The sequence below is a fragment of the Xanthomonas sp. 4461 genome, assembly GCF_024806475.1.
In the GTDB taxonomy this organism is placed as follows: Bacteria; Pseudomonadota; Gammaproteobacteria; order Xanthomonadales; family Xanthomonadaceae; genus Xanthomonas; species Xanthomonas arboricola_F.
Genome location: NZ_JANTYV010000001.1, coordinates 575,587 through 689,393 on the forward strand (window position 1 = coordinate 575,587; position 113,807 = coordinate 689,393).

The 113,807-nt window shown below is 65.7% G+C and carries 103 protein-coding genes, 2 other RNA genes and 1 pseudogene (2 of these 106 only partly in view); 59 read left to right on the forward strand and 47 right to left on the reverse strand.

Features of this window, described 5'->3' with window-relative positions:
- The 3 genes in view from FHY19_RS02330 to creD are tightly spaced (at most 47 nt apart) and all read right to left on the reverse strand, a layout consistent with a single transcriptional unit that may run on beyond the window.
- A protein-coding gene (locus FHY19_RS02330; protein ID WP_259151559.1) for a GNAT family N-acetyltransferase crosses the window boundary here: on the reverse strand, positions 1–525 show its 5' portion. Its footprint begins 78 nt before the window's first position; 525 of the gene's 603 nt are visible here — the first part of the coding sequence; its start codon is at positions 523–525; its stop codon lies off the left edge, out of view.
- Positions 526–572: 47 nt separating this feature from the next.
- Complete coding sequence (locus FHY19_RS02335; RefSeq protein ID WP_259161217.1) at positions 573–992, reverse strand: hypothetical protein; 420 nt, start codon at positions 990–992, stop codon at positions 573–575.
- Positions 993–999: 7 nt separating this feature from the next.
- Complete coding sequence (gene creD, locus FHY19_RS02340; protein WP_259161222.1) at positions 1,000–2,319, reverse strand: cell envelope integrity protein CreD; 1,320 nt, start codon at positions 2,317–2,319, stop codon at positions 1,000–1,002.
- A gap of 432 nt (positions 2,320–2,751) precedes the next feature.
- Here creD and FHY19_RS02345 point away from each other — a divergent pair, with 432 nt between their 5' ends.
- Complete coding sequence (locus FHY19_RS02345; protein ID WP_259161223.1) at positions 2,752–3,564, forward strand: C1 family peptidase; 813 nt, start codon at positions 2,752–2,754, stop codon at positions 3,562–3,564.
- A gap of 252 nt (positions 3,565–3,816) precedes the next feature.
- On the opposite strand, the gene creC is transcribed toward FHY19_RS02345, so the two are convergent.
- On the reverse strand, positions 3,817–5,265 hold the full coding sequence (gene creC / locus FHY19_RS02350) for a two-component system sensor histidine kinase CreC (RefSeq protein ID WP_259161231.1): 1,449 nt from the start codon (positions 5,263–5,265) through the stop codon (positions 3,817–3,819).
- 49 nt (positions 5,266–5,314) lie between these two features.
- The gene (gene creB, locus FHY19_RS02355; RefSeq protein WP_259151567.1) at positions 5,315–6,019 is read right to left on the reverse strand and encodes a two-component system response regulator CreB; all 705 of its coding nucleotides are present in this window, start codon (positions 6,017–6,019) and stop codon (positions 5,315–5,317) included.
- A 190-nt stretch (positions 6,020–6,209) separates the two neighbouring features.
- Here creB and rlmJ point away from each other — a divergent pair, with 190 nt between their 5' ends.
- The 11 genes from rlmJ to FHY19_RS02410 all read left to right on the forward strand — a co-directional run bounded on the left by rlmJ (position 6,210) and on the right by FHY19_RS02410 (position 21,629).
- Complete coding sequence (gene rlmJ, locus FHY19_RS02360) at positions 6,210–7,118, forward strand: 23S rRNA (adenine(2030)-N(6))-methyltransferase RlmJ (RefSeq protein ID WP_259151568.1); 909 nt, start codon at positions 6,210–6,212, stop codon at positions 7,116–7,118.
- A 386-nt stretch (positions 7,119–7,504) separates the two neighbouring features.
- Positions 7,505–8,047, forward strand: coding sequence for a GNAT family N-acetyltransferase (locus FHY19_RS02365; RefSeq protein ID WP_055849802.1), 543 nt, complete (start codon positions 7,505–7,507; stop codon positions 8,045–8,047).
- Between the two features lie 711 nt (positions 8,048–8,758).
- Positions 8,759–12,229: a transcription-repair coupling factor gene (mfd, locus tag FHY19_RS02370; protein ID WP_259161236.1), complete on the forward strand. Its 3,471-nt coding sequence runs from the start codon at positions 8,759–8,761 to the stop codon at positions 12,227–12,229.
- Positions 12,230–12,678: 449 nt separating this feature from the next.
- Entirely contained in the window at positions 12,679–13,008 is a 330-nt protein-coding gene (locus FHY19_RS02375; RefSeq protein WP_055849799.1) for an STAS domain-containing protein, read from the forward strand.
- 18 nt (positions 13,009–13,026) lie between these two features.
- Positions 13,027–15,045 carry a chemotaxis protein CheA gene (locus FHY19_RS02380; protein ID WP_259161237.1) on the forward strand — a complete coding sequence of 673 codons (2,019 nt, stop codon included), beginning with the start codon at positions 13,027–13,029 and terminating at the stop codon, positions 15,043–15,045.
- Between the two features lie 65 nt (positions 15,046–15,110).
- Positions 15,111–17,258: a methyl-accepting chemotaxis protein gene (locus FHY19_RS02385; RefSeq protein ID WP_259151575.1), complete on the forward strand. Its 2,148-nt coding sequence runs from the start codon at positions 15,111–15,113 to the stop codon at positions 17,256–17,258.
- A 10-nt stretch (positions 17,259–17,268) separates the two neighbouring features.
- Positions 17,269–17,778, forward strand: a complete 510-nt coding sequence (locus FHY19_RS02390) for a chemotaxis protein CheW (protein WP_259151578.1) — start codon at positions 17,269–17,271, stop codon at positions 17,776–17,778.
- Positions 17,779–17,803: 25 nt separating this feature from the next.
- Positions 17,804–19,087 carry an EAL domain-containing response regulator gene (locus FHY19_RS02395; RefSeq protein WP_259151580.1) on the forward strand — a complete coding sequence of 428 codons (1,284 nt, stop codon included), beginning with the start codon at positions 17,804–17,806 and terminating at the stop codon, positions 19,085–19,087.
- A 4-nt stretch (positions 19,088–19,091) separates the two neighbouring features.
- Positions 19,092–19,898 (forward strand): CheR family methyltransferase, encoded by an 807-nt coding sequence (locus FHY19_RS02400; protein WP_259161239.1) that lies wholly within the window; start codon positions 19,092–19,094, stop codon positions 19,896–19,898.
- Positions 19,895–21,034 (forward strand): chemotaxis response regulator protein-glutamate methylesterase, encoded by a 1,140-nt coding sequence (locus FHY19_RS02405; RefSeq protein ID WP_259152491.1) that lies wholly within the window; start codon positions 19,895–19,897, stop codon positions 21,032–21,034. Before FHY19_RS02400 ends, FHY19_RS02405 begins: the two co-directional genes overlap by 4 nt.
- 274 nt (positions 21,035–21,308) lie before the next feature.
- Complete coding sequence (locus tag FHY19_RS02410; protein WP_259161241.1) at positions 21,309–21,629, forward strand: hypothetical protein; 321 nt, start codon at positions 21,309–21,311, stop codon at positions 21,627–21,629.
- Between the two features lie 192 nt (positions 21,630–21,821).
- Here the strand turns inward: FHY19_RS02410 and FHY19_RS02415 are convergent, their stop codons facing one another.
- The 4 genes from FHY19_RS02415 to gpmA form a co-directional block, all read right to left on the reverse strand.
- Positions 21,822–23,384: a phospholipase D family protein gene (locus tag FHY19_RS02415; protein ID WP_259161242.1), complete on the reverse strand. Its 1,563-nt coding sequence runs from the start codon at positions 23,382–23,384 to the stop codon at positions 21,822–21,824.
- Between the two features lie 301 nt (positions 23,385–23,685).
- Positions 23,686–25,788, reverse strand: a complete 2,103-nt coding sequence (locus FHY19_RS02420; protein WP_259161243.1) for a M13-type metalloendopeptidase — start codon at positions 25,786–25,788, stop codon at positions 23,686–23,688.
- A gap of 246 nt (positions 25,789–26,034) precedes the next feature.
- Positions 26,035–26,352 (reverse strand): hypothetical protein, encoded by a 318-nt coding sequence (locus FHY19_RS02425; protein WP_259161244.1) that lies wholly within the window; start codon positions 26,350–26,352, stop codon positions 26,035–26,037.
- Positions 26,353–26,489: 137 nt separating this feature from the next.
- Positions 26,490–27,239, reverse strand: coding sequence for a 2,3-diphosphoglycerate-dependent phosphoglycerate mutase (gene gpmA / locus FHY19_RS02430; protein WP_259161245.1), 750 nt, complete (start codon positions 27,237–27,239; stop codon positions 26,490–26,492).
- Positions 27,240–27,342: 103 nt separating this feature from the next.
- On the opposite strand from gpmA, the gene nfi reads away from it, so the two are divergent.
- From nfi to FHY19_RS02445, 3 genes are all read left to right on the forward strand, one after another.
- Entirely contained in the window at positions 27,343–28,050 is a 708-nt protein-coding gene (gene nfi, locus FHY19_RS02435; protein ID WP_259161246.1) for a deoxyribonuclease V, read from the forward strand.
- A gap of 152 nt (positions 28,051–28,202) precedes the next feature.
- On the forward strand, positions 28,203–29,093 hold the full coding sequence (locus FHY19_RS02440; RefSeq protein ID WP_259161247.1) for a pirin family protein: 891 nt from the start codon (positions 28,203–28,205) through the stop codon (positions 29,091–29,093).
- Positions 29,094–29,342: 249 nt separating this feature from the next.
- Positions 29,343–29,804, forward strand: coding sequence for a hypothetical protein (locus FHY19_RS02445; protein ID WP_259151596.1), 462 nt, complete (start codon positions 29,343–29,345; stop codon positions 29,802–29,804).
- A 148-nt stretch (positions 29,805–29,952) separates the two neighbouring features.
- On the opposite strand, the gene FHY19_RS02450 is transcribed toward FHY19_RS02445, so the two are convergent.
- Both FHY19_RS02450 and FHY19_RS02455 read right to left on the reverse strand, forming a co-directional pair.
- On the reverse strand, positions 29,953–30,375 hold the full coding sequence (locus FHY19_RS02450; protein ID WP_259161248.1) for an OsmC family protein: 423 nt from the start codon (positions 30,373–30,375) through the stop codon (positions 29,953–29,955).
- Between the two features lie 33 nt (positions 30,376–30,408).
- A complete protein-coding gene (locus FHY19_RS02455) occupies positions 30,409–31,266 on the reverse strand; it encodes a pirin family protein (protein ID WP_259161249.1) in 858 nt (285 codons plus the stop codon).
- A 233-nt stretch (positions 31,267–31,499) separates the two neighbouring features.
- Here FHY19_RS02455 and FHY19_RS02460 point away from each other — a divergent pair, with 233 nt between their 5' ends.
- The gene (locus FHY19_RS02460) at positions 31,500–33,572 is read left to right on the forward strand and encodes a carbon starvation CstA family protein (RefSeq protein ID WP_259161250.1); all 2,073 of its coding nucleotides are present in this window, start codon (positions 31,500–31,502) and stop codon (positions 33,570–33,572) included.
- Entirely contained in the window at positions 33,572–33,796 is a 225-nt protein-coding gene (locus FHY19_RS02465; RefSeq protein ID WP_005926176.1) for a CstA-like transporter-associated (seleno)protein, read from the forward strand. Before FHY19_RS02460 ends, FHY19_RS02465 begins: the two co-directional genes overlap by 1 nt.
- A 713-nt stretch (positions 33,797–34,509) precedes the next feature.
- Here the strand turns inward: FHY19_RS02465 and FHY19_RS02470 are convergent.
- Positions 34,510–35,214, reverse strand: a complete 705-nt coding sequence (locus FHY19_RS02470; RefSeq protein ID WP_259161251.1) for an HAD family hydrolase — start codon at positions 35,212–35,214, stop codon at positions 34,510–34,512.
- A gap of 190 nt (positions 35,215–35,404) precedes the next feature.
- On the opposite strand from FHY19_RS02470, the gene FHY19_RS02475 reads away from it, so the two are divergent.
- Together FHY19_RS02475 and FHY19_RS02480 are read left to right on the forward strand one after the other, a co-directional pair.
- Complete coding sequence (locus FHY19_RS02475; protein ID WP_259161252.1) at positions 35,405–36,214, forward strand: ankyrin repeat domain-containing protein; 810 nt, start codon at positions 35,405–35,407, stop codon at positions 36,212–36,214.
- A gap of 36 nt (positions 36,215–36,250) precedes the next feature.
- A complete protein-coding gene (locus FHY19_RS02480) occupies positions 36,251–37,435 on the forward strand; it encodes an XVIPCD domain-containing protein (RefSeq protein ID WP_259161253.1) in 1,185 nt (394 codons plus the stop codon).
- Positions 37,436–37,603: 168 nt separating this feature from the next.
- On the opposite strand, the gene FHY19_RS02485 is transcribed toward FHY19_RS02480, so the two are convergent.
- The 8 genes from FHY19_RS02485 to FHY19_RS02520 all read right to left on the reverse strand — a co-directional run bounded on the left by FHY19_RS02485 (position 37,604) and on the right by FHY19_RS02520 (position 47,199).
- Positions 37,604–38,854, reverse strand: a complete 1,251-nt coding sequence (locus tag FHY19_RS02485; RefSeq protein ID WP_259161254.1) for a DUF819 family protein — start codon at positions 38,852–38,854, stop codon at positions 37,604–37,606.
- Between the two features lie 344 nt (positions 38,855–39,198).
- Positions 39,199–39,414, reverse strand: coding sequence for a hypothetical protein (locus FHY19_RS02490; protein WP_046965284.1), 216 nt, complete (start codon positions 39,412–39,414; stop codon positions 39,199–39,201).
- Positions 39,415–39,933: 519 nt separating this feature from the next.
- Positions 39,934–40,542: a nucleotidyltransferase family protein gene (locus FHY19_RS02495; RefSeq protein WP_259161255.1), complete on the reverse strand. Its 609-nt coding sequence runs from the start codon at positions 40,540–40,542 to the stop codon at positions 39,934–39,936.
- 439 nt (positions 40,543–40,981) lie between these two features.
- The gene (locus tag FHY19_RS02500; RefSeq protein ID WP_259161256.1) at positions 40,982–41,995 is read right to left on the reverse strand and encodes an XdhC family protein; all 1,014 of its coding nucleotides are present in this window, start codon (positions 41,993–41,995) and stop codon (positions 40,982–40,984) included.
- Complete coding sequence (gene paoC / locus FHY19_RS02505) at positions 41,992–44,199, reverse strand: aldehyde oxidoreductase molybdenum-binding subunit PaoC (RefSeq protein WP_259161259.1); 2,208 nt, start codon at positions 44,197–44,199, stop codon at positions 41,992–41,994. Before paoC ends, FHY19_RS02500 begins: the two co-directional genes overlap by 4 nt.
- Before the next feature lies 1 nt (position 44,200).
- Complete coding sequence (locus tag FHY19_RS02510; protein ID WP_259161261.1) at positions 44,201–45,151, reverse strand: xanthine dehydrogenase family protein subunit M; 951 nt, start codon at positions 45,149–45,151, stop codon at positions 44,201–44,203.
- Positions 45,148–45,798 carry an aldehyde dehydrogenase iron-sulfur subunit PaoA gene (gene paoA, locus FHY19_RS02515; RefSeq protein WP_259161266.1) on the reverse strand — a complete coding sequence of 217 codons (651 nt, stop codon included), beginning with the start codon at positions 45,796–45,798 and terminating at the stop codon, positions 45,148–45,150. Before paoA ends, FHY19_RS02510 begins: the two co-directional genes overlap by 4 nt.
- A gap of 393 nt (positions 45,799–46,191) precedes the next feature.
- A complete protein-coding gene (locus FHY19_RS02520) occupies positions 46,192–47,199 on the reverse strand; it encodes an NAD(P)-dependent alcohol dehydrogenase (RefSeq protein WP_259161267.1) in 1,008 nt (335 codons plus the stop codon).
- 438 nt (positions 47,200–47,637) lie between these two features.
- On the opposite strand from FHY19_RS02520, the gene FHY19_RS02525 reads away from it, so the two are divergent.
- Together FHY19_RS02525 and FHY19_RS02530 are read left to right on the forward strand one after the other, a co-directional pair.
- On the forward strand, positions 47,638–50,091 hold the full coding sequence (locus FHY19_RS02525; RefSeq protein WP_259161268.1) for a mechanosensitive ion channel domain-containing protein: 2,454 nt from the start codon (positions 47,638–47,640) through the stop codon (positions 50,089–50,091).
- A 102-nt stretch (positions 50,092–50,193) separates the two neighbouring features.
- Positions 50,194–50,459: pseudogene (locus tag FHY19_RS02530) on the forward strand (diguanylate cyclase); the annotation flags it as partial.
- A gap of 166 nt (positions 50,460–50,625) precedes the next feature.
- On the opposite strand, the gene FHY19_RS02535 reads toward FHY19_RS02530, so the two are convergent.
- The gene (locus FHY19_RS02535; RefSeq protein ID WP_259163864.1) at positions 50,626–51,207 is read right to left on the reverse strand and encodes a TetR/AcrR family transcriptional regulator; all 582 of its coding nucleotides are present in this window, start codon (positions 51,205–51,207) and stop codon (positions 50,626–50,628) included.
- 152 nt (positions 51,208–51,359) lie between these two features.
- On the opposite strand from FHY19_RS02535, the gene FHY19_RS02540 reads away from it, so the two are divergent.
- Both FHY19_RS02540 and FHY19_RS02545 read left to right on the forward strand, forming a co-directional pair.
- The gene (locus tag FHY19_RS02540; protein ID WP_259151696.1) at positions 51,360–52,169 is read left to right on the forward strand and encodes an oxidoreductase; all 810 of its coding nucleotides are present in this window, start codon (positions 51,360–51,362) and stop codon (positions 52,167–52,169) included.
- A 45-nt stretch (positions 52,170–52,214) separates the two neighbouring features.
- Positions 52,215–53,204 carry an NADPH:quinone oxidoreductase family protein gene (locus FHY19_RS02545; protein ID WP_259151699.1) on the forward strand — a complete coding sequence of 330 codons (990 nt, stop codon included), beginning with the start codon at positions 52,215–52,217 and terminating at the stop codon, positions 53,202–53,204.
- 554 nt (positions 53,205–53,758) lie between these two features.
- Here the strand turns inward: FHY19_RS02545 and FHY19_RS02550 are convergent.
- Positions 53,759–54,769 carry a LacI family DNA-binding transcriptional regulator gene (locus FHY19_RS02550; protein WP_259161269.1) on the reverse strand — a complete coding sequence of 337 codons (1,011 nt, stop codon included), beginning with the start codon at positions 54,767–54,769 and terminating at the stop codon, positions 53,759–53,761.
- A gap of 95 nt (positions 54,770–54,864) precedes the next feature.
- Between FHY19_RS02550 and FHY19_RS02555 the strand changes: the two genes are divergently transcribed.
- From FHY19_RS02555 to FHY19_RS02575, 5 genes are read left to right on the forward strand one after another with little or no spacing between them, the layout of a single operon-like run.
- Complete coding sequence (locus FHY19_RS02555; protein WP_259161271.1) at positions 54,865–55,917, forward strand: sugar phosphate isomerase/epimerase family protein; 1,053 nt, start codon at positions 54,865–54,867, stop codon at positions 55,915–55,917.
- A 26-nt stretch (positions 55,918–55,943) separates the two neighbouring features.
- The gene (locus tag FHY19_RS02560) at positions 55,944–57,161 is read left to right on the forward strand and encodes an MFS transporter (RefSeq protein ID WP_259161282.1); all 1,218 of its coding nucleotides are present in this window, start codon (positions 55,944–55,946) and stop codon (positions 57,159–57,161) included.
- A gap of 12 nt (positions 57,162–57,173) precedes the next feature.
- Positions 57,174–58,298, forward strand: a complete 1,125-nt coding sequence (locus FHY19_RS02565) for a Gfo/Idh/MocA family oxidoreductase (protein WP_259161284.1) — start codon at positions 57,174–57,176, stop codon at positions 58,296–58,298.
- 19 nt (positions 58,299–58,317) lie between these two features.
- Positions 58,318–59,172: a sugar phosphate isomerase/epimerase gene (locus FHY19_RS02570; RefSeq protein ID WP_259161285.1), complete on the forward strand. Its 855-nt coding sequence runs from the start codon at positions 58,318–58,320 to the stop codon at positions 59,170–59,172.
- An 18-nt stretch (positions 59,173–59,190) separates the two neighbouring features.
- The gene (locus FHY19_RS02575) at positions 59,191–59,487 is read left to right on the forward strand and encodes a cytochrome c (RefSeq protein WP_259161286.1); all 297 of its coding nucleotides are present in this window, start codon (positions 59,191–59,193) and stop codon (positions 59,485–59,487) included.
- Positions 59,488–59,743: 256 nt separating this feature from the next.
- On the opposite strand, the gene FHY19_RS02580 is transcribed toward FHY19_RS02575, so the two are convergent.
- The 5 genes from FHY19_RS02580 to FHY19_RS02600 form a co-directional block, all read right to left on the reverse strand.
- The gene (locus FHY19_RS02580; RefSeq protein ID WP_259161294.1) at positions 59,744–60,487 is read right to left on the reverse strand and encodes a DUF1080 domain-containing protein; all 744 of its coding nucleotides are present in this window, start codon (positions 60,485–60,487) and stop codon (positions 59,744–59,746) included.
- Between the two features lie 44 nt (positions 60,488–60,531).
- Positions 60,532–61,107, reverse strand: a complete 576-nt coding sequence (locus FHY19_RS02585; protein ID WP_259161297.1) for a gluconate 2-dehydrogenase subunit 3 family protein — start codon at positions 61,105–61,107, stop codon at positions 60,532–60,534.
- Complete coding sequence (locus FHY19_RS02590) at positions 61,107–62,792, reverse strand: GMC family oxidoreductase (RefSeq protein ID WP_259161299.1); 1,686 nt, start codon at positions 62,790–62,792, stop codon at positions 61,107–61,109. The genes FHY19_RS02585 and FHY19_RS02590 overlap by 1 nt, the downstream gene beginning before the upstream one ends.
- A gap of 30 nt (positions 62,793–62,822) precedes the next feature.
- Complete coding sequence (locus tag FHY19_RS02595) at positions 62,823–63,725, reverse strand: TIM barrel protein (RefSeq protein WP_259163873.1); 903 nt, start codon at positions 63,723–63,725, stop codon at positions 62,823–62,825.
- Between the two features lie 999 nt (positions 63,726–64,724).
- Positions 64,725–65,264: a single-stranded DNA-binding protein gene (locus tag FHY19_RS02600; protein WP_259151715.1), complete on the reverse strand. Its 540-nt coding sequence runs from the start codon at positions 65,262–65,264 to the stop codon at positions 64,725–64,727.
- A 261-nt stretch (positions 65,265–65,525) separates the two neighbouring features.
- On the opposite strand from FHY19_RS02600, the gene FHY19_RS02605 reads away from it, so the two are divergent.
- The gene (locus FHY19_RS02605) at positions 65,526–66,524 is read left to right on the forward strand and encodes a polyprenyl synthetase family protein (RefSeq protein ID WP_046962709.1); all 999 of its coding nucleotides are present in this window, start codon (positions 65,526–65,528) and stop codon (positions 66,522–66,524) included.
- Between the two features lie 197 nt (positions 66,525–66,721).
- On the opposite strand, the gene FHY19_RS02610 is transcribed toward FHY19_RS02605, so the two are convergent.
- The 6 genes from FHY19_RS02610 to FHY19_RS02635 all read right to left on the reverse strand — a co-directional run bounded on the left by FHY19_RS02610 (position 66,722) and on the right by FHY19_RS02635 (position 73,635).
- A complete protein-coding gene (locus FHY19_RS02610) occupies positions 66,722–67,522 on the reverse strand; it encodes a dienelactone hydrolase family protein (protein ID WP_259161305.1) in 801 nt (266 codons plus the stop codon).
- Positions 67,523–67,681: 159 nt separating this feature from the next.
- Positions 67,682–67,758: non-coding RNA, sX9 sRNA (locus tag FHY19_RS02615), on the reverse strand.
- A gap of 77 nt (positions 67,759–67,835) precedes the next feature.
- Positions 67,836–69,245 (reverse strand): UDP-N-acetylmuramoyl-L-alanine--D-glutamate ligase, encoded by a 1,410-nt coding sequence (gene murD, locus FHY19_RS02620; protein WP_259161308.1) that lies wholly within the window; start codon positions 69,243–69,245, stop codon positions 67,836–67,838.
- The gene (gene murL, locus FHY19_RS02625) at positions 69,226–70,581 is read right to left on the reverse strand and encodes a UDP-N-acetyl-alpha-D-muramoyl-L-alanyl-L-glutamate epimerase (protein ID WP_259161309.1); all 1,356 of its coding nucleotides are present in this window, start codon (positions 70,579–70,581) and stop codon (positions 69,226–69,228) included. Before murL ends, murD begins: the two co-directional genes overlap by 20 nt.
- Positions 70,578–71,042, reverse strand: coding sequence for a hypothetical protein (locus FHY19_RS02630; protein ID WP_259151720.1), 465 nt, complete (start codon positions 71,040–71,042; stop codon positions 70,578–70,580). The genes murL and FHY19_RS02630 overlap by 4 nt, the downstream gene beginning before the upstream one ends.
- Complete coding sequence (locus FHY19_RS02635; RefSeq protein WP_259161310.1) at positions 71,026–73,635, reverse strand: bifunctional aspartate kinase/diaminopimelate decarboxylase; 2,610 nt, start codon at positions 73,633–73,635, stop codon at positions 71,026–71,028. Before FHY19_RS02635 ends, FHY19_RS02630 begins: the two co-directional genes overlap by 17 nt.
- A 180-nt stretch (positions 73,636–73,815) precedes the next feature.
- Between FHY19_RS02635 and FHY19_RS02640 the strand changes: the two genes are divergently transcribed.
- Positions 73,816–74,694, forward strand: coding sequence for a PhzF family phenazine biosynthesis protein (locus FHY19_RS02640; RefSeq protein WP_259161311.1), 879 nt, complete (start codon positions 73,816–73,818; stop codon positions 74,692–74,694).
- Positions 74,695–74,725: 31 nt separating this feature from the next.
- On the forward strand, positions 74,726–75,607 hold the full coding sequence (locus tag FHY19_RS02645) for a PhzF family phenazine biosynthesis protein (protein ID WP_259161312.1): 882 nt from the start codon (positions 74,726–74,728) through the stop codon (positions 75,605–75,607).
- A gap of 284 nt (positions 75,608–75,891) precedes the next feature.
- Here the strand turns inward: FHY19_RS02645 and FHY19_RS02650 are convergent, their stop codons facing one another.
- From FHY19_RS02650 to FHY19_RS02670, 5 genes are all read right to left on the reverse strand, one after another.
- A complete protein-coding gene (locus FHY19_RS02650; RefSeq protein WP_259151725.1) occupies positions 75,892–76,494 on the reverse strand; it encodes a glycine zipper 2TM domain-containing protein in 603 nt (200 codons plus the stop codon).
- A gap of 152 nt (positions 76,495–76,646) precedes the next feature.
- Entirely contained in the window at positions 76,647–77,081 is a 435-nt protein-coding gene (locus FHY19_RS02655; RefSeq protein WP_259151726.1) for an OsmC family protein, read from the reverse strand.
- A 558-nt stretch (positions 77,082–77,639) separates the two neighbouring features.
- Positions 77,640–78,590, reverse strand: a complete 951-nt coding sequence (locus FHY19_RS02660; RefSeq protein ID WP_259151731.1) for an aspartate carbamoyltransferase catalytic subunit — start codon at positions 78,588–78,590, stop codon at positions 77,640–77,642.
- 13 nt (positions 78,591–78,603) lie between these two features.
- On the reverse strand, positions 78,604–79,071 hold the full coding sequence (gene ruvX, locus FHY19_RS02665) for a Holliday junction resolvase RuvX (protein ID WP_259151732.1): 468 nt from the start codon (positions 79,069–79,071) through the stop codon (positions 78,604–78,606).
- Positions 79,064–79,630, reverse strand: coding sequence for a YqgE/AlgH family protein (locus FHY19_RS02670; protein WP_046962721.1), 567 nt, complete (start codon positions 79,628–79,630; stop codon positions 79,064–79,066). The genes ruvX and FHY19_RS02670 overlap by 8 nt, the downstream gene beginning before the upstream one ends.
- 79 nt (positions 79,631–79,709) lie before the next feature.
- On the opposite strand from FHY19_RS02670, the gene FHY19_RS02675 reads away from it, so the two are divergent.
- Together FHY19_RS02675 and FHY19_RS02680 are read left to right on the forward strand one after the other, a co-directional pair.
- On the forward strand, positions 79,710–81,566 hold the full coding sequence (locus FHY19_RS02675; RefSeq protein ID WP_259161313.1) for a DUF4153 domain-containing protein: 1,857 nt from the start codon (positions 79,710–79,712) through the stop codon (positions 81,564–81,566).
- Positions 81,563–82,102: a DNA-3-methyladenine glycosylase I gene (locus FHY19_RS02680; RefSeq protein ID WP_259151738.1), complete on the forward strand. Its 540-nt coding sequence runs from the start codon at positions 81,563–81,565 to the stop codon at positions 82,100–82,102. The genes FHY19_RS02675 and FHY19_RS02680 overlap by 4 nt, the downstream gene beginning before the upstream one ends.
- Before the next feature lie 4 nt (positions 82,103–82,106).
- On the opposite strand, the gene FHY19_RS02685 is transcribed toward FHY19_RS02680, so the two are convergent.
- From FHY19_RS02685 to FHY19_RS02705, 5 genes are all read right to left on the reverse strand, one after another.
- Positions 82,107–82,183: non-coding RNA, sX9 sRNA (locus FHY19_RS02685), on the reverse strand.
- A 470-nt stretch (positions 82,184–82,653) separates the two neighbouring features.
- Positions 82,654–83,328: a YitT family protein gene (locus FHY19_RS02690; RefSeq protein WP_259163875.1), complete on the reverse strand. Its 675-nt coding sequence runs from the start codon at positions 83,326–83,328 to the stop codon at positions 82,654–82,656.
- Positions 83,329–83,600: 272 nt separating this feature from the next.
- Positions 83,601–84,182: an MFS transporter permease gene (locus FHY19_RS02695; RefSeq protein ID WP_259161314.1), complete on the reverse strand. Its 582-nt coding sequence runs from the start codon at positions 84,180–84,182 to the stop codon at positions 83,601–83,603.
- A gap of 10 nt (positions 84,183–84,192) precedes the next feature.
- Positions 84,193–85,323 carry a PilT/PilU family type 4a pilus ATPase gene (locus FHY19_RS02700; RefSeq protein WP_005990431.1) on the reverse strand — a complete coding sequence of 377 codons (1,131 nt, stop codon included), beginning with the start codon at positions 85,321–85,323 and terminating at the stop codon, positions 84,193–84,195.
- A 121-nt stretch (positions 85,324–85,444) separates the two neighbouring features.
- Complete coding sequence (locus FHY19_RS02705) at positions 85,445–86,482, reverse strand: type IV pilus twitching motility protein PilT (RefSeq protein WP_003489919.1); 1,038 nt, start codon at positions 86,480–86,482, stop codon at positions 85,445–85,447.
- 330 nt (positions 86,483–86,812) lie between these two features.
- Between FHY19_RS02705 and FHY19_RS02710 the strand changes: the two genes are divergently transcribed.
- From FHY19_RS02710 to FHY19_RS02740, 7 genes are all read left to right on the forward strand, one after another.
- Positions 86,813–87,505, forward strand: coding sequence for a YggS family pyridoxal phosphate-dependent enzyme (locus tag FHY19_RS02710; protein ID WP_259151818.1), 693 nt, complete (start codon positions 86,813–86,815; stop codon positions 87,503–87,505).
- Between the two features lie 49 nt (positions 87,506–87,554).
- On the forward strand, positions 87,555–88,409 hold the full coding sequence (gene proC, locus FHY19_RS02715; RefSeq protein ID WP_259161322.1) for a pyrroline-5-carboxylate reductase: 855 nt from the start codon (positions 87,555–87,557) through the stop codon (positions 88,407–88,409).
- A gap of 523 nt (positions 88,410–88,932) precedes the next feature.
- Complete coding sequence (locus tag FHY19_RS02720) at positions 88,933–89,352, forward strand: HU family DNA-binding protein (RefSeq protein WP_039404742.1); 420 nt, start codon at positions 88,933–88,935, stop codon at positions 89,350–89,352.
- A 131-nt stretch (positions 89,353–89,483) separates the two neighbouring features.
- The gene (locus FHY19_RS02725; protein WP_259161323.1) at positions 89,484–90,101 is read left to right on the forward strand and encodes a M23 family metallopeptidase; all 618 of its coding nucleotides are present in this window, start codon (positions 89,484–89,486) and stop codon (positions 90,099–90,101) included.
- Positions 90,102–90,193: 92 nt separating this feature from the next.
- A complete protein-coding gene (locus tag FHY19_RS02730; RefSeq protein ID WP_259161324.1) occupies positions 90,194–90,496 on the forward strand; it encodes a DUF3861 domain-containing protein in 303 nt (100 codons plus the stop codon).
- Between the two features lie 57 nt (positions 90,497–90,553).
- Positions 90,554–91,093 carry a hypothetical protein gene (locus FHY19_RS22355; protein ID WP_326521103.1) on the forward strand — a complete coding sequence of 180 codons (540 nt, stop codon included), beginning with the start codon at positions 90,554–90,556 and terminating at the stop codon, positions 91,091–91,093.
- A 55-nt stretch (positions 91,094–91,148) separates the two neighbouring features.
- On the forward strand, positions 91,149–91,745 hold the full coding sequence (locus FHY19_RS02740) for a DUF1439 domain-containing protein (RefSeq protein WP_259161325.1): 597 nt from the start codon (positions 91,149–91,151) through the stop codon (positions 91,743–91,745).
- A gap of 140 nt (positions 91,746–91,885) precedes the next feature.
- On the opposite strand, the gene FHY19_RS02745 is transcribed toward FHY19_RS02740, so the two are convergent.
- Together FHY19_RS02745 and FHY19_RS02750 are read right to left on the reverse strand one after the other, a co-directional pair.
- Positions 91,886–92,428 (reverse strand): type 1 glutamine amidotransferase domain-containing protein, encoded by a 543-nt coding sequence (locus tag FHY19_RS02745; RefSeq protein ID WP_259151827.1) that lies wholly within the window; start codon positions 92,426–92,428, stop codon positions 91,886–91,888.
- Positions 92,429–92,532: 104 nt separating this feature from the next.
- Positions 92,533–93,000: an SET domain-containing protein-lysine N-methyltransferase gene (locus tag FHY19_RS02750; protein WP_046962733.1), complete on the reverse strand. Its 468-nt coding sequence runs from the start codon at positions 92,998–93,000 to the stop codon at positions 92,533–92,535.
- Positions 93,001–93,173: 173 nt separating this feature from the next.
- On the opposite strand from FHY19_RS02750, the gene FHY19_RS02755 reads away from it, so the two are divergent.
- The 15 genes from FHY19_RS02755 to FHY19_RS02825 all read left to right on the forward strand — a co-directional run bounded on the left by FHY19_RS02755 (position 93,174) and on the right by FHY19_RS02825 (position 108,589).
- Positions 93,174–93,632: an SUF system Fe-S cluster assembly regulator gene (locus FHY19_RS02755; RefSeq protein WP_005990420.1), complete on the forward strand. Its 459-nt coding sequence runs from the start codon at positions 93,174–93,176 to the stop codon at positions 93,630–93,632.
- 15 nt (positions 93,633–93,647) lie between these two features.
- Positions 93,648–95,105 (forward strand): Fe-S cluster assembly protein SufB, encoded by a 1,458-nt coding sequence (sufB, locus tag FHY19_RS02760; protein ID WP_259161333.1) that lies wholly within the window; start codon positions 93,648–93,650, stop codon positions 95,103–95,105.
- Between the two features lie 112 nt (positions 95,106–95,217).
- Positions 95,218–95,982 (forward strand): Fe-S cluster assembly ATPase SufC, encoded by a 765-nt coding sequence (gene sufC, locus FHY19_RS02765; protein ID WP_252162480.1) that lies wholly within the window; start codon positions 95,218–95,220, stop codon positions 95,980–95,982.
- On the forward strand, positions 95,982–97,244 hold the full coding sequence (gene sufD, locus FHY19_RS02770) for a Fe-S cluster assembly protein SufD (protein ID WP_259161355.1): 1,263 nt from the start codon (positions 95,982–95,984) through the stop codon (positions 97,242–97,244). Before sufC ends, sufD begins: the two co-directional genes overlap by 1 nt.
- Complete coding sequence (locus FHY19_RS02775) at positions 97,241–98,485, forward strand: cysteine desulfurase (RefSeq protein ID WP_259161358.1); 1,245 nt, start codon at positions 97,241–97,243, stop codon at positions 98,483–98,485. The genes sufD and FHY19_RS02775 overlap by 4 nt, the downstream gene beginning before the upstream one ends.
- Before the next feature lie 142 nt (positions 98,486–98,627).
- Positions 98,628–99,167: a GNAT family N-acetyltransferase gene (locus tag FHY19_RS02780; RefSeq protein WP_259151833.1), complete on the forward strand. Its 540-nt coding sequence runs from the start codon at positions 98,628–98,630 to the stop codon at positions 99,165–99,167.
- Positions 99,164–99,493, forward strand: a complete 330-nt coding sequence (locus tag FHY19_RS02785; protein ID WP_259161359.1) for a non-heme iron oxygenase ferredoxin subunit — start codon at positions 99,164–99,166, stop codon at positions 99,491–99,493. The genes FHY19_RS02780 and FHY19_RS02785 overlap by 4 nt, the downstream gene beginning before the upstream one ends.
- A 338-nt stretch (positions 99,494–99,831) precedes the next feature.
- On the forward strand, positions 99,832–102,150 hold the full coding sequence (locus FHY19_RS02790; protein ID WP_259161364.1) for a TonB-dependent siderophore receptor: 2,319 nt from the start codon (positions 99,832–99,834) through the stop codon (positions 102,148–102,150).
- 56 nt (positions 102,151–102,206) lie between these two features.
- Positions 102,207–102,893, forward strand: coding sequence for a Fe2+-dependent dioxygenase (locus FHY19_RS02795; RefSeq protein WP_259151838.1), 687 nt, complete (start codon positions 102,207–102,209; stop codon positions 102,891–102,893).
- Positions 102,886–103,644 carry a tetratricopeptide repeat protein gene (locus FHY19_RS02800; RefSeq protein ID WP_259161366.1) on the forward strand — a complete coding sequence of 253 codons (759 nt, stop codon included), beginning with the start codon at positions 102,886–102,888 and terminating at the stop codon, positions 103,642–103,644. The genes FHY19_RS02795 and FHY19_RS02800 overlap by 8 nt, the downstream gene beginning before the upstream one ends.
- A gap of 7 nt (positions 103,645–103,651) precedes the next feature.
- On the forward strand, positions 103,652–104,290 hold the full coding sequence (locus FHY19_RS02805) for a PepSY-associated TM helix domain-containing protein (RefSeq protein ID WP_259151841.1): 639 nt from the start codon (positions 103,652–103,654) through the stop codon (positions 104,288–104,290).
- Between the two features lie 19 nt (positions 104,291–104,309).
- The gene (locus FHY19_RS02810) at positions 104,310–104,825 is read left to right on the forward strand and encodes a DUF2271 domain-containing protein (protein ID WP_259151842.1); all 516 of its coding nucleotides are present in this window, start codon (positions 104,310–104,312) and stop codon (positions 104,823–104,825) included.
- Positions 104,826–104,997: 172 nt separating this feature from the next.
- Positions 104,998–105,801: a DUF4198 domain-containing protein gene (locus FHY19_RS02815; RefSeq protein WP_259161369.1), complete on the forward strand. Its 804-nt coding sequence runs from the start codon at positions 104,998–105,000 to the stop codon at positions 105,799–105,801.
- 200 nt (positions 105,802–106,001) lie between these two features.
- Positions 106,002–106,976 (forward strand): FAD:protein FMN transferase, encoded by a 975-nt coding sequence (locus FHY19_RS02820; RefSeq protein ID WP_259161371.1) that lies wholly within the window; start codon positions 106,002–106,004, stop codon positions 106,974–106,976.
- On the forward strand, positions 106,973–108,589 hold the full coding sequence (locus FHY19_RS02825) for a sulfite reductase flavoprotein subunit alpha (RefSeq protein WP_259161379.1): 1,617 nt from the start codon (positions 106,973–106,975) through the stop codon (positions 108,587–108,589). The genes FHY19_RS02820 and FHY19_RS02825 overlap by 4 nt, the downstream gene beginning before the upstream one ends.
- A 367-nt stretch (positions 108,590–108,956) precedes the next feature.
- On the opposite strand, the gene FHY19_RS02830 is transcribed toward FHY19_RS02825, so the two are convergent.
- The gene (locus FHY19_RS02830; protein WP_259163878.1) at positions 108,957–109,658 is read right to left on the reverse strand and encodes a HutD family protein; all 702 of its coding nucleotides are present in this window, start codon (positions 109,656–109,658) and stop codon (positions 108,957–108,959) included.
- A 214-nt stretch (positions 109,659–109,872) separates the two neighbouring features.
- The gene (locus tag FHY19_RS02835; protein WP_006452365.1) at positions 109,873–110,247 is read right to left on the reverse strand and encodes a helix-hairpin-helix domain-containing protein; all 375 of its coding nucleotides are present in this window, start codon (positions 110,245–110,247) and stop codon (positions 109,873–109,875) included.
- Between the two features lie 157 nt (positions 110,248–110,404).
- Between FHY19_RS02835 and FHY19_RS02840 the strand changes: the two genes are divergently transcribed.
- The 4 genes from FHY19_RS02840 to murU form a co-directional block, all read left to right on the forward strand.
- Complete coding sequence (locus FHY19_RS02840) at positions 110,405–111,898, forward strand: M20 family metallopeptidase (RefSeq protein ID WP_259161382.1); 1,494 nt, start codon at positions 110,405–110,407, stop codon at positions 111,896–111,898.
- A gap of 314 nt (positions 111,899–112,212) precedes the next feature.
- Positions 112,213–112,485: a GlsB/YeaQ/YmgE family stress response membrane protein gene (locus FHY19_RS02845; RefSeq protein ID WP_259161383.1), complete on the forward strand. Its 273-nt coding sequence runs from the start codon at positions 112,213–112,215 to the stop codon at positions 112,483–112,485.
- 49 nt (positions 112,486–112,534) lie between these two features.
- Positions 112,535–113,554: a phosphotransferase gene (locus FHY19_RS02850; protein WP_259161391.1), complete on the forward strand. Its 1,020-nt coding sequence runs from the start codon at positions 112,535–112,537 to the stop codon at positions 113,552–113,554.
- Positions 113,551–113,807: the 5' portion of an N-acetylmuramate alpha-1-phosphate uridylyltransferase MurU gene (murU, locus tag FHY19_RS02855; RefSeq protein WP_259161393.1), read on the forward strand. Its footprint extends 454 nt past the window's final position; only the first 257 of its 711 coding nucleotides appear in the window; it begins with the start codon at positions 113,551–113,553; its stop codon lies beyond the right edge, outside the window. The genes FHY19_RS02850 and murU overlap by 4 nt, the downstream gene beginning before the upstream one ends.

Consider the following 113,807-nt stretch of genomic DNA (forward strand, 5'->3'; position numbering starts at 1 on the left):
CACCTGCATGCCCGGCTGCGGCGCGTAGCCGCGCTTGCGCCAGAACGCATCGTTGGGCCGATAGTCGGCAGGCTTGCGCGGGTCGTCCGCTGTGCGCTCCACCGAACAGAACGCGGTGCGCGCAAAGCGGCCCAATGCGCGGGCATGCGCCTCGCGACGGTCGAAGAAGGCGTGGCCGATACCCTGCCCGCGATACGCCGGCAACAACACCGACTCGCCAAAATAGAACACGCTGGCCGGGTCGATGCCGCAGGCGCGAAACGGCGCATGGAAGGCCTCGCTGTCGTCGAGCAGCGGCAGGCCGGTGGAGGCGCCGATGACAGCCTCGCCATCGCGCGCCAGCACGAAGACGCTGTCGGGCGAGGCGGCATAGGCGGCCAGATAATCGCGCTCGTAGCCGGCATCGCCGTCGTACAGGTATGGCCATGCGCGGAACACCGCGATGCGCAGCTGCGCCACCGCATCCAGATACGGCAACACCGCGTTGCCGTGGACTGTCTCAACCATCAGGGAGGTGCCGGTCATGCGGCCATGGTAAGCCAGGCCGCGTCGCGCTGCTGCGCTGCCACGGCTCAACGCAGCCAGCCGCCGTGGTCTTGGGTGGCGTTGTCGGGCTGCTGCCACATCAGCCACACCGCCGCGTCTTCCTGGGCCACCAGCACCCCGAGCAGCGCATCGACGCTGCGCGCCCAGTAACTGCCGTTGCTCAAGCGCTGCCACGGCCCGTAGCCACGAACCGCTGCGTCCGCTGAAGGCGCCTGCCGCCGCGCCGCCTGCAAAAACCCACACCCATCCACGCGCAATGCCTGCGCAGTGCGCGCATGCAGGCGCAGGCCGATCACACCACGGCGGCCCTCGCGCGCCAGCGGCAATGCCGACAGCGGCGAGCATTCCCATTGCGGCAGTGGCGCTGCGGGAAGCAGCGCCACCGTGTCGATTCCGGCGGGCAACAGACGCTGCGCCCGCCGGTACACCTGTGCATGTGCGCGCATGCCGACCTCAGCGCAGGCTGTTGCCAAGCTCGTACCAGTCGACCTTGCGCGTCACCCACATGATGCTGGCCAGGATGCCGAACAGCAGCAGCGAGCCCATCAGCAACGCGTTGTCTTCGGAGACCAGCAGGCTATAGAGCACGCCATACAACGCCGTCAGCATCACCGAGAACCCGGCAGCGCGCACCCAGCTCCGCAACACACCGGACAGGTAGAAGAACTGCAGGCCGATGCACGCCGCCGCCGACACCAGATACGCCTGCCAGAACGCGATGTGCTCGGAAAGGCTCAGCAGCAGCAGGAAGAAGATCGCCAGCGCCAGGCCGACCAGCAGGTATTGCAACGGATGGATCGGCAAGCGCTTGATCAGTTCGAACAGCACGAACGCCACGAAGGTCAGCACGACGAACAGGATGCCGTACTTGCTGGCGCGATCGGCCTGGGTATACACATCCACCGGGTCGACCAGACGCACTTCCAGCGTATCCAGCGACGACTGCGACGACTGCAGCTGCGTTTGCGCACCGGTCGCCAGCGAGGACAACGACCAGCTCGCATCGAAACCAAGCTCGCCGATGGTCGGCGCATTCGGCAGGAAGCGCCCACCGAACAGCGGGTGCGGCCAGGCCGAGCGCAAGGCGATCTCGTTGTTGTCGCCAATCGGCGCGATGGCCAGGCTGCGCGTGCCATCCAGCACGAATGCCATGTCCAGCGTATTGCCATCGACCAGCTTGCCGGCCAGCGGATCGCCCAAGGGCTGCAGATCGGCGTGAATGCCGGCCGAGCGCGATGCCAGGCCGCCAGCGCCGCTTTCCAGCGCAAGCGTGCGGCCGTCCACCCGCAGCGTTGGCGTGCCGACCAGGCCGCGCACATCCGAAATGCCCACGGCCAGATGCGGCTGACCATAGCTGCGCCCGGCCACGGCCGGATACTCGAACGGGTCGAATTCGGCCTTGAGCTTGGCCTTCCAGGAATACACCTGCACGCGGAACAGGCCGATCTTGCGCTCGGACGGGGTCAGCTCGCCACTCAGGTTGAGCGTGCGCGGGGTCTGCAGCAGTTGTCCATCGCGCTTGCGCCAGACCTTGTGTGGCTTGCCTTCCTCGTCCGGCTCGGTCACCTGCACATCTTCGGTGTACGGCAGCACCCGCACCGGCGCGATGAACTGCTGCTCGCCGGCCTTGCTCTGCGCCACCCGCTCCACCGCCTGGTCGCGGTATTGCGCGCGATCCTGCACGGTGCCGCGAATCAGCAACAAGGGAATCAGCAACAACAGGATCAGCCCGCCGATGGTGGCGAACCGCAACAACAGTTTCAGGGATTTCATCGGCCATCCTCGTTCTGGGAGGTGGCCAGGGTGCAAGGCGCCGGTGTCGGGGGTTTGAGGTCAATTTGAAGCGAATGTGAAGTGCCACCTCTGCACGGGTGGCGGCCGACACTGCGACGCACACGGGAAATCCGGGTTTCCAGCCCTAAAACTGCAACGCAGGCCCGCCGTACGCTTCCGTTTCACCGATGACACTTCGCATCACCGCCGCGCCCGTTCGCCCCAGGCGCAAGGATGGGCACGCAGTTGCGCACTTCAAAGCCATCCAATCGTGTTCTGAGTTGTCTGGCTCACGGCTTTCCGATTGTGTCGTTCTTCCTCGTCCTTTGCGTGCACCGCATTGGTGCCATTCCACCCGCGTGCCAGCTTGCCGGCAGTGGTTTCAAACGTGCGCGCGACTGCATCCCTCTTTTAATCTGGAGTCTGCCTTCCATGAACAAGCAACGTTCACTTGTGCTTTGCGTGCTCGCCGCCCTGAGTTTGTCCTCCGCTGCGGCGCAGGCGGCAATGCACGGAATGGGTTTGAAACCATCGGCGTTGATGCAGCCGGTCACCCCGTTGTTCGGATCCGCGAGTGCGGCCCACCCCCTTCCCGCCTCGGTGGACCTGACTGCCTGGGCGATCGCACCGGGCGATCAAGGCCAGGTGGGATCCTGCGCATCATGGGCCACCGCGCACACCCTGACCGGTTGGTATGCCAACGCCAGCAAACAGGCGCAAACCCGCTTTGCGCCGATGTATCTCTACAGCCAGGTCAACGGCGGTGTCGATGAAGGCTCCACGCTGGAAGCTCCACTGGATGTCGCACTGGCGCAAGGTATCGACACCGAACAGCATTATTCGTGGGGCAACTACAACTGGAAGAACCCGCCCACCGCCGCCGACCGCGCCAACGCGGCCAGGAACCCCACGCCTTATCGCAAATACACCGTGCTGTATGCAGGCGATGGCAATGGCGGGCGACCGCTGATCGAGCAGATCAAACTTGCACTGGCCGCGTCCACGCCGGTCGCCATCGGCTTCTATGTCCGGCAGGGTTTCGAGGACCTCACACCCAGCAACCAGGTCGACTACGACATCAAGACGCCGATCCTGGGCGGGCATGCGGTGATTGCACTGGGTTACGACAGCGATGGGCTGATCGTGGAGAACAGCTGGGGCACCGAGTGGGGCAACAAGGGGTTTGGCAAGCTGTCCTGGTCGGTGGTTGCCAAGGACGTCATCGGTGCCGACGTGGTGCATTAGCCCGTTGCGGATGCGCGCTGTGATGCGCGGCTGATACGGATACGGCATGTGCGCTGGTGCATGCCGCATTCCGCACCGGGAGGCCGCTGCTCTCAGCGAGATACTGCTGCACGAAATTCGACCAGGCCGCTACCAGCCGTTGCCAAGACGACTGCGCAGCCGGCGCGTGCAATCAGCATGTAGCACGTGCACTTCCTGGCTCCTGCGCATTGGCCATCCCATCTGACCAGGCTCGCGTCGTGTCAGCTGCGCTTAGTCGATCGGCAAGCGCAGGGTCGCAATCGCACCGCCACCGGCGCGATTTCCCAGCGCCGCATCGCCGCCATGCAGGCGTGCCACCTCGCGCACGAAGGGCAAGCCGAGCCCGGAACTGCGTTGCCCGGTCTGTGGGCGCGCCAGCGAGTAAAAGCGTTCGAAGACGCGTTCGATGGCGTAATCGGGCACACCACTGCCCCTGTCTTCGACCGACAGCCGCCATTGCGCTGCGTCCATCTGCGCACGCAGCAGCACGCTGCTGCCCTGGGGCGAAAACGCAATTGCATTTTCCAGCAGATTGATCAACGCCTGACGCAGTAGAAACCCGTCGCCGGATACGTACTGCTCGCCGTCCGAATCGGGCAGCGCGGCAACCTGCAGTTGCACGCCCGCCGCGGTGGCGCGCGGCGCCACTGCCTCCGACGCCGCCTGCAGCACGCCGGCCACGGCAATGCGCTCGCGTGTCTGCAGCCAGCCGTGCTGTTCCACCTCGGCCAGCGCGAGCAGCTTGTCGATGGTTTCGGTCAGCCGTTGTTCCTGCGCGCGAATGCTGGCAACAAAATGCTGGCGATCGGCTTCCGGCAACGGTTCGGTCAACAGCTCCGATGCGCCACGGATCGCCGCCAGCGGGCTTTTCATTTCATGCGTCAGCGACTGCACGTAATGCTCGACGTAGGCCTTGCCTTCCAGCTTGCGGCGCATGGTTTCCAGCGCCTGACCGAGGTCGCCGATTTCATCGCCGCGCGGTTTGGGCGGCGGCACCGGGATGCCGGCGCTCACGGCCTGCGCATAGCGGTTGAGCCGGCCGATGCCGCGCATCAACCACCACGTCATCAGGACGCCAATCAATGCGGAAATGCCGATCAACCAGGCGCCGCGCTGCAGGATGTTGCGTTGGCTGGCCTCGATGAACGGGTCGATGCTCCGATTGGGCTGGGCGAGCGTCAGCACGCCGATCAACTTGCCGGGTTGGTCGGGCGCGTAGATCGGGGCAGCCACATGCATCACCGTTGCGGTCGGATCGCCATCGAGTTCCGGGCTGGAACGCGCGCCGTATTCGCCACGCAAGGTGCGGTAGACATCGTTCCAGCGCGAGTTGTCGCGGCCCACGTCGCGGCCCAGCGAGTCGAAGACCACCACGCCGCGCGCGTCGGTCACGGTGACGCGGTAATCCACATGGTTCTTGCGGAAGCGCCACACCCAGGCCTTGGGCTCGCGCTGCTGCGCCTGCGCCAGGTTGCGCGCAAAACGGCCGTCGACGATGTGCCCTGCGGCCAGGTCGCTGCTGGCCATTTCCGCCAGCACGTTGGCCGCATCCACCAACGTGGATTCCATCGCCTGGCGCACGCCCGGTTTGACCTCGTTGACGAACACCCGCATCACGAAGAACGCGGCCAGGCCCACGATCAGGAAAAACCCCAGAAACAGCTTGAGACCTAGCCGCATGTCAGCGCGCCGCTCCGCTCAACCCAGCATGCGCAGACCGGCCCATCGCCTACAGCTCCAGTGCGTAGCCAAGGCCACGGTGGGTGCGGATCGGGTCGGCCGGCACGCCGGCCAGGCGCAGCTTGCCGCGCAGCGTCTTGATATGGGTATCGACGGTGCGATCGGCGCTGTCGGCGCTGGCATCCCAGCCGCGATCCATCAACTGCGCCCGGCTCAGGATCGCACCGGGCCGTTGCAGCAACGCGGCCAACAGCGCGTATTCGTAACGGGTCAGCGGCAACAAGGCATCGCCATAGCGGATGCGGCTGCCTTCGCGGTCGATCGCGAACGCGCCATGCGGCTGCCAGCCCGGCTCGGCCACTGCCGCCACGCTGCGGCGGCGCAGGCGTGCGCGCACCCGCGCCACCAGCTCGCGCGGGGAGAACGGTTTGGCCATGTAGTCGTCCGCGCCCAGCTCCAGCCCGAGCACGCGGTCGATCTCGTCGTTGCGCGCGGTCAGGAAGATCACCGGCACCTCGCTGAAACTGCGCAGGGTGCGGCAGACCTCGAAGCCGTTGATGTCCGGCAGGCCGACATCCAGCACCACCAGATCGGCCGGGTCGGCACGCAGCCGCGCCAGTGCCTCGCGGCCCAGCAGGCAATGCTCGGCCGCATAGCCTTCGCTGCGCAACGCGTAGAGCACGGTATCGGCAATGGCGGCTTCGTCTTCGACGACGAGCACGCGGACGGAAGTGTCGGACATGGCGCGCAGCATAGCCGCATGCCGGTGCGGCCAATAGCGCGCGTGCGGCCAGGCCGTAGAAGCTCCCAGGCCTTGGCGACAGATGGCCGGGGCGGCGCCGCCATCCTGGCGTGCCGCCCTCACGGCCATGCCGCCGGCACATCCCGCCACGCCGCATACCAGCGCGCAGCGCAAAGGGCCGCACACGCTCTACACTTCCCGGATGAACTATCGCCACGCCTTCCATGCCGGCAACCATGCCGACGTGCTCAAGCACATCGCCTTGCTGGCGCTGATCGACACCCTCAAGCGCAAGGACACGCCGTTCTTCGTGCTCGACACCCACGCCGGGCGCGGCCGCTACCAACTCGGCGGCGAAGAAAGCCGCAAGACCAACGAGGCCGATGATGGCGTGATGCGACTGATGGCCGAATCCACCTTGCCTGAGGTGGTCGAACGCTACCTGCGCGCCGTGCAGGCCGACAACCAGAGCGTTGCCCGCCCCGCCACGCCCGGACAGAAGCCGGCGCGCCCCACGGCCGGCATCCAGCTCAATCATTACCCCGGCTCGCCGCTGCTGGCCGCCCAGGCCCTGCGCGAACAGGACCGCATGGCGTTCTGCGAATTGCAGCCGGACGAGGCTCAGGCGCTCAAAGGCCTGTTCGCCAAGGACAGCCGCGTGCGCGTGCATGCCGGCGATGGCTATGCCGCCATCCGCGCGTTTTTGCCGCCGCGTGCCGGCGACGCCAGGATCGGCCGTGGGCTGGTGCTGATCGACCCGCCCTACGAGTCGCAGGACGCCGAGTACCAGCAGATCATCCACAGCGTGCGCGAGGCACTGGCGCGCTGGCCGCAGGCGATCTGCATGGTCTGGTACCCGATCAAGCTGCGCCGCAGTCTGCAGCCGTTCATGCGCAAGGCCGCCACGCTGCCGGCCAAGTCGGTGCTGGTGGCCGAGCTGCAGGTACGCCCGGACGACTCGCCGCTGCGCCTGACCGGCAGCGGGCTGTTGATCGTCAACGCGCCCTGGCAGTTCGACCAGGTGCTGGCGCCGGCCTTGCCGGTGCTGAAGAAGCATCTGGGCGAACCCGGCGCCTCGACCCGGCTGGAGTGGCTGCGGCAGGACGCCTGATCCACCGCCGGCCGTCGCCGTGGCCGTGGCGGCCAAGTAGCGGGACGGCATGCGCCGGCAGGCCGCTGACTGTCACCACGCCAGGCCCCTGGTGCCGACTCGCGGCATGCGCTGCGTGCCAGCACCGGGCTGTCCCGGACTGACTGCCCGGCCGCCGGGATGGCGCGCAGAATCGCCCGGTTGCCACGTCGCCGCCCGGACGTGGATTGACCGCACCGGGCCAGCGCCTGTCCCGACACTCTCACGACTGGCTCACGGCTCGGCTCGTTACAGTTGCGTGGGAAGCACTGCCACCCCCTTGTTGGCCCTCTGCGGCGCACCGGATTCATTCACGGTTGCGCGCCGGGCTGGTGCCAGAATCTTCCGATCTTTAAGGAACACCGGTCATGGCCATTCGCAATCGCATGCCCCCCTGGCATGAAAACTTCAGCCTGCCCAATGGCCGCACCCTTCTGCTCCGCCCGATCCGTCCCGAGGACGGCCCGCCGCTGCAGGGGGCTTTCAGCCTGCTGGGACCGGAGGAAATCCGCGCGCGCTTCGTGCGCTCCTCCGCCGAAATCACCCCGGAGATGGTGCAGCGCCTGACCCATCCCAATCCCAAGACCGAGATCGTGCTGGTCGCCGCCGAGCAGTTGCCCCCGGGCGAAGCCCTGGTGGGCGCAGTGGCGCGTGCGGCGCTGGTGCCCGGCACCCGCCAGGCCGAATACACCATCCTGGTCAGCAGCTTCGTCGCCGGCCAGGGCCTGGGCCGACAGTTGATGCGCAAACTGGTGAAGTGGGCGCGCCGCAAGTATCTGGACTGCCTGTTCGGCGACGTGCTGCAAAGCAACGTGCCGATGCTGCAGCTGGCCGAATCGCTGGGCTTCAAGCCGCAGGCGCATCCGGATTCGCCGGAGCTGGTGCGCATGGTGCTCGAGCTGGATGCCTGAGGGGCTGGGATTGGGGATTCGGGATTGGGGATTCGTGAAGCGGCTTGGAGCGGTTGATCTGCGGCTTGGCTACCGGGCCCTTGCCCGCCCACCATCGCGGGACACGCCGTGAATCCGTCCATGGAGGCTCTTACGCGGCATCCATGCCGCGTAAGGTCCCGCGACGGTGGGCCGTCAAGGACCAGTCGAGATGGTCGGTGTGCCTAATTTATGAGCAAGGCATGACGTGCGCTGGTTGGATCCGTGTGCGTCGACCGGCTTCCCACCACCTTCCCACCGCAAGCCGAGCAACAGACAGGCTTTTTAACGCGCAACCTGAAAACGTCCCGCCTGCCACCGCAGGCCGAGCAACACGCCTTCAAGAAAGCCGCCGACCAACTATCTGGTGCGGTGCCCTCGCCGCTTGCGGGACCGTGTGGCGGCATGGATGCCGCCACCGAGCCTCCAGGGACGGATTCACGGCGTGTCCCGCAAGCGGTGAGGGCGCCGCGCACTCGACGCACCAAGCTTTTGATTGGGCTCTTGATTGGGCATTTGACTACGCCTCCGGCAGCATCCGGTCCAACGGTTTGCTTCCCAGGGCTTGCCCGACGCAGGCGCATCGATACCTGAGACGGGACTCTGCAGCACGCTTGTGTGCAGAGGTTCATCCCCGGGCTTTCACGCCGGATGGACCGGCCGCGGCAGGCGCTCTGATAAAATTACGGGCTGATGCCGTCGCCAACCACTTTCCCCTCTCCGCCGCTGCCCAAGTCCGGCCAGCTCCGCGCCTATTGGCGCGCTCCGTCTTCGCCGACTGCGCTGGCCTGGTCGATCGCGCGGGCCGCCGAGGCGCATGCCGGTCCGCTGCTGGTGATCGCACGCGACAACCAGAGCGCGCATCAGATCGAGGCGGATCTGCATGCCCTGCTCGGCGAGCACGCCACGTTGCCGGTGGTGCCGTTCCCCGATTGGGAGACCCTGCCCTACGACCAGTTCAGCCCGCACCCGGAAATCATCAGCCAGCGCCTGGCCGCCCTGCACCGCCTGCCCGGCCTGACCCGTGGCGTGGTGATCGTGCCGGTGCAGACGCTGATGCAGCAGCTGGCACCGCTGAGCTACATCGTCGGCGGCAGTTTCGATCTGAAGGTCGGGCAGCGGCTGGATCTGGATGCGGAAAAACGCCGACTGGAAAGCGCCGGTTACCGCAACGTGCCGCAGGTGATGGACCCGGGCGATTTTGCCGTGCGCGGCGGCTTGCTCGATGTGTTTCCGATGGGTGAATCCACGCCGTTGCGGGTGGAGCTGCTGGACGAGGATATCGACTCGATCCGCGTCTTCGACCCCGAATCGCAGCGCTCGCTGGACAAGGTCGATGCCGTCAAACTGCTGCCCGGCCGCGAAGTGCCGATGGACGATGCCAGCATCGAGCGGGTGCTGGCCTGCCTGCGCGAACGTTTCGACGTGGATACCCGCCGCAGCGCGCTGTATCAGGATCTGAAATCAGGCCTGGCGCCGTCCGGCGTCGAGTATTACCTGCCGATGTTCTTCAGCAAGACCGCCACCTTGTTCGATTATCTGGACAAGCGCGTATTGCCGCTGGTCGCCACCGGCGTGTCCAATGCAGCCGATGCGTTCTGGGCGCAGGCGCAGAATCGCTACGAGCAGCGCCGCCACGATGTGGAACGCCCGCTGCTGCCACCGGACGAGCTGTATCAATCGCCAGACGCATTGCGCGAGCGGCTCAACAAGCTGGCGCGTATCGAGGTGTGGGCCAGCGACCACGCGCGCATCGACGAGGCCGCCGCGCTCGGCGAGCAACCGTTGCCGCCGCTGCCGGTTGCCGCAAAGGACGCGCCGGCCGGCCAAGCGCTGGCGTCGTTCCTTGGCCATTATCCGGGCCGTGTGCTGGTTGCCGCCGATTCGGCCGGCCGCCGCGAAGCGCTGATGGAAGTGCTGGCCGCCGCCCAGCTCAAACCGGATGTCGTGGCCGATGTGCCGGCTTTCCTGGCGGCGCCCAAACTGCGTTTCGGCATCACCGTGGCAGCGCTGGAAGACGGCTTTGCGCTGGACGACCCGCAGATTGCGGTGCTGACCGAGCGCCAGCTGTTTCCCGAGCGGGCCAACCAGCCGCGCCGCACGCGCCGGGTCGGGCGTGAGCCGGAAGCGATCATCCGCGACCTGGGCGAACTGTCCGAAGGCGCGCCGATCGTGCACGAAGATCACGGTGTGGGCCGCTACCGCGGGCTGATCGTGCTCGACGCCGGCGGCATGCCCGGCGAGTTCCTGGAAATCGAATACGCCAAGGGCGACCGGCTCTACGTGCCGGTGGCGCAGCTGCACCTGATCAGCCGCTATTCCGGTGCCTCGGCCGAAACCGCGCCGCTGCATTCGCTGGGCGGCGAGCAATGGACCAAGGCCAAGCGCAAGGCCGCCGAAAAGGTCCGCGACGTGGCAGCCGAGTTACTGGAAATCCAGGCCCGCCGCCGCGCGCGCGCCGGTCTGGCCTTGCAGGTGGACCGGGCGATGTACGAGCCGTTCGCGGCCGGCTTTCCGTTCGAGGAAACCGCCGACCAGCTGGCGGCCATCGATGCGACGCTGCGCGACCTGGGCAGCAGCCAGCCGATGGACCGCGTGGTCTGCGGCGATGTCGGCTTCGGCAAGACCGAAGTGGCCGTGCGCGCCGCCTTTGCCGCCGCCAGCGCCGGCAAGCAGGTCGCCGTCTTGGTGCCGACCACCTTGCTGGCCGAACAGCATTACCGCAATTTCCGCGACCGCTTCGCCGACTACCCGATGAAGGTGGAAGTGCTGTCGCGCTTCAAGAGCACCAAGGAAATCAAGGCCGAGCTGGAGAAGGTCGCCAGCGGCGACATCGACGTCATCATCGGCACGCACCGCTTGTTGCAGCCCGATGTGAAGTTCAAGGATCTGGGCCTGGTGGTGGTCGACGAGGAACAACGCTTCGGTGTGCGGCAAAAAGAAGCGCTCAAGGCGATGCGCGCCAACGTGCATCTGCTCACGCTCACCGCAACGCCCATCCCGCGCACGCTCAATATGGCCATGGCCGGCTTGCGCGATCTCTCCATCATCGCCACCCCGCCGCCGAACCGGCTGGCAGTGCAGACCTTTATCACCGCCTGGGACAACACCCTGCTGCGCGAGGCATTCCAGCGCGAGCTGAGCCGCGGCGGGCAGCTGTACTTCCTGCACAACGATGTGGAAAGCATCGTACGCATGCAGCGCGAGTTGTCCGAACTGGTGCCGGAGGCGCGCATCGGTATCGCGCACGGGCAGATGCCCGAACGCGAGCTGGAACGGGTGATGCTGGATTTCCAGAAGCAGCGCTTCAACGTGCTGTTGTCGACCACGATCATCGAATCGGGCATCGACATCCCCAATGCCAACACCATCATCATCAACCGCGCCGACCGCTTCGGTCTTGCGCAGTTGCATCAGCTGCGCGGCCGCGTCGGCCGTTCGCATCACCGCGCCTATGCGTACCTGGTGGTGCCGGACCGGCGCTCGATGACCTCCGATGCGGAAAAACGCCTGGAAGCCATCGCCTCGATGGACGAGCTGGGCGCGGGCTTTACGCTGGCCACGCACGATCTTGAAATCCGCGGCGCCGGCGAATTGCTCGGCGAAGACCAGAGCGGCCAGATGGCCGAGGTCGGTTTCAGCCTGTACACCGAGCTGCTGGAGCGCGCGGTACGCAGCATCCGCCAGGGCAAGCTGCCCGACCTGGATGCCGGCGAAGAGGCGCGTGGCGCCGAGGTGGAGCTGCACGTGGCCTCGCTGATTCCCGAGGATTACCTGCCCGACGTGCATACGCGGCTGACGTTGTACAAGCGCATTTCCAGTGCGCGCGACCCCGATGCGTTGCGCGAATTGCAGGTGGAGATGATCGACCGCTTCGGCTTGCTGCCCGACCCGGTCAAGCACCTGTTCGCCATTGCCGAGCTCAAGCTGCAGGCCAACGCGCTGGGTATCCGCAAGCTGGATCTTGGCGAAAATGGCGGGCGTCTGGTGTTCGAGGCCAAGCCGTCGATCGACCCGATGACCATCATCCAGATGATCCAGAAGCAGCCCAAGCTCTACACCATGGATGGCCCGGACAAACTGCGCATCAAGCTGCCGCTGCCCGAAGGAGCGGATCGGTTCAATGCCGCACGCGGTTTGATGGCTGCGCTGGCACCGGGCTGAAGCGCAACGCTGCGTTTGACGGCGTTGCAAACAGACTCAACAACACCGGGCACCATGCAGGCCGGCAAGCGCCACCGTTTGCATGACGTGCGCGCGCGCCTGTTCCGATATCGCGCCCATCTGCATCACCCGCAACGGGCTCGCAACCCTTGCCCTTGCTAAGTGCACTGCCCTGCCGTGCGTCTAGACACGCGTGCCTTGTCCAGGGGACTGTCCGGGACAAACGCCTTATGAGTCTGGTTGCGACAAAGCTGAGCAGTTAATTCAAAAACTGCCGATGATTTCGCATTTCCGTCATTCGGCTGAATTTGTCCTAAATATTCCAGCGAGGCGCCGATACCTGCATAGACCGGCATGACCCTGCGTGCAGACCCATACGCAGTTCCATGTCACCGCGCCCTTCTCCCCCGCGTCATCGCACCCAACGTGCGCCATCGCTTGAGGCACCAATGAACACTCCATCTCCCGACCTGCCCGCGCCGCTGACGCTTGCCCTTGAGGGCGAGATGACCATTCGCCGCGCTGCCGAACTCAAGCCGCTGTTGCAGCCGGCGTTGGCGCATCCGGGTGGCGTGCATCTGGATCTGGCGGCGGTGAGCGAAATCGACACCACCGGCCTGCAATTGTTGCTGGCCACCAAGCAGGCGATCCAGGCCGATGGACGGCCATTTTCGCTGACCGATTCCAGCCGTGCGGTAGTCGATGTGATCGAACTGCTCGGCCTGCTCGAAGCGCTGTATCCGCATGCGGTTGCCGGCCTCGGCGAACACATTCACTAACGGACTGGTGACGCGCGCATGGACATGAACCAACTGATGCAGACCTTCCTGGCCGAGAGCCGGGACCTGCTCGAAGACATGGAACGGCACCTGCTCGAAGCCGAGCGTGGCGCCTCCTCGCCGGATGCGGTCAATGCGATCTTCCGCGCCGCGCACACCATCAAGGGGTCGGGCGGTTTGTTCGATCTGCCGCAGCTGGTCGGCTTTACCCATGTGGTGGAAAGCGTGCTCGATCTGGTGCGCGAGGAAGCGCTCGTGTTGAGCTCGGAACTGATCGGGCTGCTGCTGGTGTGCTGCGATCATATCCACGCGTTGGTGGAGACCGCCGCCGACCCCAGCCATGCCGATGCCGATGCGCTGGCTGCCGAAGCCGAACCGCTGCTGGCGCAATTGCAGACCTACCTGCAAGGCAGCGCCTGCGGCGTCACCGCCGCCGCCATCCAGCACAGTACGCCCGAAAAACAGAGCGGTTACTGGCGCATCTCGCTCAAACTCTTCGCCGATGCCCTGCGCTTCGGCAACTCGCCGCTCAAGCTGATCCGCAATCTGCGTGGCCTGGGCTCGGTGGAATCGATCGGTACCGACTACAGCCAGTTGCCACGGTTTGAAGACCTCGACCCGGAAGCCAATTACCTCGGCTTCCAGATCCTGCTGCGCAGCGACGCCGACCGCGCCGCGATCGAAGACGTGTTCGAATTCGTCCGCGACGATTGCGACCTGGACATCGCTGCAGTGCCTGCACCGACCGATGCCGCCACGCTGCTGGTCAGCGAGCCGGTGCTTGCCGCAACACCGGCCGGCGCGCTTGCGGCCGTGCCCAATGCGGCAAATGCCGCTTCGGCGCCGGCCCGCAATGCGCCTGACGCCGGCGGGCGCAACAACGATGCGCGCTCGATCCGCGTGGATGCCGACAAGCTCGATCGCATGATCGATCTGGTCGGCGAACTCATCATTGCCGTGTCCAGCACCAACGCCAATGCACAGCGCACCGGCGATGCGCAACTGCTGGAATCGGCCTCGATCCTGGCCGGGCTGGTGGAAGAGGTCCGCGAAAGCGCCCTGCAGCTGCGCATGGTCAAGATCGGCGGCACATTCAGCCGCTTCCAGCGCGTGGTGCACGATGTGGCGCGCGAACTCGGCAAGGACATCGCGCTGGTCGTGGCCGGCGAAGACACCGAACTGGACAAGTCGGTGGTGGAAAAGATCGGCGACCCGCTGACCCACCTGGTGCGCAATGCGATGGACCACGGCATCGAGCCGGCGGACGTGCGCGTGGCGCGTGGCAAGCCCGCACGCGGCACGGTGGGCCTCAACGCGTATCACGACTCCGGCAGCATCGTCATCCAGATCACCGACGACGGCGGCGGCTTGAACCGCGACCGCATCCTGGCCAAGGCGCTGGAACGCGGCCTGATCGAACCCGGCCGCCAGCTCAGCGACCGCGAAGTGTTCGCGATGATCTTCGAGCCGGGCTTTTCCACCGCCGAAAAAGTCACCAACCTGTCCGGCCGCGGCGTCGGCATGGACGTGGTCAAACGCAACATCACTGCGCTGCGCGGCACGGTCGAGATCGACAGCGCTGCCGGGCTGGGCACCACCATCTCGGTGCGCCTGCCGTTGACGCTGGCCATCATCAACGGCTTCCAGGTGGGCGTGGGCAAGTCCGTGTTCGTGGTGCCGCTGGATGTGGTGGAAGAGTGCGTGGAATTCATGCCCGACTACGCCAGCGACTACATCGACCTGCGCGGCAGCGTGCTGCCGTATGTGCGCCTGCGTGAACTGTTCGCGCTCGGCGGCAGGACGCCGGCGCGCGAAAGCATCGTGGTGATCCGCCAGGGCACGCAGCGCTTCGGCCTGGTCGTGGACACCTTGCTGGGCGAATGGCAGACGGTGATCAAACCGCTGTCCAAGGTCTTCGCACAGGTCAAGGGCATCAGTGGCTCCAGCATCCTGGGCAGCGGCGATGTAGCGCTGATCCTGGATGTGCCCAGCCTGATTCAACAGTTGCATCCCAACCAGGACGCGTTGGCGGCCTGAGCGTTCGTCGTCCCGCTCCCACAACCCGCGTCGTTCGTTGTTACCTGACTCCAGGAATCATCGCCATGTCACACCGTCTTCCGATCGCTACCCAGTTATGGTTCACCGCCGCGCTTGCGGTGGCCCTGCCCGTCCTCGTGATCGTCGCCGGCTTTGCGCTGACGCTGTCGCACGCGGCCCTGCTCGGCGCCAGCGTCGTGGCAGCACTCATCAGCGGCGCACTGCTGGTGTGGGCGATCCGCATCGCCGGCGGCGCGCTGGACCTGGCGACGACCACGCTGGACGCATTCTCGCGCGGCAACTTCGATGTCGCCCTGCCGCAGACACGCGACGAGCATGCCGGCGAGGTGCTGCGCGGCTTGCGCAAGCTGCAGGGCGGCATCCGCCACGTCAATGAAGAGATCAATCGCGTCTCGCGCGAACACGATGCCGGCGAAATCGATGCACGCATCGATGTGGCACGTTTCGACGGCGACTTCCGCACCATGGGCGAAGGCATCAATCGCATGGTCGCCAACCATATCGCGGTGAAGAAGCAGGCCATGGCCTGCGTGGCCGAATTCGCCCGCGGCAATTTTTCCGCCGAGCTGGAACGCCTGCCAGGCAAGAAGGCCTTCATCAACGAGGTGGTGGACCAGATCCGCGGCAACCTCACCGGCCTGGTCGCCGAGGTCAACCGCATGGCAGCCGAGCACGATGGCGGCGATATCGACGTGGTCATCGACACGCAGCGCTTCACCGGCGATTTCCGTCGCATGGCCGAAGGCATCAATGCGATGGTGGCAGGGCATATCGCGGTCAAGAAGCAGGCCATCGCCTGCGTGGCCGAGTTCGGTCGCGGCAACTTCACCGCACAACTGCCGCAGCTGCCGGGCAAGAAGCGCTTCATCAACGAGACCATCGACCAGGTGCGCGGCAACCTCACCGGACTGATCGCCGAGATCAACCACATGTCGGCCGAGCACGAAGCCGGCGATATCGACGTGATCATCGACAGCGCGCGCTTCGATGGCGACTTCCGCAGCATGGCGCTGGGCATCAACCAGATGGTCGGCGCGCATATCGCGGTCAAAAAGCTGGCGATGGGCGTGGTGGCCGAGTTCGGCCGTGGCAACTTCGATGCGCCGCTGGCGCCGCTGCCGGGCAAGAAGGCCTTCATCAACGACACCGTGGAACGGGCGCGCGGCAACCTGCGCAGCATTTCCGAAGTCATCCAGGTGATGGGCGCGATGGCCGACGGCGACCTCACCCATACCGTGGAAGGCCGCTACGAAGGCGCGTTTGCCGACATGCAGCGCTACGTCAACACCACCATGAGCCGGCTCACCGAGATCGTCGATGAGGTCAACCGCAACGCCGAGAATCTGGCCAGCGCCTCGGAAGAGGTCAGCGCCACCGCGCAGGCGCTGGCGCAGGCCGCCAGCGAACAGGCGGCCGGCGTTGAAGAAACCAGCGCCTCGCTGGAACAGATGACCGCCTCCATCGCGCAGAACACCGAGAACGCACGCGTCACCGACAGCATGGCCGCTAAGGCCGCCAGCGAAGCGGCCGACGGTGGCGACACCGTGCGCGCCACCGTGGTGGCGATGAAGGACATCGCCAAGAAGATCGGCATCATCGACGACATCGCCTACCAGACCAACCTGCTGGCGCTCAATGCTGCGATCGAAGCGGCGCGCGCCGGCGAACACGGCAAGGGCTTTGCGGTGGTGGCCGCCGAAGTGCGCAAGCTGGCCGAGCGCAGCCAGATCGCCGCGCAGGAAATCGGCGAGGTGGCCGGCTCCAGCGTGGAACTGGCCGAAAGCGCCGGCCGTGTGCTCGGCGAGATGGTGCCCTCGATCCGCCGCACCTCCGACCTGGTGCAGGAAATCGCGGCAGCCTCCGAAGAACAGACCGCCGGGGTCAGCCAGATCAATACCGCGGTGGGTCAGTTGAACCAGACCACGCAGTCGGCTGCCGCCAATGCCGAAGAACTGGCCGCCACCTCCGAGGAAATGAGCGCGCAGGCCGAGCAGCTGCAGCAATTGATGGGCTTCTTCCGCCTGGGCAATGGCGGGCGCGGCGCAGGCACCAAGAGCGGCCCACGCCGTGTCGTGCAGGCCAGCCACTCCGCGCCGACCAGCGCACCGCCACGCCGCACCAACGTGCGTCAGCTCGGCGTGGTGGCGGCAACCGCCGACACCATCGACGAATCGCAGTTCGCCAGCTTCTGAGGAGCCGACGATGCACGCGCACAGCACCAGCACCGCACCGTCGCCGACGGCACCGCAGCAGTACCTGACCTTTTTGTTGGCCGGGGAAATGTTCGGCCTGGGCATCCTGGGCATCAAGGAAATCATCGAATACCGCGTCCCCACCGACGTGCCGATGATGCCGGCGGCGCTACGCGGGGTGATCAACCTGCGCGGCGCGGTGGTGCCGGTGGTGGACCTGCAGCAGCGTTTCGGCCGCGATGCCAGCGCCATCACCAAGCGCAGCTGCATCGTGATCGTGGAGATCGCGCAGGGCGATGCACACCACGTGCTCGGCCTGCTGGTGGATGCGGTCAGCGAAGTGCTGGAGATCGCACCGGGTGACATCGTCCAGACGCCCAGCTTCGGCGCCGGCATCTCGCGCGATTTCATCCATGCCATGGGCAAGATAGGCGAGCGTTTCGTGATCCTGCTCGATGCCGATGCCGTACTGGGCCGCGATGCGCTCGCCCAGCTCCCCGCCGCCACGTTGGCGGCCTGACTGCCGCATGCACGCAAGGATTCCCATGCGCCCCGCCCTCCTCTCCTGCAACTGCACGCTCACCGGCCCGGTGCTGGTGGTCGACGACAGCGTGGTGCAACGCGAGCACGCCATGGCCTTGTGTCGCCAGCTCGGCGCCAGCACGGTCGATGGCGCCGTCGATGGCCACGCCGCGTTGGCCTGGCTGGTCCACGCCACCGCGCCCTCGCTGTTGCTGATCGACCTGGAAATGCCGGGCATGGACGGCGTGCAACTGCTCGATGCGCTGGCGCGCGGCAAGCACAACGTGCCGGTGGTGGTGGTGTCGCAACGCGGCGGCGCGCTGATCGATGCGGTGATGCAGCTCAGCCGCAGCGCCGGCGTGCGTGTGTTGGGCGGCATCGAGAAACCGATGAACCTGCAGGACCTGGCCACCGTGCTGGAGTGCGAGCCCGAATCCAGCGCCAGCGTGCCGAGCTTCGTGCAAACGGCGATCTCGCCGTTGATGTCCAGCGGCGGCGCGGCGGCCTCGCGCCTGGACCGCGCGATGCGGCGCGGCGAAATCCGCGTGGCCTATCAACCCAAACTCGATCTGAAAGATGGCCGCCTGCGCGGCGTGGAAGCGCTGGCGCGATGGCGCCGTCCGCAAGGCGACATGATCGGGCCGGATCGCTTCATTCCGCTGGCAGAGCGCGAAGGCTTGATCCACGCCCTGACCCAACAGGTGATCGACAAGGCGATTGCGCAGCTGGTGGATTGGCGCAGCGAAGGTTTTCAGCTGAGCCTGGCGTTGAACCTGTCGCCCCGGTTGCTCAGCGAAGAGGATTTTCTCGAACAACTGTGCGCCAAGCTCAGCGACAACGGACTGCGTCCGGCGGATCTTGTGCTGGAGCTGACCGAAAGCGCCATCGTGGAACCGGCCAATGCGCTGAGCATGCTTGCGCGCCTGCGCCTGCACGGTTTCGGGCTGTCCATCGACGATTACGGCACCGGCTTCTCGTCGCTGCAACGTCTGGCCAGCATCCCGTTCACCGAACTCAAGCTGGACCGCAGCTTCGTGCAGGCCGCGCATCGCAGCCGCAGCCAGCGTACGGTGCTCGAATCCACGCTGGAGCTGGCCCATCGCCTGGAACTGACGGCCGTGGCAGAAGGCGTGGAAACCCCGGACGATTGGCGCCTGCTGCGCGAGCTGGGCTGCGATCTGGCGCAAGGCTATCTGATGGGGTCGCCGATGCCCGGGCCGATGCTGTCGGACTGGTGGCGCGAGCATGCCGTGCGTATCGCCCGATTGAGCGACACCACGCTCAGCAGCGATGCGGATGTGGCCTGAGCCGATGAGTACCGCTACCGCCATCACCGAGCAGGAGTTCGGCCGCTTCCAGCGTTTCATCTTCGAAGCCGCCGGCATCAGCATTTCGTCGGGTAAAAAAGCCATGTTGTGCGGCCGCCTGGGCAAGCGCCTGCGCGAACATCAGTTCAGCAACTACACGCAGTATCTGCAGTTGCTGGAAAGCCGCCAAGACCGTGCGGAGATCCAGACCGCGATCGACCTGCTGACCACCAACGAAACCTATTTCTTCCGCGAGCCCAAGCACTTCGAGCTGCTGCGCAAGCTGGCCGGCGAACATCGCGGCGGGCTGCCGTTCCGTTGCTGGAGCGCGGCCAGTTCCAGCGGCGAAGAGGCCTACAGCATGGCGATGGTGCTGGACGACACCTTGCAGGGACGCCCGTTCGAGGTGGTCGGCACCGACATCAGCACGCGCATGCTGGCCAAGGCGCGCACCGGGCATTACGCGCTGCAACGCATCGACGGCATTCCGCAGGCGTATCTCAAGCGCTACTGCCTGCGCGGCCAGGGCGAGTATGCCGGCACCTTGCTGGTGGAACGGCGCCTGCGCGAGCGGGTGCAGTTCGTGCACGCCAACCTCAACGCCGCGTTGCCTGCATTGGGGAGCTTCGATGCGATCTTCCTGCGCAACGTCATGATCTATTTCAATGGGCAGACCAAGCGCGAAGTCATCCTGCGCGTGCTCGCCACCCTCAAATCCGGCGGGCATTTCTGCATCGGCCATTCGGAGAGCCTGAGCGAACTCGACATCGATCTGGTCCAGGTGGCACCCTCGATCTTCCGCAAGGCCTGAGCCAAGGATTCACTGTGTCCACAGCCTTCAACCGCCCTGCCGCCAGCCCTGGTGCCCGCACCGATTCCATCAAGGCCATGGTCGTCGACGACTCGGCGGTGGTGCGCCAGGTATTGGTGGGTGTGCTCAACGACGCGGCCGACATCGAGGTCATCGCCACCGCGGCCGATCCGCTGCTGGCGATCGAGAAGATGCGCAAGCAATGGCCGGACGTGATCGTGCTGGATGTGGAGATGCCGCGCATGGACGGCATCACCTTCCTGCGCAAGATCATGAGCGAGCGCCCCACCCCGGTGGTGATCTGTTCGACGCTCACCGAAAAAGGCGCGCGCGTCACCATGGATGCCCTGGCCGCCGGTGCGGTGGCGGTGGTGACCAAGCCGCGCCTGGGACTCAAGCAATTCCTGACCGATTCTGCCGACGAACTGGTCGCCACGGTGCGCAGCGCCGCACGCGCCAACGTCAAGCGCCTGGCCGCACGCGTGGCCGCCGTGCCGCTGGAAGCGGAGGTCAAGCACACCGCCGACGTGATCCTCCCCGCGCAAAGCGGGCGTGCGCTGGCGCAGACCACCGAGCGCATCGTCGCGATCGGTACCTCGACCGGCGGCACCCAGGCGCTGGAAGAAGTGCTCACTGCCTTGCCGCGCGTGTGCCCGGGCATCGTGATCGTGCAGCACATGCCGGAGAAATTCACCGCCGCCTTCGCCGCCCGCCTCAACGGCCTGTGCCAGATCGCAGTGAAGGAAGCGGCCAACAACGACCGGGTGATGCCGGGGCGCGCGTTGATCGCGCCGGGCGGCAAACATCTGCTGCTACGCCGCAGCGGCGCGCAATATTTCGTCGAAGTGATGGAAGGCCCGCCGGTCAACCGGCACCGTCCGTCGGTGGATGTGCTGTTCCGCTCGGCCGCGCGTGCGGCCGGCAGCAATGCGCTGGGCATCATCATGACCGGCATGGGCGACGACGGCGCCGCCGGGCTGCTGGAAATGCGCCAGGCCGGCGCGCGCACGGTGGCGCAGGACGAACACACCAGCATCGTGTTCGGCATGCCCAAGGAAGCGATCAAACGCGGTGGTGCGGATCGCATCCTGCCGCTGGGTGCGATGGCGCGGGAGATCGTAACGCAGCTGCAGTAGGCACCGCCTGCGGCGCCCAGGTAGCGTCGACCGCGGGCGTGCACAACGCGGCCCACGCCTGGCGCCTGGCGGCGCATTCAAGACCGCGATACACGCGGCAGTCCGGCGCCCGCCACGTGGGCCGGGTCTTCCGGCCACAGCCCGCGCTGCCGCTGCGTTGGCGTCCACGGCGGCCTAAAGATCCGCCGTTGCTGCCGCTAACCTGATTGAAGACCCAGCATTGCGCGGGTCACCCGAAGCGGCGGCATCGCCGTCCCGGGACCGGAGGTGCAACATGACGACGCGCGATCTTGACGATGGCCTGTTTATCGATCCGGTCAGTGTCGACTCGGTGATTGTCGACCCCGTCATCGCGGCAGGTGCCACCATCGGCTGTGCTGCATTGCTGGCACCCGCTGCCCGTGTGGTCGACGACGCGCACTGCGGCCAGCCAGCGCTGCAACTGCTGCCGGCCGTGCATTGCCCGCAGACAGAGCCCCGCCCCGACTGGGCACAGGCACGTGCAGCCTTGCTGGCACAGCCCGTTTCGCAACGCGCTGCAGGCGATGCGCGGGCGCGCGCGGAATCTCCCCTTTCCCGTTCCCGTATGCACTAAGCGCGGCAACGCCCCCTAGCGCGCAGTCGTCAGCCAGGTGTGGACGGCACGATCCAGTCGGTGCGTCCGGATGCCATCTGCCGCAGCGGGCACCGGCCACGCCGGGCCGGCAGCGAGCGCAGCGGTTTTGTCAGCCGCAGCACATCACCGTAAGCGTTCGACATGCGTGACCAGCGCAGGCGCCGCCAAGCCTTACAGCTGCGAATCCAGCGGTAACCAGCCAAGCAGCTTCGCAGCGCTGCGGCGCCAGACACTGGCTTCCGGCTCGCGCGTCCAGACGCGCGGCGGCTGCGCGGCATCGTCGTGCCAGTGCAGCGCGCCCTGTTCCAGGGTGACCCGATAACTCACTGCCGCACTGACCTTGTGGTTGTAAAGACGCTCGAGCTCCGCAGTGACGGTACGGTCCTCGAACAGCAGGCCCATCTCGGTATTGAGATTCATCGAGCGCGGGTCGAGATTGAACGAGCCGATGAAACCGCGCGTGTCGTCCACCACAAACGCCTTGGTGTGCAGGCTGGCGCCGCTGGACCCGAACAGGCTTCCATCCGGCTTGCCCATCGGCTTGAGCTCATGCAGGTGCACGCCCTGCTGCAACAGCGGCACGCGGTAATCGGCGTAGCCGCTGTGTACGGCCACCACGTCGTTTGCCGCCAGCGAGTTGGTGAGGATGTTCACACGCACCTTGTGCCGACGCAGATCTCCGATCCAGCGCATGCCTTCCTCGCCCGGCACGAAGTACGGCGAGATCACCTTCAACTCGCGCTGCGCATGCGCCATCTCGCCGATCAGTACCGGCGTCATCCAGTCCGCTTGCGGCTGCGCGCCATCGGCTTTTTCCGGCGGGTCGGACACGATGCGCGCATGCGCGAGCCAATGCACCGGGCGGTCGCCCTGCATCAACGCATGCACGCCGGGCGAGCGCCGCAAGCGCTCCACATACGGGTGCGCGCGTGCCGAGGCCATGCCGGCATCCAGGCTGCCGCGCAGCGCTTCCAGCGCCTGCGGTTTTGCGGTCACCAGCGCGGCCAGCGGCAAGGCATTCGGGCTGTTCCAGTAGGCATCGAAGTTGCGCTCGGCCTGCTGCACCGTCGGCCCCAGTAAGGCGGCGTCCATGTCCATGAAATTGGTATCGCGCGCGGCATCGAAGTATTCGTCGCCCACATTGCGCCCACCGACCACCGCAATCCGTCCGTCGGCAATCCAGGCCTTGTTGTGCATGCGCCGGTTAATGCTGAACATGCGCAACACCATCTCCACCCCGCGCATCAACGTGCCTTCGCGCGCGCGGGTGGGATTGAACAGACGGATCTCGATCATCGGGTGGCTGTCGAGCGCCGCCAGGACCGAATCGCTGCCATGGATATTCATGTCGTCCAGCAGCAACCGCACGCGCACCCCGCGATCAGCCGCGCGCAGCAGCTCGTTGTGCAGCAGGTTGCCAGTGAAATCTGCGTGCCAGATGTAGTACTGCAGATCCAGGCTGCGCCCAGCCGCACGCGCGGTCAGCGCACGCACGGCAAACGCATCGATGTTGTCGGACAGGATCACCATGCCGGTCTGGTCGGCATGCGCCTGCTGCAAAGGTGCAACCGCCTGGTCGATCGACGTGGTCACGGCCGTCGCCGGCAGCGCGTGACTCACCGGCCCGCGTTGGCGATCGGCAAAACGGCCATAGCCGTACAGCGACAGCACACTGCCCAGCACTAGAACCAGCATGCCGATGCCGATCCATTTGAAGACGTTACGCTTGGTCACTGCCGGGCCCGAAATTGCCAGCGCCGCAGTGTAGATGCAGCGCTGGTAGCTGCGTGTGCACAGGCTGGCACGCGAGCGGCCTCAACAATGCTGCAAACAAGCGGTTTTGCGTTGAAGATCGTCGCTGCGACCGCTCGCAAGCCACATCGGCGCCGACGCGCAGGCAGCGATTCCGCCGAGATTTTTTGACGCGCCCCGACGATTGATCTCTGCGCTGGAAACAGGCGTCTGCTCGATCGATGCCGGCACCAGGAAAAACGATTGCGCCCACCACGGCGAACGCAATCGTTCCAACGCCTGCTTACCAGATCGCCACGCGATCCTTGTCCGCACGCACCATCGCATCGCCGGGCTTGCATGCAAACGCCTGTGCAAATGCCGGCATGTTTGACGGCGCGCCATTGGCGCGGAAATTCGCCGGTGCATGCGGGTCGGTGTTCAGCCGCACACGCAGTTCGCCATCGGTGAAATTACGACGCCATACCGTTGCCCAGTTCATGAAAAAGCGCTGATCCTGCGAATGGCCGTCGATGTCCTTGTTGGCGTCGGGTTGTTCCTTCAGCGCCATCTGCAAGGCGTCGTAGGCCACCGTCAGGCCGCCCAGGTCGCCGATGTTTTCTCCAAGGGTCAGCTTGCCCTTGACGTGCACGCCGGGAATCGCTTCGTAGCCATCGAACTGCGCCACCAACTGATCGGTGCGCTGGGTGAACAACTTGCGGTCCGCATCGGTCCACCAGGTAGCGAAGTTGCCCTTGGCATCGAACTGGCTGCCCGAGTCGTCGTAGCCATGCATCATTTCGTGCCCGATCACCGCGCCGATCCCCCCGTAATTGAGCGCCGGATCGGCCTTGGGATCGAAGAACGGCGGTTGCAGGATCGCCGCCGGGAACACGATCTCGTTGCGGGTGGCGTTGTAGTACGCGTTGACCGTCTGCGGGGTCATATGCCACTCGCGCTTGTCGACCGGCTTGCCGATCTTGTCCAGCATGTAGCGGTAGTTGAACGCCTGCGCGGCCTGCATGTTGGCCAGGAACCCATCGCCGCGCGTCTCCAGGCCGGACCAATCCCGCCATTGATCCGGGTAACCGATCTTGGGCGTAAAACTGGCCCACTTTTCCAGCGCGCGCTGCTTGGTGTCCGCGCTCATCCAGTCGAGTTTTTCCAGCCGTGCCTTCAGGGCGACCGACAGGTTCTGCACCAGCTGCTGCATCTGTTCCTTCGATTCGGCGGGGAACGCGGACTGCACATACAGCTGGCCCAACGCCTCGCCCATCGCTTCGTTGACCGCATTCAAGGTGCGCTTCCAGCGCGGCAGCATGTCCTGCTGGCCGCGCAGCGTCTTCGAGTAGAAATCGAAATTGGCCTGCTCGAACGGCTTGGCCAGATACGGCGCCGCCTCATCCACGCTGTGGAAACGCAGGTACGCCTTCCAGGTCTCCACCGGCGTGTCGGCCAGCATCGCATCGAGCTCGGCGAAATAGCCTGGCTGGCTCAGCGAAAACGTCCCGGCCGGCACCTTGAGCGCGGTGAAGAACGCCTGCCAGTCAAAGTGCGGCGTCACTGCGTTGGCGCCGGCCACATCGACCGGGTTGTAGCGCTTGGCCGGGTCGCGCAACTCGATGCGCGAAAGCGAGGCGGCCGCCAGGCGGGTCTCGAACGCCATCACGGCCTTGGCTTGCGTGGCCGCCTGCGCGGCAGGAATGCCGGACAACTCCAGCACCCGCGCGATGTAGGCCACATACTGCTCGCGGATCCTGGCCTGCGCCGGATCGGTGTAGTAGCCCTTCTCGGGCAAGCCCAGACCGCCCTGCCCTGCATAGGCGATCATCTGTTCGGAATTCTTGTAGTCGGCATTGGCACCGAACGAGAAGACGAAACCCTGGCCCTGCGCGTAGCTGTCGCGCAGCCATGCCGCGATGGCAGGCGCGTCGGTCAGCGCATCGATGGCCTTCAACTGCGGCTGCAGCGGGGCAATGCCGGCCTTGTCGATGGCCACCTCGTCCGAGCCGGTCCGCCACAGGTCGGCGATCTTGGCATCCACCGAGCCGGCCGACAGATTGCCGCGCGCCAACTGTTCCACCAGCGCGTGCTGGATGGTCAACGAGCGCTCGGCGAGTACTTCGAAACTGCCCCAGCTGCTGCGATCGGACGGCACCGGGTGTGCCTTGAGCCATTTGGCGTTGACGAAGCCGTTGAGGTCCTGGCACGCGTTGATGGCCGGATCCAGATCGGCGCTAGCGAACGCCACGATCGGCGCATCGAGCTTGGAGACATCCACCTTGGTCGGTACCGCCCGCGGGGTGGTGGGCGCCGCCTTGGCGGAGTCGTCGGAGGCGCCGCACGCAGATAGCGCAACCACACTGGCCACCGCAAGCGACAGCGTGGCGAACTTGCTCAACTTCATTGGATTCTCCAAGGCACAAGACCACGTCGTACGCAGTCGAAAAAAGTAGGTAGCCGTCTGTGAGACAACCACACAAATGCTTGCAGCGGCACCAGAACAGCGTGACGTTGGATGCCGCGCCTTATCGAAAACACATCAACGCCGTCGACAGATCATCTGCGCCCCATCCAGGCGGACATTCACCATGTTCTATCGTCGACCGATCAAGCACTGCACTCCGGCGCATGGACGCGCTGCCGAGTGCAGTCATTTCCGCGCGTAAAACGGCGCCATCAGCAGATACACCGGATACGCCAACAGCATCAGCACGAGCGCGACTTCATGCCCGGAGGCCGCGCCCGCCCAGGATTCCATAGGGCGCGAAGGCCCAAACAGCCCGAACGCCAGCAGCAACACACCCATGATGCAGATCAGCAGCGCCACCAGCAGTGCGTCGCTGGAGACGCTGCCGGCGGCCACTATCCCGAATGCAGCGCTGGCGCCTGCCAGCAAAACCCCTACCGTGACCAGATAGGCACGGCAGTAGGTGGCGCTCACGTTCTGGTGCCTACGTCTGGCGGACATCCTGTCGTCCCTGCATGCGTGAGACGCCGGGCGCTGAACCACGCAGCACCCGGCGTACCGGATGGAAGTACCGCAACGCGCTCGCTGCGCCGTGGATACTCCACGCCGCGCCTGCACGCGCGGCATCGGGCATAGGCCTACTTCGCCTTGCCTTGGTTGGCTACCGCCTCGGCCGCACGCTTGGCCGCTTCTGGATCGCCGAGATAGCGGTAGCTCTGCACCTGCAGGTTGTCGTCCAGCTCGAACAACAGCGGGATGCCGGTGGGGATATTGAGCTCCAGGATCTGCTCGTTGGAGACGTCATTGAGGTACTTGTACAGCGCGCGCAACGAATTGCCGTGCGCGGTCACCAGCACGGTCTGCCCGGCTTTCAGCTGCGGCGCGATGGCGTCGTGCCAATACGGCAACACGCGCACCAGCGTGGTCGCCAAGGACTCGGTGCCCGGCAATGCATTGCGATCCAGCGTGGCGTAGCGACGGTCGTGGCAGGGGTGGCCCGGATCGTTGACGTCCATCGCCGGCGGCGGGATGTCGTACGAGCGGCGCCAGATCTTGACCTGCTCTTCGCCGTGCTTGGCCGCGGTTTCGGCCTTGTCCAACCCCTGCAGGCCGCCGTAATGGCGTTCGTTGAGGCGCCAGCTCTTGGACACTGGCAGCCAGTCCTGATCGAGTTCCTTCAGTGCGCCCTGCAGCGTGTGGATGGCGCGCTTGAGCACCGAGGTGTGGGCAACATCGAACTGCAGCCCTTCGTCCTTCATCAGCTTGCCGGCCGCGGTGGCTTCCTGGCGGCCCTGCTCGGTGAGTTCCACGTCCACCCAGCCGGTGAAGCGGTTGTCCAGGTTCCATTGGCTCTGGCCATGGCGCAGCAGTACGAGTTTGCGGGTCACTACGGTTCTCCGATTGGGGGCCGATCAGCCTGCGATTGTAGCGGCAGCCGGCGCATCGCTGGCGTGCACGATCTGCCCACGTGCGGGGCGCGATGCTGCTGCCATGTCCAGCATCGCTCCCGTATTCGCCGATTGGGACGGCAGCGCCGCACAGGCGCGACAGTTGCAGCAGCAACTGGCACACCGCGTGGTGTTGCGGGACGAAGTCGTCGCCACGCCACAGTTGCTGGCCGGTTTCGATGTCGGCTTCGAAGACGATGGCCAGACCACACGGGCCGCCGCCGTGCTGCTGGACGCACAGACCTTGCGTCCGCTGGAAACGCATGTGGCGCGCGTGCCCACCTCGATGCCGTATGTGCCTGGCCTGCTCAGCTTTCGCGAATTGCCGGCGTTGCTGCAGGCGCTGGCACTGCTGTCGCGTACGCCGGATCTGGTGTTCGTCGATGGCCAGGGCATCGCGCATCCGCGCAAGCTCGGCATCGCCGCGCACTTCGGCGTGGTGACCGGGCGGCCCAGCATCGGCGTGGCCAAGCAACGGCTGGCCGGAACCTTCGTGGAGCCCGGTGCCGACCGCGGCGACCACAGCCCGATCCTGCTGGGCGGCACGCAGATCGGCTGGGCACTGCGCAGCAAGCCGCGCTGCAATCCGTTGATCGTCTCGCCCGGGCATCGCGTCTCGATGCACGGGGCACTCGACTGGACCTTGCGCACGCTGCGCGCCCATCGCCTGCCCGAGCCCACGCGCCTGGCCGATCGGCTGGCCTCGCGGCGTGGCGAGATCGACCTGCCCGCACAGGCAAGCCTGCTGTAGCACCGACCCGGCGCACCGGCGCAGCGCAGTCGACCCCGGCACCGATGCAATCTCCCGGCGGTGCTCACAGAACATTCCGTCTTGATCGGCGGCGCTGCGACGGCGTGGCGTGCATGCGAAGCTTTGGCTCCCACCCGTCACGAGCTAACGCCATGACCACCCTGATCGCCCCACGCGTCCACGACATCGGCGGGCTGCAGGTGCGTCGCGCCGTGCCCACCCTGCAGGCGCGCAGCATCGGCCCGTTCGTGTTCGTCGACCACATGGGTCCAGCGGTGCTGGAGCCGGACCACGGCATCGACGTGCGCCCGCATCCGCATATCGGCCTGGCGACCGTGACCTTCCTGTGGGCGGGCGAGATCGGCCACCGCGACACGCTCGGCTCCGATCAGGTGATCCGCCCGGGCGACGTCAACTGGATGACCGCCGGCCGTGGCATCGCCCATTCCGAACGCACGCCCGGCCCCGAGCGCGCACGCGAACATGCACTGCATGGCATGCAGACCTGGATCGCGCTGCCGCGTTCGGCCGAAGAGACCGCCCCGGCGTTCCACCACTACGCCGCCGCGCGCCTGCCGCAACAGCGTCGCGAGGGCGTGTGGCTGCGCGTGATCGCCGGCCGCGCCTATGGCGAGGAGTCGCCGGTGCAGGTGTTCAGCGGCACCCTCAATGTGGCACTGGATCTGGCGCCCGATGCCGAGATCGATCTGGACACCGGTCACGCCGAACGCGCGTTGTACATCCTGGAAGGCGAGGCGCAACTGGATGGCGCCGATGTGGCGTCGCGCCACCTGATCCTGCCCTCGCCCGGCGCGCGTGGGCGCCTGCGCGCCAAGACGCCGCTCAAGGCCATGCTGCTCGGCGGCGAACCGCTGGATGGCCCGCGTCATTTGTGGTGGAACTTCGTGTCCAGCTCCAAGGAGCGTATCGAACAGGCCAAGGACGACTGGCAGGCCGGGCGCTTCGGCAGCATCCCCGGCGACGACAAGGAGTTCATTCCGCTGCCGGAAACACCGGCACCCAATCCGGTCAATTACCCCTGAAACCATGCGCGGATCCGGCCTGGCGAACGCGACCGCTCCAGGTCTCGCAACGGGAGTGCCCCGTCACACAAGCGATGCCAGGCAGGGATGCGACCCATCTTGAGCACGCCCACAGAATTGTGGTAGTGATACCCCCGTAGTCGGAGCACGTCGCGTGGACGGCACGCTCGAGCGGGGAGCTTGGGACGGTGCAGCGGCACGAAAGACGACGTCGCCCCGCATTGTCATCCATCGCCGGGGAACACTTGAATGAAGTCCGCATCCTGCCTGTTCGGCCTGTCCTTGCTGTTGGCCGCCGCAACCGCCCACGCCCAGACCTCGCCGGTCTGCCCGCCCTTGCCGCCCGCATCGGGATTGCAGTGGAACGAGCTGGCCGGTGCCGACTATCTGGTCTGCAAGGCGGTCACCGCCGACGGCCGCCAGGTGGTGGGCGTGATGCTCACCACCCGCGACCCGGCCATGACCCTGGCCCGCGACCGCCGCGCCGAGAAGGGCCAGATCCAGCAGGAAGACTTCTACTGGTACAAGCTCGATCTGGGCGGGCGTGACATTCCGGGCATGGAATCGCGCCGCGTCACCGTGGTGGAACTGGGCAAGAAGCGCTACGCGCAGCTGTGGATCGACGGCGCCAGCACCGAAGAACTCGCCTCAATGCAATCGCTGGTGCAGGCGATGGATCTGCAGCCGGCCAGTCTTGCGTTGCAGCGCTAGAGGTAATGCCAGTTGCCGCGCGGCGTGAATGCCGCGCGTGCACCACGCATGAGCGCCTCGGCAGGTCTGGCGCTTGCCGTGCTGATGGGCTGACTGCTGGCCGCAGGTTACCGCATCCCGGACCGAATGCGATGACCTGTCGACACCCTCAGGGCGCAGGATAGGCAGCGTCCGACGCCTGCAGCCGACTGGAAATACGCACCTCGCCAGTCAACAGCCGATGGATCGGGCATTTGTCGGCCACTTCCATCAAGCGCGCGCGTTGCGCGTTGTCCAGCGCGCCTTCGAGCACGATCTCTCGGCTGATGTCGGTGCCTGCTGCACCGCGTTGGGTGTAATGCAGATGCACGTGCACCGCCGTCAACGGCCACTGCTTGCGTGCCGCCACCATCGACACCGTGATCGCGGTGCACGCGCCCAATGCGCCGAGCACTTGCGACTCCGGATCCGGCCCGGCATCGCTACCGCCATTTGCCGGTTGGGTGTCGCCGACCCAGCGATGCTGCCCATCGTGGATGCTGACGGTGTACGGCACCGCTTCGGTGCTGACATGGACGGGGCGGTCACTCATGGCATTCTCCTGCGATGCATGACGTCGACACGGTTAGAACCGCCCTTCCTGGAAATCGACGAACGCCTGCATCAATTCCTGCTTGGTATTCATCACGAACGGGCCATGCCGCATCACCGGTTCGTTGAGCGGGCGGCCGGCAACCAGGATGAGCTGCGCGCCGTGTGCACCGGCGCGCAGCGTCAGCCGCTCGCCACCGCCCAGCACGGCCAGTTCCTGCGCCGGCAGCGCGCGGGACGCATCGCCTTCGCCCACTGCGACCTCGCCTTCAAACGCGTACGCAAACGCGTTGTGCCCGCCGGGCAGCAGGTAGTCCCACACCGCACCCGGTGCCAGCGCGATATCCAGATACACCGGGCTGGTGGCAGGTTGCACGATCGGGCCGACCACCTCACCCACGGTGCCGGCGATCACCTTGACCGTCACCCCGGGCGCCGGCTGCGCCACCGGAATGTGGTCGGGCGCGTACTCCTGGTACTTGGGCTCGGTCATCTTGTCGCGCGCAGGCAGGTTCACCCACAGCTGAAAGCCGCGCATGCGCCCGGATTGCTGCTCGGGCATTTCCGAATGGATCAGCCCGCGGCCGGCGGTCATCCACTGCACGCTGCCCGGTGTCAGCAGGCCTTCGTTGCCGTGGTTGTCCTTGTGCCGCATGCGCCCGTCGAGCATGTAGGTCACCGTCTCGAAGCCGCGATGCGGATGGCTTGGAAAACCGCCGATGTAGTCCTCGGCCTTCTCGGTGCCGAACTCGTCGAGCATCAGAAACGGGTCAAGATCCGGCAACTGCTGGGTGCCGATGACGCGGGTCAGCTTGACGCCGGCACCGTCGGAGGTCGGCATGCCGCGGATGGTGCGCAGCACATGCGCCGCTGTCGTGGTGGTGGTGCTCATTGCGTTGTCCCTGTGCAGTGGGTCGGTGCGCCAATGATGGGTGCGCATGCTGCACCGCCCAACCACGGCGGTTGCAACCGATCGTTCCAATCGTCGGCCTGGTATGGCGGGCGCTAGCGCATCGTGTCCCCGAATACTCTACGACCAAAGTTTTACCCTGCCGCAGAACGTCGCCATTGACCGCAGCCGGGGCACGGGGGGACCCTTGAGCGAATCGTTCCTGAGGGGCATGCATGAAAGGGTTCTCGAAGCTGGCCTGGGGCGCGCTCGCGCTGCTGGCCGCGTTCTGTCTGGGTACCGTGGCGCTGCGGCGTGGCGAGCACATCAATGCGCTATGGATCGTGGTGGCGGCGGTGTCGATCTATCTGATCGCCTACCGGTTCTACAGCCTGTTCATCGCCGACAAGGTGATGCAGCTCGACCCCACCCGCGCCACGCCGGCGGTGTCCAACAACGATGGCCTGGACTACGTCCCAACCAACAAGCACGTGCTGTTCGGCCATCATTTTGCCGCGATCGCTGGCGCCGGGCCCTTGGTCGGCCCGGTGCTCGCCGCACAGATGGGCTATCTGCCCGGGCTGCTGTGGCTGGTGGTCGGCGTGGTGTTTGCCGGCGCAGTGCAGGACTTCGTGGTGCTGTTCCTGTCCAGCCGCCGCAACGGGCGCTCGCTGGGCGATCTGGTGCGCGAGGAAATGGGTCAGGTGCCCGGCACGATCGCCCTGTTCGGCGCCTTCCTGATCATGATCATCATCCTGGCGGTGCTGGCGATGGTGGTGGTCAAGGCGTTGGCCGAGAGCCCGTGGGGCATGTTCACGGTGATCGCCACCATGCCCATCGCGATCATGATGGGCGTGTACATGCGCTACATCCGCGTCGGCAAGATCGGTGAGATCTCGGTGGTCGGGCTGATCCTGCTGCTGGGCGCGATCTGGCTGGGCGGCAAGGTCGCCGCCGACCCCACCTGGGGGCCGGCGTTCACCTTCACCGCCAAGCAGATCACCTGGATGCTGATCGGCTACGGTTTCGTCGCCTCGGTGCTGCCGGTGTGGCTGCTGCTGGCGCCGCGCGATTACCTGTCCACCTTCCTCAAGATCGGCACCATCCTGGCGCTGGCGATCGGCATCCTGGTGGTCATGCCCGATCTCAAGATGCCGGCCCTGACCCAGTTCGCCTCCACCGGCGACGGCCCGGTCTGGAAGGGCGGCATCTTCCCGTTCCTGTTCATCACCATCGCCTGCGGTGCGGTGTCCGGCTTCCACGCGCTGATCGCCTCCGGCACCACACCCAAGCTGCTCGCCAACGAAGGCCACATGCGCTACATCGGCTACGGCGGCATGCTGATGGAATCGTTCGTGGCGGTGATGGCACTGGTGGCCGCATCGATCATCGAGCCTGGCATCTACTTCGCCATGAACAGTCCTGCCTCGCTGGTGGGCACCGACGCCTTCGCGGTGGCCGCAAAAGTCTCCGAGTGGGGCTTTGCGATCACGCCTGAAGTATTGGAAGCGACCGCCAGGGACATCGGCGAGCACAGCATCCTGGCACGCGCCGGTGGTGCGCCCACACTGGCGGTGGGGATCGCGCAGATCCTGCACCAGTTGCTGCCGGGCGAAGACACCATGGCATTCTGGTACCACTTCGCCATCCTGTTCGAAGCGCTGTTCATCCTCACCGCCGTGGATGCGGGGACGCGTGCGGGCCGCTTCATGCTGCAGGACCTGCTGGGCAACTTCATCCCGGCGCTGAAGAAGACCGAATCGTGGACGGCCAACATCATCGCCACCGCCGGTTGCGTGGCGCTGTGGGGGTATCTGCTCTACACCGGGGTGATCGATCCGTTCGGCGGCATCCAGACCTTGTGGCCGTTGTTCGGTATCTCCAACCAGATGCTGGCAGGGATCGCGCTGATGCTGGGCACGGTGGTGTTGTTCAAGATGAAGCGCGACCGCTACGCCTGGGTCACCCTGGTGCCGGCGTTGTGGCTGCTGATCTGCACCACCTATGCGGGGCTGATCAAGATCTTCGACAGCAACCCGGCGCAGGGCTTCCTGGCGCAGGCGCACAAGTACCAGGCCGCCATCGCCAGCAACACCATCACCGCGCCGGCCAAGACGGTGGCGCAGATGCAGCAGATCGTCACCAATGCCTACGTCAACACCGGGCTGACCGTGCTGTTCCTGTTCGTGGTCGGCTCGATCCTGATCTATGCGGTCAAGACGATCGTGATCGCGCGCCGCACTCCGCAACGCAGCGACCGCGAAACCCCGTACGTGGCCTTGCAGCCACACCAGATGGCGGATCTGTAATGGGCACCCAACTCGTTCTTGCCAGTCAATACCAGGTGCATCGCCGCATCTGGAGGCGCTTGATACAGACTGCACGCCTGTGCTGCGGCATTCCCGATTACGACAACTACGTGCGCCACATGCTGGAAAAACATCCCGACAAACCGGTGATGGACTACCCGGCATTCTTCCGCGAACGCCAGGATGCGCGTTACGGCGGCAAGAGCGGGTTTCGTTGCTGCTGATCGGACGCGTGTCTGATCAGAGAGTGGCCGATCGTCTAGTGGAGCCGCAACAGGGCGCGATGCGAATCGCGCCCTGTTGCGTTGATGGCTTGGGGTTGGCCGCAAGGGGGCCTCTCGCACTCATCACCGCAGACACGCCGCAAGGCCGGGCGGCTGATGGCCGGCCTTGCCAATGGATCAGTTGTAGAGCGGGTGATCGGCGGCCTGGCTGCAGGGCCTTGCCCACCCACCGCTGCGGGACACGCCGCGAGGCAGAACGGCTGATGGACGGCCTTGCGAATGGATCAGTTGTAGGGCGGTTGATCTGCGCGCTGGCTGCAGGGCCCTTGCCCGCCCACCATCGCGGGACACGCCGTGAATCCGTCCATGGAGGCTCTTACGCGGCATCCATGCCGCGTAAGGTCCCGCGACGGTGAGCGGGCAAGGACCAGTCGAGTTGGTCGGTGCGCATGGAAGCGCCGTGGTGGATGCGCCTGTTCGGTCATGACGTATCGGCTCCATGTCTGATGGGGGCGCCGCACTACAGACAGCTTTTCAAACGAGCGCCGACCAACTGTCTGGTGCGGTGTCCTCGCCGGTTGCGGGACCGTGTGGCGGCATGGATGCCGCCACCGAGCCTCCAGGGACGGATTCACGGCGTGTCCCGTAAGCGGTGAGGGCACCGCGCGCACGACTCATCGGGCTTTTGACCTGCAAGAGACCCTGTCAGCGCCTCAGCCAGCGCGTTCTTGCGCAAGCCGCTCGAACAACGCAGGCAGATCGCGCATCTCGTCGAACACCGCCAGCACACCAAGGCGACGCAAGGTATCGGCATGTCCCTGCGGGATATGGCTGGCACCGGTGAAACCCAGCACCTGCATGCCGGCCGCCAACGCGGCAGTTGCACCGGTGGGGCTGTCCTCGATCACCAGGCAGCGCTCCGGCGCAACACCCAGGGTGCGGGCAGCCAACAGATAGACATCGGGCGCCGGCTTGGGCCGCTCCACCATATCGGCGGCAAAGATGTGTCCCGCCGCGCGCGCAGTGAGCCCCACCCGTTCGACCGAAGCGATCACATTGTGGCGGCGACTGTTGGAGGCTACCGCCAGCGGCAGCGGGATCTGCTCCAATGCCGCGCGCACACCCGCAATCGGCTGCACCTCGGCGGCGATCAAGGCCTCGCTGCGCGCCTGGATCTGTGCCAGCAAGGTCTCGGGCAACTGCAGCGCAAAGTGTTCCTCCACCCGCCGCAATACCTCGCGCGTGGTCTGCCCGAACGTGGTTTCCAGCAGATGTTCCAACGGCTCGGCCGGCACGAACGCTGCCAGCGCCTCGCGCATCACCCGGTCGGCCAGTATTTCGCTGTCGACAAGAACCCCATCGCAGTCACTGATCAGTAGCTCGTACGCCATTGCACCCATCTGCTTGCAAAGCGCCATTATGCCGGCCCGGTCGTGACCGTCGGCTGTGGCCCGGCGCTAGTACAGGTAACAACTAGGCACACGCATTCGCCTGGAAGGCCCTTCGTCAAGCAGTCCCGACCAGACGCCCCGCCTCCGCGCCGATGTCACGAAATCTTACCGCTTGCGATTTTTACAGCTGGTAGGATCTGCCCCGCTGCGGAAGGACTTGCCGCAGCGCCATCAGGAATGCGATCAGGAGAAGGAGATTTCGATGCAACCGCGATTCCCTGCCCTGCTCGTTCTTGCGACCTCGTTTTTCGCGGTCTCATGCACCGCCTCGCCCGGTGCCAAGGAGCAAACCACCATGTCAGCTACGCTGCAGGACCACGCCGTCGCCTTCCGCGACCCCGGTCTGACCGACATCGCCAACGCCGTCGCGCACGGCGATGTTGCGCGGATCAAAACGCTCGCCCCCACCGTCGATCTGGCCGCACACGGCGATCAGAACGTGACCTTGCTGGAATGGGCGATCTGGAACGAACAACCACGCGCCCTGGACGCCCTGCTCGACGCGGGCGCCGACCCCGCGTTACCGGGCATGGACCAGGAAACGGTCGTGCACATGGCCGCAATGGCGCAGGATCCGGAGTACCTGAAGATTCTGCTGCAGCACAAGGCGCCGATCGATGTGGTCAGCGCACGTGCCGGCTGGACGCCGCTGTTCCGCGCGGTGCAAAGCAAGCGCGATGCGCAGATCGGCCTGTTGCTCGATGCCGGCGCCGACGTGCAGCGTGTCGACCACACTGGTAACAGCCTGCTGCATCTGGCCGCGCAGAGCGGCGCCGCCAGCCCGGCAGTATTGCAATTGCTCAAGGCCGGCGTGGACCCCACGGTGCGCAATGCACAGCAGAAGACCTTCCAGGCGTATTTCTTCACCACGCCGGACCGCCTGCTCAATGCCACCGGACAGCAGGTCAGGTCGGATGTGCGTACATGGTTGAGCGCCCACAACATTCCCGTGGAAAGCAGCCGCTAAGCGCGCTTTCCGTACGACGCACGCAAGGAGCCGCGCATGCCCACGTCAGTATCCATCTCTTCCACCGCCGCACCCACTCCGTTCGCAGAGTCGATGCGCGGACAACAACCGCAACCGCAGGACCGGCAGTTTCCGGAGCTGTTGCAAGATCTCTACGCCACTGCAAACCAACGTCGCGAAGGCGGCGCCGAAACCTTTGCGCCGCTGGCCAACGGCTGGTCGCGCATGGACGACAGTGCGCTGCAGCAGGCCGGCATCGATCCGGCCCTGCTGCACGATGCCAAAAGCGGCTTCGATGCCGCGTTCTATCGCAACGATCAAGGCCAGGTGGTGCTCGGTTTTTGCGGCACCGACGAAGGCAAGGACTGGAAGCACAACATCGGCCAGGGCCTGGGCTTTGCCGATGCGCAATACGCATCGGCAATCCAGCTCGGCAGCCAGGCCAAACAGGCCTTTGGCGACCAGGTGGTGATCTCCGGCCATTCGCTGGGCGGTGGTCTGGCGTCGGCATCGGCCATGGTCAACGACATTCCCGCAGTGACGTACAACGCGGCCGGCGTCAACGACCGCACCCTCGAACGCGAGGGCCTGGATGCGGCGGCAGCCAAGCAATATGCCAGCGATGAATTGATTCGCGGCTACCACGTCAAGAACGAAATCCTCACCCATCTGCAGGAAGACAGCATTCCGCTGAAGTGGACGATGCCCAACGCGGCCGGTCACCAGATCCAGTTGCCGGAGCCGGACCCGCTTTCGTTCGGGCAGCGTCTGGTGCCCGGCATGATGCTCAAGCACCGACTGGACCTGCACGGGATGGACTCGGTGATCAAGGCGCAGGACATGCAATCGCCCGACCAGGCACGCGGCGCGTCGCTGCAACCCGGCAGCCGGTTGTTCAACGACGCGGTCGTGCAACTGGATGGCCAACGCGAGCGGCTGGGGCTGCGTGACGACACCGCGTTTCTCAACACTGCTGCCAGCGTGGCCGCGCGTGCAGGCAACGACGGCCTGCAGCGGATCGATCACCTGGTCCCCAACCGCGATGGCGACAGCCTGATTGCTGTGCAAGGCCGCATGGACGACCCGGCGCATCTGCGCAGCCATGTGCAGACCGCATCCGCTGCCAATGAGCCTGCGCAAGGCAATGTCAGCCAGTTGCAGCAGCACAACCAGCAACCTGCCCAGCAGCAGGAAGAGCAGCGCCGCGTGATGCAGCACTAGAGGGCCTGGCAAACCGTGCCGCACGCAGTCCTTGTCCCATGGACGCGTGCGGCGCGGAAAGCGTCGGGGAAATGGACAGCCACTTTGCGGCGGTAAACCGACCGGAAAGCGCATGCAACTGTTCCAGGCAGCAGCCCCATGACGCCGGCCGCACAGCGCAACGCGGCACTAGCCTGCCCCGGCCATCGCCCGCAGGGTGATGCCGACCAGATAGGCCAGATAGGTACCGGTGGCGTAGCCCATCGTGCCCAGCAGCACACCCACCGGTGCAAGCGCCGGGTGGAAGGCCGCAGCGACGACGGGCGCAGACGCCGGGCCGCCGATGTTGGACTGCGAGCCGATCGCAAAATAGAAGAACGGCACCCGCAGCCAGCGCCCCAGCGCCCACAACAAGGCGATGTGCACGGCGATCCAGATCAGCCCGAGCAGGAACAGCCACGGCCGATCCAGCAGCGCCAGCAGGTCCATCTGCATGCCGATGCAGGCGATCAGGAAATACAGCAGCAACGCGCCGATCCTGGAGGCGCCCGCGCCTTCCAGGGTCCGTGCGCGCGTGAAGCTGAGCAGCAGTCCCAGGCTGGTCGCCAGCACCACCACCCACACGAACGGCGCATCCAGACTGAACTGGCCAGCCCAGCTCAGCTGCGCCTTGCACCACGCCGCCAACGGGTTGGCCAGCGCGTGGGCCAACCCGACCCCGCCAAACGCCACTGCCACGATCACCATCAGATCGGCCAGGCTGGGGATGCGCGCATGTTCGGCCTGGAAGCGCGCCATGCGCTCCTGCAAGGCGTCCAGCGCTCGGGTGTCGGCACCGCTGCGCTCATCGATCTTGCGCGCGCGTCCGGCCAGGAAGATCAACGCCGCCATCCACACGTAGCCGACGCCGACATCGACCACCGCAAACTGCCCGAACGTGGTCGCATCGACATTGAACACTTCGCGCATCGCCAGCATGTTGGCGCCACCGCCGATCCAGCTGCCCGCCAGTGCGGCCATGCCCGCCCAGGTGTCGCCGGCGACGGTTGCCGGGTGCAGCCATCGCATCACCCAGAAGGCGACCACCGCGCCCAGCATGATGCTCAGTGACGCGCCCAGGTACATGGCGACCAGCTTGGGCCCCAGCCCCAGGATCGCGCGCAGATCGATGCTCAGGGTGAGCAGGATCAATGCGGCCGGCAGCAGCACATCGCGGGCGATGGGGTTGTACAGGCGCGTGTTGGCGCCATCGATCAGCCCGACGGTGTTGTAGATCCCGGGCAGCAGGTAGCACAGCAACAAGGCCGGCACCACGGCATAGAAGCGCCGCCACGGGCCTTGCTCGCGCGAGGAGGTCCAGAACACCGCCCCCAGAGTGGCGGCGATCAGGCCGAAGACGACGATATCGTTTTGAATCAGTGCAGACGCAGGCGCATTCACCGCGGGCGGTCATCCGGACAGAGGGCCGCCGACGCGGATCGGGCCAGGAGCGGCCGATGACCACGAATCTAGCCGACCGCGGCGGTCACGCAAACCCTGCGGACAATCTGACCGCGGCGGGTCTGGCGATCGCAACCGGTCCATCTGCGGCGCGCCGCATTTCAATACCAGGCGGATGGGCGGTTGAACAGTCCGTCGAGCGCGCGCCTTGTCGTTATCGGCAGCTTGCTGCCGCGACCGGTCGGTTGGCAGAAGCCGACACAGCCTCGCAGTCGCACAGCCGCAGCCAGACTGAAATGCGGCCATACGGCCATCGCGATCGACGCCGGGCGCCGGACCAGCGCTTAACCGTAGCGCCGCACCACGCGTTCGCCGTCGGCGGTATCCAGGACCACGCCGCTGGGCTGGCCGGTGGTCAGGCAGTGCAGCTTGGCCATCAGCTCGGCATTTTCCAGGGCGCCCTGCTCGCGCAGGTAGCGCAGCGGTGACCATTCCGGGCGGGTCACCCACCAGCTGCCTTGCTCGGGACGAATGCGTACGACGTAGCGGGATTGGTCCATATGGCCTCCGGCCGGTGAGTACAGCGGTCAAACACAGCGGGCGCGCCGGACGGGCGCACCACGCCAGGGATTGGGGCAAGCCACGCCACTTCCGGTAGCCAACATGCCCTTACTCAAGGGGCCGCGGGAGAGTGGCCGATGGCTCCGCGTTTGGCATAGCGAGCATGCGGTTTTACGCATGGCGACACCGTCGGGCGGACACTGGCATCCGAGTAGGAAAATTCTTACGTGACACAGTTCACGCTGAGCGCTACATTCCACGACGAGGGGTGAAGAAATCTTCACAAGCAGCCGCCACAGGAGCGCCGACGGCTTGCAGGAATCAGGGCGCGCTCGAACCAGACCTTGGGGAGGGTTGGCATGTATCTGCTCAGAAAGTTCCAGTTTCCGGTCAAGACCGCGATGGTGGTGGGCTACGTTCTGGTGGTCAGGGAAGCCTTGGTGCTCTGGACCTGATCGGCATCGGCGGATTGCGTAGCAGGCTGTCGGAAATCGGTGGCCGATACCCGTCATCGCGTCTCAATCCCGGTCTACCCACCCGCGTTGTTGCGCTGCCGCAAGATCCGCAGGCGTGTCCACGTCCAGCGCCAGCGCCGGTGCGCTGACGCAGCCCAGCGTCTGCACATCCAGACTGGCGAACAGCGCGCGCAGACCGCTATCGCCCTGCAGCGCAACGTCTGCCCAGGCGGTGTGGGGCACCACCGCGGGAATACCGCGCACGCCCGCATAGCCACTGGTGGCACACCGCGAAGTGGCACGCTCAGCTTCGTCCAGCAAGGCGCGTAAGTGCGGCGCCTCCAGTGCCGGTTGGTCGCACCCCAAAATCAGGCTGCGTCGCAGCGTCGAATCGTCCTGCACATGCCGGCGTAGTGCGGACAGGCTGGAGCCCATTCCGGAAGACCAGTCGGCATGCCGCAGCACTTCCACCTCCAGCCCCTGCAGGACGTCGGCCAGCCTGTCGGCATCGGCGCCCAGCACGACGACACAGCGCAGTGGTGCGGTCTGCAATGCGATGCGTGCAGCACGCCGCAGCAATGGTTCGCCGTCGCGCATCAGCAACTGCTTCGAGCGGCCGAGCCGGCTCCCCGCGCCTGCCGCCAATATCAATGCGGCATGGTCGCTGCTCATGCGCAGGACCTGCCAAACGCGTGACAGCCGACGCACGTAGCGCGGCAACTGCGTGCCTGCTGCAAGCTGCGTGCGTCGCCAGGCGTTGCGTGCATGCACACGGCAACGCGTGGCGATCCGGCAACTGGCACATCGCACGACACAACGTCACAAAGCGAGAGAACAAGGGGCATGGCGACGTCGTGCGTGATGGAGACAGACTCAGCGTAGAGGCCGCGCTGTGCGTGCGGAGTGACTGCGCAACGCATCGACCGCATGCGATGCTCGCGCTGGTGCGTAGCAGGCGTCAACGCACCATGCGGAGTGCGGATTAGTGCGGAATGCGTGCACGCACACGGCGTTGTGTCGGGATGGATTACCTGCACGAAGCAGCGCTGCGGGCAACTGCCAAAGCCTACGAGGCGCGGCACGACAAACCATACGACAGATGCACGACGACCTAAGCGCTGGCCGCACCGATATGCAGGTCCGTCACTGCCTGCGTGGCTTCGGCGATGATGCCCAACGCGATGGTCTGCGGCGATGAGCGCCCCATTCGCCAACCCGCCGGCAGGCGCAAACGCGCAAGCGCAGCTTCGTCGTAGCCCAGCGCACGTAACGCGTGCAGGCGGCTGTCGCGCTTGCTCCGGCTGCCCAGGATGCCGATGCATGCTGCATCGGTTTCCAGGCCGCGGCACGCGACCTGCAGATCGATCTCGCTGTCGTGCGCCAGGCTGTATAGGGCTGTGCCGGCGTCCAGCTGCAGATCGCGTAACGCATCGCGCAAGCTGCGGCGATCGTAGTGTTCCGGCGCCAGGCCGGGCGGCGGCTCACTGGGCCCGTGCGGACGCAGCACACGCGCCTCGATCCCCATTTGATTGGCCAACGCCACCAGCGCCAGCAATGCAGGATCTGCACCCACCAGTACCAGCCGCAAGGGCGGGCGATGGACGCGCAGAAATTCGCCGGCACGCACGTCGTGCACATGGGCGGGATAGCGCACGCTCCCGGTCCTGCGGTCCAGCGCAACATGAAACGCGCGGCGGTGCTGACGCGCATTGCGCCAGCGTGCGAGATGCTCGGCCAGATCCGGCACTGGCCAGACCAGCACGCCAATGCGCCCGCCACAGCTGAGCTGGATGTCCAGCACATCGCTGCCCTCGCCATAGTCCAGCCATCGCGGCTGCCCATCGCGCAATACGCCCATGGCTTCATGCGCAACGGCCGCTTCCACGCAACCGCCGGAGACATAACCGGCAACCCGGCCATCGGCCGCGATCGCCATCTCGCTTCCCAGCGGGCGCGGCGAGGAGCCCTGCACGTCGATCAAGGTCGCGATCGCCACCCGCTGGCCGGCGCGGTGCCAGGCGGTCAGCACCGGCAGCAGATCGTCGTGCAATGCGTAGCTCGGCCATGCCGGCCACGCCGGCTCGGCCGGCGCTGCATGCGTGGCAGGAGCGACGACTGCACTCACGCGCGCAGTTGCTCGGGCAGATGCGGCAGCAGCTTTTCCAACGTCACCGGGTAGTCGCGCACGCGCACGCCGGTGGCGTTGTAGACCGCGTTGGCAATCGCTGCCGCCACGCCGCAAATTCCCAGCTCGCCCACGCCCTTGGCCTTCATCGGCGAGGACATCGGATCGCTTTCTTCCAGGAACACCACGTCCTGATGCGGAATATCCGCATGCACCGGCACTTCGTAACCGGCCAGGTCGTGATTGACGAAGAACCCGAAGCGCTTGTCCACCGCCAGTTCCTCCATCAACGCCGCACCCGCGCCCATGGTCATGCCGCCGATGACCTGGCTGCGCGCGGACTTGGGATTGAGGATGCGTCCGGCCGCGCACACCGCGAGCATGCGGCGGATACGCACCTCGGCGGTGGTGATATCCACGCCAACTTCGACAAAGTGCGCACCGAAGGTCGACACCTGATGGGTCTTGGACAGGTCGCCGAACTCGATCTTGTCCTCGACCACCAGGGCGCCATTGGACGCAGCATCGCCCAGTGGAATGCGCTTGCCGCCGGCACGTACATGGCCATCGGCAAATTCGGCCTTGGCCGGGTCCAGGCCCAGCTGCTTGGCGACGGTTTCGCGCAGCTTCACCGCAGCTGCGTAGACGCCAGCGGTGGAACTGTTTGCGCCCCACTGCCCACCAGAGCCCGCCGATGCCGGGAAGCTGGAATCGCCCAGGCGCACGTCCACCCAGTCCAGCGGCACGCCCAGCATCTCGGCCGCGGTCTGCGCGATGATGGTGTAGGAGCCGGTGCCGATATCGGTCATGTCGGTTTCCACCACCACGCGACCACCCTGCTCCAGGCGCATGCGCGCCCCGGAGGTCATCACCGGCGCGTTGCGAAACGCGGCCGCCACGCCCATGCCGACCAACCAGCGCCCGTCGCGGTTGCTGGCTGGCTTGGATTTACGCTTGGACCACTGGAAACGCTCGGCACCGTCTTGCAGGCACTTGACCAGCTGGCGCTGCGAGAACGGGCGCTGCGGGTTTTCCGGATCGACCTGCGTATCGTTGACGACCCGGAACTTGACCGGATCCATCGCGAGTTTTTCGGCCATTTCGTCCATGGCCACTTCCAGTGCCATCAAACCGGGCGCTTCGCCGGGTGCACGCATGGCATTGCCTTCCGGCAAATCGAGCACGGCCAGCCGGGTCGCGACCAGCCGGTTTGCCCCGGCGTAGAGCAACTGCGTCTGCGCGGCGGCGATCTCCGGGCCGCCCTCGGGCAGGTCGCCCGACCAGCTTTCGTGTGCGATCGCGGTGATCTTGCCATCGCGCTCGGCACCGATGCGGATGCGCTGCACGGTCGCCGGACGATGTGTCGTGTTGTTGGCGATCAGCGGGCGCGGCAGCATTACCTTCACCGGACGCTTGACTTCGCGCGCAGCCAGCGCGGCCAGGACTGCATCGGCACGCAGGAACAGCTTGCTGCCAAAACCGCCACCGATGTACGGCGACATGATGCGCACGTTTTCGCGCGGAATGCCCAAGGTCACTGCCAGGTCGCGCGCACCCCAGTTGATCATCTGGTTGGACGTCCACACGCTCAGCTTGTCGCCGTCCCACATCGCGATCGACGCATGCGGCTCCATCATCGCGTGCGAGTGATCGGGCGTGGTGTACTCGGCATCCAGTTGCACCGGCGCCGCGGCGAAGGCGCCATCGAAATCGCCGACGGCGCTATTGGGGGCCCCGCCCTCCTTGCTGACCTTGGCGCCATCGCGCGCTTTCTTCAGATCGTATGCGCCGACGTGGCGGCCGTAATCGACCTTGATCAACTGCCCCGCTGCGCGGGCCTGCTCGAAGGTTTCGGCAATCACCACTGCAATTGCCTGGTGGTAGTGCTGGATTTCCGGGCCGCCCAGCAACTTGGCGGTGTTGAGCTTGCCCTTGTGCAGTTTGCCGGCGTTCTGCGCAGAGACGATCCCGAGCACGCCGGGCGCGTTGCGCGCGGCGCTCAGGTCGATGCTGCGGATGGTGCCCTTGGCGATCCCCGCGCCCACGACATGGCCGTAGGCAGCGCGGCCCGGCAGGTCATGATGTTCGTAGGCATACGGCGCTTGGCCGGTGGTCTTGAGCGGCCCGTCGATGCGGTCGACGGGCTTGCCGACGACCTTGCCTTGATCGATGGGGTTGGAACCGGCAGGAGTGTCGAATTTCATATCAGGCCCTCGCCTCGGCCAGGATCGCGGTCAAGGTGCGTTCCACCAGCGGCACCTTGAATGCGTTGTGTTCGGTGGGCTGTGCGCCGTCCAGCAGCACAGAAGCGATGGCGCGTGCGCCCTGGCGCGATTGCGCTTCGGCCGCTTCGCTACGCCATGGTTTGTGCGCCACACCGCCAACGCCGATGCGCGCGGTGCCGTCGCGCTGCACGACAGCGGCGACCGAGACCAGGGCAAACGCATACGACGCGCGGTCGCGCACCTTGCGATAGACATGCGTGCCGCCAAGCGGCTTGGGCAAGGTCACCGCAGTGATCAGCTCGCCACGTTCCAGCACGGTTTCCAGATGCGGTGTGGTCCCCGGCGCACGATAGAACTCGGCCAGCGGCACAGCGCGCGTCTGTCCATCCGGCCGCACCGTTTCCACCGTAGCGTCCAGCACACGCATGGCGATGGCCATGTCGCTGGGATGGGTGGCGATGCAGGCGTCGCTGGCGCCGATGACAGCCAGCTGACGGTTGAAGCCGCCGATCGCCGCGCAGCCGCTGCCTGGCAGGCGCTTGTTGCACGGCTGATTGGTGTCGTAAAAATACGGGCAGCGCGTGCGCTGCAGCAGATTGCCGGCTGTGGTGGCGCGATTGCGCAGCTGGCCGGACGCACCCGCCAGCAATGCGCGCGACAGCACCGCATAATCGCGGCGAACCCGCGTATCGGCGGCAAGATCGGTATTGCGTACCAACGCACCGATCCGCAAGCCGCCCTCCGGCGTTGCGTCGATGGTGTCCAGATTCAATCCGTTGACATCGATCAGATGCGATGGCGTTTCGATCTGCAGCTTCATCAGATCGAGCAGGTTGGTACCGCCGGCGATGAACTTGGCGCCTGGCTGGCGCGCGGCCTTGACGGCGGCATCTGCCGCCGAGGTGGCGCGCTCGTAGCTGAAAGCCTTCATGCGCGTTCTCCGGCAACTTCGTTGATCGCTTCGACGATGTTGGAATACGCACCGCAGCGGCAGATGTTGCCGCTCATGCGTTCCTGCAGTTCCGGCGTGGTGAGCCGGGTCTTGGCGGTCAGATCGTCGGTTACATGGCTGGGAATGCCGCGCTTGACTTCATCCAGCACGGCCACTGCCGAACAGATCTGGCCAGGTGTGCAATAGCCGCACTGATACCCATCGTGTTTGACGAAGGCCGCCTGCATCGGGTGCAGTTTGTCCGGTGTGCCCAGGCCCTCGATGGTGGTGACCTTTGCGCCCTGGTGCATCACCGCCAGCGACAGGCAGGAATTCATGCGCTGCCCGTCCACAATGACCGTACACGCGCCGCATTGGCCGTGATCGCAGCCCTTTTTGGTGCCGGTCAAGTGCAGGTGCTCGCGCAATGCATCAAGCAAGGTGGTGCGGTTGTCCAGTGTCAGCGTTACCGGCTTGCCATTGACCTCGAAGGCGACCTGGCTGGACGCGTTGGCCGGCTCCACCGCCTGCCGTTGCGACACGGCAGTGGCCGCCATCGAGTGGGTTGCGGCAACGCTCGCTGCCGACGCCGTGCCAGCGATCAATACTTCGCGACGGGTCATCTTGATGTCTCTCATGGCTGGCATCTCCAACAATGCTGGCTAATACAGTTCTTTATCAATGTGCAGGGCCGTCAGTCACAAGCGCGTGAGTGCGGGCTTGAGAACGGTGCAATCGGTGGTTGCCCGATTCTAGTTGTCGCCTGCGCATGCATTGGCGTTGGAGGCAGCATGCGTCTATGAAACGTACTCATCACTGCGCGGCGTCATTGGATAGCGCCGTGGCGACGACGCGCTCGATGCAGCACCGATTGCGGGCGCGGTCACATGCCGACCGGGATGCGCAAGTCAAACCGGCCGCTGCAGAGCAACATCGCTGGACCAGCCGCGATACGAGTGCTGCGGCAGCAAAACCTGCAGACCTGCTTGGCCTGGCGCGCCGGCCACCGTCATGAGGCCAGCGCGCCCGGTCAGCTGGTATCAAAACTCCAGCACGATCTTGCCCAGATGCCCGCCGGCCTTCTGCAATGCGAACGCCTCGCCGATCTCTTCCAGCGCAAAGCTGCGGTCGATGACCGGACGCAGCGACAGACTATCCAGCGCACGCACCAGCTGCTGCTGATGCCGGCGACTGCCGACCACCAGGCCTTGCACACGCTGCTGACGTCCCATCATCTCGGCAGTCGGTACCGGGCCGGCCGCACCGGTCAGCACGCCGATCAAGGCGATGTGCCCGCCCACCCGCGCGGCACGGATCGATTGTGCCAGCGTGCCGGGTCCACCGACCTCGACCACATGGTCCACGCCGCGTCCGTCGGTGATCTCCAGCACCTGCCGCGACCACTCGGCGTGCTGCCGATAGTTGATGACGTGATCGGCACCGAGTGCGCGGACCTTTTCCAACTTCTCGTCCGAGGAGGACGTGGCGATCACGGTCGCGCCCATCGCCTTGGCGAACTGCAGCGCAAAGATCGACACACCGCCGGTACCCAGCACCAGGACGGTGTCGCCCGCCTTCAGGCCGCCATTGGCCACCAGCGCGCGCCAGGCAGTGACGCCGGCAGTGGTCAAGGTGGCCGCCTGCGCATGGCTGTAACCGACCGGCGCGTGTGTAAATGCCTGCGCAGCAGCTACAACCGCGCTGCGTGCATACCCATCGACGCCATCGCCCGGCGTGGTCGCAAAGCCGGCATGCAGCGGTTCGCCGTCCAGCCACTGCGGGAAAAAGGTCGACACCACATGGTCGCCGACGGCGAACTCGGTGACGTCCGGACCGACCGCTTCGACCACACCGGCGCCGTCGGACATCGGAATGCGTCCATCGGCCGTCGGCATCTGCCCCGATACCACGCCGAGGTCGTGGAAATTCAACGAGCTGGCATGCAGCCGCACTCTGATCTGGCCGTGTGCCGGCTGCCCGGGATCGGGCAGCGCAACAACATGCAATGCATTCAAGCCTGCAGGATGAGCCAAACGAACGGCGCGCATGAGGTGTTCCTTGCTGTGACCGGCGCTTGGGATAACACGCCGGGCGTTATCCGCATGCAGTCGAGCCGGCTTTCGGCTTGCTTGTCGGCTGCCGTCTTTTTCGCCGAGTCGAGCGCGGTGACGGCAACCAACCGGCGGGCGCCAGACCGGTCAGACAGCTCATACGGTGCGGTCGCCGCAGGAACGTGGCGTCACCCTGCAGATGCGACGTCCATCAGCGCATTACCGCGATCCATCCCGGCACCAGCCTCGGCAAGCCTTGCGAATATCTGCCGACGCATGGCTGCCGCCATTGCCGCAGCCATTCGATGCAGGCGCAACGTACAGCCCTGCCTCCTGCCACACGAGGACGTCCGGCCGAACCAGACTCGAGCAATGCCTCCGCTGCTTGGCTGCTGATAACCTGCCGACGTCTACACGGCCGGCTTCCGGAACGCCATGGTTTCTGCCCTCCGCTTTGCATGCGCAGTGTTGGCGAGTCTCGCCCTGGCGCAACCGGTTGTCGCGCGCGCATGGCAGCTTGCCGCCGCCATCACTCCGACCAGTGCTGCCGCGTCCACCCCAACGGCGGCAAACGGCGCACCGACTGCGATCGATGTCGCCGACATTCCGTCACTGGCCGACGTGGATCAGCGGCTGGCCGAGCGCGCCCTGGAGGCGAATGCAGAGCCCGGCGCACCTGCTGCCTCGTTCGCACGTCGACTGGCGAGGATCGAAGCCGCGGTCGAGGATCCGTTCTGGCGCATCACCTTTGCAGAGATGCGGATGCTGCCGATTCCGCGCCTGGAAAGCCTGTCGCGCCACTGGCGATTCCAGGCACGCCAACTGGCGCGCTGGCAGTCGGATCTGGCCATCGCAACCACCCATCGAGCCAGCGACGCGGCAGGATTGGCGTCCCGCCGCGAGGCCTGGGTGACGACCGCAACATCCGGGCAGGAGCTGCCCATCGCGCTACGCCAAAGGGTGGACGAGGTCGTGGTCGACCTGGCCCAGGCCGAAGCGGGATTATCGGATCCGCTGGCACGGCTGATCGCACTCGGCCGACGCGGCAACGCGGTGGACGCGCGCATCGAAAGCGCGCAACGTCGCGTCGCAGAGGCGATCGCGGCGTACGACACGCGCCTGCTGCGCGTGGATGGACCGCCACTGTGGCAACTGACCCCGGCCAGCGTCGTGTCCGTGGCCGATACCAGCGATACCGTCCGCAACGGCCTGGAAATCGAATCGCGCTTTGCCGAAGAGTATGTCAAGGGCGATGCGATGGTCGGCCGGCGCGCCTTGCAGACACTGCTGAGCTGTTCGCTCCCGTTGTTGCTGTGGCTCGCCTGGCGCAGTCGCGGGCCAATCAAGGCTGGCCAGATCAGCCGGACCGAGGCGAGTGTGCTTTCGCGCCCTCTTTCGTGCTGGCTGCTGCTCGTCGTCATTGGCGCCTTCGCCTTCCAGCCCGACGCGCCGATGCTGACCCATCAGCTGGCGCTGGTGATTGCGGTCGTCCCGGTGATGCGGTTGCTGCCGACCTCGCACCGACGCCTGCTGGGGATAACGCCACACGTGGCCAGTGCGTTGTTTCTGCTGCTGCGGCTGGGCTTCGTCTTCCTGTCCAGCCCGGTCCCCTATCGTCTTTATATTTTCTCGCTGACATTGCTTGGCCTGGCCGCAGCGGGCTGGCTGCTGTGGCGTGCACATCGCCATGGTCATGCATCGCAGAACGGGCGCCTAGGCAATGCACTGCGCGCCGCAGTGCATGTCGGTGGGGTACTGCTGGGAGTGGCACTGGTGGCCAATGCGTTCGGCAACGTGTCGCTGGCAGAGACATTGACCGGCGGCGTCATCGACAGCCTGTATTTCGCCCTGCTGCTCGCCGCCGGCATGACCGTCCTGGCAACCTGGGTCCAGCTGCTGCTGAAGCGCCCCGGCGTAGCACGCTTCCGGCTCGCACGCGAGCATGCGGGCCCCGCGGTGCAGCGATTGCTCAAACTGCTGACGGCCGCGGCCGTCGTCAGTTGGATCGTCTACGCGCTGGATCGCTTCCGTGTGCTGACCCCGGTCGACGACTCGCTGTCGGCGTTGCTGGGACACAGCTGGGCGCTTGGGGATCTGCGCGTGAGCCTGGGTCATGTGTTGCTGTTCGCACTCAGCGTGGTGATCGCCTTCTGGCTTGCCAAGACGGTACGCCTGGTGCTCGATGGCGAAGTGCTGTCGCGGCTGTCATTGCCGCATGGTGTCGCCAACAGCATCGCCTCGTTGAGCTATTACGCGGTATTGATGCTCGGCCTGATTGGAGCGCTGTCGGCGGCCGGCTTCAAGACCAGCCAGCTGACCTTGGTGCTTGGCGCCCTGGGCGTGGGCATCGGGCTGGGCCTGCAGAACGTGGTCAACAATTTCGTCTCTGGCCTGGTGCTGATCTTCGAGCGGCCATTCCAACCTGGCGACGTGGTCGAGGTCGGAGGGACCACTGGCCGGGTGCGCGACATCGGCATGCGCGCGACCCGGCTGTCGACGTTCGACGGTGCGAGTGTCGTGGTGCCGAATGGTCAAATGATCTCCCAGCAACTGGTCAACTGGACGCTCTTCGATCGCAACCGCCGGCTGGAAGTACGTGTCGCCGTGGCCTATGGCAACGCGCCAACAGAGGTGGAAGCCCTGCTGATCGACGTGGCGCGCACCACCGAGGGCGTCGCGGCCACACCCGTACCGATCGTACTGTTCGACAGCATGGGCAACGTGGCGATGGAATTCATCGTGCGCGCCTGGACACTGGAATACGACAATGCCGGCGCCATCCGCAGCACGCTGGTCGGGCGCATCTACGAGACGCTGACCGCGCGCGGCATCGGCCTGGCGCATGCCGCAGCGGAGGTCTATCCGCCGCCGTCGCGGACCACGCTCTGATCATTGCGCCTTCGCCACGGCAGTCGAGCGCGTCGATCGCAGACCTGCGTTCGATACGAGCGAGTGGCGCGTCTTTCGCGTAGAGGCATCGTCGCCCGACCGTGGCGGCAGTCGGTACGTCAGCCGGTGGTGATCGCCATGCTCGGATCTGCCGTGTTGCCGGTGATCGGCCTCTGGCTGGATCTGCAATTGCGCCGCATGTATCGCAACGAGGCAAGGCTCAGCGCGCAGGCCTGGGGGATGCGCTGAGCGGCATCGCGAACCGGCGTGCACTCGACCATCGCCTGTCGCAGGCACTGCAGCACGCAGGACGCCTGCAGACGCCGTTGTCGGTGCTGATGATCGATGTCGACCACTTCAAACTGTACATGGCGGGCTTTCTAGGCCGCCACAGACGCGGAAGCGTGTTGGACACGCTTGCGACGGATCACCGCGCAACGGCGTTCGCCATCACGTGTGCGGCAAGCCGTTGCGCGTGGGCCGATCGGCCGATGCAAACGCGTCGGGGCATTGCACGGAACATGCAGCGACAGGCTACTCGCCGCCAGCGGGGTCAAGCGCCGCAAGCAGCTGCGTGCGACAGGCGAGCAGGATTTCATCCGCCAGCGGTGCATCGTCCGGGCACGCACGCGACAGGACGACCGCGCCCAGCATGTGCGCGAACATGTCGAGCGTTTTCGCCCGGACACTGGCCTGGGACCCAGCATCAGGCAGCACGCCTTCGCGTTCGACGGTCGCCAGCATCCGTTCGAGTCCGGCTGCGAACGTCGCCTTGATCTCCACCGACTGACGCGCCGCGTCGCCACTGAGCGCCGCCACGGTGCAGCCATCGCTCCTGCCGTCTCTGTGCGTTCTTGAGACGTAGAAGTTGATGAAGTCCCGGATCTCCAACCCCTCCACCTGGCGGGAGATCTGTTCAAGCCCGTGCTGGGCCGTCTCGGCGATCAGGTCAGCCTTGGACCCGAAATGCTTGTAGAAGCCACCCTGGGTGAGCCCGGCGGCAGCCATCAGATCGGCCACGCTCACCCCGTCGTAGCCACGTTCACGAAACAACGCAGAGGCCGTTTCGACGATGCGGGCCCGGTTCTCCAGCGATTGCGCTTTGGTGATTTTCATTGTGTTCCAGGGTCGACGGCAGGCCGTCAATTTACATTGATGTCGACCGCAATCAAAGTTGTTGACATTTTTGAGTTCGATCGACATCATAAATCCACACGGTCGAACGCCACCCGTCGACCACCGCCGCCTCACCTCACCAAGGACACTTCATGAAGACACATAAACCTGTGGCGCTGGTCACCGGCGCTTCCTCGGGCATCGGCGAAGCGGCTGCCCGGCAACTCCTCGCGGCCGGCTATACGGTCTATGGCACCAGCCGGCGCGGTGCGGGAGCCGGCCAGGCGGCGTTTCCGCTGCTGGCGCTGGACGTGACCGATGACGTGTCGGTCGCCGCTGCGATCGCCGAGCTGCAGCAGCGCGAAGGCCGTCTGGATTTGCTGGTCAACAATGCCGGCGTCGGTGTCCAGGGTGCGGCGGAAGAAAGCTCGATCGAACAGGTCCGCTCGCTGTTCGAAACCAATTTTTACGGCGTGGTCCGCGTCACCAACGCGGTCTTGCCCCTCATGCGCAAGCAGGGGAGCGGACGCATCCTCAATGTCGGCTCAGGCCTGGGCCTGATCCCTGCGCCATTCAACGCCTATTACTCGGCCACCAAACATGCGCTGGAGGGATATTCCGAATCCCTCGACCACGAAGTGCGCGGGTTCGGTGTGCGGGTGGTGGTGATCGAGCCGGGCGCGACCCGCACCGCATTCGAGACCAGCACCGTCTGGTCGGATCGGCCACTGGCCGATTACGACGCGCTCCGCGCCAAGTATCGGGCGGCATACGAAAGCGCGATCGCCGTCGCGGCCACCGCCGAGAGCGTCGCCGACACCATCGTCCTGGCCGCACGCGAGCAGCGACCGCAGTTGCGCTACGCGTCGGGCAAGGACGCCAGACAAGGCGCATTCGCCCGCCGGTTCCTGCCTCGCGCGTTGTTCGACAAGGTGCTGCACAAGCAGTTCGGACTGGCGTAATTCCCGGGCATCAGGCCCATCAATCCACGACATGAAGGATGCGACATGAAAGCTGTTCGATTTCACCAGACCGGCGACGCCGATGTCCTGATCTACGAGGACGTTCCCGACCCGACGCCGCAGGACCACGAGGTGCTGATCCGGATCGAAGCGACCGGCCTCAACTTCGCCGACGTCATGCGACGCCGGGGAGACGATTATCCCGAGCCGTCGCCAGCGCCCTTCATTCTGGGCGCGGAAGTTGCCGGCACGATCGTTGCGGTCGGCAAGGCGGTGACTTCGCTGCAAGCCGGCATGTCGGTACTGGCAACACCTGGCGCCGGCGGCTACGCGCAGTACATCTGTGTGCCGGAGGCGATCGTGGTGCCGCTGCCCGATGGCGTGCCGGCGGTCCAGGCCGCGGCCGTGATGGCCAACGGGTTGACCGCCGCGCTGGTGTTGCGCAATGCCGCGCGGCTGGCGCCAGGTGAAACCGTGCTGATCGAAGGCGCGGCCGGCGGCCTGGGCTCCCTCGCGGTGCAGCTGGCCAAACTCTATGGCGCCGGCAAGGTCATCGCCGCAGCCAGCACGCAGGAAAAGCGGGACATGGCGATCCGGTTGGGCGCTGACGCGGCGGTGGACTACACCGCTGCCGACTGGGCCGAACAGGTCCGTGCCCTCACCGATGGCAAGGGCGTGGACGTCATCGTCGAAATCGCTGGCGGCGACAACGTCGCCGAGGCGTTCAAGGCCCTGGCGCCGTTCGGGCGCCTGATCTTCGTCGGCCAATCCAGCGGCAACACCGCCCTGATCGACCCATGGCAGTTGATCGTTCCCAACCACACGCTGACCAGTTTCTATGTGGGTAGCTACCTGGCGTTCCCGCAACTGATTCAGTCCACGCTGACGGAAATCATGGGCTTGATCCTGTCCGGACAACTTGCATTGCAAGTCAACACCGTGCTGCCGTTGTCACAGGCGGCCCAGGCGCATCGGCTGCTGGAAAGCCGCCAGACGACCGGCAAAGTGGTGCTGCAACCCTGGGTCGAGGCTTGAGTCGATACCGGAACTGAAACAGCAAATGCCGACATTCAATGCTGTATTGGGTGAACCTGCGACCTGAGAAACTCCTCGAACGCCTGAGGATCCAGCCCAGTCGACACCGGGACAAGAGTATCCAACCACCCGGCCAGCGGCGCCGCACTGCCGAACGTGCTACGAGGCGACACCGTCCTGGTGCGCGTTGCGCATCTGCAGCGTCTCGGCGCCGCTGCCTGGGCAAACCCGACCGTCGACGTCCAGCGTCGACAGTCTCTGCAGCTGGAAGCGCGCGCCCGCACATCAGGCCGCCACGGCCTGCATATAAAAACCCCCAGCAGGCGCGAAGCGTTAGCGGGGTTGATCTGTTTCAACGTTGCTGATGATCAGAACGGCTGTGCACATCTACCGGATACCCGAGTACGTGGCCTGGAATGGTTTGACCCCGAGGGGGCGCAAACAACCGCCGGCAGCGATGTCAACCGACTGCAGGAAGTCGGTCAAGAAGGCGGATGGAATCCGGGGCGCTTGCGGGATCTGCGCCAACGGTCGCGGTTGCCCCACGCCTGCGGTCACCTACCCTTGGGGGCAGCAGTGGATCCACGCAACATCAAACTGAAATCCAGCGTCTGTTGAAGCGGCACGTCCACCCTTTCGATGATGGCGAGCAGCAGGTTGACCGCGCGGACACCGATCTCCCGCATGGGTTGCCGAATGGTCGTCAATGGCGGCGTGAGGTAACTCGACGACGCCAGGTCGTCGAAGCCGACAATGGACAGCGCATCCGGCACGCGGATGCCCAGGTCCCGGCAGGCGGCCAGGGCGCCCAACGCCATTTGATCGCTGAAGCAGAAGATCGCGGTCGGCGCGGGCGTACGCGCCAATAGCGCCATCGCAGCCGCATGGCCGGATTCTACGGAGAAGTCGCCCGGCACGACGGTCAGGTTGCGCAGACGGCCGCGTGCCTTGCCGGAGGCCCGGGCCCCTTCCAGTCGCTGCTGGTGCAGCGGATTGTCGGGCGGGCCGCCCACTACGGCGACGCGCTCGTGCCCCAGTCCATACAGGTGTTCCATCATGGCGCGCGCGGCGGCCGCGTTGTCGATGTGGACGCTGGGGATGCCCAGCGCCGGGTCGAACTCGCAGCCGTTGACCACCGGCGCGGCGGCGCCCAGCTGCTTGACGATCTCACGCGCCGTCGGCGGAAGGCCGTGCCCCAGCACGATCAGGCCGTCTGCCTCGTTACGTCGGAGCATCTGTGCGTAGCGCTCCTCGCGATCGGGCTGGTGTTGGGTATCGCCTAGCAGGACGGCGTAGCCGACGGCCTGCGCCGCGTCCTCCGCACCCTGCAGGATCTGGGCGAAGAAGGGATTGGCGATGTCCGGAACGGTGACCAGGAGCTTGCCGCTGCGCTGGGTCTTGAGCGTCCTGGCCACCGTGTTAGGGACATAGCCCAGCGCGGCGGCGGCCTGCTCGATGCGCGTGCGCGTAGCCGGCAAGACCTTTTCCGGCCGGGAAAGCGCCCGCGACACCGTGCCGGCGGTGACGCCGACGTGCTTTGCGATGTCGTAGATGGTTGTTGCCATGAGCTCGGTTCTTCTTTCCGCTGTGCAGCGCACAACGGGTCTTGCGGGTGGCCCATGCTAGGATGATTCAATCGATTGCATGAGGGCGAATCACGTTGAAGACGCTCAAGGGTCCGGCGCTGTTCCTGGCACAGTTCATCGCCGACACACCTCCCTTCAATCGCTTGGACACACTGGCCGGTTGGGCTGCAGGGCTGGGCTATTCTGGCGTACAAGTGCCGACCAGCGCGCCCCACCTGTTCGATCTGGCCCAGGCTGCGCAGAGCCAGGCGTACTGCGACGACGTCGCCGGCATGTTGGCCGGGTACGGCCTGCAGGTCACCGAGTTGTCGACCCACTTGCAGGGGCAGCTGGTTGCCGTCCACCCCGCCTACGATCAGTTGTTCGACGGATTCGCACCGTCGGACAAGCGCGGCGATCCCGCCGCCCGCCAGGCCTGGGCAGTTGAACAACTGCTGTTGGCGGCCAGGGCCAGCCAGCGCCTGGGGCTGACGGCACATGCCACGTTCTCCGGCGCGCTGGCCTGGCCCTACTTCTACCCTTGGCCGCAACGCCCGCCGGGGCTGGTGGACGAAGCCTTCGCAGAACTCGGCCGCCGCTGGCGCCCGATCCTGGATGCCTTCGACGCCTGCGGCGTGGACCTGTGCTTCGAGATCCACCCAGGCGAGGACCTGCACGACGGCGCGACCTTCGAGCGCTTTCTAGATGTGGTGGACCACCATCCACGCGCCAAGATCCTGTACGACCCCAGCCACCTGCTGCTGCAGCAGATGGACTACCTGGGCTTCATCGACCGGTATCACGCGCGCATCGGCATCTTCCATGTCAAGGACGCGGAGTATCGCGCCAGTGCGCACAGCGGCGTCTACGGCGGCTACCAGGACTGGATCGATCGTCCGGGGCGGTTCCGTTCGCTCGGCGACGGCCAGATCGACTTCAAGGCGATCTTCTCGAAGTTCGCGCAATACGATTTCCCGGGCTGGGCGGTGCTGGAGTGGGAGTGCTGCCTGAAGCATCCGGAAGACGGCGCACGCGAGGGTGCCGCGTTCATCCGCGACCACATCATCCGCGTGACCGAACGCGCCTTCGACGACTTCGCCGACAGCGGCGCCGATCCGCCATCGCTGCGCCGCATGCTGGGGATCTGAGCCAATACCGCCTGGGAGGGCAAGCCATGAGGCACACCATGTCGCGCTTGGGCGCGATGATGTTTCTGCAGTTCTTCATCTGGGGAGCATGGTTCGTGACCCTGGGCACCTACCTGGTGCAGGGCCCCCTGCAGGCCAGCGCGAGCCAGGTGGCGACGGCCTTCCTCAGCCAGTCCATCGGCGCCATCGTGGCGCCGTTCCTGGTCGGCCTGGTCGCGGACCGCTACTTCGCCGCGCAGCGCATTCTCGCGGTGCTGCACCTCGCCGGCGCGGTGCTCCTGTGGCTGGCGTCCACGGCGACGAGCTTCGGCATGTTCTCCGCCTGCGTCATGCTGTACATGCTGCTGTTCATGCCGACGCTGGCACTGGTCAACAGCGTGGCGATGCGGCACATGCAAGCGCCTGAAAAACAGTTCCCGCCCGTGCGGGTGGCCGGCAGCGTCGGCTGGATCGTGGCGGGCGTGCTGATCGGCTGGCTGGGCTGGGAACAGGCACACCGGCTCGAGCTGACGTTCCGGATGGCGGCGCTGGCATCGCTCGCCCTGGGCCTGTATGCCTTCACCCTGCCGCACACCCCGCCGCTGGCGCAACAGCGCGACGCCGGGCTGGGACAGATGCTGGGACTGGACTCGCTGCGGCTGCTGAAGTCGCGCTCCTATCTGGTGTTCTTCCTGGCCTCGATCGCCATCTGCATCCCGCTGGCGTTCTACTACAACTTCACCAACCCGTATCTCAACGATCTGGGCGTGCGCGGCGCGGCCGGCCTGCAATCGCTGGGCCAGGTGTCCGAAGTGCTGTTGATGCTGGCCATGCCGTTCCTGTTCGTGCGGCTGGGGGTCAAGATGATGCTGGCGCTGGGCATGGCGGCGTGGGTGCTGCGCTACGCGATGTTCGCCTTTGGCGATGCGGGCGGCGGTTTTTCCTTGCTGGTGATCGGCATCGTGCTGCATGGCATCTGCTACGACTTCTTCTTCGTCACCGGCCAGATCTACACCGATGCGCATGCCGGCCCCGCCGCGCGCAGCAGCGCGCAGGGCTTCATCACCCTTGCCACCTACGGCGTGGGCATGCTGATCGGCACGTTCCTGTCCGGTGCGGTGGTCGAGCACTACACCACGGCGGCGGGCCCGGACTGGCAGCAGATCTGGCTGTTCCCGGCAGGCGTGGCGCTGGTCGTGCTGGTCGCCTTCCTGCTGCTGTTCCGCGACCGGCCGGTCGCCGCGGCCATCCCCTCCACACGCTGAGAACCCCACCCGATGAGCAAGCTTGGAATCGCCATCGTCGGCACGGGCATGATCGGCGCCGTGCATCGTCGCGCGGCGCTGCTGGCCGGTGCGCAGGTCCGCGGCATCGCCGCCTCATCCCCGCAACGCGCACGCGAGGTTGCGCAGTCCTGGAATGTGCCGCACGCCTATCGCGACATCGAAGAGGTGGTCGCCGATCCGCAGGTGCAGGTGGTGCACGTCTGCACACCCAATCATCTGCACCGCGCCATGGCGCAGGTGGCGCTGCAAGCCGGCAAGCACGTGATCTGCGAGAAACCCCTGGCCACCACATTGCAGGACGCCCAGGCAGTGGCGGCACTGGCCGCCGCGACCGGGCTGGTTGCCACAGTGCCCTTCGTCTACCGCTATCACCCGGTGGTACGCGAAGCGCGCGCACGCATCGCGCAGGGCGACCTGGGGCCGCTGCGCTTGATACACGGCAGCTATCTGCAGGATTGGCTGCTGGATCCCGCCAGCAACAACTGGCGCGTGGACCCGGCGCTGGGCGGCGCATCGCGCGTGTTCGCCGACATCGGCTCGCACTGGTGCGACCTGGTGGAATGGGTTGGCGGTGAGCGTTTTGTCGAGGTCAGCGCTGCCTTCGCGACCGTGATCGCCGAGCGCGGCGCCCTCACCGGGCAGAGCTTCAGCACGCCGACGGCGGGCGGCGCGATGCAGGCGGTAGCGAGCGAGGACGTGGCCGCAGCGATGTTCAGAACCGGCGCGGGCACGCTGGCGTCATTGACGGTCAGCCAGGTCTCGGCGGGGCGCCGCAATCGCCTCTGGTTCGAGATCGACGGCGCCAGGGCCAGCGTGGCGTTCGACCAAGAGGATGCCGAACGGCTGTGGATCGGCCTGCCCGACCAGCGCGAGGAAATCTTCGTGCGCGGGCCGGGTGCCGGCAGTGCCGAACAACGCCGGCTATCCACATTGCCGGCCGGGCACGCGCAAGGCTACGGCGATTGCTTCGAGGCGTTCGTCGCCGACACCTATCGCGCCATCGAAGGCGAGCGGCCGGACGGCCTGCCGACCTTCGAAGACGGGGTGCGCTCGGCGCTGATCGTCGATCGCGTCATCACATCGGCCAGGTCGCGTGCCTGGACATCCATCGATTGAATCCCGGGAGGACTTCCTGATGCATATGCCTACACGCAGGACCGCGACCCTCGCCCTGCTGCTGCTCGTCGCCCTGCCCGCCTTCGCACGTGACGCCGCCGGCCCGAAACACCCCATCGCGGTGCAGATGTACTCGCTGCGCAACGCCGGCTCGCTCGACCAACAGCTGAAGATCGTCCACGACGCGGGCGTGGGCGCGGTGGAAACGGTCGGCACGCAGAACGTCAGCGCTGCGGAACTCAAGCAGCTGCTGGACAGGTATTCGATCAAGGCGATCTCCTCGCACGTGCAACTGGCCGATCTGCGCAAGGACCTGGACGGCGCGGTCGCCTTCAACCGGTCGATCGGCAACACGACACTGGTAGTGCCCTACCTGGACGAGAAGGATCGGCCGACCGATGCCGCAGGCTGGACCGCATTGGGCCAGGAACTGGGCCAGATCGCCAAGCGGGTGCGGGCCAAGGGTATGCAGCTGGCCTACCACAACCACGACTTCGAACTGGTCGACTTCGATGGCAAGACCGGCCTGGAGCTGCTGTTCGCAGCGGCCGGACCCGATCTCAAGACAGAGTTGGACCTGGCATGGGTTGCGCGCGCCGGCTACGACCCGGCGGTGATGCTGGGCAAGTTCAAGGGCCGCATGTTCGCGGTACACGCCAAGGACAATGCCCCGAAAGGCCAGGCCGAGGACGAGGGCGGATTCGCCGCCGTCGGCCGGGGCGTGCTGGACTGGAACGCGATCCTGCCTGCCGCAGCGGGTGCCGGCGTGCGCTGGTACATCATCGAGCACGACCGTCCGCGCGATCCGGCCACGGTCATCCAGATCGGTGCCGATTACCTGCGTGAACACCTGCCCGCCGGCACCCATCGCTAGCGCGCAAAGGAGCCCCGCTTGAAACCGATCCTGACAATGGCCGTGGCCTTGCTCGGAACGACGCTTGCGGCCACGGCATGGTCCAAGGACGATCCGACGGCCGGCGCGCAGCTCTACGCAACGCACTGCACGGCCTGCCACGGCGCGACTCGCGCGGGCGTCCCGCCCACGTTTCCTGCGCTAACCGACGTGGGCAAGCGGCTGCAACCCGCGCAGATCAAGGAGAAGATCGTCAAGGGCGGCGGGTTGATGCCGCCCTTCCCTCAGCTGTCGCAAGAGGATGTCGACAACATCGCAAGCTTTCTGACGCAATAGGGCGTGCCACCGATGCCCGAGAGGTCGCGTTGGGTTTGTCGGATTGCCAGTCAGGCCAAGCCGCGCGGCGCCGGCTGGCGGCCCGACGAGCCCAATCCGCCGGTCAGCGCTTGCGCGCCTGGCGCTACGCCATCACCCCAGCCGCATCCGCCACACATGCGCGCGCTTCTTGCCTGCGTGCACGCGCAAGAGCGGCGCGATCTGCTCGGGGCTTGATGGCACGCCCTGAGATGCCGGCGGCAGCGTTGCGCCGGCGCTACAGCGCGCGCACCCAGATGTTGCGATAGCTGACCTTGGAATCGTGCTCCTGCAGCAAGATCGGCGCGCACCCATGCGGCGCGTACGACGGCGCGCCGATGTACTCGGTCTTGCCCGACAGGACGGTGTCGTCCTGCACCAGCACGCCGTTGTGCAGGACGGTGATGCGGGCAGGTGAAGTGAGCCCGCCCCCCTGGGAGAAGCGCGGCGCCTTCCAGATGATGTCGTAGGTCTGCCACTGGCCCGGCGCACGCGACGCATTCACCAGCGGAATGGCCTGCTTGTAGATCGCGCCGGCCTGGCCGTTGGCATAGGTCGGATTGTCGTAGCTGTCGAGCACCTGGAGCTCATACAGTTCCTGCAGGAAGATGCCGCTGTTTCCCCGCTGCTGGCCTTCGAACCCCCGGGTCGCGGCAGGCGTGCGCCACTCGACATGCAGCTGGATGTCGCAGAAGCGCTGCCTGGTCCGGATGCCCTTGCTGCCCGGGACCACGGTCAGCGCGCCGTCGGCGACGCTCCATGGCACTCGTCCGCCCTGCTCCGACTCCCAGGCCGAGAGATCCTTGCCATCGAACAGCAAGATCGCGTCGGAGGGCGCGCCGCCCGGCGGCGTGGCCACGATCGCGGGGACGGGCGCCCACACCTCGGTCTTGGTCGGATCGCGCGCGGGGTCGCCGCTGGCCTGCGCGAACGCAGGCGCTGCGGCCAGCAGGCCGGCCACCATCAGCAGGGGTCTGGTCATCGTGTTCCCGGGAAAGTGGCGCATGGGCGAATCCTCGCGGTCCGTCAGTTGGTCGCCCAGGCGGGCGTACCGGGGGCGTAGGCCAGGTCGCCGTCGTAGCGGCCCGGCACGGCGACGTAGCGCAGCACTTCGGTCGCGGCGACCTTTGAGCTGAAGAAGCTGAAGATGGCCAGCTGCTTGATCATCGTGAAGTAATGCGGCATCGCTTCGGCCAGTTCGGCGGTGCCGGTATCGGTCGTTCTGACGGCGTGCTTCCTGGCTTCTGCATCCAGCGCGCGCAGCAGCTCGGTGCGTGCCTGCGGCGCCAGCGACACGAAGCGGCCGCCGGCGCGTTTGTCGATGTCGGCCAGGCCGGCGCGGAACGCCGCCTGCTGCTTGGCGGTGTAGCAGTCGGTGACGAATTGCGCCATGAACGGGCCGGCGCCGGCGTCCTTTGCCCCCGGCGTTGCGGTCCGCGGCAGGATGGTGTCGGCGATCTCGTCCAGCGTGCCGACATCGGCGGCGGAGAACAGCGTCCTTGCCCCCGCGGTCGGCACCTGTGCATGGACGAGCGCAGGCAGGCCGACCATGGCCGCGCCCGTGGCGGCAACGATCATCTTCAGCAGTTCGCGGCGTTCCATCACAGGTTCCCCGCTTTCAGTTCGCGCACCGCATGGTCCGCCGCGCGTGCCGTCAGCGCCATGTAGGTCAGCGAGGGATTGACGCAGGCGCTGGAGGTCATGCAGGCGCCGTCGGTCACGTAGACGTTCGGCGCGTCCCAGACCTGGTTGTGCTGGTTCAGCACGGAATTCTTGCGGTCGCGGCCCATGCGCGCGGTCCCCATTTCGTGGATGCCCTTGCCGGGCGCGTAGTCGTCGTCGTGCATCTGCACGTCCTTGACGCCGGCGGCCTCCAGCATCTCGGCGGCATCGGCGGCCATGTCCTTGCGCATGGCCTTTTCGTTCGCGCGCAGGGACACATCCATCGCCAGCACCGGCAGCCCCCATTTGTCCTTGCGCTGCGGGTCCAGGCGAATCGTATTGTCGTGGTGAGGCAGCATTTCGCCGAATCCGGTCATGCCGATGCGCCAGTCGCCCGGTTGCGTCAGCGCGTCCTTCAGGTCGGCGCCGATATTCAGCTCGGCGATCTCGCGCGACCACCCGGTGCGGCTGGCGCCGCCCTGGTAGCCGAACCCGCGCAGGTAGCCGCGTCTGTCCGCGGCGACGTTACGGAACCGCGGAATGTAGAAGCCGCAGGGACGACGGCCGAAGTAGTACTTGTCCTCAAAGCCTTCGACCCGGCCGGAGGCGCCCGCGCCGAAATGATGGTCCATCACGTTGTGCCCAAGCTCGCCGGACGAAGACCCCAGCCCGCCGTCCCAGACATCGGTGGCCGAGTTCATCAGCAGCCAGCTCGAGTTGAACGAAGACGCGTTGAGGAAAATGACCTTGGCCGTGTACTGATAGGTCTGCCCGCTCTCCGCATCGACGATCTCCACGCCGCGCGCACGCTTGCGGTCCTTGTCGTAGAGCACTTCCTTGACGATCGAGAACGGCCGCAAGGTCAGGTTGCCGGTCTTCATCGCCGCCGGCAGCGTCGCCGACTGGGTCGAGAAGTAGGCGCCGAAAGGACAGCCCAGGATGCACTTGTTGCGATACTGGCAGTTGACGCGGCCCTGCTCGACCATGGGCTGGGTGATGTTGGCGGTACGCGAGTGGATCAGGTGTCTGGTCCCGCCAAAGGCCTTCTTGATCCGCGCGGCCACGTCCTTTTCGACGATGTTCAACGGGATCGGCGGCAGGAACTGGCCATCGGGCAACACGTCCAGGCCCTCGCGCGTGCCGGCGATGCCGGCGAACTTCTCCACGTAGTCGTACCAGGGCGCGATGTCGGCGTAGCGGATCGGCCAATCGGTGGCGATACCGTCCTTGAGGTTGGCCTGGAAATCCAGGTCCGACAGGCGATAGCTCTGCCGTCCCCACATCAGCGAGCGGCCGCCCACGTGATAGCCGCGGTACCAGTCGAATCGCTTGAGCTCGGTGTAGGGCGATTCCTTTTCGTTGGCCCACATGCCCTGCAGGTTCTCGACCAGGCCGTAGTCGCGCTTCAACACCGGATAGTCGGCCTTCATCGCCTGGGTCGGCCGGTTGTAGTGCGGGAAATCCCACACCTCCTTCATCGCGTTGACGTAGTCCTTGACGTGCTCGATGTTGCGTCCGCGTTCCAGCATCAGGACCTTGAGGCCTTTCTCGGTCAGTTCCTTCGCCGCCCAACCGCCACTGATTCCCGAGCCAACGACGATGGCGTCGTAGTGATTGTCTGCCATGGGTTCTACTTCACCTTGGTGGATAGCGTTTCAGACGTCGCAGAGGCGGATCGCCTCGCGCAGCGAGCCGACGGGATCGGGCGCGGAAGGAATGAATTCCTGCGCCAGATAGCCATCGAAACCGGTATCGCGGATTGCGCGACAGATGGCGGGATAGTGCAGTTCCTGAGCGTCTCCGATCTCGTGCCGGCCAGGCACGCCTGCGGTGTGGTAATGCTTGAAGAACGCGTGATGCTTGCCGATGGTGGCGATGATGTCGCCCTCCATGATCTGCATGTGGTAGATGTCGTACAGCAGACCGAAATGGTCCGAGCCGATCCGTCGGCACAGCTCCACGCCCCATGCCGAGTGGTCGCACAGGTAGTCGGGATGATCGACCTTGGAGTTCAGCAGTTCCATCACCAACACGACGCCGCGCTTCTCGGCGTGTCCGAGGATGCGCTTGAGTCCGGCTTCGGCGTGGGCCATGCCCTCCTGGGGGTCCATACCGTTGCGATTGCCGGAAAAGCAGATGAGGTTGCGATAGCCGGCATCGGCCACCAGGTCGATGTACCGCGTGTAGCGCTCGACCAGCTGGTCGTGGAACTGCCTGCCGGCGAAACCCTTGTCCAGCCCCATCTCCGCGCCGTTGCACATCGAGCTGTAGACGCCGTTGGCCTTTAGCGCCGGCCAATCCGCAGGACCGACCAGATCGATGGCGGCGAACCCAATGCCTTTCACCGTCTGGCAAAGCTGGGCAATCGACAGCTGCGGAAACGTCCAGCGGGCCACGGAATGCTTCAGGTTGCCCTTGCGCGGCGCGGCAGCGGCAGCGGCAGACGCAGGCAACATGCCCACGACGCCGAGGCCAACGCTCCCGGCGACGGCAACGCGCAGCGCATCTCGCCGCGTGAACCCCGCGGCCGGCGCCGGCCCGCTCGATTGGATAGACATCCGTTTTCCGGCCTCCCAACCGGTATCAAATGCTAGGCATTCGCCGCAATTCAATCGATTGCACCATAAAGTAGGCAATCGCGGTTTTGCAAGACGCAGTGCACGAAATCCCTGCTGCAGGGCAAAACCCCTATCGCGCCAGACGCTGCATCACGGTGATGGAACCTCGGGCGTCGCAGGAGGTGGACGGCCAGACGATCTCAGCCCTTTTCGGCGATGTCGACCGCGGCCTTTTGTCAGCAACTCCGCACGCAAGCAGGTAACTCGTTCACGCCTGCCATCGCGCTAGCGCCCGTTTCTCTGTCGATCATCCGCGTATTCCAGAGGACCCAGTCAGTCGTTCCTGACTCGCATCACGGCAAGCCTGGCATGGAGCGACAGTCTGTCCTGCTACGCATGCGCAGAAGCAAAGTGATGCAGCAGCCTGCGCGGCCCCGGGTTCGCGCACTGCAATCGTCTTGAGCGATTCGGCACCCATCCGCATGACCCCATCTTGCAGTGACGGTAGCCGACTGAATCAGGTAAACGTACCCGTAAGCGTCTTTGGGCGCCGGCTGTGGCGGTCGAACTTGCCAACGCACGGCCCCACTCCGGCCAACCGGCCGTTGCCGTAAGTCTTGCGGCCCACCCAAGCGGTCGGATGCCTGAGCGCGCAGGTGTTCGCTCTCGTCGCTTGGCAACACGGATCAGCAACCGATCATCGCCGATGCGTGTTCCAGCAACCACAGTCGCATCAGCCATTGGTACCGGACAGATCGGCACCGCAGTGCGTCACCGAAAATTGCGCCGGCCGAAAACATCGCTGTGCCGACTTGGATCGCGAGCAGGATGCATCGTCACTTCCTGGGGCGCCAAGAGCGCGCCGACATGTCTATCCCACCGGTCCGGTTTCTTCACGCTGGACACAATAAGGGCGCAAGCACCCAGCAACTCGGATAAAAAAAGGCCCTTGGCAAATGCGCCAAGAGCCCTTGTTTACATCTTTAAAAATGTATTCGCTTAAAACGGAATATCGTCATCGGCAAAATCGTCCATCGGCGGCGCCGACTGCTGCTGGGCCGGCTGCTGACGACGCGGGGCATAGTCCTGGCCACCGCCGCCGCCACCGTAACCGCCCTGGCCACCACCACCGCCACCGCCCTGCTGACGCGGGGCCTGCGCGCGCTGCGGGCGATCGCCGCCCATGCCACCGCCGCCGCCTTCACCACGGCCGCCGAGCATCTGCATCTCGTTGGCGACGATGTCGGTGCTGTACTTTTCCACGCCGTCCTGACCGGTGTACTTGTCGTAGCGCAGTTCGCCTTCGACATACACCTGCGAGCCCTTGCGCAGGTACTCACCGGCGATTTCGCCCAGCTTTCCGAAGAACACCACGCGATGCCACTCGGTGCGCTCCTGGTTATTGCCTTCGCGATCCTTGCGCATGCTGGTGGTGGCCAGGCTGACGCGGGTGATCGCCATGCCGGCCTGGGTGTACTTGGTGTCGGGATCGTTGCCGAGGTTGCCGACGAGGATGACTTTGTTGATGCCGCGGGCCATAGCTGCTTCCGAAATGATGCGCTGGCGCCGGAGGCGCGCAGCGATGAATGTTTGTGCGGCAATGTTACCGCACCTGCCCACCGACGGTCGTGGCAGGTTGCCGCGCCCGGCTGCCGGGCAAGCGCCCGGCCCAGGGTCGGAAATCCAGCCCGCACGGGCCTTTGCAGCCGCACGACAGCGAATATGAAGGCCGCGGTTGCGCCCGGCGGGACGGATCCTGCCGGTACACCTATAATCGGCGCTCATCACGAACGCCTGCGCATGACCATCGCCGAAGACCTCCCCACCGTGCTGGGCCTGCCCCAGATCCAGTCCCTCGCCGCGCCCGACATGGCCGCGGTCGATGCACTGATCCGCCGCCGTCTGGCCTCGGACGTCGTGCTGATCAACCAGATCGCCGATCACATCATCTCCGCCGGCGGCAAACGCCTGCGTCCGATGCTGGTGATGCTGGCCGGCCACGCGGCGGGCGGCTCCGGCCCGGAGCATCACCAGTTGGCGGCGATCATCGAATTCATCCACACCTCGACCCTGCTGCACGACGACGTGGTGGACGAGTCGGACCTGCGCCGCGGGCGCAGTACCGCCAATGCGCTATGGGGCAATGCACCCAGCGTGCTGGTCGGCGACTTCCTGTATTCGCGCAGCTTCCAGCTGATGGTCGAGCTGGACCGCATGGAAGTCATGCAGATCCTGGCCGACACCACCAACCGCATCGCCGAAGGCGAAGTGCTGCAGCTGCTGCACGTGCATAACCCCGACACCGACGAAGCCGCCTACCTGCGGGTGATCGAGCGCAAGACCGCCGTGCTGTTCGCCGCCGGCACCCGCCTGGGTGCATTGGCCTCGGGCGCGGATGCCGATGTGCAGCAACGGCTTTACGACTACGGCATGCAGCTGGGCTTTGCGTTTCAGATCGCCGACGACGTGCTCGATTACGCCGCAGATGCCACCGACCTGGGCAAGAACCTGGGTGACGACCTGGCCGAAGGCAAGGCCACGCTTCCGCTGATCCATGCGATGGCGCATTCGGACGCGGCCACGCAGCAGCGCCTGCGGCAGATCGTCGAACAAGGCGATGCAGCCGCGATGCCGGAAGTATTGGCCGCCATCCACGCCACCGGCGGGCTGGACTACAGCCGCCAGCGCGCCGCCGAATACGCTGCCGCCGCCGAACAGGCGCTGGACACCCTGCCCGCCAGCCCAGCGGTTGCCGCGCTACGCGGCCTGGCGCGCTACGCGGTCGAACGCACGCACTGATCCGGAGCGCCGGGCACTCCGGACGGGATTTGGGATTGGAGATTGGGGATTCGCAAAAGCGGCCTTGTTCGCGCTCTTACGAATCCCGAGACTTGATCGCCGAACGATTGTTAGGCACAGATCGCTGAGCACAACCAGGGATTGATTGATTGAAGGACGGAACCGCGCTGTTGCGAATCCCGAATCCCCAATCCCTGCTACTGACCGAACCGCTCATCGAAAAAGTCGCCCAGCATGCGGTACGCACGCTTGGCCGCGCGCGGGTTGTACAGGCAACCGGGCGGGCTGTTGGCATCGGCTTCGGCAAAGCAGTGCACCGCGCCGCTGAAATTGACGAACTGCCAGTCGGCGCCTGCGGCATTCATCTCGGTTTCGAAGGCGGCGATGTCCGTCTTGCTCACGCTCTTGTCGTCGGCGCCGTTGAGCACCAGCAGCGGCGTTTTGGCCGAGCCGGCAGCGGCCGGGCTAGGCGTGGCGATACCGCCATGCAGGCTGACCACGCCGGCCAGCTGCGCACCGGCGCGCACCAGCTCCAGCACCGTGGTGCCGCCGAAGCAGAATCCCACCGCGCCGATGCGCGATGCATCCAGCGGCGCCTTGCCGGCCTGCGCCTTGAGCACATCCACCGCTTTCAGCGCGCGGGCGCGCAGCGTCGGCGGGTCCTTCTTCAGGGCGCCGGCAAACTGCCCGGCCTCGCTGTCGTTGGCCGGACGCTTGCCCTTGCCGTACACATCGGCCACCAGCACCACATAGTCGTCGCCGGCCAGCTGCTTGGCCTTGCTCACTGCCGAGTCGTTGACGCCGCGCCAGTTCGGCACCATCACCAGGCCGGGGCGCTTGGCGTCGCCGGCATCGTCATAGACCAGCACGCCGCTGTAGGTGTCCTTGCCGACCTTCCATTCCAGTGGCTTGGCCTGCATTGCGGCCATCGCTGGAAATGCCAACGAGGCCAACACGCCGACCAGACCCATACCGCTCCACGACCGTTGCTTGTGCATGCGCTTGCTCCCGGGATTTGCGCGAGTGTAGGCCCAGCCGGCGTGCAGGATTGGTCGCGGCGCACGGAAGCGGCATAGCAGTGGCTGCGGCGGCCGGAGCGGCGTTGGTGTGCCGCACGCCCGCCTTGCTGACAGGATTGGCGCGCGATGCCTTGAAGCGGCTGACAGAAATTAGCGAGCAGTCTTCAGCTGGGTGTGGATGGTGCGCGCAGCACCGGCGTGTACGCATGGCTCCTGCCGCACCGAGCACCGGCCGTGCCCGCCTGGGCGGTGAGCACAGTCGTCTGATAGCTGCTGTTGACAGCCAGAGGCCTTACTGCACGCCCAGCCCCGGGATGGCACTGATCGCCGCCGGATCGAATCCGGCCAGTTGGGCGAAATGCCGCCCGCGTGCGACGTAATCGCTGTACGCACCGAAGCTGGGCGCGCCCGGCGACAGCAGCACCACACCGCCCTGCACGCCCAGCGCATCGCGTGCCAGCTGCATGGCATGCTCCAGGTCGGTGGCGGCATGCAGGCCGAAGCGACCGGTCTCGGCCAACGGCGCAAGCAGCGCATGGATGCGTGGCCCGTTGGCGCCCATCGTGACGATTTCCAGCGGTGCCTGCTGCGCCATGTGCTCGGCAAAATCCTGCCAATCCAGCCCGCGGTCGTGTCCACCGACCAGCAAGGCCACACGGCGTTGCGCAAAGCAGGCCAGCGCAGCCAGCGAGGCATGCGGTGTGGTGCTGATCGAATCGTTGACGTAGCTGATGCCGTCCACGCTGCCGAGCAACTGCAGGCGATTGGGCAATGGACGGAAGCTCAATGCGGCCGGTGCCAGTGCTGCGGCATCCAGGCCCAGCGCCTCTACTGCAGCCAGTACCGCGCACAGATTGCGGCGGTTATGTTCGCCAGGCAGCGGCACGTTGGCGGTATCGAAGATGGCCTGCTCGCCGCGATACACCAGATCGCCACGCAGGTGCCAGCCGTCGGGATGGTTGAACCAGCTCACCTCGCTGTCGGGTAGCTGCAGCCCGCGCAACAGCGGATCGGCAGCATTGAGCAGTGCGATCCGCGGCCGGCCTTCGGTCACCAGCGACAGCTTGTCGCGCACGTAGCGCGCCTCGTCGCCGTGCCAGTCCAGGTGTTCGGGAAACAGGTTCAACACCAGCGCCAGTTGCGGGCGCGCGCCACTGCGCCCGACCTCCCCGGTCTGGTAGCTGGACAACTCGATCGCCCAGTACTCAGGCGGCGGTTGCGGTGCCAGCACTTCCAGCAAGGGTTGGCCGATGTTGCCGACCAGGGCGGTGCGATGTCCGGCGCAGCGCAGCAGGTGCGCCAGCAACGCGGTGGTGGTGCTCTTGCCCTTGGTCCCGGTCACGCAGATCGCGCCGGACACGCTTCCGTCGGCCTGCGCGTGTTCGGCAAACCAGAGCGCCGTACCGCCGATGAACTGGGTGCCGTGTGCGGCAGCGGCCGTCAGCGCTTCGGCGCGATACGGACTGATACCCGGCGACTTCACCACGACCTCGAACCGGCCCAGCGCCTGCGCACTGGCTTCGGTTTCCACCTGTAACGCAGCATCGGCCAATGCATCCAGCTCGCGCGCTTCTTCGACGTTGCAAAAGACGGTCAGCGGTTGCGCGGGCAATGCGCTGCGCAGCGCGCGATAGGCAGCGCGCCCCTCGCGCCCCCACCCCCACAATGCAACCGCCCTGCCCTCAAGCTGCGAAATTCGCACGCACACGCTCCCACAGCGCCGCCGGGATACGGTGCTCGCCGTCGATGGCCATCAACGGCTCGACCTGCAGGTCCTGCGCATCCAGCTGCGGCTGGATCTCGCGGATGAAACGCTTCACCAGCGCGTCTTCCTTCCACTCGGCACGCGTTGCCAGCACCGCCATCGCCGCACGCGATTCGCGGCCTTCGCCCACGCATTCGAACGGCTTGTGGTCCTGGAACTCCAGCAGCGCATCGTAGCCGCCGGCCTGGCTGGCATCGTCGAGCAGATTCCGCCCGAAGATCTTGACCAGGCGCGTCTTGGGCATGAACGGTGCCAGCGCCAGGAACACGAAATGACACTTGGGGCAGACGCCGCACCAGCGATGCACCGGGCGCTCGCCCATGATGTGGAAGTTACGGTTGCAGCTGGAAAAATGCGCGTCGTAGTGGTCGGTCCTGGCGAACTGGCGTGCCACCGCCAGCTCCGACAGCGGCCGCAGCAGCGAGTAATAACGCAGATCGTCAGCCACGTGGCGCTGCACATACGCACCAAACGCCTGCTCGAATGCCCAACCCTTGGACCACTGGTGATTGACCTCGCCGGTGCCGGGAATCTGGCTGCCGTAGCTGGCCGAGCGCTCGTTGGAGAACACCACCTGGTCCACACCGGTCAGCAACGCCGACAGCACCAGAATCGCCGAATTCACCGCAGTGACCGGGATATGCCCGTTCCACGCACCCTGGCGATTGAGCTCGAACAACTCCGGCGCCAGCACGCGGCCGATGTTGAGTACCGGCAGGCCGGTACGCTCGGCACAGGCGCGGATAAGTTGCGAGCCGCCGATCCAGCTGACGGTCTGCTCGATGCCGGCATGTCGCAGCGCTTCGATACTGACCAGCGAATCCTTGCCGCCACCGATGGCCACCAGCGCATGCTCGCGCAAGCCCAACACAGGCGCCTGCGCAGCTGGCTGCGCAGCCACCGGGAAGTTGATCTTGCCGTGCAGGTTCAAGCCATTGCGGTAGGCGAATTCGCCAAGGCCATGCAGATAAACACTTTCCACCAGCGCGGCGGTTTCGGCATCGATACTGTAGCTGTCGATGGCGATGGTCGGTGGCACGGCGGCCTTGTAGTAACTCACGCCCGCGATGAGGTGCAGCAACTGCAAGGCCTGTTGCACGGCGGCGGCACGCGCGCCGTCCAGCACGAATGGCGCGCCGGGCACGGCAACGGTTTCCACCAGTTCCGGTCCCTGGTCGAAGGCATACACCAGCGTCGCCACGCCGGTCTGCGCGTCGAGCGCGCAGCGCACGAAACGGAAGGTGGACATCTGGTGTTTGTCGAAAGCGCTCATGGACTACCTGCAAGACCCCGTTGCCGACGCAGGTAGCGTCGGCACAGGGCATATTCAATCATGGAAAACGGCACCGCAGCCCACAGCAGCGGCAGGCAGCCGATGACGAACAACAGCAACATCACTTGCGAGCCAATCACCTGCGCATCGCCGGTGGCCGCCAATGCAACCAGCAGATACAGCAGCAATGCCGGCAGATAGCTGAGCGCACTCAACACCACCGTGCGTACTGCCATGCCACCAGCGTGCCAGGCGGACGCGGGCGCTCGCGTATCGCGCCGACGCTGCCAACGCGCGGCGCTCCATGCGCCAGCGCCCGCCGCAAGCAGCGCCGGCAGCGCCCATTTCAGGCTATCGGCCCACGGCATCCGCTGACCGGCCATGTCGATGACAGTGGAAAACACCATCGACACGCCGCCGGCCAGGGTGCTGAGCAGCACGAACTCAGCCAGCGGGCGCATCGATCACCTCTTCGCGCGGCAGCTCGCGTTGGTTGTAGGTACTGGCCATCGAATAGCCGTACGCGCCCGCGTCGGCCACCAGCACCACATCGCCCGGCGCGGTGGCAGCCGGCAGGCGGCGGCGCTTGCCGAACACGTCAGACGACTCGCAGATCGGCCCGACGATATCGAAGCTGCCATCGGCCGGCGCGTCGAGCTGGCTGAGGTTTTCGATGTCGTGCCAGGCGTCGTACAGCGCCGGGCGGATCAAGGTGTTCATGCCCGCATCCAGTCCGACGCGTTGCACGCCATCCTTTTCGATCACCTGGGTGACGCTGGCCAGCAACACGCCGGCCTCGGCCACCAGGTAGCGGCCCGGCTCGATCGCCAGCCGATAGCCCGGATGCACGGCCTTGACCTCGGCCAGGCCCTTGGCCCACACATCAAGATCGAACGGTTCGTCCTCGGCGCTGTACGGAATCGGCAGACCGCCGCCGATATCGATGGTTTCCACCGTGCCGATACGGCGGGCGAAGCCGGCCAGTTCGTCGTACATCATGCGCCAGTGCTCGCCGGTCTCCACGCCACTGCCCAGGTGCGCATGCACGCCGGTGATGGTGACCTCCAACGTGCGCGCCACTTCAACGAACTCATCCACACGCGTGGACGAGAGACCGAACTTGGAGGCCTTGCCACCGGTATTGACCTTCTCGTGATGCCCATCGCCATGCCCCAGGTCGATGCGCAACCACACGTTGCGGCCGCGGAACACCTCCGGCCAACGCCGCAACGCTTCGACGTTGTCCACGGTGACGGTCACGCCCAGCGCGAACCCGGCTTCGTATTCGGCCTTCGGCGCGAAGCTCGGCGTAAACAGCACCCGGCGCGGCGACAGCTCCGGCAAGGTGTCGAACACGCGGCGCAACTCGCCGTGGGAGACGCATTCCAGCCCGAACCCGGCCTGTTCCAGCGCCATCAGGATCGCCGGATGCGCATTGGCCTTGATCGCGTAATAACGCTGATCCACCGCCGCGATCTGCGCCAGTGCGTGCGCCCGCGCACGCACGGTGGGCAGGTGATATGCATAGCGCGGCGTGCCGGCCTTGGACAGCGTCAGCAGATGCGCGCGCTCGGCATGCCACCACGGCGTGGGCCGCGGACGCACCGAGCCGATGATCTGCCGCCAGCGCGGGCCGAACACCTCGCCCTCGCTCACCGGCATCGCGCCGCTGTCGATCAATTCCGCATGCAGGATCGGCAGCAAACCGTCGGCATCGGCTTCGTCGATGACGAAGGTCAGGTTCAGGTCGTTGGACGACTGCGAAATCATGTGCACGCGTTCCTGCCCGAACGTGGCCCATACGTCCGACAGTTTGTGCAGCAGCGAGCGCATGCCGCGCCCGACCAGGGTGATCGCCGCGCAAGGCACGATGATCTTGACCTTGCAGATCTGCGACAGGTCGGCCGACAGCGCAGCCAGTACATCGGTGTTGACCAGGTTCTCCGACGGATCCAGCGACACGGTGACATTGGTCTCGGCCGAACCGATCAGGTCCACCGACAGGCCGTGCTTCTTGAACAAGGTAAACACATCGGCCAGAAAGCCCACCTGCTGCCACATGCCGATGCCTTCCATCGACACCAGCACGATGCCGTTGCGGCGGCTGATCGCCTTGACGCCAAGTACCGGCTCGGCATTGCCGTCGATGCTGGTGCCCGGCAGATCGGGGCGCTCGGTATCCAGGATCGCCATCGGCACGCCGGAATCGCGGCACGGCTTGATCGAGCGCGGGTGCAGCACCTTGGCGCCGGTGGTGGCGATTTCCTGCGCCTCGTAATAGTCCAGGCGGGTCAGCAGGCGCGCGTCCGGCACTTCCTTCGGGTTGGCGCTGAACATGCCGGGCACATCGGTCCAGATTTCCACCCGGCTGGCGCCGAGCAACGCACCGAAATACGCCGCCGAGGTATCCGAACCGCCACGCCCCAGGATCGCGGTGCCGCCATCGGCGTGCCGCGAAATGAAACCCTGGGTGATCAACAGCCGCGTGGGCTGCGCATCGAAGCGCGCGCGCCAGTCGGCATCGGACTGCCATTGGCAGGACACCGACAGGCGCTTGGACCATTCGCTCTGATTGGGCTGCGGCGGCAACGCCGACAACCACTGCCGCGCATCCAGCCAGCCCATGTCCAGGCCACTGGCATGCAGATACGCCGCACCGATGGTGGAGGACAGCAATTCGCCCTGCCCCAGCACCTCGGCCTGCCAATCGAGCGTACGCGTGGCAGCGCGCGCATCGGCAACCAAGGCGTGCAGTGCTGCCAGCCGCTCGCCGAGAACCGTATCGGCGTCGAGCTCGAGCTCGGCCAGAAAGTCGCGATGGCGTTGTTCCAGCGCTGCCACGCGCTGTGCGCTATCGGCAGCGCCATCGGCGATGGCGGTCAGTTCGTTGGTCACGCCCGAGAGCGCGGACACCACCACCAGCACGCGGCCGCCGGTTTCGTTCGCCCGTTTGCTCGCCAGTTTTCCAATCGTGTCCCAGCGATGACGACGCGACACCGAGGTGCCGCCGAACTTGAGGACGATCCAACGATCGGTAGTGTGGGGAGCTGACATGGAGTAGGCGTTTATGATGGGGGAAAGAAGCCGGGATGCCGGGCGGAACCTCCGATTCTACTGCCAATGGCGCGCATCTGACCCCGCGTGTGGTCGCACTCCGCAGCGCCGCTTTGCATCGCGGCAACGGTTTGCGCTGCAACCATCCGCACTTTTCACACCACCGAGATCGCATCGAGCATGAGCAAGCACCGTTACCTGCAACTGGATGTCTTCGCCAGCCGCACCGGCTCCGGCAATCCGCTGGGCGTGGTGTTCGACGCTGGCGCGTTGTCGGCCGAGCAGATGCAGCAGATCGCCGCATGGCTGAACCTGTCGGAGACGATTTTCTTTGTGCCCGTCAGCGCGCCGGATGCCGACTATCACATCCGCATCTTCACTCCACGCGCAGAGCTGCCGTTTGCCGGCCACCCCAGCGTCGGCGCGGCGTGGGTCGCGGCAACCCATGGATTGACCGGCTACAAGGCCGACGGCCGGCTGCACCAGCAATGCGCGGCCGGCGTATTGCCGGTGGACGTGTTCGACCGCCACGGCGCGTTGCAGGTGCGGCTGCGCGCGCCACGCGCACGCGTCATCGCAACCGGCGACACCCACACGGCCGCATTGCAGGCGGCCTGCGCCGGATTGCGGGTGACAGCGCAGCCGGCAGCGCTCTGGAACAACGGCCCGAACTGGTGGCTGCTGGAGCTGGCCGATGCCGCGGCGGTGCGTCAGGCCGCGCCGGATCTTGCCGCCATCACCCGCCTGACCCAGGCCAGCGCCGCCACCGGGCTGGCCATTTACGCAACCGCGCAGGACGGCGACGCAGATCTGGTGGTGCGCGCGTTCTGCCCCGGCGACGGCGTTCCCGAAGACCCGGTGACCGGCAGCGCCAATGCCTGCATCGCCGCGCGCCTGCATGGCGAAAACCGCCTGCCGGGCGAAGCGGCGCGTTATGTCGCCAGCCAGGGCCGCGAGGTCGGCCGCGATGGTCGCATCCACGTGGAAGTGGACGATGCAGGCGAAATCTGGATTGGCGGAACGACGCTGCAGGTGATCGACGGCCGCATCGATTGGTAAGCTGCCGCGCCCTGTTCGCGGATCCGCCACCATGACCACCCGCCGTTTCCTGCAACTGGATGTGTTCTCCGCCCGCCCCGGCAGCGGCAATCCGCTGGCGGTGGTGCTGGATGCGCAGGGTCTGGACGATGCGGCCATGCAGGCGATCGCCCGCTGGACCAAGTTGCCGGAAACCACCTTCGTCTTTCCTGCGGCCGATGCGCACAGCAGCTACCGGCTACGGATGTTTTCGCCGCAAAAAGAGGTCCCGTTCGCCGGACACCCCAGCGTGGGCACGGCGCATGCGGTGCTCGACGCCGGGCAGGCCGCGCCGGACGATGGCCTGCTGGTGCAGGACGGCATTGCCGGGCAGTTGCCGCTGCGCGTGGAGCAGATCGATGGCCACCGCAGCATTGCCATCCGCACGCCGCGCGCACTTGTTGCCGAACAGGTGGACGTCGACGACCCGCGGCTGCGCGATGCGCTGCGCGGCTGGCCGCTAGGCACCCTGCCGCCTGCGTTGATGGATGGGGGGCGCACCTGGTGGGTGGTGGAACTGGCCAGTGAAGCGGCATTGCGCAGCCTGCAACCGGACTGGGATGCGATCGCGACACTGGCCGAAGCCACCGGCAGCATGGGTGTATTCGCCTACGCGCGTGCCGCTCAGGCAGGCAGCTACGATCTGGCGGTGCGCGCCTTTGTCGGCAACGGCCGGCGTTTCGAAGATGCGGCCTCCGGTGCGGCCAATGCCGTGCTCGCGGCCTGGCTGGACAGCCGCCACGCGCTGCCCGGCAGAGACCGGCGTTACGTGGTCAGCCAGGGCCGCGAGATCGGCTTCGATGCGCTGCTGGAACTGCGTATCGACAGCAACGGCGACGTGTGGTCGGGCGGCCAGGTACAGACGGTGATTCGCGGGACCTTGGACTGGGGCTGAGCGCCACGAACTGCGTACTGCGGGCGTCGCCGTATCCGCCAGATCTGACGCGGGCGGTTTAACGGCAACCCCGAAAGAAACTCTTCTGCGCCGGGAACTCGGCCCGATCACCATCCATCGCATGACGCGCCTGCGTTCGGCAGTCAAAGCCGGGGAAGTTTGCCAACTGTCGAATGCGACGCACCAGCGAACACTCTGCGCAAACGCTTACCTGCCCCATCCTGGCAAGAAAAAACGCTGCGGTCTCCCGCAGCGTTTTTTACAAGAAGCCTGGACGCAATCAATCAGTCGGGGCGTACATCCACGCGTACACGGATCCGGTCGCCCGGGTTGTAGTCGCTGCGCGTGTGGTAGGTGCGGCCGGCATATTCGTACGTCACGTCGTAGCCATCCACACGCTCGCGCGTGGTGCGGTACGACACAGGCTCGCAGACGCTGACATTGCCCTGGTAGGTGCGGTGATTGGCTTCGTAGATCGAGCGACCTGCCGCCACGCCGGCCATGGTGCCAACAGCCGTACCGACAAGACGTCCGTTGCCGCCGCCGACCTGGCTGCCGAGCACCGCGCCGGCGATACCGCCGATCACGCTGGCGACGCCGCGGTTGGAGGCATTGGGCGCGCCATAGCTGCCGCCGTCGCGATAGTAGCCATCATTGCTGGTGTAGTACCCATCGGAAGGGCGGTTGTAGCAACGCTCGCTGCTGCGCTCGTTGTAGGAGTCGGACACGATGATCGGGTCCACGCGTACGACGCGCGCGTATTCGTAACGGCCGTCCTCGTAGCCGCCGCGATCGTTGTCGCGGTAGCCGCTGTCGTAGCGCTGCGCCGTTGCATTGCCCGCCACGGCCAGACCCATTACCAGAGCACCAAGCACAAGAGTTTTCATTGCGGCAGCTTCACAGGGAGGACACGCTGCCGATGCTCGGCCTGTTGCGGTGAAACCGCCCTGAACCGAACAGGCCGTGCAAAGGCCTATTCAGGTTGCCGCCAGCTGCGCCCGCCGGCATGGTCCGCCGACGCGCGCAGCTTCACGCTGGATCAGTTGGAAAATTCGCTTTCCAGACTGATCGGCACGGCGCTCAGCGCCTTGGACACCGGGCAATTCTTCTTGGCGGTGTCGGCCAGCTCGCGGAACTTGGCTTCGTCGATACCGGGCACCACGGCCTTGAGTTTCAGGCGGATCTGCGACAGTTGCGGGCCACCTTCCATCGACAGGTCGACATCTGCACGGGTGTCCAGCGAGGTCGGCGGGAAACCGGCTTCGGTCAGCTGCGCCGACAGCGCCATGGTGAAGCACCCCGCGTGCGCGGCAGCGATGAGTTCTTCCGGATTGGTGCCCTTCTCGTCGCCGAAGCGGCTGCTGAAGGCGTAGCGGGTGTTCTCCATCAAGCCGCTCTGCGGCGTGCTGAGCTGACCCTTGCCGGTCTTGAGGTCGCCTTCCCAGTGAGCGGTGGCGTGACGCGAAATACCCATTGCGATCTCCTGCGATTGAAAGGGACCGTCACCATAGGCGAGCGGGTGTTAGGGCTTGGTGCTTGTTGCCGGGATTGAGGATTGAGGATTGAGGATTGAGGATTGAGGATTGAGGATTGAGGATTGAGGATTGAGGATTGAGGATTGGGGATTGGGGATTGGGGATTGGGGATTGGGGATTGGGGATTGGGGATTGGGGATTGGGGATTCGGGATTGGCAAGAGCGGGCGCTGCCTTGAGCGAGTGATTGCGCTGCCAACGCGCAGGCTGGCGGGGCTGACCACAAATTGCTAACAACAACCTAGACGATGTAGTTGGCGCGAACGAGCCTGTGCGTCTGCGCGGTGGGGCTCGATTCGGGACACTGGCTGCGCGCGGCCAGTGGCTGCGTGGCGATGGTAACGGGGCTCTTGCTCAGACCCCGGCGTGCTGCCGCGATGCGCGCCTGCGTGTTGGTAAAAATAAACGGGCACAGCGACCGCTGTCGCTGCGCCCGGGGCGCCATGCATCCTTCGCACGCACCGCATGTGCGATGCGTGCGAGCGTACGTACGAGCTATCAACCCAGCAGGGTTTCCAGCACCGCCATGCGCACGGCGACGCCGTTGGCGACCTGACGCAGCACGCACGATTGCGCGCCGTCGGCGACCTCGTCGGTGATTTCCACGCCGCGGTTGATCGGGCCCGGATGCAACACCGCGGCGTCGCGGCCGGCGCGCGCCAGACGCTCGCGGGTCAGGCCGTAGTCGCTGTGGTATTGCTCCAACGACGGCACCAGGCCTTCTTCCATGCGTTCGCGTTGCAGGCGCAACATCATCAAGGCGTCGGCACCTTCCAGCATCGCGTCGAAATCCTGGCCGACCACGCAGCCGTCCAGCATGTCGTCATCGGGCAACAGACTCGCCGGGCCACATACGCGGATCTCGCCAGCGCCCAGCGTGCGCAGGGCGTGCAGGTCCGAACGCGCAACGCGCGAATGCTTCACGTCGCCAACGATCACGACCTTGAGCTTGGAAAAATCGGTGCCTTTGGCCTGGCGCAGGGTCAGCATGTCGAGCAGGCCCTGGGTCGGATGTGCGCTACGTCCGTCGCCGGCGTTGATCAGTGCAGTGCCCTCGCCTGCGGCCTCGGCCAGTGCCTGCACCGCGCCGTCGTCCGGATGGCGCACCACGAAGCCGCGCACGCCCATCGCCTCGAGATTCTTCAAGGTGTCGCGCGCGGTCTCGCCCTTGCGCGTTGAGGAGGTGGACGCGTCGAAATTGAGCACGTCCGCACCCAATCGCTGCGCGGCCAGATGAAATGAGCTGCGCGTGCGCGTGGACGGCTCGAAAAACAGCGTGCAGACCGCAGTGCCGGCAAGCACGTTGCGCTTGCCGACCCGGCCGACTGCGGCATCGCGGATCTGGCCGGCACGGTCGAGCAGCTGCAGCAGCGTCGTGCGCGGCAGTCCTTCCAGGGTGAGCAGGTGACGCAGGCGTCCGTCCGAATCGAGTTGCATGGTGGTCGTCATCGCAGGTCGGGAATCAAGGGAGAAGAGTGGCTTGGTCGGGCGCGGCCAACCAGCGTTCGACGATCACGGCCGCCGCCATGGCGTCCAGCGCGTCGGCATCGCGGCGGCGCTTGCGCCCATCGGCGCGTTCGCGCGCGAACCGCTGCGCGGCTTCGACCGAACTGGAGCGCTCGTCGATCAGGACGACCGGCAACGCATAGCGCGCGCGCAATTGCCGGGCGAAGGCATGCGCGCGCTTGCGTGCGGGTTGATCCTTGTCGTCCAGCGTGAGCGGGTCGCCAACCACCAGACCGTTTGGCCGCCACTCCTTGTGCACGCGATCCAGCGCGACCCAGTCCGGGCCGTTGGCATGCACATTGATGACCGCGACTGCACGCGCACCGGCACCCAGTGCGGTACCGACCGCCACGCCGATCCGGCGCGACCCCACGTCGAAGCCCAGCACCGTGCCGTCGGAGCGGATTGCGCCCGCCTCAGGCATGCCCGGAATAATCCGTGAGCCGGAACAGGTCCACACCGATGCGCCCGGCGGCGGTCTGCCAGCGATCTTCCAGCGCGGTGGCGAACAGCACGTTGGCATCCGATGGCGCGGTCAGCCAGCTGTTTTCGCCCAATTCGAACTCCAGCTGGCCCGCCCCCCAGCCCGCGCAGCCGAGCGCCACCAGCGCATTGCGCGGGCCTTCGCCGGCGGCCATGGCTTCCAGAATGTCGCGCGAGGTGGTCAGAAACACGCCCTGCCCCACTTCCAGACTGGAATCCCATTCGCGCGCATCGTCATGGATCACAAAGCCGCGCTCCGGGTGCACCGGCCCGCCGCTGAGCACGATCTGCTCGCGCAGCTGCGCGTCGTCGGTGTCGATGCCCATCTGCGACAGCACTTCGCCCAGCGTGTACTCCGATGGCCGGTTGACCAGCACGCCCATTGCGCCGTTCTCGTCGTGCTGGCAGATCAGCGCGACGCTGCGCGAAAACGTGGGATCGGACAGCGCCGGAAGCGCGATCAGCAGTTGGTTGGCCAGAGGCGTGGGCAAAACAGACATGGCCGCATTCTAGCCGTTCGTTCCGCCGCGCGCAGAGCCGCTGCCATACTTGCCGTCTATCGCGTGCCAAGGACCGACGATGCTGCCCACACCTGGAACCTTCCCCGCGCTCCCCGACGCGCCACTGCCCCGCCAGACCCGCGTCTTTATCGTGCTGGTCGCGCTACTGCAGGGCGGCCTGCTGTATCTGGCCGCAGTGGGCCAACAGCATGGCGTGTGGCCCTTCGCCGAACTGGGCGCCCGAATCTGCTGGTACACCGTGGTGACGATCGTGCCCAGCCTCGTGCTGCTGAGCGTGCAGGATCTTCGCGACTGGCGCCTGTGGCAGCACGTGGCGGCAAGCACACTGGTGCTGGCTGCCCTGAGCAGTTGGGCGGCGTGGAGCAGCACCGGGGCACCGGCCCTGCAGGTGGCCCGGGTCCTTGGACCGTTCGGCCTCACCATCACCGTCGGCTGGTTCGTCGCGCTGCCCTGGATGCAGCATCGGCAACTGCACGGCCATTGGCGGGCCGGTTACCGCGATCTGTTCGAACACGCCTGGCAGAACGGCCTGACCCTGGCGCTGGCGCTGCTGTTCGTGGGCGTGTGCTGGATGGTGCTGGGGCTGTGGGCCAGCCTGTTCGCGTTGGTCAAGATCAAGTTCTTTACCGAACTGTTCCGCGAACAGGCCTTCGCCTATCTGGCGACCGGTGCCATCACCGGGCTGGGCATCCTGATCGGGCGCACCCAGCACCGTGCGGTGCAGGTGCTGCGGCAGATCCTGTTTTCCCTGTGTACCGGCCTGCTTCCGCTGCTGGCAGGCATCGCGCTGCTGTTCCTGCTGGTGTTGCCGTTCACCGGGCTGCAGGCGCTCTGGCAGACCCGTTCGGCTGCGGCGATCCTGCTGAGCCTGGTGTTCGGGCTGGTGCTGTTCACCAATGCGGTGTACCAGGATGGCAGTGGGCTGCCGCCGTATCCGCGCTGGTTGCGCCGAATGATCGAGGCCGGCCTGCTCAGCCTGCCGCTGCATGCGGCGCTGGCCGCATACGCGGTGGGCCTGCGCATTGCGCAGCACGGCTGGACCGGCGAACGCATCTGCGCGGCGTTGCTGGCCGCGCTGGCGCTTGCATATGCCAGCGCCTACGCGTTCGCGGTGCTGCGGCCGCGCGCCGATCGCTGGTTACCGCAGCTGGCCGGCGGCAACATGGCGTTGTCGTGGGTGGTGATCGGGCTGGCAGTGCTGGTCAATACACCGCTGCTCGACCCCTATCGCATCACTGTACGCAGCCAGATGCAGCGCCTTGCCGACGACACGCCCGACACCCTGCAACAGAATCTGGAATTTCTGCGTTTCGACAATGGACGCCGCGGCTATCTGGCCGTGCAGTCGTTGCGCGTGACTCCCCCCTTTGCCGGCAGCCCCGAGCGCAAGCAGAAGCTGGAGCGGCTACTGGCTCGCACCAGCCGCTGGGGAGGCAGTGAGACGGTAGAAGACCAGGTAGAAGACCAGAAGGACAAGCAGCTGACCGACCTGACCCAGATCCGCCAGCATGTGAGCGTGGCTGCCGGCCAGACAGAGCCGCCGGCGGACTGGTGGCACTACCTGGTGAGGTCCAAGACGCTCTGGGGAGCGTGCACGCAGGGCAACAGCAATTGCGTTGTCAGCAGCAGCGACCTCGATGGCGACGGCGAGCTCGACGTTCTGCTATGCAATCTCGGAGCAGACCATACGGTTGCCTGCGAACTGCAGACCCGCAACCGCCATGGCTGGTATCAAGCCGGTACGGCACAGCTCTATTCCCTCGACGGCGCGGCCATGAGTGAAGTGAGCCAAGCGCTACGCAACGGCCAGCTACAGACGCAGCCCACTCGCTGGCCGGACCTGGCGCTGCCGGGGGGCCGACGCATCCACATCAGCCCCAACGAAGCAGGCATCCGGCCGGGACCTCGACCATGAGCGGCTACTGCAGCATCGCGCCCGGCCACCCGGTACACGGGCATTACCACGACCACGAATATGGGTTCCCGCAGCGCGAAGAACGCGAACTGTTCGAACGCCTGGTGCTGGAAATCAATCAGGCCGGATTGAGTTGGGAAACCATCCTGCGCAAACGCGGCAATTTCCAGCAGGCCTACGACGGGTTCGACGTGGATACCGTCGCGGCCTATGGGCAGGCCGACGTTGCGCGCCTGATGAGCGACGCCGGCATCATCCGCAACCGCCTCAAGATCCTGGCCGCCATCCACAATGCGCAGGTCATCCAGACCTTGCGCCGTTCGCATGGCAGTTTTGCGCAATGGCTGGATGCGCAGCATCCGCTCGACAAGCCGGCCTGGGTCAAACTGTTCAAGAAGACCTTTCGCTTCACCGGCGGCGAAATCACCGGCGAATTCCTGATGAGCCTGGGCTACCTGCCCGGCGCACATCATGCGCAATGCCCGGTGTTCAAACGGATCGCCAAACTCAAGCCGGCCTGGATGCAGGTGAAATAAGCGCGGCTGACAATACCTAGCGAGCAGTCGTCCGGTGGGAAGGGACGGCGCACTCAGAACCGGCGTGTATGAGGGGTACATGCTGCACCGGGCAGCGGCCGCGCCCGTCTGCCGGTGAGGACTGTCGTTCTGCCCGCTCCAAGTCGGCGGCATTGGCTACGGGTGTCTGACAACACGCCTGGGCGATGCAACAGGCAGGGTCACGTCGCTGGAGGAGGCCGGCACTGATTCGGCTCCCTGCGCCTCCATGGCGATACGCCGCGTTACGCCAGCGGTTAGCGCGATGCCATGCAGAGCCCTTCGCGGCACGCATCGATGCCCCGGACATGGCGGCAAACAGGAGGATGCGACCCGCCTCGATACAAGCGCACTCAAGCGTGCAGCGCGAGCCATGTCGCTACTTCGACAACGACATGAGGTGCATGCGTCGTTCTACAAGGCTTGCCAACCGATTGCCCGTAGCGCATCCGGGCGCGACTGGGTATTGCAGACAAGGCGTCATCGCGCCCGGGTGCGCTCCTACGTGGGGAGCGAGGACCTCGCCGGACCGGTCACACACCCATATAGCGGTGCGGGCGGTGGTTGAACATCAGCACCAGGCTCAGCATCAGCGCACCCAGCGCCGAGTACAGCAACTTGTCCGGCTTCAAAACGAAGAAGGCCACCACCATCAGCATCGCATCGAAGCTCATCTGCACCTTGCCTGCGCTCAAGCCGCGTTCGCGCTGCAAGTACACCGCCAGGATGCCGATTCCGCCCAGGCTGCCGCGGTGACGGATGAAGAACAGGATGCCCAGCCCGGCCAGCGCGCCGCCGACAATGGCCGCAAACGCGGTGCTCATGTGCGCGTACTCGGCCCAGCGCGGAAGCAGATCGGTCAAGGCGCCGCAGGCACCGACCGCGGCGAAGGTCTTCAAGGTGAACTCCCAGCCCATGCGGCGCACGCTCAGCCAGTAGAACGGCAGATTGACCAGCACGAACACCACGCCAAAATTCCAATGCAACGCGTAGTGCAACAGGAAGGCGACGCCGGCCATGCCGCCGATCATCAGCCCGCCCTTGGCGAAGATCGCCAGGCCGAGCGAGGCGACCAACGTGGCCAGCACCATGCCCTGCACGTCCTCGGCCACCGAGTGGTGATACGCATGGTCGTCGGCCGTGGTCCCCGCCGAATCCGGTGGTGGCGTCAACGGCCCGGAGGTGACCACGGTGCCGTCGTCGGGCAACGGTTCTTGCTCCGGACGGAGATCGGAATCGGGAAGGCTCACGGGTCTGGGCACTGCAGTGGGGTGCGATATTAGACACTATCGGCCACCGCGGTTACATCTGAAACAGCAGTGCTTGCCATGCAAGCGTGAGGAAGCGGCGGAAGAACTGGCACGCCCGCGTCGGCCGGCCAGCACACCACTGTGCGCCACGACCAGACGCAATGCGGGGCTCCGGACGGGAGGTCTTCACCGGGTAACTGGCAACACGCGATCCGCCACTGCGGATCGGCTCAGCGACTCAGCTGCATCAGCGCAATCGCCAGCGCAGCAAGCGCGCTGAGCGTGAACAACAGTCCACCACTGACCAGCCATAGGATGCTCAGCAGGGTGAAACGCTCGCGGTGCCATTCCGGAATGCCCTGCGCACGCTTGAAGCGTCGCAGCCGCGTATTGACCACGGTAATCGGCAGCCAGCCCAACACCAGGAAGAACGGGCGCGATTTTTCGGAGAACGTCAGCAGCAACAACGCGATGAAGACCACTGCGCACAGCCTGAAAAGCCAGCGGGATCGTCCCTGCAGTCCAATACACTGCCCCAGTAGCCTGAAGCAGCTCATCACCCAAAGCGGCGCAAGCCCCGCCCGCCAGACCGGCCATATGCTCGGACGTCCTGTAATCGCGCGTAACGCAATCCAGTTGCGGTAGAACCAGTAGCCGCCGTAGGCCCCGAAGCTGGCGACGAACATCGCAACCAGCTTCCAGTTGGAGGGCGCAAACAGCAGCGCCAGCGGATCGTGCGCCCAGCGCTGCGCCAGCGGATCGTCGACATCGTGCGTTGCGCTGGCAGCTTCCACGACGTGTCCCTGCGTCATTCCGGAAACCTCACCGAACCTCGGCGATCTCCACGCCATCGAGCCCCTGCGACAGCGTCTTGGCGTCGCCGCCCTGCGAGAGCTTGATGCGCAGGCGCACCTCGTTCTGCGAGTCGGCGTAACGCAGCGCGTCTTCGTAGCTGATTTCACCGGCCTGGTAGAGCTCGAACAGGCTCTGATCGAAGGTGCGCATGCCCAGGTTGGTGGACTCCTTCATGATCTCCTTGAGCTTGTGGATCTCGCCATCGCGGATGTAATCCTGCACCAGCGGCGTGCCCAGCATGATCTCCATCGCCACACGGCGACCGCGCCCATCCGGGGTCGGAATCAGCTGCTGCGCCACCACGCCCTTGAGGTTCAGCGACAGATCCATCAGCAGCTGATTGCGGCGGTCTTCCGGGAAGAAGTTGATGATGCGGTCCATCGCCTGGTTGGCGTTGTTGGCGTGCAGCGTGCACAGCACCAGGTGGCCGGTCTCGGCGAAGGCGATCGCGTGGTCCATGCCCTCGCGGGTGCGCACCTCGCCGATCATGATCACGTCCGGCGCCTGGCGCAGGGTATTTTTCAGCGCATTTTCCCAGCTGTCGGTATCGATGCCGACTTCGCGCTGGGTGATGATGCAGCCCTCATGCTTGTGCACGAATTCGATCGGGTCTTCGATGGTGATGATGTGCCCGGTGGAATTCTGGTTGCGGTAACCGATCATCGCTGCCAGCGAGGTCGACTTGCCGGTACCGGTGGCGCCGACGAAGATGATGATCCCACGCTTGGTCATCGCCAGCGTCTTGATCACCGGCGGCAGGCTCAGCTCTTCGACAGTGGGAATGCGCGTCTCGATCCGGCGCAGCACCATGCCTACCTGGTTACGCTGGTAGAAACAGCTGACACGGAAACGCCCGACCCCGGACACGCCGATGGCGAAGTTGCACTCGTGGGTCTTTTCGAACTCTTCGCGCTGCGAGGGCGTCATCACGTTCAACACCAGATCGCGGCTCTGCTGCGCGGTCAATGGCGTCTGCGTGATCGGGCTGATCTTGCCGTGCACCTTGATCGCCGGCGGCATGCCGGAGGTAATGAACAGGTCCGACGCCTTCTGGTGCGCCATCAGCTTGAGGAAGGAGGTGAAGTCGATGGTGCTCATGGCGTGCTCCTTCGGAGCCGGGAATGGGGAATCGAGAATCGGGAATTGGAAAAGCCAGCAGCCGGGAGCCGGGACCGGTCAGGAAACCTGCTGTTGCGATTCCCGATTCCCGATTCCCGAATCACTCGAATATCCGCTTATCCTTGGCGTATTCACGGGCCTGGTTGCGCGTGATCAGGCTACGCTTGACCAGATCCTGCAGATGCTGGTCCAGCGTCTGCATGCCGTACTGCTGACCGGTCTGGATCGACGAATACATCTGCGCCACCTTGTCCTCGCGGATCAGGTTGCGGATCGCCGGGGTGCCGACCATGATTTCCCAGGCTGCGGTACGCCCGCCGCCCACTTTCTTGAGCAATGCCTGCGAAATCACCGCGCGCAGCGACTCGGACAGCATCGAGCGCACCATCGGCTTTTCGCCGGCCGGGAACACGTCGATGATGCGGTCGATGGTCTTGGCCGCCGAGCTGGTGTGCAGGGTACCGAACACCAGGTGACCGGTTTCCGCAGCGGTGAGCGCCAGGCGGATGGTTTCCAGGTCGCGCAACTCGCCAACCAGGATGATATCCGGGTCTTCGCGCAAGGCCGAGCGCAGCGCTTCGTTGAAGCCGTGCGTATCGCGGTGCACCTCGCGCTGGTTGATCAGACACTTCTGCGAGGTGTGCACGAATTCGATCGGATCCTCGACGGTGAGGATGTGGCCGTATTCGTTCTTGTTGATGTAGTCGATCATGCCGGCCAGCGTGGTCGACTTGCCCGAACCGGTCGGCCCGGTGACCAGGATGAGGCCCTGCGGCTGGTCGATCAGCTGGCGGAAGATCGGCGGGCAGCCCAGGTCTTCCAGCGTCAGCACTTCGGACGGAATGGTGCGGAACACCGCACCAGCGCCACGGTTCTGGTTGAACGCATTGACGCGGAAGCGCGCCAGCGAGGGAATCTCGAACGAGAAGTCGACCTCGAGGAACTCTTCGTAATCGCGCCGCTGCTTGTCCGACATGATGTCGTACACCAGCGCGTGCACCTGCTTATGGTCCAACGCCGGAATATTGATGCGACGGACATCGCCATCGACACGGATCATCGGCGGCAGCCCTGCAGACAGGTGCAGGTCCGATGCCTTGTTCTTGACAGAAAACGCCAATAGTTCAGCGATATCCATGCGCTGCTTGTCCCCTAGGCTGCGATTGGAAGGTACTCCCCGGTCGGCAGTATAGCGTTCTGGCTGCTGGCGGGAAGCGGCTTGCCACCGGTTCAGGCCGGCAGCGCCACGCGGGGCTGAAGGCGTTGGTTTTTGGTCATGGCAGGGGGCGGCGACTGCCCGCTTCAGGCCCAGCCAGGCTGGGTGGCTCACAGGAATCGACCGCACCGCCCGCCTCACCGCGGCATTGGGGGCTGGTGCGCGCTGCCGCGGTCAGCGCGGTCACGGCGCGCTGGAAGCAAGCCACCGGGGGCGTCACACTAGCGCTCCTGCTTCTTTCTGGATCGCCACGTGCCGGCTTCGTCGCTGCAGCAGATTCTCGATGCCATCCATGCCGCAGCAGCCGAGCATGCGCGTGCCGACGTCCGCTTGCTGGCGGTGTCCAAGACCAAGCCGGCCGATGCCGTCGCCGCGTTGGCTGCGCAAGGCCAGCGCGCCTTCGGCGAAAACTACGTGCAGGAAGCGCAGGCCAAGATCACCGCGTTGCGCGAGCTGGGGCTGGAATGGCACCTGATCGGCCACCTGCAATCCAACAAGGCCGATATCGCTAGCCAATGTTTCGACTGGGTGCAGACCGTGGACCGCGCCAAGTTGATCCCGCTGCTGGCGCGCCATCGCCCGGACGACTGCGCGCCATTGAACGTGCTGATCCAGGTCAATATCGACGATGAGGACAGCAAGTACGGGTGCGCCCCCGATGCCATCGACCGCCTGGCCGACGCCATCGCACTGCAGCCGCGGCTGCAATTGCGCGGTCTGATGGCGATCCCGGCACCGTTCCCGGACCAGGCAAGACGCAATGCGGCGTTCGCGCGCATGCAGGACCTGTTCGCGCAGCTGCAGCAGCGCCATCGGCAGGTGGATACCTTGTCGATGGGCATGAGCGCGGACTTTGTCGAAGCGATCGCGGCCGGGGCCACCATGGTGCGCGTGGGCACGGCGCTGTTCGGTGCGCGTGCTCCCTCGCCCGCTGCCTCCGCCTGAGCTGCCTCGCGGATCGCCCCATCCATTCCCAATGACTAGAGGTGCCGCAATGACCCTGCCCACGCCGCCTGCGCCGTCGTCCGCCACTGCCGGGCTGGTCGCCTTCATCGGTGGCGGCAACATGGCGCGCAGCCTGATCGCCGGGCTGATCCGGCAAGGCGTGCCGGCTGCCAGCCTGCGCGTCGCCGAGCCGGTCGCCGAGCTGCGCAGCGGGTTGTCGCGCGACTTTGGCGTGCATGTGGTCGAAAGCGCGCGCGACGCTGCCGATGGTGCGGCCACCTGGGTGCTGGCGGTCAAACCGCAGGTCATGCCAAGCGTCTGTACGCAGCTGGCCGAGCTCGCACAAGCGCAGCAGCCGCTATTGCTGTCGATTGCAGCCGGGATCACCGCAACCCAGTTGCAGCGCTGGAGCGGCGGCAACACGGCGGTGGTCCGCGCGATGCCCAACACCCCCGCGCTGCTCGGCGCCGGCGTCACCGGGCTGTATGCCACCGCACGCGTTTCCGATGCGCAGCGCGCACAGGCAACCCGGTTGCTGGAAAGCGCCGGCGTGACGGTGTGGATCGACGACGAAGCGCAAATGGACGCGGTGACTGCCGTCTCCGGCAGCGGCCCGGCTTACGTCTTCTTGCTGGCCGAAGCGATGGAGGCGGCAGCACTGGCGCAAGGCCTGCCGGCCGATACCGCGCGCACCCTGGTCCTGCAAACCCTGCTTGGCGCCTCGCGCATGCTCACCGAATCGGGTGAAGCACCGCAGGTCCTGCGCCGTCGCGTGACCTCGCCCAACGGCACCACGCAGGCGGCGATCGAAACATTCCAGGCAGGTGGATTCGAAGCGCTGACGGCGCGCGCAATCGCCGCAGCGACCGAACGCGGCCGCAGCTTGTCGGCGGCCAACGATTAGTCGGCAGCGGCTTGCGCGAGCGCTTCGCTGGCTGCATGGGCAATCGCGACGGGTCGCGCTAATCGACGTCCTGACCCGCAACAAGTCGCCACCCGCCGCAGGCATCTAGCGTCAGGCACTAGGCGGCCTCCCACGCAACGTCTCGCTTTGCAATCGATGCCAATACACGCTTGCCAAGCGGTCGCCCGCGGCTTTTTCGACATCTCGCGGCGATACAGCCGCCGTCGGCAGCAGAGCGGATCGATCAATGCGCAGCCGGTTGGCGCGCGCAGTGCGACCGTAGCCTTGCGCGACGACCTGCTGCCCTGCGTCAGATCCGACACATGCCTGCGCGCTGCACGCGTGCCGCACCGCGTTTTACGCAGGTTTTTACGCCGCTGGTGAACGAACCCCCGTCGAAAGATGCTTTTTTGTGTTGTTTCATCGTTTGCCTATTGGCGGCGCGCAGCAGTTGCCCTACATTTCGCGTTGCCGACTGGGTCGGCAGACCCAACACCACCAACGAATACGGAACGTATACCTCATGGCAAAAACCGCCGCTAAGAAGGCTGCCCCCAAGAAGGCAGTGAAAAAGGTCGCCGCCACCAAGACCGCAAAGCCGGCCAAGGCCGCTACGTCGGCCGCGCCGAAGCCGATCAAGGAAGCCCTGAGCAAGACCGGTCTGGTCGCGCACATCGCCGAATCCACCCAGCTGGCTCCGAAGGACGTCCGCGCCGTGCTGGCTTCGCTGGAAGCCGCTGCGCATTCCTCGTTGAACAAGAAGGGCGTCGGCAGCTTCACCCTGCCGGGCATGCTGAAGATCACCTCGGTCAACGTGCCGGCCAAGCCGAAGCGCAAGGGCATCAACCCCTTCACCAAGGAAGAGCAAATCTTTGCTGCCAAGGCCGCAACCCGCAAGGTCAAGGTTCGCCCTCTGAAGAAGCTGAAGGATGCCGCGCTCTGATCGAGCGCGTATCCGGTGTCATCGAGACGGCCTTCGGGCCGTCTTTTTTTTGCGCGCACATTGCCGCATGCGCCCCCACATTGCGCTCATGACCGCTTGCCTACCCTACGTGCTGATTTGCGACGCAGCAGGTGCATGTGACCGATCCATTGCCCCACACTTCGACAACGCCGCCATCCACGAAACGCAGCCCCGCACGTCGCGTGCGCCGCCTGCTGGTGTCGATCGCCCTGCTGTGCGCTTTGGGTGTGGCAGCGCGCTGGGCCTGGCAGTCGCCGATGGCCGAGCGCCTTCGCACCAGTTGGGAGCTGTCACGGATGCCGCCGCCTACCCATTTGCACATTCCGGTGGACGGAGTACGTGCCCGCCAGATCGCCGATACCTTCGGTGCCCCACGCGGACGCGACCGCAGCCATGCGGGCGTGGATATCTTCGCGCCGCGCGGCACGCCTGTGGTCGCCGCCACCCGCGGCGTGGTCAGCGCCATTCGCGACGCCGGGCTGGGTGGAAAGCAGGTCTGGGTGCTGGGGCCGGCGATGGAGCGGCATTACTATGCGCATCTGGACGACTGGGCAGCCGGGCTGGCGGTTGGCGATGTCGTCGAGCCAGGCACCGCGCTGGGCATGGTGGGGACCACCGGCAACGCACGTGGCACGCCGCCGCACCTGCATTACGGTATCTATGGGCGCAACGGTGCGTACGATCCGCTGCCGCTCCTGCGTAGAACCGGGCCGCAAGCTGCCGACTGAGCACGTTGGAACACTGCGTCATGGCCTGCGCTATCGAGCGCGCGGCGGCCTGCGCCTATGGTGGACGCAGCCCAGGAGTGACGCGACCAACCATGTCCCGAAAACGCTATCGCATTACGGTCACGCCCATCGAGAATGACGGGCGCCCGTGCGACGACCGCTGCACCATCGAGTTCGAACAGCGCTCGCGCGCGGACTGGATGCGCCTGCTCGAAGAGTTGCATCGGCGCCGCGATCTGAGCAGCGACGAATGCGCCGCACTCACCGTCGGCTCGCAGTTGCTGGAAGACCTGGCCGCCCGCCCACGCGCGCACCCCAGCGATGCGCTGGATGCATTACGGCCCAGGCTGCAGTTGCTGCTCGAGCGCCTGCAGCGCGTACACCCCGGCTCCTGATTACCCCGCAGCGCACATGCCGGCTACACTGCGCTCCCTGGGGACGGGAGAGGCGCCATGCGCTGGATCGTAAGTGCCATAGCGGTAGCCGCGCTCGCAGGCTGCAGCTGTCACCGCAGTGCAGACCAAGACACGGGCGCGACAACCAACTTGCCTACAACACGTGCGCCTGCAGCATCCGCCGCTGCGAGTGCCAACCAGGCATTTGCGCAGCCTGCGGATGAAGACTCCAGTGCTGCGCAGGCGCGCGCCAGCCGCGCCCAAGCAAGCGCCACCGTGCAGCGTTATCCGGGCGCACTGCCCGGCGCCGCACGCGCCGATGCCGATGCATTGTGGGCCGGTGGCCGGCCATCGCCGGTGCCGGACGATGCGGTACTGCGCGGTATCGGCGATATCCGCTCGATGCGCATCGACAACGACCCACCGGTACCGCTGGATCAGGAACATCCGCCGCGGCGGATCGAGGTGCCGGTACGCATCACCGTGCGCACCAGCGCTGGCACGCAGCAGCTGGCGGGCGTCTATCGCCTGCAGCCGCGCGTCGGCAGCGACAGCTGGGAAACCTACTCCGCCACCTTGCATCCGGTGCTGCGCTAACCCGTGGTTCACAGGCGCTGACTAAGGTTGTGTCACCTGTTGCCGGAGTCACCCGATGAAACTGCGTTCGCTTGCCGGATCCGTGCTTGCCCTCGCCTTGGCGCTCCCCGTGACCAGCGCCTGGGCGGCGCCGCAGATCCAGGGACATCAGATCAGCGTGCAGGCCAGCGACCTGCAGCAGTATCTGAGCGGTCGCTTTCCGCAGACGCACGACACGCTCGGCGGCCTGATCGCAATGACGGTCAGCAATCCGGCGCTGTCGCTGCCGCCGGGCGACCGGCTCAAGATGGCGTTCGACCTGGCTGTGGCCACTGCCGGCGGCGCGCCGGCCCCGGTGGGCAATGTGACCCTGACCAGCGCGCTGCGTTACGACGTCGCCAAACAGGGCTTCTACCTCGACCAGCCCAGCATCGACGATTTCCGTCCTGCCAATTCCGGCGCAAAGCTCGATCACAGCACGCGCCAGCTCCTCAATACCTGGCTGGCCGATTACGCACGCAAGGAACCCATCTATCGCATCGACCCGTCGATTGCCGCAGTGATGGGCGCCGTGCAGGTGGAGTCGGTAGGCATCCAGAACGGGCGCGTGGCGGTCAACTTCAATCAGAACATCGAACAGCTGGTACCGGCGGCGGCGCTGTCGGGTAAGTAAAATTCGTACGCTGGCCGGCAGACGGCGCAGCCGCTTACTCATCCGCACACGATGCGCCCAACGCTCATCATGCAAAGGCCCGGCGCACCAGCGCCGGGCCTTCCGATTGACGCGGGGTGGCACGTAGCGACCAGCGCGCCTTATGCAGCCAGGGCCTTGGCCACCGCCGCGCTGAATGCCGGAATGTCGTCCGGCTTGCGGCTGGTGATCAGCTGACCATCGACCACCACTTCGGCATCCTGCCAGCGCGCGCCGGCATTGGTCAGATCGGTTTTGACCGACGGCCATGAGGTGACCTTGCGGTCGCGCACCAGATCGCTTTCCAGCAGGAGCCACGGCCCGTGGCAGATCGCCGCGACCGGCTTGTGGGCCGTGGCGAACGCGCGGATGAAGGCAATCGCCTGGGTGTCCGTGCGCAACGTGTCGGGATTGAGCACGCCACCGGGCAGCACCAGCGCGTCGTAGCTGTCGGCGGTTGCCTGTTCAAGATGCTGGTCGACAGCGACCGAGTCGCCCCAGTCGGTGTGATTCCAGGCGCGGATCTTTGCGCCATCGCCGGGTGCGATCACAGCGACCTTGGCACCCCACGATTCCAGCAGGCGCTTGGGTTCTGTCAGTTCGGATTGCTCGAAGCCATCGGTGGCCAGGACAGCGATGGTCTTGCCGGAGAGCGAATAAGACATGTAGGGCTCCTCGATGAAAGAAGCCCGCACCGTAGGCAGCGCGCTGTTGCGTACCGGTGAACCGATGTGTGCATCGCGTCAGCGCGCAACGCGCTCGCACAGGCTCAGCGCTTGGGCTGCAGCATCGTGCCGGTGCAGTTCTTCGACCCGCAGCGGCATTCCCAGATCTTCTTCAAGCGCGGCGTATGCCGCTCGGCCAGGGTGATGCCGTAATTGTAGGTGAGCTCTTCGCCAGCCTTGATGGCGCGTTTGGCCTCAATGAAGATCTTGTCCTTGCTGCGGTCGTCGCCTTCTGCCTCTTCGATCACCGCTTCGCAATTGGGATTGCAGCTGTGGTTGATCCAGCGCGCGACATTGCCTTCGTAGTTGGCATCCAGCACATAGTCGTCGCTGAGCGTAAAAAGGAAGGTGTGGCCGCTTTCCACGTCGCCGGTGTCGTCGGCATCCACTTCGGCATGCGTGCGCAGGCGTCCCTTGTATTGAATGATGCGCTCGCCCTTGCGGAGCGGGGCGAGGGCGAACATGCCATTGCCGTGGATACGTGACTTGCGGGCGGCAACTTTGCGCGACATGTAAGGGTCCAGTGATGGGGCCGCTCATTGTGACCGCAGCGCGCCCATGCGCCAAGCACAAGCGCACCATCGCCCGCAACGGCCTGCGCTTGCCGGCGGCTGAACCGGGCGGTTGGCCCTGCCCGGCGGGAAAGAGTACAATTTCGGTCCGCTTTAAGGTTTCCTGCTCGCTCATGTTGCGCGTCACCAAACTCACCGATTACGCCACCGTCGTGCTGACCGTGCTTGCCGCACGCAGCGGCGAGGTGCTCAGCGCCAGCGAACTGGCCGAACAGGCGGGCCTGGAAGCGCCGACCGTGAGCAAGATCCTCAAACCGTTATCGCAAGCCGGGCTGGTGGAAGGTCTTCGCGGCGTGCACGGCGGTTACCGGCTGGCGCGCGATGCCGGCCAGATCACCCTGGTGGAAATCGTCGAGGCAATGGAAGGCCCGTTGGCGATCACCGAATGCAGCCAGGACCATAGCCAGTGCGGCATCGCGCAGACATGCGGGGTGCGCTCCAACTGGCGCCTGATCAACGACGTGGTCGGCGACGCATTGCGTCGGGTCACGCTTGCGCAGATGTTGCAGCCCCTCTCTCTCCCTGGCGACAGCCGTCGGCGCTCCATCGCCGCACGCGTCGCGACCACCTGACCTGTAGGCAGCCCGATGGCCACCGAACTTGCTCCCCCGCAGAACGCCGAGATTATCGAACGGCTGGGCCGACGCTACGACGCCGGCTTCATCACCGAGATCGAATCGGACTCGCTCCCGCCCGGCCTGGACGAAGACGTCATCCGTGCCTTGTCGGCCAAGAAAGAAGAGCCGCAATGGATGACCGACTGGCGTCTTGAGGCCTACCGTCATTGGCTGAAAATGCCGATGCCCGAATGGGCCAAGCTCAAGATCGCACCGATCGATTTCCAGTCGTTGAGCTACTACTCCGCGCCCAAGGGCCCGAAGTATGCCTCGCTGGACGAGGTGCCCAAGGAACTGCTCGACACCTACGACAAGCTCGGCGTGCCGCTGCACGAGCGCGCCCGGCTGGCCGGCGTGGCGGTGGATGCGGTGTTCGACTCGGTCTCGGTCGGCACCACGTTCCGGAAGGAGCTGGCCGAAAAGGGCGTGATCTTCTGCTCGATGTCCGAAGCCATCAAGGAACACCCGGAGATCGTCAAACAGTACCTGGGCAGCGTGGTGCCGGTGGGCGACAACTACTTCGCCGCGCTCAACTCGGCGGTGTTCTCCGACGGCAGCTTCGTGTTCATTCCCAAGGGCGTGCGTTGCCCGATGGAACTGAGCACCTATTTCCGCATCAATGCCGGCCACACCGGCCAGTTCGAGCGCACCCTGATCGTCTGCGAGGACAAGGCGTACGTGTCGTATCTGGAAGGCTGCACCGCGCCGATGCGCGACGAGAACCAGCTGCACGCAGCAGTGGTGGAGCTGGTGACGCTGGAAGACGCCGAGATCAAGTACTCGACCGTGCAGAACTGGTACCCCGGCGACGAAGAAGGCCGCGGCGGCATCTACAACTTCGTCACCAAGCGTGCCGAATGCCGTGGTGCGCGCAGCAAGGTCACCTGGACCCAGGTCGAAACCGGCTCGGCGATCACCTGGAAGTATCCGTCGTGCGTGCTGCTCGGCGACGATTCGGTGGGAGAGTTCCATTCGGTGGCGCTGACCCATCATCGTCAGCAGGCCGACACCGGCACCAAGATGATCCATATCGGCAAGCGCACCAAGAGCAAGATCGTCAGCAAGGGCATCAGTGCCGGGCGTGGCCAGAACACCTACCGCGGCCTGGTCAAGGTGGATCGCAATGCGGACGGCGCGCGCAACTACACCCAGTGCGATTCGCTGTTGATCGGCAAGCAGTGCGGCGCGCACACCTTCCCCTACATCGAGGTGAAGAATCCCGGCGCAACCGTCGAGCACGAGGCCACCACCTCCAAGATCAGCGATGACCAGCTGTTCTACTGCCGTGCACGCGGCATCAGCCAGGAAGACGCGGTGTCGTTGATCGTCGACGGCTTCTGCAAGCAGGTGTTCCGCGAGCTGCCGATGGAGTTTGCGGTGGAAGCCAAGAAGCTGCTGGAAGTCTCGCTGGAAGGCAGCGTCGGCTGACGCCGACGGAATCGGGAGTGGGGAATGGAGAATCGGTCTCGGTTCTCTTTCCTGCTCCTCGCCGCGCCAAAGTCTCGCATTACCCATTCCCTATTCTCGATTCCCTATTCCCATGCTTACGATCAACAACCTCCACGCCAGCATCGCCGGCAAAGACATCCTCAAGGGCCTGTCGCTGGACATCCAGCCGGGCCAGGTGCACGCCATCATGGGGCCCAATGGCGCGGGCAAGTCCACGCTGGGCAATGTGCTGGCCGGGCGCGACGGTTATGAGGTCAGCGCCGGCACCGTACAGTTCGAAGGCAAAGACCTGCTCGACCTGCCGCCGGAAGAACGCGCGGCAGCAGGCCTGTTCCTGGCCTTCCAGTACCCGGTGGAAATTCCCGGCGTCAACAACACCTATTTCCTGCGCGCCGCACTCAATGCACAGCGCAAGGCGCGTGGCGAGGACGAGCTGGATTCGATGCAGTTCCTCAAGCTGGTACGGCAGAAGCTGGCCGTGCTGCATCTGAAGGACGAGCTGCTGCATCGCGGCGTCAACGAAGGCTTCTCCGGCGGCGAAAAGAAGCGCAACGAGATCTTCCAGCTGGCCGTGCTCGAGCCCAAGCTCGCCATCCTGGACGAAACCGACTCCGGCCTGGATATCGATGCGCTCAAGAGCGTGGCTGACGGCGTCAACGCGTTGCGCTCGCCGGAGCGCTCGTTCCTGGTGATCACCCACTATCAGCGCCTGCTCGACTACATCACCCCGGACGTGGTGCATGTGCTGTCCGAAGGACGCATCGTGCAGAGCGGCGGCCCGGAACTGGCGCTGGAGCTGGAAAAACACGGCTACCACTTCCTCAAGGACCGCGTGGTGCCCGAGGTTGCCGCCTGATGAGCGCCCTGCTCGACTCCCTGGCCTGCGGTTTCTGTGGCAACGATGCGCGCCGCGCCGAGCTCGATGCCGCGCTGCAGGCCGGCCTGCCCGGCCCGCGCGCCGAAGCGTGGAAATACACCTCGCTGCGCCAGCTGGAACGGCGTAGTTTTCAGCCGGCCCCGCTGGTGCCGACGTTGATCGATGCTGCGCTGCTGGACGAGATCCCGTCGCCGCGGCTGGTATTCGTCAACGGCCGCCCATCCGACGCCTTGAGCGACCTGTCGACGCTCCCGGATGGTGTGCAGCTGGACACCTTGTCCGCGTCGCTGGCTGCAGGCGATGACGTCCAGCAATTACTCGGCCGCCGTTTCGAAGGCAGCGACGAAATCTTTGCGCGCCTCAATGCAGCACTTGCCGACGAAGGCGTGCTGGTGCGCGTGCAGGAAGGCGCGCAGATCGAGGCGCCGCTGCATCTGGTCTTCATCGGTGTGGCCGGCGAGCACGACCTGTCCTGGCACCACCGCCACCTGATCGAACTGCGCGCCGGTGCGACGCTGAACGTGGTCGAGCACCACCTGCATGTCGGCGATGCCGCGCATCTGCACAACAGCCTGATGCATGTCCATCTGGCCCAGGATGCGGCGCTGTCGCATGCGCGCGTGCAGGCCGACAGTGCGCATGCAACGTCGCTGTTGCGCACCGATGCGGTGCTGGCGCGCAACGCGCGCTACCAGCGCGTGGATCTGGAACTGGGCGCCAACCTGTCGCGCCACGAGCTCAACGTGCGCCTGGAGGGCAACAATGCCCAGCTCACCGCCAATGGTGTGCTGCTCGGCAACGGCCGCCGCCATGTCGACACACGCCTGGGCATCGCACACATCGCACGCGACACCAGCTGCGAGCTGGTCTGGCGCGGCGTGGGCGCCGATCGCAGCCGGGTGGTCTTCCACGGCGGCATCAACATCCGTCCCGGCGCAGACGGCACCGACGCGCGACTGTCGAACAAGAATCTGCTGCTGTCGGCCAATGCCGAGATCGACACCCAGCCGGTGCTGGTGATCGATGCCGAAGAAGTGCAGGCCGCGCATGGCGCCACCGTCGGCCAGCTCGACGACAACGCCTTGTTCTATCTGCGCTCGCGCGGCCTGCCGCAGGCAGAGGCGCAGCGCCTGTTGAGCGCCGCGTTCTGCCACGAGCCGCTGCGCATGCTGCCAAGCGCACTGGGAGCGGTGCTGGCGCTGCAGCTGGACCGCGCACTGACCTCGGCAGGCGTGGCATGAACGCGCCCGCCGTCACGCAGCTCGCCGCGCCGGACTGGGAGCGCGTGCGCTCGGATTTCCCGTTGCTGATGCGGCAGGTGCATGGCAAGCCGCTGATCTATTTCGACAACGCCAACACCGGGCAGAAGCCGCTGCAGGTGATTGCCGCGACCGATGAGTTCTATCGGCGCCAGAACGCCAACGTGAGCCGCGCGGTGCATGCGCTGGGCACCGAGGCCACCGATGCCTTCGAAGGCGCGCGCAGCAAGCTCGCGCGTTTTCTCAACGTGCGCGCCGACGAGCTGGTGCTGTGCAGCGGCACCACCTTTGCGATCAATCTGGTGGCCTATTCCTGGGCGTTGCCGCGCCTGGGCGCCGGCGATGTGATCCTGATCTCACGCATGGAGCACCACGCCAACATCGTGCCGTGGCAGCTGGTGGCGCAACGCACCGGCGCGACCATTCGCGTGGCCGAAATCACGCCGGACGGCGCGCTGGATCTGGACGCCTTGCGCAAGGCCATGACGCCACAGGTCAAGCTGCTGGCGATCACGCATGTGTCCAATGTGCTGGGCACGGTCAATCCGGTGCGCGAGATCTGCCGCGAGGCACGCAAGCGCGGCATCGTCACCGTGGTGGATGGTTCGCAGGCGGCGCCGCATCGTCGTATCGACGTGGCTGGCATCGGCTGCGATTTCTACGCCATCACAGGCCACAAGATGTGCGGGCCCACCGGCACCGGCGCACTGTGGGCACGCCGCGAACACCTGCAGACCATGCCGCCGTTCCTGGGCGGCGGCGAGATGATCAAGGAAGTCAGTTTCGAGGGCACTGTGTTCAACGATGCCCCGCACAAGTTCGAAGCAGGCACGCCCAACATCGCCGGCTTCATCGGCCTGGGCGCGGCGGTGGATTATCTTGACTCGCTCGGCCTCGATCACGTGGAAGCGCGCGAAGCCGAGCTGCTGGCGCACTTCACCGAAGAGCTGCAGCGGATCGATGGCCTGCGCATCTTCGGCACCACGCCCGACAAGGCCGCAGTGGTGTCGTTCCTGATCGAGGGCGCGCATTCGCACGACCTTGCCACCCTGCTCGACCTGGAAGGCGTGGCAGTGCGCTCCGGCCAGCACTGTGCGCATCCGCTGCTGCAGTACTACGGCGTGGCCGCCACCTGTCGCGCGTCGCTGGCCTTTTACAACACGCACGACGAGATCGAGCGCTTTGTTGCCGCGTTGGTGAAGGTGCGTCGCCTGCTGGGCTGATTGCAATCGGGAATCGGGAATGGAGAATCGTGAAAGCGGCTCTCCTACCTGCGGTCGCAGATCCACACGTTGCAAGTAGCTCATCGGGTAGCGCAACGCTTTTCCCGATTCCCGATTCCCGATTCCCCGCTAAACTGCTCCCATGCAGACCACCACCTTCCGCACCGCTACCGTCGATGACATCGACGCCCTCGTCCAGCTGGTGACCTCGGCCTATCGCGGCGACAGTAGCCGCGTGGGCTGGACCACCGAGGCGGACATTCTCGATGGTGCCCGTATCGATCCGGCCGTGCTGCGTCAGGACATCCTGCGCGAGCGCAGCCTGGTGTTGCTGGTGGAACAGGACGGGCGCCTGCTGGCGTGCGCCCATATCGCCGACGACGATGGTGCGGGGTACTTCGGCATGTTCGCGGTGGACCCGTCGCTGCAGGGCAGCGGCCTGGGCAAGACGCTGCTGGCCGAGGCCGAGCGCATCGCCGCCGCCGAATGGCAGCTGCCGGTGATGCGCATGACCGTGATCGATGTGCGCAACGAACTCATCGCCTTCTACGAACGACGCGGTTACCGCCGCACCGGCATCGTCAAACCGTTCCCGTATGGCGATGAGCGCTTCGGCGTGCCGCTGCGGCAGGATCTGCGGTTCGAAGTGCTGGAAAAGTCGCTGGCCGACGCCGCGCCATGAGCCAGACCTGGACATTCGTCTGCGCAAGCGACGCGCTGCTGCCCGGCGAACTGCAGACCGTCTGGGATGAGGTCACCGACGCGCCGATCGTGGTGTTCAACCTCGACGGCGAGCTGTACGCGCTGGAAGACCGCTGTAGCCACGAAGACTACGAGTTGTCGCCCGGCAGCTTCGACCCGGTCGCCGGCACCATCGAATGCCAGTTGCACAGCGCGCGCTTCGATGTGCGCGATGGCCGGCCCTTGTGCGCGCCCGCCTACACCGCCGTGCCCAAGTTCCCGGTCAGGCGCGAGCACGACGGCATCTGGACCCGCGACGACCGCTGAGACGGCGGTTTGGGGCTCGCGACTGGACAGGCTGGGGGCCGCCATCTGCTTCAGCGCCTGCGCTTGCGTTCGGCAACGATTGCAAAGAAGAATGATTTGCATTTAAGATCGCAGCCCTTCAGGTCTTCTTAACATCTGACCTGCCCTGCGATCCCATGCGCCCTGCACTGTCCGACACCTTCGATCTGCGTCCTGTTCGCCTGCGCTTTCCAGCGCGGCGTGCCGGCGTGCGCAGTGGACGCCAGCCGGACGCGACGGGCTAGCGACGCACGCACACCCTTCCGCATCCGCCGAGCCGCCGCCAGGCCGGAGCATCGCTTTCCTTTTCGAGACGTCTCATGACTCCCAGGATTTCCCCGCTCACCTCGGCCGTGCTGTTGACCCTGTCCGCTCCCGCGTTCGCCCAGCCCGGCGACGCGCCAGCGCCTCCGGGCGCGGTGGATCTGGATGCCATCCGGGTACAGCAGGAACGTGCGCAAAAACCGTCCTCGCCCAAGTACACCGAAGCGCTGCGCGACACGCCGCAGACCATCACGGTCGTCACCAAGCAGACCATGGACCAGCAGAACCTGCTGTCGCTGCGCGATGTGCTGAGCACGCTGCCCGGTATCACCTTCGGCGCGGGCGAAGGCGGCGGCGGGTATGGCGACAGCATCAACCTGCGCGGCTTCACCGCCAGCAGCGACATCACCACCGATGGCGTGCGCGACAGCGCGCAGTACAGCCGCAGCGACACCTTCAACCTGGAAGCGGTGGAGCTGATCAACGGCGCCAACTCGGCCATGTCCGGCGCCGGTTCGGTCGGTGGCAACATCAATCTGGTGACCAAGACTGCCGGCCAGGGCGATTTCACCAACGTCGTGGTCGGTGGCGGCAGCGACCGCTATGGCCGGCTGACCGCCGACAGCAATTACGATTTCGACAACGGCACCGCCGTGCGCCTGAACGCGATGGGCCACACCCAGGACGTGCCGGGACGCGATGAGGAGTTCCGTCATCGCTGGGGCTTTGCGCCGTCGGTGGCGTTCGGCCTGGGCTCGGATACCCGCTTCACCCTGAGCTACCTGCACCAGCACGACAACAACCTGCCGCAGTACGGCGTGCCGTTCGCACTCAGCCCGTTCAACGACGGCCCGCTGCCCGGCGTGGACCCGGAGACCTTCTTCGGGTATCGCAATACCTCGCGTCAGGAAATCGACGTGGACATGCTGACCGGCGTGCTGGAAATGGATTTCGACGACAACGTCAAACTGCGCAGCCTGGCGCGCGTGCAGCGCGTCGACCAGACCACCAATGCCACTGCACCGCAGGGCACCTGGTGCCTGCCCAACGGCACCGACCCGTACACCGGCCGCGCCTGCGTCGGCCAGCCAGCGGCCAGCTGGAATCCCAACAGCGGCCCGCGCGGCCTGGTGCGCGAGACGGAAAACTTCATCGCGCACAGCCAGACCGACCTGACCGCCACCTTGCACACCGGCGCCATCGAGCACCGCGTGGTCGCTGGCGTGGCCTTCAGCAAGGAAGACTTCGAACTCGATAGCGGCACCACCTTCCGCAATGCCGATGGCTCCACCACCGGCATCACCTACCCGGTGCAGTCCTTCGACAATCCGTACAACATCTGGACCGGGCCACAAAATTACTTCCGCACCGGGCACAGCAAGGGCAGCCTGACCAATCAGGCGGTCTACCTGTTCGACACGCTGCAGTTCAACGAGCAATGGATGCTCAACCTGGGCGGCCGCTACGAACACAACGAAGGAGACAGCACCACCTACACCGTCAATGCCGCCGGCAACGTCACCGGTGTAAGCGCGGGCTTCCCGGCCGGCAGCGAAGAGGACCTGTTCTCGTATCGCGCCGGTCTGGTGTTCAAGCCGGTCGAGAACGCCAGCCTGTATCTGTCCTACGCCAACAGCAAGACGCCGTCCAAGGCCTCGGTCAACGGCTCGTGCACGCCGATCGCCACCGCCACCGCCGGTGCCAACTGCAACGTCGCGCCGGAAACGGCGGTCAACATCGAGCTGGGCGGCAAGTGGGACGTGCTGGACCAGCGCCTGGCGCTGACCGCTGCGCTGTTCCGCAACGAGCGCGAAAACTACAAGGTCAACAGCGGCGATCCGCTGATCCCCGAGCAGGTGCTGGATGGCAAGGCACGCGTGGACGGCATCGCGCTGGGCGCGGCCGGTTACCTGACCGAGCGCTGGTCGATCTTCGCCAACTACACCTTCCTCGACAGCGAAGTGCTGCAGAGCGTGTCCAACCGCACCGAGAGCCTCACCGGCGACCCGGTGGCCGGACGCGAGTTGGTGCAGACCCCGCGCAATGCCGGCAACATCTGGACCACCTATACGCTCAACCAGTGGACCTTCGGCTACGGCGTCACCTACCAGGGCGGTTTCTATCCGAACAATTCCTCGGCGGCCGCATACATCAAGACCGACGATTACTGGGTGCACCGCGCGATGGTCGGCCTGCGTGTCAACGACTGGCTCAGCCTGCAGTTGAACGTCAACAACCTGTTCGACGAGGAGTACTACACCAGCGTGCGCAACAACCTCACTGTCAACGCGGCCGGCACCGTGACCGCCGGCAGTGGCTGGGCGCTTCCGGGCGAAGGTCGCTCGGCGGTGTTGAGCGCCACCTTCAGTTTCTGACCCACTGCCCCACTGACACGCCGTCCGCATGCTGCGGGCGGCGTGGAGACCACCGCATGTTGCTGCCCATTCCCGATGTCCTCACTCCCGCACAACTTGGCGCGTTGCGGGAACGGCTGGACGCGGCCGACTGGGCGGACGGCCGCATCACTGCCGGCCATCAATCCGCGCAGGCCAAGGACAACGCGCAGCTGCCCGAAGACAGCGCGGTCGCACGCGAAGCCAGCGCACTGGTACTGGATGCACTTTCGCGCAGCAGTACGTTCTTTTCCGCGGTGCTGCCGCGTCGGATCTATCCGCCGTTGTTCAATCGTTACAGCGGCGGGCAGTCGTTCGGGTACCACGTCGACAACGCTGTGCGTTACGACCGCAGCCGCGGTGGTGCCGAGCCGGTACGCACCGATGTCTCGGGCACGCTGTTTCTCAGCGACCCGGACAGTTACGACGGCGGTGAGCTGGTGATCGAAGATACCTTCGGCACGCAGTCGGTGAAGCTGCCGGCCGGGCACCTGGTGATCTATCCCGGAACCAGCCTGCATAAGGTGATGCCTGTAACGCGCGGCACGCGCGTCGCCGCGTTCTTCTGGACCCAGAGCATGTTGCGCGACGATGCGCAGCGCCGCCTGTTGTTCGAACTGGACGTGTCGATCCGTCGTTTGACCCAGGACACGCCCGGGCATCCATCGCTGATCCAGCTCACCGGCGTGTATCACAACCTGCTGCGGCAGTGGGCCGATGTCTGAGCCTGTGATCGACCCGGCCCTGTTGATGGCGCTGTTGCAGACACAGCCCGATCAAGCGATCGCGCTGCTGCGCAAGGCAGCCGCCGGGCACGATGTGAATGCACAACTGCTGCTCGCGCAGCTGTACGCGGAAGGCCGCGGCGTTCCCGCCGATCCGGCCATGGCGATGCTGTGGTACGAAGTGGCCGCCAATGCCGGGCATCCGGAAGCGATGAATCAACTGGGGCGTTGCCACGAACTGGGCTTCGGCACGGCGTGCAACATCGTGTTGGCCGCGCTGTGGTATCGCCGCGCCGCCGAGCATGGGCTGGATTGGGGCATGTACAACCTCGCGCATCTGTACGGCTCCGGCCGTGGCGTGGCGCAGGACCACGCGCAGGCATTGGCGTTGTATCGCACCGCGGCCGAGCGTGGTCACGCCAAATCGATGAATTTCGTGGCGCGCTATCTCGACCAGGGGCTGGCCTGCGATGCCGATCCACTCGCAGCGCGCAACTGGTATCGCCGTGCTGCCGAAGCAGGCGATTTTCGCGGCCAGGCCAGTTACGCCACCTTGCTGGCAGACGATGGCGACATCGATCAGGCCGAGCACTGGATGCGGTCTGCGATCGCAGGCGGACATGCCGGCTTCCTGCAACAACTCACGCCGCTGCTGACGGGTGCAACGCAGCCACGTCTGCGTGCATTGCTGAGCGACGTGGCGAGGCGACAATCGCTACTGCAGGCATCCGTCGCAGCAACCGCGGCCTGAGCACGCCATGTCGACGTCGAACCAGACCCTTGCCACCACCCAGCAACGCCGCGGTTTCTGGCTGCGCCTGCTGCATCAATGGCACTGGATCAGCTCGGCGCTGTGCCTGATCGGCATGCTGCTGTTTACGGTCACCGGGCTCACCCTCAATCACGCCGCGCGTATCGAGGCCAGCCCGTCCACCGAACACCGCACGCTCACCCTGCCGCCAGCGCTGCTGAAGGCCTTGGGCACGCGCCAGGACGGCGATGCACCGCTGCCGCCGCGCGTGGCGCAATGGCTGGGACGCGAGCTGGAGATCAGCATCGGCACGCGCAACGGCGAATGGTCGCCCGACGAGGTCTATCTCGCGCTGCCCCGCCCCGGTGGCGATGCCTGGTTGAGCCTGGACCGCAGCAGCGGCGCGATCGAATACGAGCGCACTTCGCGCGGCGCCATCGCCTATCTCAACGACCTGCACAAGGGCCGCAACGCCGGACCGGCCTGGGGCTGGTTCATCGACGTGTTCGCCATCGCCTGCCTGGTGTTCTGCATCACCGGCCTGTTCCTGCTGCACCTGCATGCGCGTCAGCGCAGCATGACCTGGCCGCTGGTCGGCCTGGGCCTGCTGATTCCGCTGCTGATTGCCTTGCTGTTGATCCACTGACCTTTTACCGGAGACGATCATGCGCGCCACCCTGACTATCGCTCTGAGCGGCCTGCTCGCCATGCCGGCGTATGCGGCCACGCTCGACATCAACGTCGAGATCCCCAAGCTCACTGTCGCCGAATACCACCGCCCGTACGTGGCGATCTGGCTGGAAGGCGCAGACCAGAAGGTCGCCGCCAATCTGGCGGTCTGGTACCAATCCAAGGACACCGCCGAAGGCCACGGAACCAAGTGGCTGCCGGATCTGCGCCAGTGGTGGCGCAAGAGCGGCCGCACGCTGGAGGTACCGGTCGACGGCGTGACCGGCCCCACCCGGCCTGCCGGCGCGCACGCGTTGTCGTTCACCGATACCAAGGGCGTGCTGAAGTCGCTGCCGGCCGGCCAGTACACGCTGGTGGTGGAAGCCGCGCGCGAAGTCGGCGGCCGCGAACTGGTCAAGGTGCCTTTCAGCTGGCCGGCGAAGTCTGCGCAGACCGCCAAGGCCAGCGGCAGCAGCGAACTCGGTGCCGTCAGCCTGGTCGCCAAACCCTGAGCGTCACCTGCTGGTGGCGGCCGCACGCAGCGTACGCGGCCGACCACGGCGCAACGGCGCAGTGCATCGCGTTGCCAGATACATATCGCTTTCCACGCATCCACGCAGCGCCACACCTGCGCGCTGATCAGACACGTGACCCACCGTCCTCATCGTCCTTCAAGGAGTTGTCATGAAACGTTCGCTCGTCCTGATCGCCATGCTCGCCGCACTACCGGTCAGCGCCCTCGCCCACAAGGCCTGGTTGCTGCCGTCGCAGACCGTCATCGCCGGCGAGGCGCCGTGGATCACCGTCGATGCGGCAGTGTCCAACGACCTGTTCTACTTCAACCACGTGCCGCTGCGCCTGGACAACCTGAGCATCACCGCGCCCGATGGCAGCACGCTCAAGCCGGAAAATCCGGCCACCGGCAAGTACCGCAGCGTGTTCGACCTGCAGCTCACCCAGCCCGGCACCTACAAGCTGGCCATCATCAATGCCGGGCTGTTCGCCAGCTGGAAGGAAGACGGCAAGCCCAAGCGCTGGCGCGGCAACGAGGCCAGCTTTGCCACCGAAGTGCCGAAGAACGCGCAGGATCTGCAGGTCTCGCAATCGCTCAATCGCGTGGAAACCTTCGTGACCCGTGGCGCGCCGACCACCACCGCGTTCAAGCCCAGCGGCAAGGGCATCGAGCTGATTCCGGTGACCCACCCCAACGATCTGGTCGCAGGTGAAGCGGCGCAGTTCACCCTGCAGCTGGACGGCAAGCCGGCGGCCGGGCTGGAAATCGAGATCGTGCGCGGCGGCACCCGTTATCGCGATGCGCAGAACGAGATCAAGCTCAAGACCGACACCAAAGGCAGCTTCAGCGTGACGTGGCCGGAACCGGGCATGTACTGGCTGGAAACCACCAGCGAAGACAGCAAGACCTCGCTGCCGCAGGCCAAGCAACGCCGCCTTGGCTATGTCGCCACACTGGAAGTGTTGCCGCAGTAATCGCCGCACGCACGCCACTGCGTTGACCGGATGGTCAGTGCAGTGGCGCTGTGGTGGCGACACATGCCATTGGCGGGTGCACAGCGCGGAGCATCAACCTGCGCATCCCTGCTGCCTCAAAGACAGACCGCGTGATGCAAACGGCACGTTCGCGCGTCACCATAGCTGCTTCAGGCAGCGCCTGCTCGACCGGTCTACACATGCATCCAGTTTCTTCCGCAGACGACGCCGTTGCCTCCCTGGGCGGGCGCAGCATGGGCACGACCTGGAGCGTCAAGCTGGTAGCGCCGCGTGCGCGCGACCTGCATCCCCTGCATGCGCGTATCCAGGCGGCGCTCGACCGTGTGGTCGCGCAAATGAGCACCTGGGAAGCGGACTCGGATATCAGCCGCTACAACCGTGCCGCAGCAGGTGACTGGCAGACCTTGCCCGACGACTTCTTCAGCGTGCTGCGCACCGCGCTGCAGATTGCCCAGGCCAGCGACGGCGCGTTCGATCCCACGGTCGGGCCAATGGTCGAGCTGTGGGGCTTTGGCGCCTCTGGCGGCCGGCGACGCGTACCCTCGCCCGAGCAGATCGCGCAGGCGCGCCTGCGCTGTGGTTGGCGACGCCTGCAACTGGATGGCAGGCGGTTGCTGCAACCCGGCGCTGTCGCACTGGATCTGTCCGGCATCGCCAAAGGCTTCGGAGTGGACTGCGTACACCATGCGTTGCGACAGGCCGACATCGAGGACGCCTTGATCGACGTGGGCGGCGAACTGTTCGGCTATGGACGCAAACCCGATGGCAGCGCATGGCGTGTACTGGTCGAATCCGCGCCCGATGAGGACGCCGGCGCTGCCTTGCCGACACGTGTGCTTGCCTTGGACGGGCTGGCAGTCGCCACATCCGGCGATCGTTGGCACCGCTTCGATGCCGACGGCATGCGCTACGCGCACACCTTCGACCCACGGACCGGAGCGCCGATTCCGCACGCGCCTGCCGCCGTCACCGTCCTGGCACGCGACGCCATGCAGGCCGATGCCTGGGCCACCGCGATGACCGTGCTCGGCACCGACGCCGGGCTCGCCCATGCCGCCAGGACCGACCTGGCAGTGCGCTTCCTGACGCGCCACGATGGCAGCTTGCACGAAGCGATGAGCCCCGCATTCGAGCGGCATCTGGCGGCGTCATGAGTGTCGCGAGCCCACGCGTGTGGATGGGTAACGGGATGGCGCTGCTCCTATTGGCCGCGCTTGTCGGATGGCTTGCCCGCCTGCATGACGGTGCGTGGTGGGCCGCGCCCACACCGCATCGTTGGCAATGGGCCGCCGTCGGGATGGCCGCGTATGCCGTGCTGTGCGCTGCGGTATTCCTGCGCAGCCGGGCTCGCGCCGACACCCCGCACGGCGACAGCAGCGGCGTGTTGATCGTGTGGGCAAGCCAGACCGGGTTCGCACGCGAACTGGCCGAACGCAGCGCCGCTGCCTTGCAATCGGCAGGCATCGGCGTCCATGCATTGCCGCTGCAAGCAGTGGGTGCAGAGCAGCTCGCGCGCGTGCCACGTTTGCTGTGCATCGTCAGCACCACGGGCGAAGGCGACGCCCCGGATCACGCGCAGGCTGCGGTGCGTCACTGGCTCGCCGACAACGGGCAGGATCTTGCCGCCGTGCAATACGCGGTGCTGGCGCTCGGCGATCGCCGTTATACCCAGTTCTGCGCATTCGGCAGGCATGTCGACGACCGCCTGCAGGCGCGCGGCGGCACCCGCCTGTTCGAGCGCATCGAGGTCGACAATGCCGACCCGCGCGCATTGCAGCAATGGCAACAGCGCCTGTCGGCATTGGCGCCTGCCCTTGCAACGCAGCCCGACTGGAGCGTGCCGACTTACGCCGCCTGGCAGCTGCGCGAACGCGTCCACGTCAATCCAGGCAGCGCAGGCGCACCGATCCATCGACTGCGTCTCACGCCCATCGATGGCACGCTGCCGCCATGGGTTGCCGGCGACATCGCCGAGATCGCACCGGAAAACGCTCCGGAAAGTGTTGAGGCATGGTTGCAGCGCCATCGACGCGACGGCGCAGACATCGTCGACGGTCGTACGCTGCGCGCCTGGCTTGGCCGCTCGCACCTGCCAACCGATGCACAGATGGCGGCCATGACGTCATCGGATGCAACCGCCTTGGTGCATCGCCTGCTCGCGCTGCCGCATCGCGAATACTCGCTGGCATCGATCAGCGAAGAAGGCCACGCCGAACTGCTGATCCGCGAACACCGGCATGCCGACGGGCATCTTGGGATCGGCAGTGGCTGGCTGTGCGTGCATGCTCCCGTCGGCGCGACGATCGCCTTGCGCCTGCGCAGCAATCCGGGATTCCATCCGCCAGCACCCGAGCACCCCATGCTGCTGATCGGCAATGGCACCGGCATCGCCGGCTTGCGCGCCCATCTACGCGCACGCATCGCGGTCGGGGCGAGCGACAACTGGCTGATCTTTGGCGAACGCAATGCCGCGCACGATGCGCTGTATGCCGAAGAACTGCAGCAGTGGCAACACGCTGGCTGGATCGCGCGTCTGGACCTTGTGTATTCGCGCGACCACACCCCAGCGGTACGTTACGTACAACATGTATTGGCCGCTGCCAGCGATAGCCTGCGCCAGTGGATCGACCGCGGTGGCTGCATCTATCTCTGCGGCAGCCTGCGCGGCATGGCAACCGACGTGGACAGCACCCTCGATATCCTGCTGGGCATCAAAGTCAGACAAGAACTGCTACGCAGCGGCCGCTACCGTCGTGACGTGTATTGAACGGCAACCATGCAGACTGAGCATCGCAACGTGGCACCGTGGAGCGCTGCCATCGGTGGCAATCGGTGCGCGGCAGCGACGGCATCCGACACCGCCCGCGATGCTTCCCTCAACGTTGCAGCTCATGCAATCGGCCACTTTCAAGGTCTCTGAATCCGACATGCAGCAACACTCGTTCGCCGGTAACCATGCTCCGCGCCGTCACGCTGCTGCATGCATGCAAGATCGCTGATGCCTGGAGGCAGGCAATGCGGAAATGGCGCGTCAAATCCGACGTGCTAGCCACTGGGCCCAAATCGGATGTACTTGGACTCGCAACCCCCAGCCGTTCGATGCATGTACGAACATGCTTGGCTGACCGAACCAGCTAATCAGAGGTTCCGGCACGCGGACTGACGCGTATCGCCAGCAGCTCGCCGCCGCCCTCGAGTACGTAACGGGTGCGCGTCGATGCACTCAGCCATGCGGTATCGCCGGCAGCCAGTGGCGGCAGTTCACTGTCGCGCCCAAAGCTGGCCTGGCCCGCCAGCAGGTGAATGGCCCAGGCGCTGCCCGGATCCGCGAAGAACAGCATCGTGCCGACCAAGGGGCGATGCAGGAGCTCGGTATGCAGCAGATCGCGGCGCCACATCAGATTGAAATCCTGCGTCGGCCCATCGAGCAAGCGCGCATCGACGGCCTCCTCGCCAGCGAATCGGACGCGCTGGTAAGGCGGCAGCAACTCGACCACGCGCGCGGCGCCGGCAGTGCCTGCGTCGACACCATCGCCATCGGTTGTGCCGGTGATCAGGCCATCCTCATGAGCAGCGCCATCACCCGGCTCGAGCACGCCAGCACCAAACTGCAGCCGCATCCCGTTTCCGTGCAGCAGCACCAGTTCGCGATCGATCCCCGGGAATGCAGAAAACGCAGCATCGCGTTCAATCTCGGCAATGGACAGCCGCAATACCCAGGCCTCGGGTTCCCCGAGCCGCAGGATCTCGCGTGTCCAACCCAATTGATTGCGCCACCGCTCGCGGCGGTACTCGGTGGCCGGGATCACCCGGCTGCTCAGGTCTGTCAGCTGCATCGGCGCATTGTGCCCGAAGCCCGGCACTCAAGCCCTGCCAAGGCTACGTGGCAGAGCGACACGCCCTGAAACGAAAAACGCCCGGCTGCACATCCAAGTGCAACACCGGGCGATTCCACGTCCTTGTCGGCTTCCAGCCATCCCCCGGACATCCTGTCCAGTTAGGTTGCGGCCACGCATCCTCGCGTCGAACCGTATCTCGGATCCCTTCCCCTTAACGCCGTCCCACCGGTTTCACCGCCGCCCCCTTGGCAGCCTTCTTGGCGGGAGCCATCGTGGCTCCTACTTCGATCAGGTCTCGATTCCGTTCGACCGTCTTGAGTCCGATGCCCTTGACCAGTGCCAGTTCCTCGGCACTTTTGAAGGGACCGTTTGCCTGACGGTGCTCGACGATTGCCTCGGCTTTTGATCGCCCGACATTCGTCAGCACCTTGTCCAATTCCTCAGCAGACGCGGTGTTGATATCGACCTTGTCGAGCGCGTACGCATTCGAGGACAACAACAACGCCAGTAGCAGGGACTTCAGGACTACGGTAAATGACTTCATTGCAACGCTCCTTGTGGCTTGGGTGATGGTCCTAGCCAGCATTCCTGCCGGCGGAGCCAGTGTCCCGCGCCACATGCAGCAATCCTATCGCCAACGAACTTTTCACACAGCCGGTGAACTGCGCGCCGCCTTGTAGGGAAATCCCTACCCCTGGCCTCGGGCGTAGAATGTGTCATTACGTCACGCATTCGGAGCCTTCATGGACAGCGCCAAGATCGACCAATTCATCAGCGATACCTGGGACCGCGAGATAGTCCCGCAGCTGGTCGATTACATCCGCATCCCCAATAAATCGCCGATGTTCGACGCCGATTGGGTGGCCCACGGCTATATGGAGCAGGCCGTGACACTGATGGAAACCTGGGCGCGTGCGCAGGCCATCGATGGCATGCAGGTAGAGGTGGTGCGCCTGGACGGCCGTACGCCCCTGATCTTCATCGAGATCCCTGCCACGGGTCCGGAGTCCGGCGACGACACCGTGTTGCTGTATGGCCATCTGGACAAGCAGCCGGAGATGACGGGTTGGGACGCCGACCTGGGCCCCTGGGAGCCGGTGCTGCGCGACGACAAGTTGTATGGCCGCGGCGGCGCCGACGACGGTTACGCGATCTTCGGTTCTCTGGCTGCGATTCTGGCGCTGCGCACCCAGGGTCTGCCGCACGCGCGTTGCGTGGTGCTGATCGAAGCCTGCGAGGAATCCGGTAGCTACGATCTGCCCGCGTATGTGGATCATCTGGCCGAGCGCATCGGCAAGCCGTCGCTGGTGGTGTGCCTGGACTCGGGCTGCGGCAATTACGAGCAGCTGTGGTGCACCACCTCGCTGCGCGGGCTGACCGGTGGCAACCTCAGCGTGAAGGTGCTGGAGGAAGGCGTGCATTCGGGCGATGCCTCTGGCGTGGTGCCGTCCAGCTTCCGGCTGCTGCGGCAATTGCTTTCTCGCATCGAAGACGAGGCCACGGGCCACATTCTGCTGGAGGGGCTGCACGTGGAGGTGCCGGAGGAGCGACTGACCCAGGCCAAGGCCGCGGCAACAACGCTGGATACCGCCATCTTCGACAAGTTCCCGATGGTCGATGGCCTGGTGCCGATGCATGAGGACCTCACCGAGCTGGTGTTGAACCGGACCTGGCGCCCGGCGCTGTCGATCACCGGCGTGGACGGCATGCCGCCGCTGGCTTCGGCCGGCAATGTGTTGCGTCCGCAAACGGCGGTGAAGCTGTCGCTGCGGCTGCCGCCGACCGCCGACGGAAAGGCCTGCGGCGAGCTGCTCAAGCAGGCCCTGCTGCGCGACCCTCCGAATGGCGCGCAGGTCACGCTGGAACTGGAAAAGGCCTCGTCCGGCTGGAATGCCCCGGCCATGGCGCCTTGGCTGGAACAGGCCATCGACGATGCAAGCCAGGCGTTCTTCGACAAGCCGGCGATGTACATGGGCGAAGGCGGCTCGATTCCGTTCATGGGCATGCTGGGCGAAAAGTTCCCGGGCGCGCAGTTCATGATTACCGGCGTGCTGGGGCCGCATTCCAATGCGCATGGCCCGAACGAGTTCCTGCACATCCCGATGGGCAAGCGCGTCACTGCCTGCGTGTCGAAGGTGATCGCCGAGCATCACGCGGCCTGCCTGCGCGGCGAAACCAGCGGCTCGCCGGTGGCGGCCGACAGCGGCACCCGTCATGGTGGACATGGTTGCTGTTGAGGCCGTGAGGCCGCCGCGGGCCGAGCGCGTGCGCTGACGTCAGGCCTGGCATTGCAATCGCATCGAACCAAGCAGCATCGGCGACGGGGCAGCGGCCCCTCACCCAGCTCCCGGCCCGCCAGGACCCGGAGCTGGGGATCGAGCATCCGGTTGAATGCCGATACCTGCACCGGCACTGTGGGGCGCCGCTGCTGCGGCACTGCGAAAGCCCTTGCTGAAGGCATCCCATCAGCGTCGCCCGCACTGCGCTTGCGGCGCAGGTCGCCGACATCCGAAATGCTAGTCTGCCGATCCCTCTCGCCTTCGGTGCTGCGATGAACACCTTGTTTGGTAGCGACAGCTGGCTCTACATTCTGCTGGTGGGATTTGTGGTCGGGCTACTGGCGCGTTTCATCACGCCGGGCACGCAGCGCCTGGGTTGCCTGCTGACCATTATGCTGGGCATCGCTGGAGCGGTGGTGGCGAGCTGGTTTGGCCGCTACATGGGCTGGTATCACGCCGGCGAGCCTGCCGGCTTCCTCGGCGCATTGCTCGGCGCCATCGCCATCCTTGCACTGCTGCGCTTGTTCAGCGGCAGCAAACGCTGACCGCCGCAAGACGCGCTTTGCCCTCTACTCCCTGACGCAACCACGACACATGACGGTATCGCCTTCTGACCCTGCGCGCGACGCGCTGCGCCTGCAATGGGCGCGATGCGCGCTGGATGATCCATCTGCCACGTTGCAACGCGCGTCGGTCGACGCCGGCTTTCGCAGTTACTGGCGTACGCAGGGGCGCGGCACCGATCGCATCCTGATGGATGCGCCACCGGAGCTTGAGAACGTGGCCCCATGGTTGCGCATGCACGCCCTATTGGGCGAGCACGGAGTCCGCGTGCCGCACGTGCTGGCACAGGACCTGCAGATCGGCTTGCTGCTATTGGAAGACCTGGGCGTACCGACGCTGGCGCAGGTGCTGACCGACGCCAATGCCGACGCCCTGCTGGATGGCGCAATCGCGCAATTGCTGTTGCTGCAACAGATCCCGCCGCCCGCCGACAGCGGCATGTTCGGTGAGGCGTTGTTGCAACGCGATGCCGGCCTGTTCGAAGAATGGTTCCTGGGTCGCCATCTTGGCGTGCAGCTGGACTGCGGGCAGGCCGAGCAGCTGCAACTGGTGCAACGGCGTTTGATGGACAACGCACTGGCGCAGCCCCGCGTGTTCACCCATCGCGACTTCATGCCGCGCAATCTGATGCCGGTGCCCGATGGCCCGGCAGTCCTGGACTTCCAGGATTGCGTGATCGGGCCGATCGCCTACGACCCGATCAGTCTGTTCAAGGACACCTCGGTCAGTTGGCCGATCGCACGCGTCGACGATTGGCTGGCGCGCTATCACGCACGTGCGCAGGCGGCCGGCTTGCCGGTGCCGCCGCTGGAGCAATTTCTGCGCGACGCGGACTGGATGGGCGTGCAGCGACACCTGAAAAACCTGGGTATTTTTTCGCGCCTGAGCCATCGCGATGGCAAGCATTGGTATCTGGACAACGTGCCGCGCTTTATCGCCTATCTGGACGAAGTACTGCCGCGCTACGCCGAGCTGGCTCCCTTGATCGCGCTGCTGGACGAAGTAGTCAAACCCGCACTGGCAGCACGTGCAGCGAAGGCAGACGCATGAAGGCGCTGATTTTTGCAGCAGGCTTTGGCGAGCGCATGCGCCCGCTGACCGAACACATGCCAAAGCCCTTGCTGTCGGTCGGCGGCACGCCATTGATCGTCTGGCATCTGCGCAAGCTGGCGGCGTTGGGCGTGGACGAGGTGGTGATCAACACTTCATGGCTGGCCGAGCAGTTTCCGCAAACGCTGGGAGACGGCAGCGCGTTCGGTCTGCGCCTGACGTATTCCTTCGAGGGCGCCACTCCGCTGGAAAC

What these genes read in the sequence shown, in the direction of transcription:
- FHY19_RS02335 (WP_259161217.1), bottom strand. Translation starts at nt 992, where the DNA reads ATGCGCGCACATGCACAGGTGTACCGGCGGGCGCAGCGTCTGTTGCCC.
- creD (WP_259161222.1), bottom strand. Translation starts at nt 2,319, where the DNA reads ATGAAATCCCTGAAACTGTTGTTGCGGTTCGCCACCATCGGCGGGCTG.
- FHY19_RS02345 (WP_259161223.1), top strand. Translation starts at nt 2,752, where the DNA reads ATGAACAAGCAACGTTCACTTGTGCTTTGCGTGCTCGCCGCCCTGAGT.
- creC (WP_259161231.1), bottom strand. Translation starts at nt 5,265, where the DNA reads ATGCGGCTAGGTCTCAAGCTGTTTCTGGGGTTTTTCCTGATCGTGGGC.
- creB (WP_259151567.1), bottom strand. Translation starts at nt 6,019, where the DNA reads ATGCTGCGCGCCATGTCCGACACTTCCGTCCGCGTGCTCGTCGTCGAA.
- rlmJ (WP_259151568.1), top strand. Translation starts at nt 6,210, where the DNA reads ATGAACTATCGCCACGCCTTCCATGCCGGCAACCATGCCGACGTGCTC.
- FHY19_RS02365 (WP_055849802.1), top strand. Translation starts at nt 7,505, where the DNA reads ATGGCCATTCGCAATCGCATGCCCCCCTGGCATGAAAACTTCAGCCTG.
- mfd (WP_259161236.1), top strand. Translation starts at nt 8,759, where the DNA reads ATGCCGTCGCCAACCACTTTCCCCTCTCCGCCGCTGCCCAAGTCCGGC.
- FHY19_RS02375 (WP_055849799.1), top strand. Translation starts at nt 12,679, where the DNA reads ATGAACACTCCATCTCCCGACCTGCCCGCGCCGCTGACGCTTGCCCTT.
- FHY19_RS02380 (WP_259161237.1), top strand. Translation starts at nt 13,027, where the DNA reads ATGGACATGAACCAACTGATGCAGACCTTCCTGGCCGAGAGCCGGGAC.
- FHY19_RS02385 (WP_259151575.1), top strand. Translation starts at nt 15,111, where the DNA reads ATGTCACACCGTCTTCCGATCGCTACCCAGTTATGGTTCACCGCCGCG.
- FHY19_RS02390 (WP_259151578.1), top strand. Translation starts at nt 17,269, where the DNA reads ATGCACGCGCACAGCACCAGCACCGCACCGTCGCCGACGGCACCGCAG.
- FHY19_RS02395 (WP_259151580.1), top strand. Translation starts at nt 17,804, where the DNA reads ATGCGCCCCGCCCTCCTCTCCTGCAACTGCACGCTCACCGGCCCGGTG.
- FHY19_RS02400 (WP_259161239.1), top strand. Translation starts at nt 19,092, where the DNA reads ATGAGTACCGCTACCGCCATCACCGAGCAGGAGTTCGGCCGCTTCCAG.
- FHY19_RS02410 (WP_259161241.1), top strand. Translation starts at nt 21,309, where the DNA reads ATGACGACGCGCGATCTTGACGATGGCCTGTTTATCGATCCGGTCAGT.
- FHY19_RS02420 (WP_259161243.1), bottom strand. Translation starts at nt 25,788, where the DNA reads ATGAAGTTGAGCAAGTTCGCCACGCTGTCGCTTGCGGTGGCCAGTGTG.
- FHY19_RS02425 (WP_259161244.1), bottom strand. Translation starts at nt 26,352, where the DNA reads ATGTCCGCCAGACGTAGGCACCAGAACGTGAGCGCCACCTACTGCCGT.
- nfi (WP_259161246.1), top strand. Translation starts at nt 27,343, where the DNA reads ATGTCCAGCATCGCTCCCGTATTCGCCGATTGGGACGGCAGCGCCGCA.
- FHY19_RS02440 (WP_259161247.1), top strand. Translation starts at nt 28,203, where the DNA reads ATGACCACCCTGATCGCCCCACGCGTCCACGACATCGGCGGGCTGCAG.
- FHY19_RS02445 (WP_259151596.1), top strand. Translation starts at nt 29,343, where the DNA reads ATGAAGTCCGCATCCTGCCTGTTCGGCCTGTCCTTGCTGTTGGCCGCC.
- FHY19_RS02450 (WP_259161248.1), bottom strand. Translation starts at nt 30,375, where the DNA reads ATGAGTGACCGCCCCGTCCATGTCAGCACCGAAGCGGTGCCGTACACC.
- FHY19_RS02455 (WP_259161249.1), bottom strand. Translation starts at nt 31,266, where the DNA reads ATGAGCACCACCACCACGACAGCGGCGCATGTGCTGCGCACCATCCGC.
- FHY19_RS02460 (WP_259161250.1), top strand. Translation starts at nt 31,500, where the DNA reads ATGAAAGGGTTCTCGAAGCTGGCCTGGGGCGCGCTCGCGCTGCTGGCC.
- FHY19_RS02465 (WP_005926176.1), top strand. Translation starts at nt 33,572, where the DNA reads ATGGGCACCCAACTCGTTCTTGCCAGTCAATACCAGGTGCATCGCCGC.
- FHY19_RS02470 (WP_259161251.1), bottom strand. Translation starts at nt 35,214, where the DNA reads ATGGCGCTTTGCAAGCAGATGGGTGCAATGGCGTACGAGCTACTGATC.
- FHY19_RS02480 (WP_259161253.1), top strand. Translation starts at nt 36,251, where the DNA reads ATGCCCACGTCAGTATCCATCTCTTCCACCGCCGCACCCACTCCGTTC.
- FHY19_RS02490 (WP_046965284.1), bottom strand. Translation starts at nt 39,414, where the DNA reads ATGGACCAATCCCGCTACGTCGTACGCATTCGTCCCGAGCAAGGCAGC.
- FHY19_RS02495 (WP_259161255.1), bottom strand. Translation starts at nt 40,542, where the DNA reads ATGAGCAGCGACCATGCCGCATTGATATTGGCGGCAGGCGCGGGGAGC.
- paoC (WP_259161259.1), bottom strand. Translation starts at nt 44,199, where the DNA reads ATGAAATTCGACACTCCTGCCGGTTCCAACCCCATCGATCAAGGCAAG.
- FHY19_RS02510 (WP_259161261.1), bottom strand. Translation starts at nt 45,151, where the DNA reads ATGAAGGCTTTCAGCTACGAGCGCGCCACCTCGGCGGCAGATGCCGCC.
- paoA (WP_259161266.1), bottom strand. Translation starts at nt 45,798, where the DNA reads ATGCCAGCCATGAGAGACATCAAGATGACCCGTCGCGAAGTATTGATC.
- FHY19_RS02520 (WP_259161267.1), bottom strand. Translation starts at nt 47,199, where the DNA reads ATGCGCGCCGTTCGTTTGGCTCATCCTGCAGGCTTGAATGCATTGCAT.
- FHY19_RS02525 (WP_259161268.1), top strand. Translation starts at nt 47,638, where the DNA reads ATGGTTTCTGCCCTCCGCTTTGCATGCGCAGTGTTGGCGAGTCTCGCC.
- FHY19_RS02535 (WP_259163864.1), bottom strand. Translation starts at nt 51,207, where the DNA reads ATGAAAATCACCAAAGCGCAATCGCTGGAGAACCGGGCCCGCATCGTC.
- FHY19_RS02540 (WP_259151696.1), top strand. Translation starts at nt 51,360, where the DNA reads ATGAAGACACATAAACCTGTGGCGCTGGTCACCGGCGCTTCCTCGGGC.
- FHY19_RS02545 (WP_259151699.1), top strand. Translation starts at nt 52,215, where the DNA reads ATGAAAGCTGTTCGATTTCACCAGACCGGCGACGCCGATGTCCTGATC.
- FHY19_RS02550 (WP_259161269.1), bottom strand. Translation starts at nt 54,769, where the DNA reads ATGGCAACAACCATCTACGACATCGCAAAGCACGTCGGCGTCACCGCC.
- FHY19_RS02560 (WP_259161282.1), top strand. Translation starts at nt 55,944, where the DNA reads ATGAGGCACACCATGTCGCGCTTGGGCGCGATGATGTTTCTGCAGTTC.
- FHY19_RS02565 (WP_259161284.1), top strand. Translation starts at nt 57,174, where the DNA reads ATGAGCAAGCTTGGAATCGCCATCGTCGGCACGGGCATGATCGGCGCC.
- FHY19_RS02570 (WP_259161285.1), top strand. Translation starts at nt 58,318, where the DNA reads ATGCATATGCCTACACGCAGGACCGCGACCCTCGCCCTGCTGCTGCTC.
- FHY19_RS02580 (WP_259161294.1), bottom strand. Translation starts at nt 60,487, where the DNA reads ATGACCAGACCCCTGCTGATGGTGGCCGGCCTGCTGGCCGCAGCGCCT.
- FHY19_RS02585 (WP_259161297.1), bottom strand. Translation starts at nt 61,107, where the DNA reads ATGGAACGCCGCGAACTGCTGAAGATGATCGTTGCCGCCACGGGCGCG.
- FHY19_RS02590 (WP_259161299.1), bottom strand. Translation starts at nt 62,792, where the DNA reads ATGGCAGACAATCACTACGACGCCATCGTCGTTGGCTCGGGAATCAGT.
- FHY19_RS02595 (WP_259163873.1), bottom strand. Translation starts at nt 63,725, where the DNA reads ATGTCTATCCAATCGAGCGGGCCGGCGCCGGCCGCGGGGTTCACGCGG.
- FHY19_RS02600 (WP_259151715.1), bottom strand. Translation starts at nt 65,264, where the DNA reads ATGGCCCGCGGCATCAACAAAGTCATCCTCGTCGGCAACCTCGGCAAC.
- FHY19_RS02605 (WP_046962709.1), top strand. Translation starts at nt 65,526, where the DNA reads ATGACCATCGCCGAAGACCTCCCCACCGTGCTGGGCCTGCCCCAGATC.
- FHY19_RS02610 (WP_259161305.1), bottom strand. Translation starts at nt 67,522, where the DNA reads ATGCACAAGCAACGGTCGTGGAGCGGTATGGGTCTGGTCGGCGTGTTG.
- murL (WP_259161309.1), bottom strand. Translation starts at nt 70,581, where the DNA reads ATGAGCGCTTTCGACAAACACCAGATGTCCACCTTCCGTTTCGTGCGC.
- FHY19_RS02630 (WP_259151720.1), bottom strand. Translation starts at nt 71,042, where the DNA reads ATGCGCCCGCTGGCTGAGTTCGTGCTGCTCAGCACCCTGGCCGGCGGC.
- FHY19_RS02635 (WP_259161310.1), bottom strand. Translation starts at nt 73,635, where the DNA reads ATGTCAGCTCCCCACACTACCGATCGTTGGATCGTCCTCAAGTTCGGC.
- FHY19_RS02640 (WP_259161311.1), top strand. Translation starts at nt 73,816, where the DNA reads ATGAGCAAGCACCGTTACCTGCAACTGGATGTCTTCGCCAGCCGCACC.
- FHY19_RS02645 (WP_259161312.1), top strand. Translation starts at nt 74,726, where the DNA reads ATGACCACCCGCCGTTTCCTGCAACTGGATGTGTTCTCCGCCCGCCCC.
- FHY19_RS02650 (WP_259151725.1), bottom strand. Translation starts at nt 76,494, where the DNA reads ATGAAAACTCTTGTGCTTGGTGCTCTGGTAATGGGTCTGGCCGTGGCG.
- FHY19_RS02655 (WP_259151726.1), bottom strand. Translation starts at nt 77,081, where the DNA reads ATGGGTATTTCGCGTCACGCCACCGCTCACTGGGAAGGCGACCTCAAG.
- FHY19_RS02660 (WP_259151731.1), bottom strand. Translation starts at nt 78,590, where the DNA reads ATGACGACCACCATGCAACTCGATTCGGACGGACGCCTGCGTCACCTG.
- ruvX (WP_259151732.1), bottom strand. Translation starts at nt 79,071, where the DNA reads ATGCCTGAGGCGGGCGCAATCCGCTCCGACGGCACGGTGCTGGGCTTC.
- FHY19_RS02670 (WP_046962721.1), bottom strand. Translation starts at nt 79,630, where the DNA reads ATGTCTGTTTTGCCCACGCCTCTGGCCAACCAACTGCTGATCGCGCTT.
- FHY19_RS02675 (WP_259161313.1), top strand. Translation starts at nt 79,710, where the DNA reads ATGCTGCCCACACCTGGAACCTTCCCCGCGCTCCCCGACGCGCCACTG.
- FHY19_RS02680 (WP_259151738.1), top strand. Translation starts at nt 81,563, where the DNA reads ATGAGCGGCTACTGCAGCATCGCGCCCGGCCACCCGGTACACGGGCAT.
- FHY19_RS02695 (WP_259161314.1), bottom strand. Translation starts at nt 84,182, where the DNA reads ATGACGCAGGGACACGTCGTGGAAGCTGCCAGCGCAACGCACGATGTC.
- FHY19_RS02700 (WP_005990431.1), bottom strand. Translation starts at nt 85,323, where the DNA reads ATGAGCACCATCGACTTCACCTCCTTCCTCAAGCTGATGGCGCACCAG.
- FHY19_RS02705 (WP_003489919.1), bottom strand. Translation starts at nt 86,482, where the DNA reads ATGGATATCGCTGAACTATTGGCGTTTTCTGTCAAGAACAAGGCATCG.
- proC (WP_259161322.1), top strand. Translation starts at nt 87,555, where the DNA reads ATGACCCTGCCCACGCCGCCTGCGCCGTCGTCCGCCACTGCCGGGCTG.
- FHY19_RS02720 (WP_039404742.1), top strand. Translation starts at nt 88,933, where the DNA reads ATGGCAAAAACCGCCGCTAAGAAGGCTGCCCCCAAGAAGGCAGTGAAA.
- FHY19_RS02730 (WP_259161324.1), top strand. Translation starts at nt 90,194, where the DNA reads ATGTCCCGAAAACGCTATCGCATTACGGTCACGCCCATCGAGAATGAC.
- FHY19_RS22355 (WP_326521103.1), top strand. Translation starts at nt 90,554, where the DNA reads ATGCGCTGGATCGTAAGTGCCATAGCGGTAGCCGCGCTCGCAGGCTGC.
- FHY19_RS02740 (WP_259161325.1), top strand. Translation starts at nt 91,149, where the DNA reads ATGAAACTGCGTTCGCTTGCCGGATCCGTGCTTGCCCTCGCCTTGGCG.
- FHY19_RS02745 (WP_259151827.1), bottom strand. Translation starts at nt 92,428, where the DNA reads ATGTCTTATTCGCTCTCCGGCAAGACCATCGCTGTCCTGGCCACCGAT.
- FHY19_RS02750 (WP_046962733.1), bottom strand. Translation starts at nt 93,000, where the DNA reads ATGTCGCGCAAAGTTGCCGCCCGCAAGTCACGTATCCACGGCAATGGC.
- FHY19_RS02755 (WP_005990420.1), top strand. Translation starts at nt 93,174, where the DNA reads ATGTTGCGCGTCACCAAACTCACCGATTACGCCACCGTCGTGCTGACC.
- sufB (WP_259161333.1), top strand. Translation starts at nt 93,648, where the DNA reads ATGGCCACCGAACTTGCTCCCCCGCAGAACGCCGAGATTATCGAACGG.
- sufC (WP_252162480.1), top strand. Translation starts at nt 95,218, where the DNA reads ATGCTTACGATCAACAACCTCCACGCCAGCATCGCCGGCAAAGACATC.
- sufD (WP_259161355.1), top strand. Translation starts at nt 95,982, where the DNA reads ATGAGCGCCCTGCTCGACTCCCTGGCCTGCGGTTTCTGTGGCAACGAT.
- FHY19_RS02775 (WP_259161358.1), top strand. Translation starts at nt 97,241, where the DNA reads ATGAACGCGCCCGCCGTCACGCAGCTCGCCGCGCCGGACTGGGAGCGC.
- FHY19_RS02780 (WP_259151833.1), top strand. Translation starts at nt 98,628, where the DNA reads ATGCAGACCACCACCTTCCGCACCGCTACCGTCGATGACATCGACGCC.
- FHY19_RS02785 (WP_259161359.1), top strand. Translation starts at nt 99,164, where the DNA reads ATGAGCCAGACCTGGACATTCGTCTGCGCAAGCGACGCGCTGCTGCCC.
- FHY19_RS02790 (WP_259161364.1), top strand. Translation starts at nt 99,832, where the DNA reads ATGACTCCCAGGATTTCCCCGCTCACCTCGGCCGTGCTGTTGACCCTG.
- FHY19_RS02795 (WP_259151838.1), top strand. Translation starts at nt 102,207, where the DNA reads ATGTTGCTGCCCATTCCCGATGTCCTCACTCCCGCACAACTTGGCGCG.
- FHY19_RS02800 (WP_259161366.1), top strand. Translation starts at nt 102,886, where the DNA reads ATGTCTGAGCCTGTGATCGACCCGGCCCTGTTGATGGCGCTGTTGCAG.
- FHY19_RS02805 (WP_259151841.1), top strand. Translation starts at nt 103,652, where the DNA reads ATGTCGACGTCGAACCAGACCCTTGCCACCACCCAGCAACGCCGCGGT.
- FHY19_RS02810 (WP_259151842.1), top strand. Translation starts at nt 104,310, where the DNA reads ATGCGCGCCACCCTGACTATCGCTCTGAGCGGCCTGCTCGCCATGCCG.
- FHY19_RS02815 (WP_259161369.1), top strand. Translation starts at nt 104,998, where the DNA reads ATGAAACGTTCGCTCGTCCTGATCGCCATGCTCGCCGCACTACCGGTC.
- FHY19_RS02820 (WP_259161371.1), top strand. Translation starts at nt 106,002, where the DNA reads ATGCATCCAGTTTCTTCCGCAGACGACGCCGTTGCCTCCCTGGGCGGG.
- FHY19_RS02825 (WP_259161379.1), top strand. Translation starts at nt 106,973, where the DNA reads ATGAGTGTCGCGAGCCCACGCGTGTGGATGGGTAACGGGATGGCGCTG.
- FHY19_RS02830 (WP_259163878.1), bottom strand. Translation starts at nt 109,658, where the DNA reads ATGCAGCTGACAGACCTGAGCAGCCGGGTGATCCCGGCCACCGAGTAC.
- FHY19_RS02835 (WP_006452365.1), bottom strand. Translation starts at nt 110,247, where the DNA reads ATGCTGGCTAGGACCATCACCCAAGCCACAAGGAGCGTTGCAATGAAG.
- FHY19_RS02840 (WP_259161382.1), top strand. Translation starts at nt 110,405, where the DNA reads ATGGACAGCGCCAAGATCGACCAATTCATCAGCGATACCTGGGACCGC.
- FHY19_RS02845 (WP_259161383.1), top strand. Translation starts at nt 112,213, where the DNA reads ATGAACACCTTGTTTGGTAGCGACAGCTGGCTCTACATTCTGCTGGTG.
- FHY19_RS02850 (WP_259161391.1), top strand. Translation starts at nt 112,535, where the DNA reads ATGACGGTATCGCCTTCTGACCCTGCGCGCGACGCGCTGCGCCTGCAA.